This is a genomic window from Bacteroides sp. L008, from assembly GCF_040812255.1.
Taxonomy (GTDB): domain Bacteria; phylum Bacteroidota; class Bacteroidia; order Bacteroidales; family Bacteroidaceae; genus Bacteroides; species Bacteroides vicugnae.
The window spans coordinates 2,076,174-2,191,516 of the sequence record NZ_JBFNXO010000001.1 but is presented as its reverse complement, the minus strand read 5'-3'; the positions used below and the strand labels follow the sequence as shown (position 1 = coordinate 2,191,516).

Genomic DNA, 115,343 nt, shown 5'->3' with positions numbered 1-115,343 from the left:
ATGGTGGCAGGTAAATACGAAACTGAATCTTCGGGTGGTATCACCTTTGATACGCTCCGCGACTATGCCGAATGTGGCGTAGACTTCATCTCTGTAGGAGCTTTGACTCATTCAGTGAAAGGACTGGATATGAGTTTCAAAGCGTGCTGATTTTTTTTCACCACAGAGGACACAGAGTACACAGAGGATTTAAACTTATTTTATAGGAAGAATTTCCTATCATTGTTCCTCTGTGTACTCTGTGTCCTCTGTGGTGAATCGTATTCTTTAACTTCTTTTAGCAATATTCCTTGCAGCATTCCTCAAATTCTCGCGTCTAATAAGCAAACGACGCAGACATACGTTCGATTTTAAAAAAAGTAATTGACTTTGGAAAACGAGATAGAACTGATAAAGGGCTGTCGGGCAGGAAAGGATTCAGCCCGAAAGGAACTTTACACCCTCTATTCCAAACAGATGCTGGCGGTATGTTTCCGCTATACGGGCGATATGGATGCGGCGCACGATGTACTGCATGACGGTTTCATCAAGATTTTTACCAACTTCTCGTTCCGGGGTGAGTCTTCACTTTGTACATGGATCACCCGGGTGATGGTCACTCAATCACTCGATTTCCTGCGACGGGAGAAACGAGTCAGTCAGTTGGTAGTGCATGAAGAGCAGCTTCCCGATATACCGGATATATCGGATTCGGGAGGAGGGGCTGGAATATCCGAAGAGCAGTTGATGGCTTTTATTGCCGAATTGCCGGATGGTTGCCGAACCGTTTTCAACCTTTATGTGTTTGAAGAGAAATCGCACAAGGAGATAGCCAAGATGCTTCACATTAAAGAGCATTCATCTACTTCGCAGTTGCACCGGGCCAAATATTTGTTAGCAAAAAGAATTAAAGAGTATAGGAATCATGAAGAAAGAAAATGATGAAATAACCGATCTGTTTCGCACACGTCTCGCTGATGCCGGGATGAGTGTACGGGATGGCTTTTGGGAAGAGCTCTCGCAGGAAATTCCTGTGGCTTGCCAGCATCGTCGCCGGATTCTGCTCTTCCGTGTGGCGGCTGCGGCGTCTGTATTGCTCGTTTTGGCAGCCTCGTCGGCTACTTTCTTGTATTTCTCTCCAAAGGAAGATATGGAAGAAGCATTTACAAAGATAGCCGTGACGAATGGAGGACAGATGGATGGAGATGGAATACGCGTCAATCAGTTACCGCTGCCGGTAGAACCGGTGTTGCCGAAACCGGCTCCGAAATCTTACGGTATGCTGTCGCAATATACAGAGGAAGAAGATTCTCTTTCTATCACTTTCTCCATGTCGTTTTCTTTTTCTTCCACTACTTCTACGGGAAATGGCAACCAATATGCTAATCAGGGGCATAATGGTTATTGGCAGGCAACAAACGGTAATACAGAGTCATCTGTCGCTCCGGAAGAACAGTCGAATGTCAATACGGTTCAACCCAAAGCGGTGAAAAAGCATCGCTGGGCGATGAAAGTTCAAGTGGGTACAGCACTTCCGGCAGATAATGGTACTTATAAAATGCCGGTTTCCGCAGGGGTGACGGTAGAACGTAAGTTGAACGATTTTCTCGGCATAGAAACCGGACTGCTCTATTCGAACCTCCGTTCTGCAGGGCAGCACTTGCACTATCTGGGAATCCCCGTTAAAGTGAACGTGACGTTGGTAGATACGAAGAAAGTTGACCTTTATGCTACTGTGGGAGGAATAGCCGATAAATGTATTGCCGGTGCACCGGACAACAGTTTTAAAGAAGAACCTATCCAGCTGGCAGTGACTGCCGGTATTGGAATCAACTATAAGATTAATGACCGACTTGCTGTTTTTGCCGAACCCGGAGTTTCGCATCATTTCAAGACAGATTCGAAATTGGCTACGGTACGAACGAAACGGCCGACTAATTTTAATTTACTTTGCGGACTTCGCATGACGTATTAATCCTTATGAAAATGAAAAAAACACTACTAATGCTGTGGATGGCTGTTTGCCTGGTTGTATCTTTTACAGGATGCACCAGCGAAGAAATGGATTATAACAATCCGGACGTTGCCCTTTTTGTGAAACAATTGAAGGCGGGTACGTATAAGATGAAGAATGATAAAGGAGTAGTGGAAGTTCCTCATTTCACGGAAGAGGACATTCCCGAACTTTTAAAATATGCAGAAGATCTGACTATTATCCCTTCTTTTCCGTCGGTTTATAATATGAACAACGGTAAGATTCGGTTGGGTGAGTGTATGCTTTGGGTGATTGAATCTATCCGTCAGGGCACACCTCCGTCATTAGGTTGCAAAATGGTATTGGCGAATGCTGAAAATTATGAAGCAATCTATTTCCTGACCGATGAGGAAGTACTCGATGCGGCCGCTTGTTATCGTAGTTGGTGGGAAGAACGCCAATATCCGAAAACGAGATGGACAATTGATCCGTGCTACGATGAGCCGCTTTGTGGATCGGGTTATCGTTGGTGGTAATAAAGGGGGAGGAGCCTTCGGAAAGTAAAAAATAGGAAACATTCATGTGGGAACATTTGTTTGTATCAGTAGTCTTTTGCTGCTGACAGGGGGATTATTACGCTCAAAAGATAGCTTCTCATACGTGCAAAATGTATATGAAGTGCTCCGAAATATAGGTAATGAAAGAGTAAAAAGGATGGATGGATTGAAACGGTTTATAACAACGATGGCACTGTGTCTGACTGCTTTATTTGCATATTCGCAAGTATGGACGGCGCAAGATTCTTTGCATTTGAAGAAGTTGCTGGAGAGTGACCAGGAGTTGCATTTAAATATGGATGCTGTGAAGTCGATTGATTTCGGAAGCGCAGTGGGTACTCCCCGGATGTCGGAGGAGAAAAGCTGGATGATGCCTGACGAATCGCTTCCTGAAGCATTGCCTAAACCGAAAGTGATGTTGACTCTGATGCCATATAAAGCAAATACCCGCTATAACTGGGATCCCATCTATCAGAAGAAGATAAAGATCGATAAAAATACCTGGCGGGGTGATCCTTTCTACGAGATACGTCATCAAAGATCTTATTCAAACTGGGCACGCAATCCGATGGCAAAAGGAATGCGTAAGTCGTTGGATGAGATACAGGCGAGTGGGGTGCGTTTCCGCCAGTTGGGTGAACGTGCTAACGGAATGATGGTGAACACAGTAGTGATGGATGCACCTATTCCCTTGTTTGGTGGGAGTGGAGTGTATATCAATGGTGGAACTATCGGCGGACTTGACCTGATGGCTGTCTTTACAAAAGATTTCTGGAATAAGACGGGACGGGATAACCGTGCCCGCACATTGGAAGTGTTGAGAACTTATGGAGATTCTACCACTGTGTTGATAAATAAACCAATTGAACAGATTGCCCGTTGAAGGCGTTATAATGATGTGTTGATGTAGCAATGCGCTCATGTCAACCTATTAACACATAGATAAATTATTGGTTATGAATAGAATTACTTCTCTTCTGGGTATTCAATATCCTATTATTCAAGGTGGCATGGTGTGGTGCAGCGGTTGGCGTCTTGCTTCTGCTGTGAGCAATGCCGGTGGACTGGGATTGATCGGTGCCGGTTCCATGCATCCGGAGACTTTACGCGAGCATATCCGTAAATGCAATGCGGCCACGAAATTGCCTTTTGGTGTAAACATTCCTTTGATGTATCCTCAGATAGAAGAGATCATGAATATTGTGGTGGAAGAGGGAGTGAAGATTGTTTTTACCTCTGCCGGAAATCCGAAAACGTGGACTGGGTGGTTGAAAGAGCGTGGAATAACGGTTGTTCATGTTGTTTCTTCTTCCCGTTTTGCTGTAAAATGTGAGGAGGCCGGAGTAGATGCGGTAGTGGCAGAAGGGTTCGAAGCCGGAGGGCATAATGGACGCGAAGAGACAACGACTTTCTGTTTGATTCCCGCTGTACGTGAGGCTACAACATTGCCTTTGATAGCTGCAGGAGGTGTCGGCACAGGAGAAGGAATACTGGCTGCTATGGTATTGGGAGCCGAAGGTGTGCAGATAGGAACCCGTTTTGCTCTGACTGACGAGAGTTCAGCGAGTCCGGTATTTAAGGATTATTGCTTGAGTCTCGGTGAAGGAGATACTAAGTTGTTATTGAAAAAGCTGGCTCCGACGCGTTTGGTAAAGAATGCTTTCCGCGAGGCGGTGGAGAAGGCTGAAGATAGTGGTGCTTCTGCTGAAGAATTACGAAGCTTGCTAGGAAAAGGACGTGCAAAGAAAGGAATGTTTGAAGGAGACTTGGAAGAAGGTGAACTGGAGATAGGTCAGGTTTCGGCAATAATATCCCGTCGACAGTCGGTGGCAGAGGTGATGAACGAATTGGTTGAGTCTTATTGGCAGGCGGTGGAGAAGAAATATTTGTTTGAAAGATAAATGATAATTTCTATTTCACCACAGAGGACACGGAGGACACAGAGTTCTTCTCTCTCTTTCCGTAAGTAAAACAGAGCGATAAATACGATTCTCAATACGTGAGACTCTGTGTTACTAAAAAGATTAAACCTCTGTGTCCTCTGTGTCCTCTGTGGTGAAATTATAGGCTGACAGGTTCGTACTTCAAACCAAATACGTCGGCTACGGCCTTATAAACGATTTTTCCTTCTACGATATTTAATCCGAGTGCTAATGCTGGATTCTCTTTGCAGGCTTTTTTCCATCCCTTATTTGCTAAAGCCATTACGTAGGGGAGGGTAGCATTAGTCAGTGCAAGAGTGGAAGTGTAAGGCACAGCTCCCGGAATATTAGCTACTGCATAATGAACAATTCCATCTACAATATAAGTCGGTGCGCTGTGAGTAGTCGGGTGAGACGTTTCGAAACATCCTCCCTGATCGATTGCCACATCCACTAATACTGTGCCGGGCTGCATCATTGAAAGCATCTCTTTGGTAATCAAATGTGGTGCTTTATCACCGGGAATCAGTACAGAACCGACAACTAAATCAACATCCGGTAATTCTTTTCTGATTCTTAGTTCGGATGCGTACAATGTCTTTACATTCTTCGGCAGTGTTTCGCTCAAATAGCGCAGACGTGCCAGATTTATATCTGTAATAGTGACATCTGCCCCCATTCCTGCAGCTATTTGTGCGGCATTGCTACCTACAACTCCACCTCCTAAAATTAATACTTTAGCAGGTTTAACACCTGGCACGCCTCCCAAAAGAATACCTTTTCCACCTTGCGGTTTTTCCAGAAAACGGGCGCCTTCCTGGATAGACATACGTCCGGCAACTTCACTCATAGGAATTAATAAAGGCAATGAGTGATCTGCTTCTTCTACAGTTTCATAAGCCAGGCATATTGATTTGTTGGAGAGCATGGCAAGAGTTAACTCCCGGTCGGAAGCAAAATGGAAATAAGTGAATAGTAACTGTCCTTTTCTAATTAAGTTATATTCGGTGACTATCGGTTCTTTCACCTTTACGATCATCTCGGCAGTGGCGTAAATGTCTTCTATTGTTGGCAGGATATGCGCGCCGACAGCTTGATATGCTTCATCCGGAAAACCGCTATTTATTCCCGCTGTATGTTGGATAAATACCCGATGCCCTTGTTTTACCACTTCGGCCACCCCCGAAGGTGTCATGCCAACACGGTTCTCATTGTTTTTGATTTCCTTTGGTACTCCGATAATCATAATGTTACGTATTAAAGATTTAACATGTTCGAATGTACGAAAAATCCCCTTACGTTGTTATTCGTAAGGGGATGTTTTAGAACAGAATGCCTCGCGTGTTGAGATGAATAAATGCGTAGAGTGGTTATTTTATAGACATTCACTGCCCTGCTTGTTGATTTTCATGCTTTTTCCATAGAGACCCACTCGAGCTATGTTGTTATAAAAGGGTTCTGCAATATCGTACTTAAAAGGAAGTACTTCTTGGTTGTCTTTGTTTATATACCCCCACTTGGACGACTGGCTTTCAATACAGACAGCAGCCAATCCTTCAGAGAAAGAGCATCCATTATCATATTTCAGGGGAATGACAATTTCTCCTTTCTTATTAATGAATCCTACTTTGTTGTGTAGCGAGACGAGGGCTAATCCTTCCGCGAATTGTTCTATTTGACTGTAAGTCGGTGGAAGAATGTAGTTTCCTTGTCTGTCAATCAGTCCCCATAATCCATCGTGGCATACACGTGCGCATTCTTGCTCAAACGAGTGAGCGGCTGCGTACTTAAACGGAATCCGTATCTGTCCGGTATGGTCGATGAATCCGTATTGGGAATTGAGTACTACCATCCCTAATCCTTCTTTAAAAGAGAAAGCCCGTTCATACATTAGAGGGATGACAACGTCATATCCTTTATTGATGTATCCCCATTGGATTTTTCCTTTAACGGGAGCCAATCCTTCGGAGAAACGGCCAATTGCCGAAAAACGCTTTTTCTTATTAGCTACCCCATAAGCTAAAAAAGAAGCAAAGAACTTTGTAATAGTGTTGCTCATTTTTCTTATTGTTTGTGTGGTAAGCGTCCGGATACCATTATATACAAGAGAAGCGTGGACGTCGTTAGTTCATTCTATTCAAGGTTCTGGTAAACCTATTGGGAAATGAACAACAGAGTCCACGCCCTTGTATATAACAAAGACGTGAACGCTTAGTTGCCATTATCTCCCCAATTAAAGAATTTACCAGATTCTGAATAGAGATAATATTCTAAACGCTTCTACGTTATTAATCGTAATAAGTCGCTACAAAGATACGGATTTCTTGTTAAAGAACAATATTTTTGAGGGATAAAGATGTTACGATGGCCAACATCTGTAAGAGAGGAATGTGGAGATGGTAAATGAGATATCTTGAAATAAAAAACTCCTTTTGCAAATGAGAATACAAAAGGAGTTTGATATTATTATAAAGGTTAGATAAACTTTAGTCCATTAAATTGGGATTAGCGTTGGTAGCACTTAAAGGAATACGTAATGTGTAACGATCATCATCTTGTTCAAGAACAATCGTTTGTCCTCCGCTTAATACCTTTTCAATTCTCGGTCTGGTAGTTCGACGTAAATCGAACCAACGGTGACCTTCAAATGCTAACTCACGGGTCCGTTCATTTAATATTTCTGTAATCAGTTTTTCCTGATTCATGCTATTTACTTCATTTTTCTTTTGCTCATATCCAGCTGTTGTATATCTTTTTTCCATCAGTTGTAATAGACGGTTGCGAGCTTCAGGCAGATTGTTCAAATGGGCAGCTGCTTCCGCAGAATTAAGGTAAAGTTCGCTAATACGAAAACTACATTTGTAGGCAGACTTTCCGTCTGTTTTAATAATAGGGTAGTTGCCGTCTTTATTCTTCTCGCCAAAGTAGCTTGCAGGTCGCAGATCTTCTTCATTGAACATGTCAACAAATGATTGTGTAGCTTGTGAGGCGTCTAATGTTGTTGTCGCATTGTAAATTTTCTCATAAGCGGTAATAGACTCTACAGATGTGTATAGGTTAGGCAATTGTAGGTTGGTGCTATTGTAATCTTCAAGTGTTGCTTTTTGTGCCAACGTGCGTTCAGCTGCATCGTAAGCAAGTTGCCATTCTCCCATATAAAGATATACTCGTGATTCGAATGCATCTATGGCGAGTGTACTGAAGCGATAATTGTAACCGGATTCCCACTCTTTTTTTGTTATAAGTTGACGAGCGTTTTCTATGTCGGAAAGAATGGAACTATATATTTCTTCTACTGTATTCCGTGTTGGAATCTCTTCTAAATCAAGAGTCAGTTTCAAGGGGACGGCTTTTGTGTCTTTTGCACCCTCTTTTGTATATGGCTGTCCGTACAGGTTGACTAGAAGGAAGTGCATATATCCTCTCATAAAGTAGGCTTCTCCTACTAATTGATTGATATCTTTTTCATTTCCATCTGTTATATCGTTCTTTTTGTCGATGATAGCATTGGCATAATAGATGTTTTCGTAGTAGTCTATCCAGCCGAGCTCTTTGGCTGTTGTACTGTTGGTAATCCATTTTTCTATATCGCCATAATCGCTTTGGTCATAACTATCATTTCTGACAGTAATTTCTTTGGTTCGCATATCACAGACACTTCTGTCAGTCAAATCTTGTGCATAAATGTTAGTCATTAATGCCCTATATTCCTCTAATGTGTTCGGAATCACTTTTCCAACAGGCTGTATTTCTAAAAAATTGCTGCATGAAGTCATCGTAAAACATCCTGCTAGCATGGAAAATAAATATAGTCTTTTTATTCTTTTCATATTTCTTGATTACTTAAAAGTTAAGACTTAGGTTGAATGTCACAGATTTTGCTACCGGAGTAGAATAGAGATTACTCATAGATTCCGGATCCATGTAGTTTTTATAACTGGAACCGAAGACAAGTAGGTTACGACCTTCTACAGCAACAGTTGCTCCATTGATATTGAATTTGCGTAACCATTCTTGTGGCAATGTATAAGCTAATCGTATGTTTTGGAGACGCATATAATTGAGTTTCTTTACCCACATATCCAGATTTCTATAAATGGCAGGTATGTCACCAAAAAGTGCATAATCGGCAGGATAGTTATTCCGGCTAAGAAGAGCTGGTAGCTGATCACTATGATTTTCTGGTGTCCAACGGTTGAGGATATCTTGGTTTACATTATGTCCAGAGTCGAAATTTACTATATTATATGAAGGACTTGTACGTACATGAGCTCCAAAATAGAATGAAAAATTAAAATTAAGTTCCCAGTTGCGATAAGAGAGTGTGTTAAGTAACCCCCCTGTATAAGGTGCATCATTCGTACCTACATATTCATATAGACTTTGTTGAAAGTCTGCATCTGCACTATATTCATAGAAACCACCCATTCCTCCAGTCAAGTCTTCCATCTTAAATAGTTCTTCTACTGTGACAGCCTCATTGCTGCCTTTAGGATAGATGAGTATGCGGCCGGTTTCCGGATCTACTTTGCTCTTAATTGCAAAAATAGCTCCAACAGGATACCCTTCCAGACCGGGTGTCGGGCTGTTTTCTTTTACATAGTCTTTTAATACTTTGTTATTGTTATAAGCAAAATTGAATGTGGTATACCAGGAGAAATTCTTGGTTGTGATATTACGTGTTTGCAAGTTTATTTCTAAACCTTTGTTTTCTAGGCTAGCCCAGTTAATCGTTTGCGTAAGAAATCCATTTTCCAAAGGTAGATTTTTATAGCCGATAAGATCTGTTCCTTTTCTATAATAGTAATCTACGCTTAAATTAATGGCAGATTTGAGTGCGGAAAAATCAATTCCAATATTATAAGATGCTGTTTTCTCCCAACGTAGCTTATCATTAGGAGCTGAACCGATAGAAATACTCGTTTCATTTGGGTTGTTAGGCAATATCGTTTGATTTCCGTAACTTCCTACTAAATAAGGTGAGGTGTTTTTGTCAATATTTCCTTGAAGCCCGTATGATAATCGTAGAGCTAAGTTATCCATCCATTGTCTGGCAGGCTGTAGAAACGATTCGTTGGAAAGTCGCCATAGTCCGCTAGCCGAATAAATAGGCAGAAAACGATATTTTTTGTCTACACCAAATAGGTCCGAGCCATCAATACGTACGCTTGCTCCTAGTGTGTAACGTTGCATAAGGGTATAAGAACCATTTGCATAAAAAGAGGCGAAAGCATTTTCGGCATAAGTTTCTGTATGTAATGGGTATTTTTTAACGTCGTCATTCTCTGTTAGAATCAAAGGCTTGGTGGTAAGTGTTTTAGGGTCATATCCGTAAGCATTAGATGCAAGTGTTTCATACCAATTTTTTCTTATTTCTGACCCACCCATAATTTGTACTTCATGGATGTTTTTAAAGGTTTGACTCCATTCTCCTTGTACTTTCCATGTGATTTGTGATGTAGTGGCGTTACTTACCTTGTGCATCCCCCCTTCCGGTATACGGTATGTGTCACCGGACTTACTGTCTTTACGCATATCACGCATGGAGAACGTATTTGCACCAATATATTGTTCTACTCCGGATTGTTCCCATTGCAAGCCAACTTGTGATGTTAGTTTCCAATGGTCATTGAAACGTAAGTCAGCATTAAAGATTGCATTAATAGCTGTCGTTATCGTTTCTTTACTGGTATTGGCACGATCTTCAAGGAGATTGAACCCTCGTTCAGGATCAGGCTCGTTATCGCTGTTGGATACAATGTCATAATCATATACATAGTTTCCTTCCGCATCATAAATTTCTTGATATGGATTTGCTACGCGAGAGTAATAAACAGGATTTGAATAACCATATTTATCGGTAATAAAGTCCTTATTCTTCCGTCGGTTAGCAAAGAGCGAAGTTCCTATTTTTAGTATTCGGTTTACTTGATAAGACGTTTTGTTTGTCAAGTTAAAACGACTCATATTTACTCCAGGCACATTCCCGTTTTCTTGTGAATATCCGAGTGAATTATAATAAGTCACTTTTTCACTTCCTCCTGATATGCTGAAATTATATTCCTGCGTGAAAGCATCTCTAAATAAGATGTCATTCCAATCTGTGTTAATTGTTTTTAATCGGTTAATTGCATTTTGAGCTTCTGTGGTTAAGCCATTCCATCCTTGTTGTTGATAGGTCTCAAATAAATTATGTTGTCTGAGTATGGATGCTACTCCTCCTTTATGTAAGTAGGGATGTGAGGTAAATATGTCATCAGGTTCTTTCATTAATTCTAGTTCTAGATTTACTTTTTGTTCGGAATTTAATAAATTCAATCGTGAAGTATCCAGATTAGGAGTATATGTCAATCTTGTATTAAAGTTGATTACAGGTTTTCCTGTCCGTCCTCTTTTGGAAGTTATGATAATTACTCCGTTTGCGGCACGCGCACCATAAATTGCGGTAGCGGCAGCATCTTTTAGGATAGTGATACTTTCTATATCGTTCGGACTCAACCCGGCAATGGATGATTGTTTCATGTTAACAATATCATTGTCTGTATCAGTGCTTAGTTTCGCAATATCAGTCCCCTCCAAAGGTATTCCATCCAATACCCATAACGGGTCTTGTGTTCCATTCAATGAAGCTGTACCACGAATACGAATACGTGCAGGAGCTCCCGGTGCGCCGGAAGTTGTCGTAACGGCTACCCCCGCAACTTGTCCGGCTAATGCCTGGTCGATACTTTTTGCTGCGCCTACCATTCCGTCTGTAACGTCTACTTTAGCAATAGCAGCAGTCAGTTTACGACGTTCCAGTTCTTGATAACCAGTTACTACTACGTCTCCTAGTGTGTGTGATGAAGCTTGAAGGACAATACGATAAGTATCTTTTCCAGCTTGCAACACGATATTTTGTTCTTCAAAACCTATATAACTACAATGTAGTCTGGTCACCTTTTCCGGAATGGAAATGGAGAATTTGCCATCCATATCAGTGATAGTACCTAGAGAAGTCTGTGATACTCCAGCTTTTTTCAAATCGTCTGCATTAACATATACAGAAGCACCGATTAGAGGTTCATTGTCTTCACCGGATATAACGACTCCGGTGATTGTGCGGTTAACAGCGTTGGCTGTAGCCAACGTGCTAACAAGAAAACATATAAGAACGTATAAGTATTTTTTTCTCATCAATATAGATAATTAAAGTGATTGATTTTGTTTTATTTGATTCCCAAAGCTGTATTAATACGTAGGATCATGTCTTCATAATGATAGCGTGCAGCAGTATCAGAAGTGCCGAGGCGGTTTTGTAACAATTTCTTGATACGTAATAACTCTCCGCGTTTCACCGAGATAGCATCAGAAATACGGTTGAGCTGACTGCCGTAGAAGTTGAGCACACGTGGAGCACCCATTCGGTCTTCCTGACGAAGTGCCCGTTGTTCGGCGGCATAACAACTACAGAAAGGAGTAGCATGGTCAAGCAGGAAATGCTCGCTTGCAATCTTCTTGTTGATTTTTACAGCTTCGGGTTCTGCGGCTGCTGTAAGTAATGCATCGAGGAAGTTTTTCTGCAAAGAACGTTCTATAACATTGGGGATGCCACCACGTTCGGTAATACCGAAAATGTTTTTATGAAGTCCGTCCATAAGCTCCACTACTGTAAAGGCTTTCTTTCCGTTGACAGATTCATTCTCTATCATACGCATCAAACGAGTGTTGCCTAGTAAATCCCAAAGGATATAGGCTTGGGCGTTCTTTAAGATTTGCGTAGGAGCATTCTCCTGTTTTCCGATTGGAGTGTTGCGGAGCAGATAGGTATATTGTCCTACTTCCGTGTCAAACAGCCATTTAGGATAGGTCAATACTTCATCCATCAAGAATTTCAATGAAGCTTCTTGTTTCTCTTTCTCAACGAATGTATAAGTCTTGACACCGTCTCCTACAATTGTATTTTCAATATATATACCGCCGATGTTGGCAAGTACATGATATAAGTAGTTGTTCCACTGGTTGATAACTGCATAGTAGAGACGCGACGCTTCTTCGTAAGTTTGTCCCTTTTCTCCGGTAGTAGTCCATTGAAGAATTTGTGGAACGATACGTTTCAGGTTTTCGATGCCATATAAAGAAGAACGGACCGGATCATCACCCAGATCTTCGTTCTGTGCGCGTGGATCTACCGCGTCACGTACATCCTGCGCTTCACTATACTTATAAAGACGATCGGTATGCTTACTCAAGAAATCGAATAAAATATCCTTTTCTTCTTCCGGAGTATTCTTTCCGTACCAACGATAACCATATTCGATAGCAAACATATCATAAGGACCGATATGCGGAGAAAGAACTTTTACGCCATCTCCAGGCTGTGCAATATAATTGAATCGTGCATAATCCATGATAGATGAAGCGGTAGAATTCATTCTGGAAGTAAATGCTTCGGAACGTAACGAATCCGTCGGGAAAGCCCATGAACCCATCATATTGTGACGGAGTCCCAATGAGTGGCCTACCTCATGGCAAGCAACGAACCGGATGGCATCTCCCATTAAAGCATCGGGTAATTGCACATTGCGTGCTTCCGGACACACAGTTCCAGTCTGCACAGTGATCCATTCGCGTACCATAGAAAGCACATTGTGCCACCACATAATATCAGCTTCCAGAATTTCTCCGGAACGTGGGTCTAACAGGGAAGGTCCCATTGCATTTTTCTTTTCTGAAGCAGCGTAAGTCAGTACGGAGTAATTGACATCGTCCATGTCTATATGCATACTGTCTGTGATTTCCTTGGCGATAATCGCGTTCTTGAAACCTGCTTTTTCGAAAGCAATCTGCCAGTCCTCGATACCTTTTTTAATGTACGTACGCCATTGGTAAGGTGTTGAATTATCAATGTAGAATACGATTGGTTTGGCAGGCTCCACAAGCTGTCCTTTCAGATAAGCCTCCCGGTCTTCCGGTTTGGGTTCCATGCGCCAGCGAGTGATATATTGTGTTTTATCCGTACCTTGTTGTGCATCACTAAAACTTAATAACGGATTAGTGAAATAACCGACTTTCTGATTGTCGAATCGTCCCATCATCGGCTTTTCAGGCAACAAGAGAATAGAAGAACTGACTTCCACCGTCACATAAACAGTGGTAGTTCCTTCTGTAACTCTGGTAGTCAATTCGGAAGTTGCCACGACATTGTTTGAAAAGGATTTGATGGATAAAATACGGGATAAATTTTTGATAGCCGAAGTACCCAGATTGATATTAGTAAATACATTATTAATACTGGTTTCAGTACCGTCATAAATATCATTCACCTTGATTACTAATGCAGTAGAATCTGCATTAATTGCTTCAATTTTGAATGCGGCAATCAATGGAGAGATAAAATTATCCTTTACCGAACGGAAGATAGCATCCGTTTGGGGGGCCAGAGGTAATGGGCGTTGTTGTCGTAGCATTAATTTGCCCGTAGCTTTATCCCATTCCATGCAAACCATCTGATTCTCGTAGTTTACTCCACGGTTTACACCTGCATCATTAAGTTCGGCAGGAACTCGTTGCAGTTTGTTGACAACTAATAAATCACGTCCCAAAAGTGAGGTGGGAATTTCAAAATAATAGTCATTCTTTTTTTGGTGTACAGCAAACATTCCTTTCGTTGTTTTACTGTCTTCCACTAATTTTTCGTAGTCGCTTTTACTCTTCTCTTCTTTCTCTTCTGGTTTCTTCTTTTTCTTTTTAAACCAACTCAGATTTTCTGTAGCGGGGGTAGTTGCAAATGCCGAGAGCGTTTCTCCACTCAGCAATATACATGCAATGACCGCTGCCATTACTTTTACATACATTCTCATTGAGTTTCTAACTTTTAATTATAATTAAAAAACAGCCACAAAAGTACTAATATTAATAACATAATAACTACTGATTTGCAATGAATATAACATTTAAAAGAAATATTAACTAGAATCTAAGACCATCATTCCTCCCAGATATTTCATAGTTTAGTGGGAATAGTGTACATTTGCGGGAGTAAAAAAGTGAATGGAATGATGAGACGATATATCACTGCTTTGATGCTGGCTTGCTGCATCGGAGGGTATGGACAAGAGAAAAAGCAAGCAACCTTTGTGCCTCCTTTTGACTCTCCTCTTACATTGAGTGGAAACTTTGGAGAAATCCGCTCCAATCACTTCCATGGCGGGCTGGATTTTAAAACAGGCGGAGTGATCGGTAAACCCGTTCTTGCTCTCGCTGATGGTTATATTTCGCGTATTCGCGTAACGAATGGATCGGGGTATGTACTTGATGTCTGCTACCATAATGGTTATTCAACTATCAACCGCCATTTGAGCGGTTTTGTTTCTCCCATTGCCGAAAGGGTGGAGAAACTTCAATATGAAGAAGAGAACTGGGAAGTGGAGATTGTGCCTGAACCGGGAGAATATCCGGTAAAAGGAGGGCAACAGATTGCATGGAGCGGCAATACCGGATATTCGTTCGGCCCACATCTTCATCTGGATGTGTTTGAAACGGAATCGGGGGATTATATTGACCCTATGCCTTTCTTCCAGTCGAAAATAAAAGATACACGTGCTCCGAAAGCTGATGGCATCCTCTTTTTCCCGCAACCGGGCAAAGGAGTGGTGGATGGAAAACAGGAGAATAAAACGATTCTTCCCAATAGCGAACGTCCTGTGGAAGCATGGGGAGTGATAGGGCTGGGTATCAAGGCATACGATTACATGGATGGCGTAAGTAACCATTACGGAGTTTATTCTGTTGTGCTCACGGTAGATGGGAATGAAATATTTCGCAGTACCGTAGATCGTTTCTCGCAAGAAGAGAACCGGATGATTAACTCTTGGACGTATGGACAATATATGAAATCTTTTATTGATCCGGGAAATACGTTGCGTCTGCTGAAAGCGTCGAATGATCATCGTGGTCTGGTGACGATTGACGAGGAACGGGATTATCAGTTCTTATATACATTGAAAGATGCTTTCGGAAACACTTCCAACTATCGTTTTACCGTGCGGGGCCGGAAGCAGCCGATTGAACCGTTGAATCATCGGGAGAAATATTATTTCATCTGGAATAAGACTAATTATTTGCAAGAGCCGGGATTGAGCCTGGTTATTCCGAAAGGAATGTTGTATGACGATGTCCCCCTCAATTATCAGATGAAGGCGGATAGTGGTGCCGTTGCTTTTACTTATCAACTGAATGATAAGACGGTTCCATTGCATGCAGCTTGCGAACTTCGTATCGGATTGCGTAGAAAGCCGGTTGCCGATACGACCAAATATTATGTGGCCCGCATCACTCCGAAGGGAGGAAAGTACAGCGTAGGCGGAAAGTATGAAGACGGATATATGAAAGCTGCCATCAAGGAGTTAGGAACTTATACTGTTGCCATCGACACCATTCCGCCGGAGATTATTCCTGTTAATAAGAACCAGTGGGGAAGAAACGGAAAGATTGTCTATCGGCTGAAAGATCAGGGGACGGGAATTGCTTCCTATCGCGGGACGATTGACGGTAAGTATGCACTTTTCGGACGCCCCAATATGGTGAAATCGTACTGGGAATGTGTACTTGATCCGAAACACGTGAAGAAGGGCGGAAAGCATACGGTCGAGTTTACAGTGACCGATGGTTGCGGAAATGAAACGGTAGCTCGTGAAAGTTTTGTTTGGTAAATTATTAAAAGTGAATCATATATTTATGAAGAAAAGAATTATTTTTTGTGCTGCTGTATTTATGGTGGCTGTGGCGAACACTTTCGCTTGCACTAACCTGATTGTCGGAAAGAATGCGTCTGCCGATGGCTCGACAATCGTTTCCTATTCTGCCGACTCGTATGGCCTGTTCGGAGAACTTTATCATTATCCGGCTGCTACCTACCCGAAGGGAACGATGTTGAAAGTATATGAATGGGATACCGGCAAGTATCTGGGAGAAATAGAGCAGGCACGTCAGACTTACAATGTAGTCGGTAATATGAATGAATATCAGGTTACGATTGGTGAGACTACTTTCGGTGGACGTCCGGAACTGGCGGATTCTACAGGGATTATTGATTACGGAAGTTTGATTTATATTGGTTTGCAACGTTCGCGTACTGCCCGTGAAGCAATTAAAATCATGACCGATTTAGTGCAGCAATACGGTTATTATAGCGAAGGAGAGTCTTTTACTATTGCCGATCCCAATGAAATCTGGATCATGGAAATGATTGGTAAAGGTCCCGGAATCCGTGGAGCTGTTTGGGTAGCTGTACGTGTACCCGACGACTGCATCTCGGCTCATGCCAATCAGTCACGTATTCACCAGTTTGATATGAATGACAAGGAGAACTGTATGTACTCTCCGGATGTTGTTTCTTTTGCCCGTGAGAAGGGATATTTTAATGGAGTAAACAAAGATTTTAGCTTTTCGCTAGCCTACGCACCTCTTGATTTTGGTGCCCGCCGTTTCTGTGAGGCACGTGTGTGGAGCTATTTTAATAAGTTCACGGATAACGGAAAAGATTATCTTCCTTATATTGAGGGAAAGACCGATACTCCGATGCCTCTTTTTGTGAAACCGAAACAAAAACTGTCTGTACAGGATGTGAAAGATATGATGCGTGACCACTATGAAGGTACGCCTCTTGATATTTCCAATGATTTCGGAGCAGGTCCTTATAAGACGCCATATCGCCTCTCTCCTCTGAACTTCAAGGTAGACGACAAGGAATATTTCAACGAACGTCCCATTTCCACTCAACAAAGCGGATTTGTATTTGTTGCACAAATGCGTGCTCATAAGCCGGACCCGATAGGTGGTGTACTTTGGTTTGGCGTGGATGATGCTAACATGGCGGTATTTACTCCGGTCTATTGCTGTGCAACGAAAGCTCCGGTATGCTATACCCGTGTGGGCGGAGCCGATTATATTACATTCTCCTGGAATTCAGCTTTCTGGATTTTTAACTGGGTATCTAATATGGTCTATCCGCGTTATGATTTGATGATCGGTGATGTACGGGAAGCGCAGAAAGAAATGGAAACGACTTTCAACAATGCGCAGGAAGGCATTGAAGAGATGGCTGCCAAACTGTTGGCTAAAGATAAGAACGCAGCAGTAGATTTTCTGACAAATTATACAAACATGACTGCACAGAGCACTTTCGATACTTGGAAACAATTAGGTACATTCTTGATTGTGAAGTATAATGATGGAGTAGTGAAGCGTGTTAAAGATGGTAAGTTTGAGCGTAATTCTATCGGACAACCTGCCGGTGTGATCCGTCCCGGATATCCGAAAGAATTCTTGCAAGAATATGTCAAACAGACCGGTGATAGATATTTGGTGAAATAAGAATTGAATAACTAGGATTTGTAAACTTATTATTTTATATTTGTGTGCTCAAGAAATTGATAATAAATAATTCATTAACCAATAAATAACAATCGAAATGGAAAATCAGGAACTTATTAAACAGGTCACTGAAAAAGCCGAAAAATGGCTGACCCCGGCTTATGATGCTGAAACCCAAGCTGAAGTGAAACGCATGTTGGAAAACGATGATAAAACCGAACTTATTGAAGCTTTCTACAAAGACCTTGAATTTGGTACTGGTGGTCTGCGTGGTATCATGGGAGTTGGGAGTAATCGTATGAATATCTATACGGTAGGTGCTGCCACTCAAGGACTTTCCAACTATCTGAAGAAGAACTTCAAGGAGCTGCCGCAGATTTCTGTAGTAGTAGGTCACGACTGCCGTAACAACAGCCGTTTGTTTGCAGAGACTTCCGCTAATATTTTCTCTGCCAACGGCATTAAAGTATATCTGTTTGATGATATGCGTCCGACTCCGGAAATGTCTTTTGCTATCCGTCACCTCGGTTGCCAGAGCGGTATCATTCTGACTGCTTCTCACAATCCGAAAGAATACAACGGTTACAAGGCATATTGGGATGACGGTGCACAAGTGTTGGCCCCGCATGATAAAGGTATCATTGACGAAGTGAACGCCATTGCTTCTGCTGCTGACATTAAATTCCAGGGAAATCCTGATTTGATTCAGATTATCGGTGAGGACATTGATAAGATTTATCTGGATATGGTGAAAACAGTTTCTATTGATCCGGCAGCTATCGCCCGTCACAAAGATATGAAGATTGTCTATACTCCGATTCACGGTACAGGTATGATGTTGATTCCGCGTGCATTGAAGATGTGGGGATTCGAAAACGTATTTACTGTGCCCGAACAGATGATTAAGGATGGTAATTTCCCGACTGTCGTATCTCCGAACCCGGAAAATGCGGAAGCTCTTTCCATGGCTGTAAACCTTGCCAAAGAAATTGATGCTGACCTCGTTATGGCTTCCGATCCGGATGCCGACCGTGTGGGTATCGCTTGTAAGGATGACAAGGGCGAATGGGTACTGATTAATGGTAACCAGACTTGTATGATGTACCTTTATTATATTCTGACACAGTACAAACAACTGGGTAAGATTAAAGGGGGCGAGTTCTGTGTGAAGACAATCGTTACTACCGAACTTATCAAGAAAATCGCTGATAAGAACAACATCGAAATGCTTGACTGCTACACCGGATTTAAGTGGATTGCCCGTGAAATCCGTCTGCGTGAAGGCAAACAGAAATATATCGGTGGTGGTGAAGAAAGCTACGGATTCCTTGCTGAAGACTTCGTGCGCGATAAAGATGCTGTATCCGCTTGCTGTCTGATTGCTGAAGTTGCTGCATGGGCAAAAGATAATGGCAAATCTTTGTATCAGTTGTTGCTTGATATCTACGTAGAATATGGATTCTCTAAAGAGTTTACTGTAAACGTAGTGAAACCGGGTAAGAGCGGTGCTGAAGAAATCAAAGCAATGATGGAAAACTTCCGTGCTAATCCTCCGAAAGAATTGGGTGGCTCTAAAGTGATCTTGAGCAAAGATTATAAGACTCTGAAACAGACAGACGATAAAGGTAACGTAACTGTAATTGATATGCCGGAACCCTCTAACGTTCTTCAATATTTCACAGAAGACGGTAGCAAAGTTTCCGTTCGTCCTTCAGGTACAGAACCGAAGATTAAGTTCTATATGGAAGTTCAGGGTGAAATGGGATGCCGCAACTGTTATGCTTCTGCCGAGTCTGCCGCCATGGAAAAGATTGAAGCAGTGAAGAAATCATTGGGTATCTGATTTTGTCTCTTCTGAAATTGCAGACATAGATCATAAAAAGATAAAGATTAAAATAGCGCCTCCATCGTCTTTTGAAGATTGTGGAGGCGCTTCTTTTTCTCTGTACATAGCCCTGATTCTGCCTATTTTTGGGCATTTTCCCTCATTTGGCACAGTTCTTTCATTTCCTTTGCATTCTTTAAGCTCACTTGCTAATCCTTCTTGCGAGAATCTTGTTGTATTGGCATCATCTCAATTTCAACAGGCAGGCTGCGGATATACACATGTTTTGTTGATGCTTTAGAGTGATACGTTCAGTTTCATATTCGTAAGTTGTTCGTTTGTAGTTGTGTGTATTTCGTAGCCTGCTTTTCTTCATCTTATTTCTTGGTTCCTATCCAAGTCCATTTATGCCATATCTCCATAAAAAACGGTAACCGAAGTCTTTTCCTTTTAATTGCAGGTTGTGCGACTGGATAAAGAAAGTGAATCCAAAAAGCAGAGCAAATATGGCATAAGATTTTCCGGCAAGCAGTGAGAAGGTTGTATTAAATACTCCCTCATCCAAAACAGTGAGCCATTCGGGAGAACTTTCCGGATAAACAGGGAAAATGAAATGTTCCAGATTATGTACTAAGAGAATCGCCATTACAGCAAATCCTCTAAGAGCATCCACTACTTCGATTCGGGGTGTTTTGGGTGATAATTCCATGGGGTTGATTTATGATTATTAGTTCAATACATCTTCATTTGGATGTTCAATCCACCAATCGATCATCTTTCGTGCAAGGCTAAGTTTTCTGGGAAGTTCGGGTAGATTATCTCTTGTGTAAAAGTCTCCCGAACTCAATTCTTCATCTTGGAGTGTGATTTCCCCTCCGGCATAATCCGCAATAAATCCGACCATTAGACCGCTGGGATAAGGCCAGGGCTGGTTGCCGAAATAAGTGATATTCTTTACGTCCAGTCCGGTTTCTTCTTTCACTTCACGTGCTACACATTCTTCTAATGTTTCTCCGGTTTCCAGGAATCCGGCAACGAGGCTATTGAATGTTCCTTTAAAATTGCGGGCATGCACTAAGAGTAGTGAGTCTTTTTTTCTCACTAATACCAGAATCGCTGTGGATATGGAAGGATATACTTCCCGACCGCATTTCGGGCAACGTTTCATAATAGATTCTTTCTGTTCCATCAGCGTGCCGCAGGCGGAACAGAAGCGGCTGTTTCTATCCCAATGCAGAATCTCATGCGCTTTTCCTGCAGTCTGATAATGAGACAAAGGGAGATATTCATAAGAGGCGCGAAGTCCTATCATTGTCCATTGCTCCGATTCTTCAATGGGAGAGGAGAGGGAGAAAGCTTTGCAGTTTCTACCTTCCAATGTGGTGATATTATGTACTGTTGTTTTTTCTTTCATAATGATAGGAGAACTTTCTCCATATGGGACGGCATACTTACCATCCCCTTTTTTCTCAAGAAGCAGTTGATCTTTATAAAAGATAAACCACCATGATTGTGCTGTCTGATCCATTTTATTCCAATTCTTTTCTTTGCGCTGCGAAGTTATAAAAAACTAGGTTGATATGTAGACTTACCGGATAAAATATCAATAGACTAGCTTAATAAAATACGTTGCTCGATACCGATTTCCTGAATGAAATAATCGTCGTGTGAGATTACAATTACAGTACCCGTATAGTTCTTGATGGTAGCAGTAATGATTTCAATACTCTGTATATCCAGATTGTTGGTCGGTTCATCCAGAATAAACATATCGGGAGTATTATTGCTAATCATCAGGCAGCAGAAAGCAAGACGCATTTTCTCACCGCCGCTAAGTTTCCGGCAGGATTTATCCCATTCGGAAGCAGGGAATAAATAACGGTTCAGAATGGTCTTTATTTCATGCTCCGGCAGGTTCCGGTTATTGAAAGCGTAAGCCTGTTCCAGAATACTGTTCCGGTTGTCGATGATAGAATATTCCTGATTCAGATAAACATAGGTAAATTCCATTCGCGTCAGGTTTCCTTCCTGTGGCTGGAACTGTCCGGTGATTAGCTTCAAAAGAGTTGTTTTCCCACTGCCGTTGGCCCCTTCTATACGGAGGCGGTCTCCACTCTTTAGTTGGAAGCTGATAGGGGTTTGCCAGAGTTGCTGTTTGAAATCGCTATTGTCCTGAATATCATTACTGTCCGGACTGGGATGGTTACCTGTATCAGCAAGATTTGCTTCATTATTCATCTGAATATGACTGTTGATTGAATTGGGATGATAACCGAAGTTAATCTCTTTTGCTGTCACCAATATCTTTCCGGTGTGGAGCGAGGAACTATTAAAATCGGTTTTTAATGTAGCGGTTGGGGAGAGCGAACTTCGAAGCTGGTTGCGTTCGTCTGTTAACTTCTCGGCTTTCTCCTGATGGGTGCTGTTAAGTTTGCTGGTACTCTTTTCTGATTTTCCTTGAAGCGCATTGAGCACAATACGAGGAACTCCTTTTTTAATATGATTCTTTTCTCCACGCACATTTTGTTTGTCCCTGCGTTCGGCCGTTTCGCGTGCCACTTTGCGGGCAATGCGCAGTGCCTTCTCTTTTTCTTCAATACGTTGCTGCAATGCTTCCTGCATCAGCGTTTTTTGTTCTTTATAGAATTCATAATTTCCTCCATAGTAATTGATTTGATGCTTTTCCAGTTCGCATATTTCGGGGAGAAGATTAAGCAGAGTGCGGTCATGACTTACAACTAACAGTGTGGAGCGGCATTTCTCTACCCAGTCGTATAAACGTTGTCTGCCGGAAGAATCGAGGTGATTGGTCGGTTCATCCATAAGTATGACAGGTGGGTGATGGATGTCCATACCTGCCAGAAATACACGGGTCTTTTCACCTCCGCTAAGCAAATTCATCGGGTAAGATAGAGTAAACTGTCCTAGCCCCCATAAATCGAGAGCGGCAATGGAACGTTCTTCAATATTCCAGTCATCATCCAGGACGACGAAATTTTCGTTTGAGGCATCTCCTGACAAGATAGCATGTAGGGCTTGTTGCTTACGCTCTATCCGGAGTGCCTGGGCGATGGTTAATGAATCATATTGCCCGAAATGTTGCGGGATATAATATAGCTCATCCGGACGGACAATGACACCGGAAGAGGATGAAAGTTGACCGGCAATAATTTGCAGCAAAGTAGATTTGCCGCAGCCATTGTTACCGACTAATCCCAGTTTTTGGCCTTTGCTGATGGCGAAATTGAGATCACTGAATAATACTTCTTTATCCGGATGGATATAGCTGATTTGTTGAATACTTATAGACATAATGATCTATTGGGTTTGAGGTTGGAAATAGCGTGAAGGAAAATCACAGGATAGGGGAACGACAAACACAATACTGGCTAAACAACACGGATTTCGTGATGCTTAACAAAATAGAAAAAGCATATAAGAAAAGTGATGTTTACTTAGAAGTGTTGTCTTACTTACTAATTCTCATTGCGGTAGGTATATAGTTTAACTTGGTTGCAAAGATAACACTTTCTGTTAGATTTCACTCTATTGAGGTGGAAAAAGAATAAGATTCATTTATTTAGAGGCTCTGTTTGCCTCATTCAGAGCCTCTGATTACTCCAAATACAGCCTCTGTTTGTCTTGTTCAGAGGCTGTATTTTAGGAGTGATTTATATTCTGCCTTATTCTTATACATCAAATAGTTGATTTAATCCCTCACTCATACTGGGATGTGTGAAGATAAAATCACGTAAGAATGTAGACGGTTGTCCCGTTTTCATAGCCATAGCTACGGTATTGATGATTTCCGAAGCATCGGCACAAAATAGTGTACAGCCCATAATTTTCCCGTTATGATTATTGATGATGGCTTTTAACATACCATCTGTCTGCTGTAGTGTACGGGTGCGGACGATGGAAGTAGCCGGTAGCCGGGAAACCTTAAATGAGTATCCTCTTTTTAACGCCTCTTCTTCACTGATTCCGATATGTGCCAACGGTGGATCAATAAATACTGCATACTGAACTGGATCACGGTCTCCGATATCACGTTTCTTATCACCGAAGAGCTGGTCACGGATAATCCGGAAATCATCCAGTGAGACATAAGTAAATTGCGACCCGCCTTTCACATCTCCCATTGCCCATATATGAGGAACAGTGGTACGCAACTGATCGTTTACTATAATAGCTCCGTGCGCATCGACTCCTACGCCTGCTGCTTGCAAATTTAATCCTTCAATCATCGGTTTACGTCCCGTTGCGATGAGAATGGCATCTCCGTCCACATAATAAGGAGTACCGTCGGATACGTCCGAGTAAGTCAGTGTCACTCCGTCACTGGTATCATGGACGGACTGTGCGCGGGTGTTCAGGTGGATTTCAATACCTTTTTTATCCATAACTTCTTTGACGCTGTTTGCAATGTCCCGATCTTCACGAGGCATAAATTTGTTTCCTCCTTCGAGTATCGTCACTTTGCTACCGAATCCGGCATACATAGAAGCAAATTCCAGTCCGATATATCCTCCGCCTATGATAATCAAGTGATGGGGAAGGACGTTTAAATCCAGAAGCGTACTACTGGTATATACATGCTGGCTGTGCTGAATACCGTCTATTGCCGGAATGATAGGAGTAGAGCCAGTATTGATAAATATCTCTTTACCTTGCAGTTCGATGTCCCCTTCCGGAAGCGCTACTTTTATGGTATTGGAAGATACGAAAGAGCCCGTTCCGGTGTAAATAGTTACATTGGGACGCTTGTTTAGTCTTTCGTAATTATCATTTCTAAGAAAAGAGGTGAGACGGTTCTTCCGGCCGATGGCTTGTTTGTACATATTCGCCTGTTTGGGAAAATCGTCATGGTAGAGCAAGGCGGAAACCTCGGCTTCATGCACCAGCATTTTGGTTGGAATACAGGCTATGTTCGGACAGGTTCCTCCATACATCATGTTGGAACGTTCCACGATGGCAACTTGCCATCCGCGGTTGGAAAGTTCGGCAGCCAGGGTCTTTCCTGCCTTGCCGAATCCTATTATTATTGCATCATATTGTTTCATAACTTCTTTTTATTAACGATTCGTATGAGACTATATAACAGTCTGAAAATACGATTTGTTCCGTAATCTCAAGAAGTTAGCACTTTCTGCAAAAGGGGATTAGCTCTTTTTAAGTGTTTTGAGTACGCGTTGTGACGAGTCGGATAATAACACTACGGCACTGGCTAAAATCACAATGTCTTTAATCACCAATCGCCCTGCGCCGGATAGTAATGGGAAGCCGAATTCTCCGCTTCCCAGATCGGGAACCCAGACTTCCGGGGTGGTGGCGAGAAAAGAAAGTGTTCCCAGCGTCATGATAATAGCAAGAGCGTCACCTGCCAGTCCCACTTTCGGGAAAAAGATGCCTAGGAATACCAGTATGCCGATGCTCATAATAAGAGCTCCCAGTCCGTAGGAGAAAGTATAAGTACGGTTTGCTTCGTGCCATGCACGATTCTCCGGGACGAAAGCGCCTTCCACATTTTTATGTTCTTTGTATTCAGGCGCATCTTTAGCATAGAAGAAGCTCATGAAAGGGCTGTTGGCTACGAACGGAACAATCCCGTCGGCTTCATAATGGAAATACTTCAATCCGCCTATCCATACAAATACTACCAAGATGGCCACGCGGATAAATTGGATACCGAAACCTTTTAGACTTGAAGTGAAGGTCAGTAAAGCGATAAATTTCTCTTTCATTTTGTTGGGGTTTTAATGAGTTTATCTAACGTTGCAAAGATCGTTCATTCCCCATACTCCTCAAATAGCAATACTTCCGTATGCCTTATCAATTTTTCCCTTCCTGTGTATTTCTGAATTGTACGGCGCTCTGTCCGGTCATATTTTTGAAGAAACGGCTGAAAGAAGCCTGGTCTTCAAATCCCAGAATATCGGCAATTTCTTTGGCACTTTTGTTGCTGTAAAGCAAAAGGCGTTTGGCTTCCGCTTCCACCCGTTCGTGGATTACCCGGAGTGGTGATGGTAGTTTGCAGGTTGAAAAGATGTTCGATAGTGTCTTGGGAGATTTGTGCAGCATATCGGCATAATCCTGTACTTGCTTCTTCGTCCGGTAATGCTCGTCAACCAAGTTATAGTATTGGCGGACAATCTCGAAACCGGATTCTTTTTCACGGGTGATATTCATGCGATGACGTGCAATGCGGGTACATTGAATGATGAAGCGTTTCAGCAGAATGCGTAGCATCTCTTCCTGCAGGCTGTCGGAAACGGTAAATTCGTTTTCCAGTGCTTCGGTAATGGTGTCGAGCTCTTTGCGTTCTTTTTCATTCAGGGTAAAACGGATCAGGTGAGAAGAACCGTTGAACAGGAAACCGCTACACGACACTTCATGGTCGTTGCCATAGATGCAATAGAAGTTACTGTTGAACAGCAAAGTCAGATATTCACCGTCAATCGATTTAAATTCGAGGTGTTGCAGATGAGTGAGTGAAATCACTTCATCTTTGGTAAGCATCATTTCCTGATGGTCGATTTCTACTGTGATGCTTCCGCTGCGTACCCATATAAATTTATAAAGCCCCTTTTCTTTTTGCAGTGCTTTTTCTGTCAGATAAGAGTCTGTAAGTGCGAGTGTCCCTTTTAGTTTCGTGTGATATTGTTGTAACATAGTTAGTCCTCCATTGCTGATGCGTCAAATGATAGCGGTAGTAGGTCGCTTATACTTTTTACTTCGTAGATACATTCTTTGCCATACAATAGGATACGGATGGGTTGTTTGTAACGCTTTTCCGTTTCCAGAATCACTTGCCGGCAAGCGCCGCAGGGGGGAATCGGTTGGTCGATGAAATCTTTTTCCGTTCGTGCCGCAATGGCAAGAGTGACAACCGGCTGGTCGGGATATTGGGAATTGGCATAGAATAAGGTAGTGCGTTCCGCACAAAGTCCCGATGGATAGGCGGCATTCTCCTGATTGGTTCCTGTCACAACAGTTCCGTTGCCCAATAGCGCAGCGGCACCTACGGAGAAATGGGAATACGGAGAATAACTACGAGCTGTTGCCTCCATGGCAGTCTGCATAAGTGCCCGATCGGCCTCATTCAACTCATCATATTGATATACTTTAATAATAGCGGTAATTGTGAGGTCTCTCATATACGTCAGGGTATTGGTTTCTACAATTAATGTTACAAAGTTAGGAAAGAGATTGATAATCCCAATTATTTTTCGGATTTTTGTGCCATCTAATCTACATCTGAACTAAAATGGAGAATAAACTGTATAGACTTATCTTTTTAACTGTTGTTTTCTTCTTTGCCGTAGGAGTGCAGGCACAGAAACGGAATGCCCGTTACATCGAATATATAAATAAGTATAGTGATCTGGCTGTTGAACAGATGAAGCTTCATAAAATTCCGGCCAGTATCACGTTGGCGCAGGGATTGCTGGAAAGCGGTGCCGGATACAGTCAGTTGGCACGAAAGAGCAACAACCATTTTGGTATTAAGTGTGGAAGTAGTTGGCGGGGGCGTACCGTTCGTCACGATGATGATGCACGCAACGAATGTTTCCGTGCCTATAGCCATCCTCGTGATTCTTACGAAGATCATTCTGACTTCCTTAGAAGAGGTGCCCGTTATGCCTTTCTTTTCAAACTGGATATCACAGACTATAAAGGATGGGCCCGTGGACTGAAAAAAGCTGGATACGCTACAGATCCGTCCTATGCTAACCGTCTGATTACGATTATCGAAGATTATGATCTGTATAAGTATGACCGTAAAGGTGTATACTCGGAACGGAAACTGAGAAAGAATCCTTGGTTGATGAGTCCGCATCAGGTATATATTGCTAATGATATAGCCTATGTTGTAGCCCGCAACGGTGATACCTTTAAAGATTTAGGTAACGAATTTGACATTAGTTGGAAGAAACTGGTGAAGTATAACGATCTGCAGCGCGATTATACGTTAGTAGAGGGAGATATCATCTATCTGAAGAGCAAGAAGAAAAAGGCTTCCAAACCTTATACCGTATACATTGTGAAAGATGGAGATTCTATGCATGGTATCTCTCAAAAATATGGTATCCGCCTCAAAAATCTTTATAAGATGAATCGTAAGGACGGCGAATATGTTCCTGAAATCGGAGATAGATTGCGCCTGCGGTAGGGACACATATAGAGTGTTTTTTTGTTCGCCACCGATGAATAAATCCGGCTTTTTTTCTTTCTTCGTAAAAGTTTTGCATTTCGAAAACTTAATGGTTCATTCATGTGTTATTATTCTTGATAAAACATGATTGTAATATGAGTCTTAACATTGCAAAAAATAATAAGAAACGTGTCGTTATAGTAGGCGGTGGTTTCGGTGGCTTGAAATTGGCTAACAAGCTGAAAAAGTCAGGCTTCCAAGTTGTATTGATAGATAAGAACAACTATCATCAGTTTCCCCCTTTGATTTATCAGGTGGCTTCGGCCGGTATGGAACCAACTTCCATATCTTTCCCTTTTCGTAAAATATTCCAGCGCCGGAAAGATTTCTATTTCCGTATGGCAGAAGTACGTGCCATTTTCCCGGAAAAGAATATGATACAGACTTCCATCGGAAAAGCAGAATATGATTATCTGGTGTTGGCTGCAGGAACTACAACCAACTTTTTCGGTAATAAACATATTGAAGAAGAAGCCATGCCGATGAAAAACGTTTCGGAAGCAATGGGGTTGAGAAATGCTCTTCTTGCGAATCTGGAACGTGCCTTAACTTGCTCAACCAAACAGGAGCAACAAGAGTTGATGAATATCGTTATTGTAGGAGGTGGAGCAACCGGAATAGAGGTAGCCGGAATACTTTCCGAAATGAAGAAATTTGTCCTGCCAAAAGATTATCCTGATATGCCGAGTAGCCTGATGCATATATATCTGATTGAGGCCGGGCCGCGACTGCTTGCCGGAATGTCGGAAGAATCTTCCGCTCATGCCGAACAGTTTCTCCGTGAAATGGGGGTAAATATCCTGTTGAATAAACGTGTTGTGGACTATCGTGACCATAAAGTGGTACTCGAAGATGGTACGGAGATTGCTACGCGCACTTTTATTTGGGTGAGTGGTGTTACCGGAGTGACTATCGGCAACATGGATCCTTCGTTGATAGGACGTGGCGGACGTATTAAAGTTGATTCGTTCAACCGTGTGGAGGGAATGAGCAATGTGTTTGCTATTGGTGACCAATGTATTCAGGTTGCTGATGAAGATTATCCGAACGGACATCCTCAATTGGCGCAAGTCGCTATTCAGCAAGGAGAACTGCTGGCAAAGAATCTGATTCGTATGGAGAAAGGACGGGAAATGAAACCTTTCCATTATCGTAATCTGGGGTCGATGGCGACTGTAGGACGTAATCGTGCCGTGGCAGAGTTTAGTAAAGTAAAAATGCAGGGATGGTTTGCCTGGGTGATGTGGCTGGTTGTTCATCTGCGCTCTATTCTTGGGGTACGTAATAAGGTTATTGTACTCTTGAATTGGGTATGGAATTATTTCACTTACGATCAGTCTATGCGTATGATTGTCTACGCCCGTAAAGCAAAAGAAATTCGTGATCGTGAAAAGCTGGAAGAGACTACGCATTGGGGAAAAGAACAAGTACAAGAGGAAAAGAACCCCTCTATTACATCATCATCCAAGTAGACAGACCTCCTGTCGGCAGGATGATAGATTTTATTCTGAACGGTAAATTCGTACAGGGTGTCCGATATCGGACACCCTTTGTTTTTTGTTATCTTCTATTTATCAATCATTTACGGTTTTGGCACAGATTTGGTATATAAAGTACCGAATTGATACATCATAAAATAGTAAATGATCAGATATGGACAGAGAAATTCCTAAAGAAGTACGTCAAAAAGAACGTAATAAGAAGATAATTCGTTATTCATCCATTGGAGTGGCAAGTATGATTGCCATCGGTGTACTTATATCTGTACTAAGGGCAGGAGTGGAAGCAAAGGATCTTGTCTTTTCCACAGTCGATAAAGGAGTGATCGAGGTAAGTGTCAGTGCTTCCGGTAAGGTTGTCCCTGCCTTTGAGGAAATTATCAATTCTCCGATCAACAGTCGTATTATTGAAGTCTATAAAAAAGGGGGAGATAGCGTAGACGTAGGTACTCCGATTCTGAAACTGGACCTTCAGAGTACGGAAATTGAATATAAAAAGTTGCTGGACGAGGAACAGATGCGTCAGTATAAGCTCGATCAGCTTCGCGTCAATAATCAGACGAAACTTTCCGATATGGCAATGCAGATAAAAGTTTCGGCAATGAAATTGAGCCGGATGAAAGTGGAGTTGAGAAATGAACACTATCTGGACAGTCTCGGTGCAGGAACAACAGACAAGGTACGTCAGGCTGAATTGAGCTATAATGTGGCTCAATTAGAGTACGAACAACTTCAGCAACAATATAAAAATGAGAAGGAAGTAGCTGCTGCCGAACTGAAAGTTCAGGAGCTTGACTTTAATATCTTCCGCAAGAGCCTTTCCGAAAAGAAACGTACGTTGGATGATGCACAAATCCGTTCCCCGCGTAAAGCTATTCTTACCTATATTAATAACCAGATCGGTGCACAGATTTCCGAAGGCGGACAGGTGGCTATCATTTCTGATTTGAGCCATTTTAAAGTGGAAGGTGAGATTGCGGATACGTACGGTGACCGTGTAGCAGCCGGAGGAAAAGCAATTGTTAAGATAGGGAGTGACAAACTGGAAGGGACAGTTAGTAGTGTTACACCACTATCCAAGAATGGTGTGATATCATTTACCGTTCAGTTGAAAGAAGATAATCACCGCCGCTTACGTTCCGGACTAAAGACAGATGTTTATGTGATGAATGCTGTGAAGGAAGATGTAATGCGCGTAGCCAATGGCTCTTTCTATGTGGGACGCGGTGAATATGAACTTTTTGTCTGCAACTCTGATAATGAATTGGTAAAACGTAAAATACAGTTAGGTGATTCTAATTTTGAATATGTAGAAGTGTTGAGCGGATTGCAGCCGGGTGATAAAGTAGTAGTAAGCGATATGAGTGCTTATAAGAACAAGAATAAGTTGAAAATTAAATAAACTAAATACTAGAAGTTATGATAACATTGAACTCTCTTTCTAAGATTTATCGTACGGACGAGATTGAGACGGTAGCATTGGAGAATGTGAATCTTACGGTAGAACGTGGAGAATTTCTAAGTATAATGGGACCTTCCGGATGCGGAAAATCCACCCTGCTGAACATAATGGGATTGCTTGATGCACCTACAATGGGAATGGTGGAAATCAACGGAATACGTACTGAAGGAATGAAAGACAAGGAACTGGCGGTTTTTCGTAATAAAACGCTCGGTTTTGTATTTCAGTCTTTTCACTTGATTAATTCGTTGAACGTGATGGATAATGTAGAACTTCCTTTGCTTTATCGACGTATGGCTGGCAGTGAACGAAAACGGTTGGCACAAGAAGTATTAGAGAAGGTTGGATTGAGCCATCGCATGAATCATTTTCCTACACAACTTTCCGGTGGGCAATGCCAGCGTGTAGCCATTGCCCGTGCTATTATCGGTAATCCCGAAATAATCCTTGCCGATGAGCCGACTGGTAATCTGGATTCAAAGATGGGAGCTGAAGTAATGGAACTGCTTCACCGGTTGAATAAGGAAGACGGACGCACCATCGTGATGGTCACCCATAATGAAGAACAGGCGAAGCAGACTTCACGCACTATTCGTTTTTTCGATGGACGCCAGGTGCAATAGAAATGGCCTCTTACAATTAGAACTAAATAGAAAAATAGATTAATGTATCTTTAAATTAAAAATCATCATGACAAAGAATATTTTTATCGTTGCAATAGCTGCCCTGTTAAGTGTTGCTTTTTGTTCACTATCGGCACAAAATGTGAGTAAAGATTATAATGTGGACGAGTTTTCTGCCATAAACCTGCAATCTGTCGGGAATATTATTTTTACTCAATCGTCAGGATGTGCCTGCCGTCTGGAAGGTCCTTCTGAATTTGTAGAGAAGACAAAGGTAACAGTGAAAAATGGAACTCTGGTTATCTCTTATAAAGATAAAAATGCCAAGAATGTCAAGAATCTGACTTTCTATATCACTGCTCCCGATTTGAGCAAAGTGAAAATAGACGGAGTAGGAAACTTCGATGCAAAAGAAGAACTAAAACTTAAAAATATAGCTTTCGAACTTGATGGAGTAGGTAACTGCAACGTGAAAAGTCTTTATTGCGATGAATTGAAACTTGATGTTGACGGAGTAGGCAATATGAAGCTGAATGTTGATTGCACCACTATCAAGGCCAAAGTGGATGGAGTAGGAAATATCACCGTGTCCGGTAAAGCGGATGCAGCTTTCTTTAAACGGGATGGCGTTGGCAAAATCAATTCCAAAAACCTGAAATGTAAAGACGTAACAAAGAAAGGTTGGAATTTCTAATGTAGAACATTCTTCTGTGAACTCCTGTAAAATCAAATCAAAAAAAGAATAAGAAGATGTGGAAGCAATACATAAAGCAAGCTCTTTACCAGTTGAAGGAGAACCGGCTTATTAGTATTGTCTGTATGGTAGGTACAGCTTTGGCTATTTGCATGATAATGGTGATCGTGCTGACATTGCAGATACGGATAAAAGACTGTGTGCCGGAGGTTAACCGTTCACGATCATTGTATGTCAAGGCAATGACATCCCGGCATAAAGAGCAACACAATAATGCTGCCAGCAGTCAGATGTCTGTCACGACTGCCCGTGAATGCTTTAAGACATTGACAATACCTGAAGCGGTTACCATTACTTCCGTTAATAATAAGATGCGCGCTTCTCTTCCCGGAGGAGGCAGGATGAGTGTAGATGAAATGGAGACGGATGAAGCGTTCTGGCAAGTCTTTAGCTTTGAATTCTTGTGTGGCAAACCATACACGAAAGCCGATTTTGAGAGTGGGCTGTCCAAGGCTGTCGTTTCTGCCAGTGTGGCACGTCGTCTGTTCGGTACAACTGACGTGGCAGGACGTACCATCCAATTAAACAAAGCCGATTATGCCATTACAGGAGTAGTGAAAGACGTATCAAAGTTGGCGACAGCTTCTTATGCACAAGTCTGGATTCCCTATACTTCGACAGATTTGGCTTCTTTCTCGTGGAGAGAAAATCTGATGGGGCCTATGCGGGCGGTCATCCTTGCACGTTCGTCCGACGATTTCCCGGCTATCCGTGCTGAAGTAGAAAAATACCGTCAAGTCTACAATAGTAAGTTGAAGGATATGGAATTGGTTTATCGTGGTCAGCCGGATACTCAATTTGCTTACCTTTATCGTCATTGGGGGACAGACCTGGATATGAAACACATTGTCAGGCGATTCGTTCTTATCATTGTAATTCTACTTTTGGTTCCGGCTATCAACTTAAGTAGCATGACTTTATCCCGTATGCGAAAACGTATGACAGAAATCGGTGTCCGGAAAGCATTCGGTGCTACTGCCAACGAATTGTTGCGACAGGTATTCTGGGAGAATCTGATATTGACACTGCTTGCAGGAGTACTGGGGCTGATATTGAGCTATTCAGCTACTTTTCTGTTAAACTCATTCCTTTTCGGTAACAGTGAGAATGCAGGTCTTGCCGGGGAAACTTCTCTTTCCACTGATATGCTATTCAGTCCGCTGACATTCCTTGTAGCATTCTGTTTCTGTCTGTTATTAAACCTGTTGAGTGCCGGTATTCCGGCCTGGAGAGTATCGAGAATGAACATTGTAGATGCAATAAACCAAAGATAAAATGATGAAACAGTTATTGAAACAAATATATAATGAGCGCCGGAGCAATGCTTTTCTATGGATTGAGCTATTGTTGGTGTTTGTCGTTTTGTGGTATATCGTTGATCTGGTTTATGTCACTTTGCATATTTATTATCAGCCAATGGGCTTTAATATAGAAAATACGTATGTATTACGCATGAATCGTCTTACCGATAAATCTACCGATTTCAATCCGGAGCTGACTGTTAAAGATGATATGGCTGCTTTAAGGGAAATAGCCGGACGTTTGTCCCGTCATCCGGAGGTCGAATCTGTCTGTATCTCTCAAAACAGTATTCCATATAATGAAGGGTGCAGTGGAGCGAGTTTCCGCTTCCCGGATAATGACACGGTTTGGATAAGTACGATGGATCGTTGGGCAACTCCTGAATATTATAAAGTGTTCCGTTTTCGGAATATCGATGGTTCCGGTTATGAAAGTCTGGTGAAAGCTCTGGAGAAAAATACGATAATCGTTCCTGTCGATGTTGCAGACTATTATCCGGATGCCACTTTCCATGGAAAAGACCTTTTGGCTAAAGAAGTTCGCACGAGTGATACCAACCTTCGTATTGCAGCTTTAACGGAGCCTGTTCGCTACGATCATTATAATATTGCCGGAAAACCTTTTACCGGGACATATATCGGCACTTATCTTTCTGACGAACAAATGGAAACGGTCGAAAATGTAGCCTATCTTGAGTTGAGCCTGCGTGTTCGAGAAGGCGTAGACAATGGGTTTGTAGAACGTCTTATGAATGATGCCGACCGTATCTATCAAGTAGGGAATATTTATATACTTGATGTCACCCCATTAAGCAAAGTCCGGACCGCCAGTGAGATAGACAATGATAATGAATTGCGCACCCAGTTCTGTATTCTCTTTTTCCTGTTGTTGAATATCTTTCTGGGAGTGATCGGTACTTTCTGGTTCCGTACTCAGCAACGCCGGGGAGAAGTCGCTTTACACATGGCGATGGGAGCTAACCGGAAAAACATATTCTATCGTTTGATTACGGAAGGTTTGTTACTGTTAAGCATGTCGGCTCTTCCTGCCGTATTGATTGCATTCAACATTGGATATAGTGAGCTGGTAGATATATCACAAATGGCATTTACAGTATCCCGTTTCCTGATAGCCATTTTACTGACATCTCTCTTGATGGCAATAATGATTATTCTTGGCGTGTCGTATCCGGCTCTGCAATCAATGAAAGTGCAACCGGCCGAAGCACTAAGAGATGAGTAAGAAATATACTGAACTTTATACTGAAATGATAATGATAAAACTCTACTTTAAACAAGCGTTCCATCTGTTGAGGGAAAATAAACTGCTTTCTTCTATTTCTATTATAGGTACAGCTTTGGCTATTGCTATGATTATGGTAATTGTCATCACTTTACGTGCAACAATCGCTCCTTTTGCACCGGAGACCCATCGTGACCGGATGCTCATTTTCCGGTATGCCGGACTTCAGAACAAATCCAATGTGAACTGGCAGAGTAACGGTCCTATCGGATACAATACAGCGAAAGCCTGTTTCAAAGAAATGAAAACTCCCGAAGCGGTTTCCATCACTAGTTTTTTTCGGGAAACAATGTTGGCAGCCAAACCGGCAGGCGAAATGGAGAGTTGTAGTGTGTTGCAAACAGACGATGCTTTCTGGAAAGTGTTCGAGTTTGATTTTATATCCGGTAAACCGTATGATAATGCCGATTTTGATGCGGGTGCGGCAAAAGCCGTAATCTCCGAAGACATGGCACGCTGCTTGTTCGGAACATCAGAAGTAGTTGGAAAAACCTTTCTTCTGAATCATTCAGCTTATGTTATTTGTGGAGTAGTGCACCCGGTGTCTAAATTGGCGAATTACGCTTATGCACAGGTCTGGATTCCTTTAAGTTCGACAAATGCTTTCACAACCACTTGGGGGGATGAAAATATCATGGGAATGACTGCTGTCTACATTCTGGCCAAATCAAAAGAAGATTTTCCGGCGATTCACCAGGAGGCGGATCGGCTAAGAGCCATTTTCATGGCTGGGCATCCCAACTTCGATCTGCTTTATCGTGGACAACCCGATACCTATTTTGTAGCCGCGCAACGATACTCCGCCAATAATCCTCCGGCTGTAAAAGAAGCTGTCCGGCAATATATCTTGACGCTGCTTGTTCTGTTACTTGTTCCTGCTGTCAACTTGTCCGGACTTACTTTGTCGCGTATGCGTAAGCGTATCTCTGAAATAGGCGTGCGAAAAGCCTTTGGTGCCCCCAGACGTGAACTTATGATGCAAGTGCTTTCCGAAAATATGCTTTATTCTCTCTTCGGAGGTATTCTCGGATTGGTATTAAGTTATGTTGCCGCTTTCCTTTTGGGAGGAATGCTTTTCTCTGTAGATTTCGTATCTAATGGCGTGGAAGATTGGCGGACTATGTGCATCGACTTATTATTCGATCCTGTCGTATTCCTGTTGGCATTCTTTGCCTGCTTCTTGCTCAATCTGTTAAGTGCGGCTATTCCGGCATGGAAAGTAACCCGCACCAATATTGTTGACGCCATAAACGAAAGATAATCCAATCACATTCAACTCATTAATTCTAAAGAAAATGCAACTATTAAAACAAATATGGAATGAACGCCGGTCAAACGGATGGTTATGGTCGGAACTATTAATTGTTTTTGTGGTCTTGTGGTATGTGGTCGACTGGACATATGTGACGGCTCGTACCTATTACGAACCGGTAGGATTTGATATAACCGATACTTACTATCTGGAACTTAGTCTGAAAAACAACAAGAGCGACTCGTATCTTTCGAAAGAGCAAAAGAATACCACGCTGGGACAGGATATCACCGAATTAACCAATCGTCTCCGTCGGTTGCCGGAGGTGGAAGCTGTTTCCATATCCAATAATGCACGTCCCTATATTGGTAGTAATTCCGGCATGATGGTGCGTCTTGACACACTGGTTAGTAATCCGCTGAATCGTGCGATGACTCCTGACTTCTTTCAGGTATTCCGTTATCAGAGTGCCGATGGACGTGGATATGAACCATTGGTACAGGCTTTGAAGAATGGTAATGTCGTAGTGGGTGAAAACTTCTGGCGGCCTGATTATAAAGGAGACCGTACACTACTGGGTAAGAATCTGGTAAGTGTGGATGATTCTACAGAAGTGTACAAGATAGGAGGTGTATCGGCAAAAGTGCGTTACAATGATTTCTGGGCTAATTATAGCGACCGGTATGTAGCTGTTGCCATTACAGAAAAAGAAATGGCCGAACTTGATGATGAGTTTTATCCTTCCAATGTGGAAGTTTGTTTGCGGGTGAAACCGGGAACTTCCACAGACTTTCCGGAACGTTTGATGAAATTATCCGCCAGTCAGTTGAGTGTCGGTAACCTATTCATCCTGAAAGTGCATGATTACGAAGATATACGCAATGATTTCCAGCAAGGGAGTTACAATCAGGTACAAGTACGTTTCTGGATGATGGGATTCTTACTGCTTAATATCCTGTTGGGTATTGTCGGCACATTCTGGTTCCGTACACAGCACCGTCGTGCTGAATCGGCGCTTCGTATAGCAGTTGGGTCCAGCCGGATGCAGCTTTGGCAACGGCTGAATAAAGAAGGATTATTACTGTTGACGCTGGCCGCTTTGCCTGCTGCTGTGATATGCTATAATATCGGCTACTTGGATTTGACGGGAGGGTATTTGGAATGGGGAGTGGTACGTTTTCTTATCACATTTGCCATTACCTATTTCTTGATGACTTTAATGATTCTCATAGGCATTTGGTTCCCTGCTCGTCAGGCCATTCGCATACACCCTGCCGAGGCGTTGCGCGAAGAATAAAAAACTTGGGCTATCTGTTTGTTTTCAATATAATTAACGTATCTTTGTCGGCATAATATTGAAAACACCGCAGGCTTTAATTATATGAATCGACGCTACTATTGTTTGCTTATCGTTCTGTTTTTTGCTGTTCTTATTCAGGCGGTAGCAGCGGAACGTACATACAATATCCTGTTTATACAGTCATACACCTCACAAACTCCTTGGCATAGTGATCTTAATCAGGGGTTGGCCAAAGGATTTAAAGAAAGTGGCCTGAAGGTGAATATAACAACGGAGTATCTTGATGCCGATTTTTGGGCATTCAACTCCGAAAAAGTAATTATGCGTCGTTTTTGTCAGCGTGCCCGTGACAGGCAGACCGATTTGATTATAACAGCAAGTGATGAAGCTTTCTATACTCTTTTTGCCTGTGGAGATTCGTTGCCTTTGCAGATACCGGTCGTGTTTTTCGGCATTAAGTATCCTGATACGAAGCTGCTTGCTACTCATCCCAATGTTTGCGGGTTCACAGCCAATCCGGATTTTGATGTCATATTGCGTCAGGCGCAAAAGATATTTCCCCGGCGGAAAGAAGTGGTCTGTGTGATAGATAACAGCTTTTTGAGTAACAAAGGCCTTGAAGATTTTGAAGAAGAGTGGAAAATCTTTCAAAAAGATAATCCGGATTATAGAATGAAAGTCTATAATACTCAAAATTATACAACGAGTCATATTATTGCCGCTATTTGTTATCCTCGTAACAGTTATGAACGTCTGGTAGTTGCTCCTAAATGGTCGCCTTTCCTTTCATTTGTTGGCAAAAACTCAAAAGCTCCTGTCTTTTCGAGCCAGAATGTGGGATTGACCAATGGAGTTTTTGGCGCTTATGATGCCGACAGCTATACTTCGGCATTATCGGCAGCTCAAAGGGCTGCTTTAGTCTTAAAAGGTACATCCCCTCAAGACATAGGAGTGACAGAAATCACACAGGGATTCATCTATGACTATAAACAGTTGGATTATTTTCATATTGACCCCGATAAAGTAGCCTCTAGCGGAACCATCGTTAACGAACCGTATTGGGAGAAATATAAATACCTTTTTATACTGCTCTATCCGTCTATCCTGGCATTGCTGATAGCTTCTATTGTGTGGTTGATGCGTGCCAACCGACGTGAATCCAAACGACGGATTCAGGCACAGACCCGTCTGCTCGTGCAGAACAAACTTGTGGAACAGCGTAATGAGTTTGATAATGTATTTCATTCCATCCGCGATGGTGTGATAACGTATGATACCGATTTGCACATCCATTTCACAAATCGTTCCTTATTACAAATGCTTCATTTGCCATATGAGTCGGGAGGTCGTTTTTATGAAGGAATGATGGCAGGCAGCATCTTCAAGATATATTATGACGGTCAGGATATTCTTCATTCCATGTTGAAGCAGGTAGCTGTTAAAGGAGAAAGTGTGGAGATACCGCAGGGAGCTTTCATGAAAGAAGTGCATAGTGATAAATACTTTCCGGTGTCGGGGGAGATTGTCCCGATCCGTTCAAAGAATACGATTACCGGTATGGCACTTTCCGCACGGAATATTTCGAATGAAGAAATGCAGAAGCGTTTCTTTGATATGGCAGTAGATGAGAGTTCCATCTATCCGTGGCAGTTTGATATGGAAACAAACTGTTTTATTTTCCCGCAAGGTTTCCTGAAACGTCTTGGATATGATGAAACGGTTACTACGATTTCCCGTGATGAAATGGATCGTACCATCCATCCTGAAGATTTGAAAGAAATTAGTCCACTGTTTGATAGGGCATTGACGGGTGAAGATTCAAATACCCGCCTGAACTTCCGTCAGCGGAATGTTAGTGGAGAGTATGAATGGTGGGAATACCGTTCTTCTGTAATCACAGGGCTGACACAAGATTCATTGTACAATATATTAGGTGTTTGTCAGAGTATCCAACGATATAAGACTGCCGAGCAAGAGATGAGAGAGGCGCGTGATAAAGCTCTCCAGGCTGACAAACTGAAATCGGCCTTCCTTGCAAACATGAGCCATGAGATTCGGACTCCGTTGAATGCAATTGTAGGTTTCTCTGATTTGTTAAGCGACACGAGCGGCTTTACGGGAGAAGAGATTACCCAGTTTATTGGAACCATCAATAAGAATTGTGGTCTGTTGCTGGCTTTGATTAATGATATTCTTGATTTGTCACGTATTGAATCGGGAACCATGGAATTTATGTTTGCAGAGCATAACCTGTCTTTGTTGTTAAAGACCGTCCACGATTCTCAACGGCTGAATATGCCTCCGGGAGTAGAACTGGTGTTGCGTATGCCCGAAAGCGATAAGAAATATCTGACAACGGACAACGTCCGCTTGCAGCAAGTGGTGAATAACCTGATTAATAACGCTGCTAAGTTTACGAGTAGCGGTTTCATTACCTTCGGCTATGAAAATGATGAAGATCCCGGATACATCCGTATCTTTGTAGAAGATACCGGAGTAGGTATTTCGGAAGAAGGTATTCGTCATATATTCGAACGATTCTATAAAGTCGATAACTTCACACAAGGAGCGGGTTTGGGATTAAGTATTTGCCAAACCATTGTCGAACGGCTGAATGGCGTTATCTCCGTCACTTCCGAAGTAGGTAAAGGTACCCGGTTCACTGTGCGCCTTCCTAACTACTGCGAATAATCGAACGTTCATTTGTGGGCATAGTGTCCGAAAATGAACACTTTTCTTATTCTGTAATCTGTTGAAAATAAAAACATTACTTTTTTGGCACATCGTTTGATCCTCTGTTGGAGGAAAATACTGTGCATAATGAAAAAGAAACGTATATTGTTTGCTCTTGTTGCCGCTTGTCTGCCATTGGCATTGTCGGCGCAGAAAGAAAGGGAGATCACCTTAAATGAAGCCATTGCGATGGCACGTGCTCAATCTGTGGATGCTGCCGTTGCTTTAAACGAGTTGAAAACAGCCTATTGGGAATATCGCACTTTTCGTGCCGATCTGCTGCCGGAAGTCAACCTGACCGGAACTCTGCCCAATTATAATAAATCATATAGTTCTTATCAAAATTCGGACGGTTCTTACGGCTTCGTCCGTAACAACACCTTAGGACTGACCGGTGATCTTTCCATCGATCAGAACATATGGCTCACCGGTGGTAAACTTTCGTTGACCTCTTCTCTCGACTATATCAAACAATTGGGAGCCGGAGGTGACCGTCACTTTATGTCCGTCCCTGTCACCTTACAACTCACGCAACCCATCTTTGGAGTGAATCATATAAAATGGAACAGGCGCATTGAACCGGTGCGTTATGCCGAAGCAAAAGCTGCTTTTATCACTGCTACCGAAGAAGTGACAATGCGTGCTATCACTTACTACTTCAATCTCTTGCTGGCAAGAGAAAATCTCGGCACAGCGAAACAGAACCTGACAAATGCTGATCACCTTTATGAAGTGGCTCTTGCCAAACGTAAAATGGGACAGATTTCCGAGAATGAACTCTTACAGCTCAAACTTTCCGCCTTGAATGCGAAAGCAGCATTAACAGAGGCAGAGAGTGACCTCAATGCCAAAATGTTCCAGCTCCGTGCTTTTTTGGGAGTAGGTGAAGATGAAATACTAAATCCTGTTCTCCCCGAGGCGGTGGACCGTCCGAAGATGGAGTACAATCTGGTTTTAAATAAAGCATTGGAACGTAACTCGTTTGCACAGAATATCCGTCGTCGCCAGTTGGAAGCCGATTATGAAGTAGCCACCGCACGCGGAAATCTGCGTAGTGTCGATTTTTTTGCAAGCGTGGGGTATACTGGCGAGAACCGGAACTTCCCTGCCGTTTACCGGAACTTGCAGGATAATCAGATTGTTCAGGTAGGCGTTAAGATTCCGATTCTCGATTGGGGAAAACGTCGTGGAAAAGTCCGGGTAGCCAAGAGTAACCGGGATGTAGTGCTTTCAAAGATCCGCCAGGAACAGATCAACTTCAATCAGGATATCTTTCTGTTGGTGGAGCATTTTAATAATCAGGCGCAGCAGTTGGACATAGCGAAGGAAGCTGATGCAATTGCACAGCAACGTTATAAAACCAGTATTGAAACTTTCCTGATAGGCAAAATCAATACCTTAGATCTGAATGATGCGCAGAACTCTAAAGATGAGGCAAGACAGAAACATATTTCCGAACTCTATTATTATTGGTATTACTATTATCAGATTCGCAGTCTGACGCTATGGGATTTTCGTTCGAACTCCGAACTTGAAGCTGATTTTGATGAAATTATCCGGCAATAAAAAAGAGAAGAGTGATGCCGGTTGCTATTTTTTTGTAGCTTTGTACAGTCATAGCAGTAAAACAATACCTATGATTAAAAAGAACATAAACTATGATTCTGATAATTGACGACGACAGCGCAGTGCGTTCTTCGCTTAGCTTCATGTTGAAACGGGCAGGATACGAAGCACAGACCGTTCCCGGTCCGCGGGAAGCAATGGAAGTAGTACGTTCCGTAGCACCGGATTTGATTCTGATGGATATGAACTTCACTCTTTCCACAACGGGTGAGGAAGGTTTAACCCTGCTCAAACAAGTAAAAATATTCCGTCCCGAAGTACCGGTGATTTTAATGACCGCTTGGGGAAGTATCCAACTTGCCGTGCAAGGAATGCAGGCAGGAGCCTTTGATTTCATTACGAAGCCATGGAATAATGCCGCCTTGTTACAACGCATCGAAACGGCACTCGAACTTTCCGCCACTTCACAGGAGACAACCCAGGAACAGAGCGAGTCTTTCGACCGCAGCCACATCATCGGGCGTAGCCAGGGATTGATGGATGTGTTGAATACCATTGCCCGCATAGCAAAGACCAATGCTTCTGTATTGATAACAGGAGAAAGCGGAACAGGTAAGGAGCTGATAGCCGAAGCCATTCATATCAACAGTCAGCGTGCCAAATATCCTTTTGTGAAAGTGAATCTCGGAGGAATTTCCCAAAGCCTGTTTGAAAGTGAGATGTTCGGGCACAAGAAAGGAGCTTTTACCGATGCTTCCGCAGATCGTATCGGACGTTTCGAGATGGCAAACAAAGGAACGATTTTTCTGGATGAGATCGGTGATCTTGATCTTTCGTGCCAGGTGAAGTTGTTACGCGTATTGCAGGATCAAACATTTGAAGTGCTTGGTGACAGCCGCGCCCGCAAGACGGATATTCGGGTGGTATCAGCCACCAATGCCGATTTGCGTAAGATGGTGGGCGAGCGTACTTTCCGTGAAGACCTGTTCTACCGTATCAATCTGATAACGGTGAAACTGCCGGCTCTGCGCGAACGTCGTGAGGATATTCCTTTGCTGGCACGTCATTTTGCTGACTGCCAGGCTGTAACCAATGGATTGCCCTGTACGGAGTTTTCTGCCGATGCCCTGCAATTCTTGAGCCGTTTGCCTTATCCGGGGAATATCCGTGAATTGAAGAATTTGGTGGAACGCACTATTTTGGTAAGTGGCAAACCGCTTCTCGATGCTTCCGATTTTGACGCCCAGTACATCCGTCACGATGATGCAAAAGTAGCCGAAGGCGCAGCACTGGCCGGAATGACTTTAGACGAAATAGAACGTCAGACCATTCTTCAGGCTTTGGAACGCTGCAAAGGAAATCTTAGTCAGGTAGCTACGGCATTAGGCATCAGTCGTGCCGCCCTTTACCGACGCCTCGAAAAATATAATATTACAGTATAAAAACAAACTGTTAATTACAGATAAACGTGCGTATAAAAGGACTTTTTTACATACTTGTCATTCTGTTGCTGGCATTGGGCAGTATATTGCTCTATCTCTCCAGTCAGATAAACGCGCTCTTTTTCTACATAGGAGAGGGGCTGGTGCTTTTTATCCTGCTTTATCTGACATTCTTCTATCGTAAGATAGTGAAACCGTTGAATACCATCGGAAGCGGTATGGAACTGCTGCGTGAGCAGGATTTCAGTAGCCGTCTTAGTCCTGTAGGACAATATGAAGCCGACCGTGTGGTGAATATATTCAACCGTATGATGGAACAGCTCAAGAATGAACGTCTCCGTCTGCGTGAGCAGAATAACTTTCTCGATCTGCTGATTAAGGCTTCTCCGATGGGAGTTATCATAACCTCCCTTGATGAAGACCTTGCGGAACTGAATCCGATGGCTTTGAAGATGCTGGGCGTTCGTCTGGAAGATGTACAAGGCAAGAAGATGAAAGAAATTGATTCTCCGTTGGCGGTGGAACTGTCCAGCCTTCCGAAAGGAGAGACGGTTACTGTCCGTCTGAACGACTCGAATATCTACCGGTGCACTCATTCCTCCTTCATCGACCGTGGATTTCAGCACCCTTTCTACTTGGTGGAAACCCTTACTGACGAAGTGATGAAAGCGGAAAAGAAAGCCTATGAGAAAGTGATCCGCATGATTGCTCACGAAGTGAACAACACAACTGCCGGCATCACTTCTACACTGGATACGGTAGAACAAGCCCTTTCCTGTGAAGAAGGTATGGACGACATCTGCGACGTGATGCGTGTGTGTACCGACCGTTGTTTCTCGATGAGTCGTTTCATTACCCGTTTTGCTGACGTTGTGAAAATCCCTGAACCGACACTTTCTTCTATCAATCTGAATGATTTGGTTTTCACCTGCAAACGCTTTATGGAAGGAATGTGTAATGACCGTCATATTGTCCTCCGCATGGAAATAGATGAAAGTATGAAAGACGTTATGCTGGATGCCGCTTTGTTTGAACAAGTACTCGTAAACATCATCAAAAATGCGGTGGAAAGCATTGAAGCCGATGGAGAAATAATAGTCCGTACTATGTCTCCCGCCACTGTTGAAGTGATAGATAACGGTAAGGGGATCAGCAAGGAAACAGAAGCTAAACTGTTCAGCCCCTTCTTCTCCACCAAACCGAACGGTCAGGGAATCGGGCTTATCTTTATTCGTGAAGTCCTGATGCGTCACGGATGCACATTCTCTTTGCGAACCTACGCCGATGGCCTGACCCGGTTCCGCATTATTTTCCCCTAATTGTGTCAAATAAGAACATTTCTTCCATCAAATAGACCTTTTTTTGTCTTAAAATCACTCATACCTTTGCCCCGCTCAATTCAATAGGATTTAAGGTATGAGATTAATGAAAAAAGGCACATTGACGCTCTTTCTTTTATTGGCTATCAGTATTCCGCTAAGTGCGCAGTATGTGGTGCAAGGTGTGGTGACTGATTCTCTGACGAAAGAACCTCTGCCTTATGCATCTGTACGCTTAAAAGACACGACAGAAGGAACTACTACCGGAAGCGACGGACGTTTCTACTTCAAAACCAACCGTTCCGAAGCAGTGCTTGTTATCTCTGTAATCGGTTATAATGACTATATCCATTCCATTCGTCCTGCCCATAACGCATCGTATAAAGTGGCGCTTTCGCCTACCGAATATGCCCTCGGTGAAGTAGTGGTAAAACCCAAACGCGAGCACTATCGGAAGAAAGATAATCCGGCCGTAGAATTTGTGCGCCGCATGATTGAAAGCCGTGACAACCATTCCCCCTACGAAAAAGACTTTTGGCAACGCGAACGTTATGAAAAGACCACTTTCGCATTGAACAATTTCGATGAAGAGAAACAGAAGAAATGGCTGTATCGTAAATTTGATTTCCTTACCGAATACGTAGACACTTCCGCCGTCACCGGTAAACCGATTCTGACAGTATCGGCTCGCGAACTGCTTGCCACAGACTATTACCGGAAATCTCCCCGTTCCGAGAAGCAGTGGGTGAAAGGGCGTAAACAGGCCGGGGTCGATGAGTTTCTCTCCAAACAAGGAATGCAGGCTGCCATCAATGAAGTCTTTAAAGACGTAGACATTTATGAAAATAATATCTCCCTGTTCACGAACAAGTTTGTCAGTCCTTTGTCTCGTATCGGCACAGGTTTCTATAAATATTACCTGATGGATACTTTACAGATTGCCGGAGAACCCTGTGTAGACCTCGCTTTTACACCATTCAATTCCGAGTCTTTCGGTTTCAACGGACATCTGTATGTGGTGCTCGACTCTACTTATTTTGTCAAACGTGCCGTATTTAATTTCCCCAAAAGGATAAACCTGAACTTTGTGGATTATATGTTGCTTGAGCAGGAATTCAAGCGTGCCGAAGATGGTACACGCTTGCTCGACCACGAAAGCATCACTGTTGAGTTTAAACTGACCGAAGGGCAGGACGGTATTTTTGCCCGCCGTGTGGCAGATTACAGCAACTACACCTTTATCCCGACTGCTGAAGCTGGCAAAGCTTTCACCAAGCCCGAACGCATTATTGAAGAAACCGAAGCCCTGTCTCGTCCCGAAACATTCTGGGCGGAGAACCGCCCGCAAGCCGCTATCTCCCAACAGGAAAACTCGGTAGACCGCCTGATGACGCAATTACGCAGCTATCCGGTATATTACTGGACCGAAAAAGTGCTTTCCATTCTCTTTACGGGATATATCCCTACCTCTAAAGAAGCCCCTCTTTTTTATATCGGCCCGATGAATGCCACCATCAGCGGTAATACATTGGAGGGTCCTCGCATTCGTGCCGGAGGTATGACAACCGCCTGGCTCAATCCGCACCTGTTTGGCAAAGGATATGTGGCCTACGGTTTTAAAGATGAAAGAGTGAAAGGATTGGCGGAACTGGAATATTCATTCAAGAAGAAAAAAGAATATGCCAATGAATTTCCGATCCATTCTCTGAAATTGCGTTACGAATCCGATGTAAACCAGTACGGGCAAAACTACCTGTATACAAGTAAAGACAACGTGTTTCTGGCTTTGAAACGTGAGAAAGACGACCGTATCGGCTACTTCCGGCAAGCAGAGATGACCTATACCAATGAGTTTTATTCCGGTTTTTCTTTCCAGTTGACGGCACGTACACGAAAAGATGAGTCCTCCTATCTGATTCCTTTCTTAAAAAAAGAAGGAGATGCGTACACTCCGGTCAAAGATTTCTCTATCACTGCGGCAGAGTTGAAACTGCGTTATGCTCCGAACGAGAAATTCTTCCAGACTCAATGGAACCGTTTCCCTGTATCGTTGGATGCACCGGTGTTTACCCTGTCGCATACCCTTGCCGGAAAAGACGTGTTGGGTAGTGATTATACCTACAATCATACCGAGGCCGGTATTCAGAAACGCTTCTGGTTTTCCGCATTCGGCTATACAGACATTATCCTGAAAGCCGGAAAAGTGTGGGACAAAGTTCCTTTTCCGTTGCTAATCATGCCTAATGCCAACCTTTCTTATACCATCCAACCCGAATCCTACTCGTTGATGAATGCGATGGAGTTTATGAACGATGAATATTTCTCGTGGGATGTTACTTATTTCCTCAACGGATGGCTGTTCAACCGCGTCCCGTTGTTGAAAAAACTTAAATGGAGGGAAATAGTTTCCTGTCGGGGTCTATATGGACATTTGAGCGATAAAAACAACCCTGCTTTGAGTGACGGTTTGTTCGCTTTTCCGATAGAACACACACAAACAATGGGAAAAACACCTTACGTGGAGGCGGGTGTCGGTATCGAAAACATTTTCAAGGTGTTACGTTTAGACTATGTCTGGAGGCTCACTTATCGTGATTCTCCCGGGATTGACAAATCCGGCTTGAGAATAAGTCTCCACATGACCTTTTAAAAGTTAAATCCTGCTAATTGCAATGTTTATATGACAAATAAAGACCGTATTAGTAATTAATTAATCTTATTTTTGCATCAATTTTAGTTTAATTTTAATAGAATAGAAATGAAACAAGAAATTAAACCCGCTACCGGGCGTCTTGGCGTACTGGTAGTCGGAGTGGGTGGTGCGGTAGCTACCACGATGATTGTAGGTACACTAGCCTCTCGTAAGGGACTGGCAAAACCGATAGGATCTATTACACAGTTAGCCACAATGCGCATGGAGAACAACGAAGAAAAACTCATCAAGGACGTTGTGCCTTTGACGAATTTGGAAGACATTGTTTTCGGAGGATGGGATATTTTCCCGGACAACGCATACGAAGCTGCTATGTACGCCGAGGTTTTGAAAGAAAAAGACCTGAACGGAGTGAAAGAAGAGTTGGAAGCTATCAAGCCGATGCCGGCTGCTTTCGATCATAACTGGGCAAAACGTCTGAACGGTACGCACGTTAAGAAAGCTGCTACCCGTTGGGAAATGGTAGAACAACTTCGTCAGGATATCCGCGACTTCAAGGCAGCTAACAACTGCGAACGTGTCGTTGTGCTTTGGGCTGCAAGTACTGAAATCTACATTCCGTTGTCTGACGAACACATGTCACTCGCTGCTTTAGAGAAAGCAATGAAGGAAAACAACACAGAAGTGATTTCTCCGAGTATGTGTTATGCGTATGCTGCGATTGCAGAAGACGCTCCGTTCGTAATGGGTGCTCCTAACTTATGTGTAGATACTCCTGCTATGTGGGAATTCTCTAAACAAAAGAATGTACCTATCTCCGGTAAAGACTTCAAGAGTGGTCAGACACTGATGAAAACCGTATTAGCTCCGATGTTCAAAACCCGTATGCTGGGTGTGAACGGTTGGTTCTCTACCAATATCCTCGGTAACCGTGACGGTGAAGTACTCGATGATCCGGATAACTTCAAGACGAAAGAAGTCAGCAAGCTGTCTGTAATCGATACGATCTTTGAACCCGAAAAATTCCCGGATCTCTATGGAGATGTTTATCATAAAGTACGTATCAACTACTATCCTCCTCGCAAAGACAACAAAGAAGCATGGGACAACATCGACATCTTCGGATGGATGGGTTATCCGATGGAAATCAAGGTGAACTTCCTTTGCCGCGACTCTATCCTTGCAGCTCCTATCGCTCTTGACCTTGTGTTGTTCAGTGACTTGGCTATGCGTGCAGGCATGTGCGGCATCCAGACTTGGTTGTCATTCTTCTGCAAGAGCCCGATGCACGATTTCGAACATCAGCCCGAACACGACTTGTTTACACAATGGAGAATGGTAAAACAGACATTGCGTAACATGATTGGTGAAAAAGAACCTGATTATTTAGCTTAATCAGTAACCCCGAATAATAAGTTGAGATTGAGATTTACCATCCTATAAAGACTGGTGGATGCTCAACCTCAACTTTTACTTTTGTATTGTACAAATTCCCGATCACGTTTGGGAACTTATGGCACAACCGACTCGTAGTTTGTAATTAGTAATAAGTAATAAATGAAGCGTCCTCCCTTTCTACCTGTTTTTATAGGCACGGGCTTTGGCTCCGGTTTTTCTCCTTTTGCTCCCGGCACGGCTGGGGCGTTACTGGCTTCTATCATTTGGATTGCATTTTATTTCCTTCTTCCTTTCCCTGTTGTATTATGGCTGACCGCCGTTTTGGTGATTGTATTTACATTCGCTGGTATTTGGGCTGCCGATAAGTTGGAAACTTATTGGGGGGAAGATCCTTCGCGCGTGGTAGTGGACGAGATGGTAGGAGTGTGGATACCGTTATTGGCTGTCCCCAATGACGACTGTTGGTTCTGGTACGTGATTGCGGCTTTTGCCTTGTTCCGTATCTTTGATATAGCCAAGCCGTTGGGCATACGCCGTATGGAAAGCCTGAAAGGTGGAGTTGGTGTGATGATGGACGATGTTTTGGCGGGAGTGTATAGTTTTATTTTGTTAGTGGGAGCAAGATGGGTGATTGGCTGAAAAGAGTTGCACGGATGATTTCCCAGAAGGGTGGTTTCTTCATGTTCTTGAGGGCGCAGCTTTCTGCTCAAATGGCAACTATTGCAGACTTTCTTGTTACGATTCTTCTGGTCAGGCTCTTCGAAGTCTACTACGTATATGCCACCTTGGCGGGGGCTATCTATGGAGGAATCATCAATTGTGTAATCAACTATAAATGGACCTTTAAATCGAAAGGAAAGAAAACGAATGTGGCTGTAAAATTTATCCTTGTATGGATTTGCAGCGTTTGGCTGAACACGTGGGGCACGTATGCACTGACGGAATCATTAGCGAGGATTCCTTGGGTACGTGATACGCTTAGCCTGTATTTCGGAGATTTCTTTATTATTCCTAAAGTGGTAGTGGCAATCATCGTAGCATTGTTCTGGAATTATAATATGCAACGCTTTTTTGTCTACCGGAATATAGATATAAGAAATTTATTCGGAAAAAGAAACTGAAAAAACAGATTGAAAAGATCGATTGAAAGAACTGATTGAGAAAACAGAAGATTTAGATAAAAATAGATATAAACAGATTTAAACAGATGAATTACAGAGATTATTTACAACAGTTGATTTATAAGATTATCAATCCCCTGATACGCGGAATGATTAAAATAGGGATCACTCCTAACTTTATCACCACTACCGGATTTATCCTGAATGTAGTAGCGGCAGGAATGTTTGTATATGCCGGCATTTATGGCGGTCAAAATGATTTGGCCATTATCGGCTGGGCAGGCGGTGTGATTTTGTTTGCCGGATTGTTTGATATGATGGACGGACGTGTAGCTCGCCTGGGTAACATGAGTTCCAAGTTCGGTGCGCTTTACGATTCAGTGCTCGACCGTTACAGTGAATTGATGACCTTCTTCGGTATCTGTTACTATTTGTCAATGAAAGACTATTTCCTCTATGCACTTATTGCCTTCATAGCGTTAATCGGCTCACTGATGGTAAGCTACGTGCGTGCTCGTGCCGAAGGGTTGGGAATCGAATGTAAAGTAGGATTCATGCAACGTCCGGAGCGTGTAGTGCTGACCAGTCTCGGAGCTTTGTTCTGTGGCGTTTTCAAAGACATCACCGCTTTCGAACCGATTCTGATTATGATTGTTCCTCTCGCTTTTGTTGCTGTGTTTGCCAATATCACGGCTTTTGCACGTGTGAGACATTGCTACAAAGCGTTGAAAGAATGAATTAATTTACTATTGGACGATTTACTATTTACTATTTACATCGTACATCCTAAATAGTACATCGTAAATAGTCCAATAGTAAATAGTCTAGTTGTCTAATCAAAACGTTATGATGATAAAGAATATTCAAATGCCGTCGAAGAGAGAAGCCCTGACTGTGACAGTCATTATGGCTCTTTTCCTTTTGCTGACAGGTATCTTCATCGGACTTCGTTCCGAGCACTTGTTAATGGCGGTACTCTATTTAGTTTTATTTTTTGCCGGATTGCCTACTCGTAAGTTGGCGGTAGCTCTGTTGCCTTTCGCTATTTTTGGAATTTCGTATGACTGGATGCGTATTTGCCCCAACTACGAAGTGAACCCGATTGACGTAGCCGGACTGTATAATCTCGAAAAGTCCCTCTTCGGAGTGATGGATAATGGCCTTTTGGTTACCCCTTGCGAATACTTCGCTGCACACAACTGGCCGATAGCAGACGTCTTTGCCGGAATTTTCTACCTTTGCTGGGTTCCTGTTCCTATCCTGTTCGGGCTTTGCCTGTATTTCAAGAAGGAAAGAAAAACCTACCTTCGCTTTGCATTGGTATTCTTATTCGTCAACCTGATCGGCTTTGCCGGTTATTATATCCATCCGGCAGCTCCGCCCTGGTATGCTATCAACTACGGTTTCGAACCGATACTTAACACACCCGGCAATGTAGCAGGATTGGGACGCTTTGATGCTTTCTTCGGAGTGACCATCTTCGATTCTATCTATGGACGCAATGCAAACGTCTTTGCGGCAGTACCTTCACTGCACGCGGCCTATATGGTAGTTGCATTAGTGTACGCCATTATCGGTAAATGCAGATGGTATGTGATTACCCTTTTCTCTATTATTATGGTAGGTATTTGGGGAACAGCCATTTATTCATGCCATCATTATATCATTGATGTATTACTCGGTGTCTCTTGCGCGTTGATCGGCTGGCTGGTATTCGAATATGTATTGATGAAAATTCCGGCATTCAAAAGATTCTTCGAAAGATATTATGCATATATAAAGTAGATCTATCTCCGTATTGGAATAAATCGTACTAAGTCATACAAGAAACAGTGAAGAACAAATATCGTAATATATTCCTCGCCTTTGGTATCATTGCCGTCCTGATTATGATATTCACTTTCGATATGGATTATCAGGAGCTTTGGATGAATCTGAAACGTGCGGGGATATATTTACCTTTGGTCTTGTTGCTGTGGCTGTTCGTCTACCTGATTAATACGGTATCGTGGTATATAATAATTCGTAGCAGCGGTAAAACCGGCTTTTCATTTGCCCGGCTCTACAAATTCACCGTGACGGGATTTGCACTCAATTACGTGACTCCCGTCGGACTGATGGGCGGTGAGCCATACCGCATTATGGAACTGAAACCCTATATAGGAATCGAACGCGCCACCTCTTCCGTGATTCTTTACGTGATGATGCACATCTTTTCCCACTTTTGCTTTTGGTTGAGTTCAGTCTTGCTTTATGTCTGCCTGTACCCGGTGGGGTGGGTGATGGGAATGATCCTGGGAGCTATAACCCTCTTTTGCCTACTGATCGTTATTCTTTTCATCAAAGGCTACCGGCATGGGATGGCAGTAGCTTTTGTCCGCATGGGTAGCCGTATTCCTTTCCTGAAAAAGAAAGTCGTTCATTTTGCAAGTGCACATAAAGAGAAACTGGAGAATATAGACAAACAAATCGCACTTCTCCATCAGCAAAAGAAACAAACATTTTATAGTGCCCTCTTATTGGAATATACCGCCCGTGTAGTCAGCTGTCTTGAAATCTGGCTGATACTGAATGTGCTGACCACTAACGTCAGCTTTGCCGACTGCTGCCTGATTGCAGCTTTCTCTTCTCTTCTTGCCAACCTGCTGTTTTTCCTGCCCATGCAACTGGGAGGTCGTGAAGGCGGCTTTGCCCTTGCCGTAGGTGGACTTTCCCTTTCCGGAGCCTACGGTGTCTATGCCGCTTTGATTACCCGGGTGCGTGAAATGGTCTGGATTGTTATCGGACTTGCACTGATGAAAGTAGGAAACTTTAAACAATCAAAAGAAAAATATTCTGCTTAAATTTATAACTTTGTCTGACTTATAAAGGATCTATATAAAAAGGCCTATAAAGAAAGCGACAATGAATAATTTTATCTTTTACAGCCCTACCGAATTTGTATTCGGACGGGACACGGAAGCGCAAACCGGAGCATTAGTGCAGAAATACGGCGCACGCAAAATAATGATTGTCTATGGCGGTGGCTCTGTGATACGCAGCGGATTATTGGCTCGTGTTGAGAAATCATTGCAGGAAGCAGGGATTCCCTATTGTATGCTGGGCGGTGTACAGCCTAACCCGATAGACACGAAAGTATATGAAGGAATCGACCTCTGCCGGAAAGAGAACGTAGATATGATGCTCGCCGTTGGTGGCGGCTCTGTGATTGATACGGCGAAAGCTATTGCAGCCGGAGTTCCTTATGACGGAGATTTCTGGGACTTCTACATCGGAAAAGCCATTGTGACGAAAGCATTGAAAGTAGCCGTTGTGTTAACGATTCCTGCTGCCGGAAGCGAGGGTTCCGGTAACACCGTCATCACGAAAGTCGATGGCTTACAGAAATTAAGCCTCCGTGCTCCCGGTGTACTACGTCCTGTTTTTGCCGTAATGAACCCCGAACTGACCTACACACTTCCTCCTTTCCAAACCGCCTGCGGCATTGCTGATATGATGGCACACATCATGGAACGCTATTTCACCAACACGAAAGATGTAGAGATAGGCGACCGTCTGTGCGAAGGCACACTGCTTGCCATCATCAAAGAAGCAACCACCGTCATGAAAGAACCTGAAAACTACGGAGCCCGTGCCAATCTGATGTGGAGTGGAACCATTGCCCATAACGGAACCTGTGGTGTAGGTTGTGAAGAGGACTGGGCTTCCCACTTCCTTGAACATGAAATCAGTGCTATTTACAATGTAACTCATGGCGCCGGACTTTCCGTAATCTTCCCTGCCTGGATGACATGGATGACAGAACACAATGTGGATAAGATAGCCCAATACGCTATCCGGGTGTGGGGAGTGGCAGAATCTGACGATAAAAAGGCGGTGGCCCTTGAAGGAATTTCCCGCCTGAAATCCTTCTTTACTTCCATCGGCCTGCCTGTGACCTTCAAAGAACTTGGTATTGAGAATCCTGACATAGACCGCCTTACAGATAGTCTGCACCGGAATAAAGGCGAATTGGTAGGCAATTATGTCAAGCTGACAAAGAAAGATAGTAAAGAAATTTATCATCTGGCTTTATAAAAATAGCATAGTATCATTTGGTTAGCTCATGCGAATTGTTAACTTTGCATTTCAACTAATATTTTAAAAGACATTGCATGAGAAAACGAACTACACTTTTGTTGCTTCTGGCAGTATTGATTCCAACTGCCGGAGCACAGTCGACAGACCTCTTTAAAAAGAAGAAGAAAAAGAAAGGCACGACAGAGGCTGTGGATAAAGCGAAAGCCGACTCTATAGCAAAAGCAAAAAAAAATCCTCTGCAACCCTATGGCAAGGTTATCACCGATAAAGCCAAGACGATGAACGGTTTCTTCAAGGTGCACAATGTAGAGGGAAAATACTATTTCGAGATAGCTGATTCTTTGTTGGGTCGTGATGTCCTGATAGTCAACAGAATCGTAAAAGCACCGGTGGACAAACAGAAACGTAAAGCTGGCTATCCGGGTGACCATATCAGTGATGAGGTCATCCGCTTTGAAATTGGACCCGATAATAAGTTGTTTGTGCGTCAGATCTCCTACCTGGAGCATTCTGCAGATACGCTTGGTCTCTATCAGGCAGTGCTGAATTCTAACGTGCAGCCTATTGTGGCTACTTTCTCGTTGAAAACCATCCGTAGGGAAAACGGAACAAAGAACTATGTTATCGAAATGACCGACTTTATCCGTAAGGATAATGAAATGTTCTCATTCTCCAGTAAGATGAAAGATAATATCGGAGCCACTTCAATGATAGCCGAAGCCAGCTATATCGATACTTTGAAAGCTTTCCCGCAAAATATCGAAGTTCGCACCGTGCGTACTTTCCAACGGAAATCACCTATGGGAAGCGCTATTGAGAAAATGATGGCTGCTTATTATAGTTCTACCGGCCCGATGACTTACGAACTGAACAGTTCACTGTTATTGTTACCTAAAGAGCCCATGAAGCCAAGATTGTTTGATAGTAGAGTAGGTTATTTCGCTGTCGGCTATAAAGACTTCGACGAAAATCCTCACGGTGTGAAATATAAAGCCAACATCACCCGTTGGCGTCTCGAACCGAAAGACGAAGACAAGGAGAAATACCTGCGTGGAGAATTAGTGGAACCGAAGAATCCGATCGTGATTTATATCGACCCTGCCACTCCTAAAAAATGGGTTCCTTACCTCATTCAAGGGGTTAACGATTGGCAGGCAGCTTTCGAAAGAGCCGGATTCAAAAACGCTATTATCGGCAAAGAAGCTCCGACGGACGATCCTACCTGGAGTCTGGAAGACGCGCGCCATTCGGCCATCGTATACAAACCATCGGATATTCCGAACGCAAGCGGACCTCATGTACACGACCCTCGCAGTGGTGAGATTCTTGAAACACATATTAATTGGTATCACAATGTAATGAGTCTGCTCTACAACTGGTACATCGTGCAGGCTGGTGCTATTGATCCGGGAGCCCGCAAACCACAGTTTGACGATGAACTGATGGGTGAATTGATTCGTTTTGTGTCTTCGCATGAAGTGGGCCACACGTTAGGATTGCGTCATAACTTCGGCTCTTCCGCTACCGTTCCCGTAGAAAAATTGAGAGACAAAGCTTGGGTGGAAGCCAACGGACATACTCCATCTATCATGGACTATGCACGCTTTAACTACGTAGCCCAACCGGAGGATAGCATTTCGCGTACCGGCATCTTCCCTCGTATCGGCATGTACGATAAATGGGCCATTGAATGGGGCTACCGCTGGTTACCCGAATTTGAAACGGCAGAGGCTGAAATTCCGCATATGAATAAATGGATTATCAGCAAACTGAAAGAGGATAAGCGTTATACATTCGGCACGGAAAGTGATAGAGACGATCCCCGTAACCAGAATGAAGACTTGGGAGATGATGCGATGCTGGCAAGTGCATATGGTATCAAGAATCTGAAACGCGTGATGCCCGAAATCATGAACTGGACGTATGAACCGAATGAAGGCTACGGGAAAGCAAGTGCTTTATATAGTAACGTGACAGGACAATTCTATTTGTACATGGGACATGTGGCAACTAACGTTGGCGGTATCTACAGCACTCCCATTTCAGTGGAGCAGACTGAGGTGAAAGCGATAGAGTATGTACCGAAAGATGTTCAGAAGAAAGCAGTGGCATTCTTGAACAAGGAACTGTTCACTACGCCCACTTGGCTGATGGACAACAAGCTGACAGAGAAAACCAGAGCAAACACATTCAATCAGGTTTTTCGTATACAAAGTAATATTCTGAAACAGCTGATTAGTAGTCGTACGATTGATAAGATGACTGCTAATGAGTTGATGAACGGAAACAAAGCCTATACTGCCAATGAGATGTTCCTCGACTTGAAGAAAAGTATCTGGAGCGACCTTAGGGGAGGTAAAAGACCCGATCTCGCTCAGCGTGGTTTGCAGAAAACTTATGTCAATTCGTTGGTTGTAATGCTCGAAAAACCGAAAAACTCCGGAACGAATGCCGTACTTTTTGCCTATATGTCTGATTCTCCCTCCGAAGCACCGACAATAGCACGCGGACAGTTGACTGATCTTAGAAGAGAATTGACCAATGCTGCAAATGCTTCTAGCGGAATATACAAAAGTCATTATCTGAACTTGAAAGCATTGATTGACGCTGCATTCGAGGTTAAATAAAAAAAGAAGAGGCCAATAGAAAAACTTTGAGTTTATGAAATCATCCTTACCGCATTCAATGCTGTGGTAGGGGTGATTTTTCATTTTCCCCTCTTTGGTATACGTTCTTATGGTTTCGGTTCTAAATTGCTACGTGAAGGCTTCAATCTGTTCATTTCATCCGTATTACGGACTCGATAGAAAGAACTGAAGACAAAAACAGAGGTTCTGTTTGCCTGAAACAGAGGCTTTGAATGTATCAAACGGAGGCTCTTTCTCATAGGTTTGGAGCCTCCATTTAGGGGGGTAAAAAAGCGTCTTTTTGCCGAACGCATAGTGGAACAGTCTCCTGAAGTAGATAACTCGCTATCTGGCAGACGGTTACAGCTGCCTAAAAAAGCCCCCTTGAAACACAACCCTGATTATTATAAATATATAAATAATAAAACATATATTTAAAAATATATAGTTCGATCTTCCATTTTTTGAAGATTAATGTTTCATTTCTTCGGGACCATTTGGGTGGACGGGTACTACAATTTTCGGAGGTCCCCAGCATTGCATGATGATCTCCTGCATTTTCGGTGTCAGGTAGGTGATGTGTTCGGTGTATCCGGCAGACTTCAGGGCGAAAATGCGTGATAGGTCTTGGTCAATCTTGTCACGCATTCTTTTTCTGGATGTGGTAACGTTCGAAGGACACGGAAAATATTTCATTGCAAACTGGGAGAATGGTTTGAAACCATTGATAATGTAGTCATCTGTGACTGCTTTTTCTTCTTTTATTTTTTTACGGTTTTTAATTGATAAATCAAACTTGTTTGTTGGTTTAATTTTTCGCAAAAGTATGAAAAGCATTTAATTAAATGAGAACATCTTCATTAATTTTCCAATAGCCAGTTTTGTTAGACCCTATTCGTTGAATAACTCCATTCTGTTTAAGTGAAGTGAATAGGCGTTCACTATGTCGAATGCTGATTTCTAAAAACTCGGCTACTTCTTTAGCTGTAGTTTGATTGTTCTTTCTTAAAAGTTCCACAACTTTTAGCTCGTTTATACCGACATTTATACCGACATTTATACCGACATTCTTTGTCGGTATAACAGGTTCTCCTTGGCGCTTTTTAAGAGTCTCATAGATTTCCTGTAGCATGAAATCAATAAATATTCCGCTATCTACTGCTTCAGTACTCTTATTTATGGCATTATAATATGCTTGTTGATTGGCAAATACCATATTTTCTACAGGTAAATGTTCGAATATAGGATGAAGTTTACCTAATATGAGTGATTGCCACAATCGTCCTATTCTTCCATTTCCATCACTAAATGGGTGAATAAATTCAAATTCGTAATGAAATACGCAGCTTTTTATCAGTAGATGATCGTCCGATTGCTGTAACCATTCAAATAAATCATTGATAAGATAAGGTACACGGTCGGCAGGCGGAGCCATGTGAATCAGTTGTTTGCCAGCAAATACTCCAACTCCTCCTTGGCGGAAACGTCCGGCATTATCTACTAATGCTTCCATCATCACTTGGTGAGCTTTCAGTAAATCATCCACTGAATATGGATTGAAAGTGTGATATAAGTTATATGTTTTAATGGCATTTCGCACTTCCTGTATCTCACGAATAGGGGCAACGATGTGTCTTCCCTCAATAATATCTGTAATTTGGCTTTCCGACAATGTATTTCCTTCTATAGCAAGTGAGCCTTGAATCGTTTTTATCCGATTGATCTTTCGTAACAACAGAGAATCTTCTTGTTCCATACGGATAGCATATCGCTCCACTTGTGCGGATATATTGGCTATGAGATGAATAGCATGAGAAGATATAGTGAAAGGAGGCGTATACATGGCTAAAATATAATTTTCTGTTATATGATTTCAATATTTCTCTGTTTTAGAGATTGTACAAAGATAACCAAAATTGGATAAATGTAGTTAGCTTTGTCTGTCTTTGTGATATGTAATTATATCCTTATCATAATCAGAGAATTCTTTAATCTTGAGTGACGAATCTGATAAGCATTTAGGGTATAACCATAAAGAAGCCGAGGAGGTCGATTACGTTCATGGTTAGAAGTGACCTCTGTTTTATGTCGTAGAAACTTTCATATAAAGTTTTGCGTTTTCTTTAGTTGAAAAACAAAGGATGGATATATTAAATTCGGTATGCTGACAGGAGTAACTAAATTTGGTAAGATCAGTGTATTCAGTGATTTGAATAATTTGGATGACATCTCGATGCGAAACCAATATGTTGATAATCTGTGGTATTAGCGATCAGGAATTGCATTATCAGAATGTCCTCTTCATTGTTTTCAAGTTCGTTCTATGTCAAGGCGGAGTATCATACAAGTGCAGGGCACTATGCACAACCGTTCGACCGCGACAGTCGTAAACTCTTTAAGATTGGCGTAAACTTTAGTGCTAAGATGCGGAATATTGAGAAATGGATAGTTGAAGTTGAAGAAAAATAGAATAAACAAAAAGGCGACCCGTACCTAACGAGCCGCCTTTTCTGTCTATTTGATTTCGATTTCTTCCTTCATATCGATTTCCTCTCCATGTGTATCATAGAACACATATTGCAGGAATGCGAGTTTCTGACTTGGAATAATCTTAATACCGAATCCATATTTCATTTGCCACTTCCGTTTCAGGGAAACGAGTCCCTGATTGATGTAGGCGGCAACATACGGATGGACGTGTAACGAGAATTTCTTAACCTTCAGTTTATTGACCAGGTAATCAATTTTACTCTCCAAAGTGTCCGTAAAGAGAATGGACGATTTGATGGTGCCTTTGCCGAAGCAAGTAGGACAGATTTCGGTCGTGTTGACGTCCATTGCCGGACGCACACGTTGGCGTGTAATCTGCATTAGCCCGAATTTGCTAAGCGGCAGAATATTATGCCGTGCCCTGTCTTTCTGCATATTGGCACACATTCGTTCATAAAGCTTTTGACGGTTTTCGGCTTCATTCATATCAATGAAGTCGACGACAATGATACCACCCATATCTCTTAATCGCAGTTGGCGGGCCAGCTCGTCGGCGGCTCCCAGATTTACTTCGAGTGCGTTACCTTCCTGCCCGTTGGCATTCTTGGTGCGGTTACCGCTGTTCACGTCTACTACGTGAAGCGCCTCAGTGTGCTCAATAATCAGATAGGCACCACTCTTGTAAGAGATTGTTTTACCAAACGATGATTTAATCTGCTTGGTGATACCGAAATTGTCGTAAATGGGAAGTTGGCCTTTGTACAGTTTCACGATATTAGCCCGGTCGGGCGCAATCAGTGATACGTAATCTTTAATTTCATTGTACACAGCCTCGTCGTTGACGTGAATATTCTCAAATGATGGGTTGAAGAGGTCGCGCAACAAACCTACGGCGCGGCTGGTTTCTTCATAAATCAACGTCGGGTACTTGGTGGCTTTTTGTACTTTTACCATCGCATCTTCCCAATGCTTAACCAAGACTTTAAGCTCTCCGTCGAGTTCGGCTACGCGTTTGCCTTCGGCTACCGTGCGGACAATGACACCGAAGTTTTTCGGTTTGATGCTCATCAGCAGCTGTTTCAGGCGGGCGCGTTCTTCGCTCGATTTAATTTTTTGCGATACCGAAACCTTATCATTGAAAGGGATCAGTACGAGATAGCGTCCGGCAAACGAAATTTCGGACGTCAGTCGCGGCCCCTTAGTGGAGATCGGTTCCTTAACGATTTGCACCACTACTTCTTGTCCTACCTTGAGTGTGTTGGATACAGTTCCATCCTTGTCAAGGTCGGGAAGCAGGGTTGCTTTGCTGATGGAGGTCAGCTTCTTTTTGTCGCTTAAAGTCTGCTTTACAAACTTTTCGAGTGAGTTAAATTGAGGACCCAAGTCCAGATAATGAAGGAAAGCGTCTTTCTCGTAACCGACGTCTACAAAGCATGCATTGAGTCCGGGCATCAATTTCTTGATACGTCCCAAATACATATTGCCCACAGAGAAAGAAATATTTCTTCCTTCGCTTTGAAGTTCCACCAGGCTCTTATCTTCGAGAAGGGCGATGGAGACCTCTTTGGGCTGTACGTCAACTACTAGTTCACTTGTCACTGTTTGTTTCCTTATTATTGATTGAATCTCATTTATATGAACAACTTTTTTTACAAAATGTTCATTTTGGGTTAGCTACTTAAACAAAGAACAAACTTGAAAGACATTGGCTTCGCAAGTTTGTTCTTTATTTCTGTGTGATCCAGACTTAAAAATTATTTTTTGCTTTTATGTCTGTTCTTTCTTAGTCTTTTTTTACGCTTGTGCGTAGACATTTTATGTCTTTTTTTCTTTTTTCCGCTTGGCATAGCTTCACATTTTATGGGTTAATACTCTTGTTTATTATTTCTTTACTGAAATTGTAAATGTCTTAGCCGGTTTGAAAGCCGGAATGTTGTGCTCCGGAATAATAATCGTAGTATTTTTAGAAATGTTGCGAGCAGTCTTCTGTGCTCTTTTCTTTACTACGAAACTACCAAACCCACGCAGGTATACATTCTCATCATTAGACAGCGAATCCTTTACTGCATCCATAAATGCTTCAACTGTTGTAAGAACTGTCTGCTTGTCAATCCCAGTTTTCTTTGTAATCTCGTTTACAATATCTGCTTTAGTCATTTTTCCTTAAAAAAAATATTATTACTATGTTATTGCTAATTTTTTGGACTGCAAATATATAGCTTTTTAAGCTCCTAAAAAAATATATTCTGCACATTTTTCTAAAAAAATAGTGGCATAGGGTTTTCTTAGAGCTAAAAGAGTTACTTTTGTGTGCCTTTTGAGTAGGATATACAAGATAAATGTTAGATAATACATTAGGAGCGAGGATATGAACGAGTTTACGAAAACGATTGTAGAGTGGTATGAAGAGAATAAACGTGAATTGCCTTGGAGGGAGTCTGCCGATCCGTATTTGATCTGGATTTCGGAGATTATTCTTCAACAGACGCGGGTGGCGCAGGGGTATGATTATTTTCTTCGCTTTATCAAGCGTTTTCCCGATGTACAGACTTTGGCCGCTGCGGATGAGGATGAGGTGATGAAGTATTGGCAGGGGTTGGGGTATTATTCGCGTGCCCGCAATCTTCATGCCGCCGCCAAAAGCATGAATGGTGTTTTCCCGAAAACATATCCGGAAGTGCTGGCTCTGAAAGGAGTGGGGGAGTACACGGCGGCGGCTATCTGTTCGTTTGCTTACGGCATGCCCTATGCGGTGGTGGATGGCAATGTGTATCGGGTGCTTTCACGTTATTTCGGTATAGATACTCCGATTGATTCGACGGAGGGAAAGAAACTTTTTGCAGCATTGGCAGACGAGATGTTGGATAAAAAGCATCCGGCTGTTTATAATCAGGGGATAATGGATTTCGGAGCAATTCAGTGTACTCCGCAGTCGCCCAACTGTTTGTTCTGTCCGTTGGCAGGCGGTTGTTCGGCACTTTCGAAGGGGTTGGTGACAAAGCTTCCGGTGAAACAGCACAAAACAAAGACTACCAACCGTTACTTCAATTATATTTATGTACGTGCGGGCGCGTATACCTTTATAAATAAACGAACAGGAAATGATATTTGGAAGAATTTGTTCGAATTGCCATTGATAGAAACTCCGACGGCTCTTTCGGAGGAAGAGTTTCTTGCTTTGCCGGAATTCCGTGCATTCTTTGCGTCGGGGGAAGTGCCGGTGGTGCGTTCTGTTTGCAGGGAAGTGAAGCATGTGTTGTCTCACCGGGTGATTTATGCTAATCTGTATGAAGTAACAATCTCTGAAAATTTGACTTCTTTCGGTAATTTCCAGAAAATAAAAGTAGAGGAACTGGAGCAGTACGCTATTTCAAAGCTGGTACAAAACTTAATCAAGTATTAAGTATTAGGTATTAAGTATTAACCATCCAGTTTATGGCACAGCCTAATACTTAAAACTTTAATACTTAAAATTCTTGCATCCTATTGTTATTCTGTTTAATTTTGGCAGCGGATTTAATTTAAAGAATCATAAACTTGATACAGATATGTCAGTAAATAGAGTGATATTGATAGGAAACGTAGGACAAGATCCTCGGGTGAAATACTTCGATACAGGTTCGGCAGTGGCAACTTTCCCATTGGCTACGACGGATCGTGGATATACGTTGGCTAATGGAACCCAGATTCCCGAAAGAACAGAATGGCATAATATCGTTGCATCTAACCGTTTGGCGGAGATTGTAGATAAATATGTGCACAAAGGTGACAAACTGTATCTGGAAGGGAAGATAAGAACGCGTTCTTACAGCGACCAGTCGGGTGCTATGCGCTATATCACCGAAATTTATGTGGATAATATGGAAATGTTGTCTCCGAAAGGAGCCAACCCGGGTGCGGGAGCTTCTGCTTCCGGACAACCTGCTATGGGACAGCAGCAACAACCGGTTGCCGGCCAGCCGCAACAAACGCAGCAGTCGCAGGCGCAACCTGTACAAGATAATCCGGCAGATGATTTGCCGTTCTAAATAATGTGATAGTGTGCCAATCGATTTTTTCTAACTCATTGGCACATTATCTTTTGTTTAACTAAAATATAAACTCTTTGGACTCAGATGGTTATTTAAGCCAATTGGCTGACATTTTCAACGGTATTACCGTAAACACTCCTTCTATCTCTGCTATTATTGCCATAGTGCTGGCAGGTGTGCTCCTGCTTGGTTCCGGCTTTGCTTCGGCTTCCGAAATAGCTTTTTTTTCACTTACTCCGTCCGATCGGAATGATATTGATGAACACAATCATCCTTCCGATGAAAAAATAAGTGCCCTGTTGGGTGATTCAGAACGCCTCTTGGCAACGATATTGATTACGAACAATTTTGTGAATGTGACCATTATCATGCTCTGCAACTTCTTCTTTATGAATGTGTTTGTCTTCCATTCTCCATTGGCAGAGTTCCTGATACTGACCGTCATCCTGACTTTCCTGCTGTTGTTGTTCGGTGAAATTATGCCAAAGATCTATTCGGCACAGAAAACATTAGCCTTTTGCCGTTTTTCGGCACCGGGAATTTACTTCCTGGAGAAGGTATTCCGTCCGATAGCTACTGTGCTTGTGCGTTCGACAACTTTTCTGAATAAGCATTTTGCTAAGAAGAGTCACAATATTTCTGTGGATGAACTGTCGCACGCGTTGGAACTGACGGATAAAGCGGAGCTTTCTGAAGAGAATAATATTCTGGAGGGCATTATCCGTTTCGGTGGGGAAACCGTGAAGGAGGTGATGACATCACGCCTGGATATGGTCGATTTGGATATCCGTACGTCTTTCAAGGAGGTGATGCTGTGTATCATTGAAAATGCTTATTCACGTATTCCTATCTATTCCGGTTCACGGGACAATATCAAGGGGGTGCTGTATATTAAAGATCTTCTGCCTCATGTCAATAAGGGGGATAATTTCCGTTGGCAGTCATTGATTCGCCCGGCTTATTTTGTGCCGGAGACGAAGATGATTGATGATTTGCTGCGTGACTTCCAGGCGAATAAGATTCATATTGCTATCGTTGTGGATGAGTTTGGAGGAACTTCCGGACTGGTAACGATGGAGGATATTATTGAAGAGATTGTAGGGGAAATTCACGACGAATACGATGATGAAGAGCGTACATACGTTGTTTTGAATGACCATACTTGGATATTTGAAGCGAAAACGCAGTTGACGGATTTCTATAAGATTGCAAAAGTAGACGAAGACGAATTTGAAAAGGTGGTGGGTGATGCAGATACATTGGCAGGTATGTTGCTCGAAATTAAAGGTGAATTCCCGGTGCTGCATGAGAAAGTGACGTATCACAATTATGAGTTTGAAGTGCTCGAAATGGATAGTCGCCGTATATTGAAAGTTAAGTTCACAATTCTGCCGAAGGAAGTGGAAGATGGCGTTGTTTCTGCAGTATAAGACAAATGGTATACAGTGGGCTGTCTGGAAGATGGAAGAGTCTTTGGATGCTTTATTGCTTCTTTTGCCCGGTGCGCGAAGAGCTTTCTGTGAGCAGGAATTGAATCGCTTTGTCTCCGAACGTCGTAAGATGGAATGGTTGTCGGTTCGTGTTCTGTTGTATTCCATGTTGCAGGAGGATAAGGAAATCGGTTATTCTCCCGATGGGAAACCTTATCTCACAGATCATTCTTTTTTTATCAGTATTTCTCATACGAAAGGTTATGTGGCGGTGATGCTTGCTTTTTCGGTTCCGGTAGGCATTGACATTGAGCAATATGCTCAACGGGTTCACAAGGTATCCGACCGTTATATCCGTCCTGACGAGCAAGTAGAATCTTATCTGGGAGATATAACCTGGGGGCTGTTATTGCATTGGTCGGCAAAGGAAGCTGTTTTCAAGCGGATGGAAAATGCGGATGCTGATCTTCGTAAACTCCGGTTGACGCATTTTATTCCTCAAGCGGAGGGGACGTTTCAGGTTCAGGAGTTGGCTACGGAGCAGCAAGAACTTTATTCTGTCGGTTATCGTATCTGTCCGGACTTTGTATTGACGTGGACATTGAATTGAACGAATGAAGAAGTGTGTGAAGCTCTTTTCTCGGTGTGTTATTTCTCTTTTTTATTAAGTCGATAGCTCAATGCTCCTGACGGACATTTGCCGATTTGTGCAATTAATTCTTCTGTTGTCGCATTTTCGATTTGTACCCAGGGTCTTTCTTTTGGATGATAAACATTGGGTAGCATCTTTACACATATTCCGGCATGCTGACATAATTCAGGCTGCCACACAATGGTCAGTTCACCATTGGTATATTCAATTTTTTTTCCCATATATGTATTTATTTAATATGAATACCACGCATTACAATTCGCTTCCATTCCGGATGTTTGTGAATGTAACCGGCTACAAACGGGCAAAGCGGTACCAAGCGTAGACCTTGTCGCTCGATGTCTGCCAATGCTTTTTCTGCAAGTTGTGAGCCTACTCCCTTGCCGCCTAATGAAGCGGGTACTTCGGTAGGTACAAGGTATATTTCTCCATTGTTTGATTTGATATAGTCTATTTCAGCTATTTTGCCATCGATCTGAAACTCATACCGATGTTTTTCTTCGTTGTCTATTAATTTATGATCTTCTGCCATAATTTTTACGTATTAAGTTCGATTATAACATAAACACTTGGAGAACACTTTTGTTTTACGCGAACAAATATTCTCCAAGTTTATAATCTTTCCAATTGGACTGTGAAGTGTCTCATTAAGGGAGCTTCCCAGGCGATACGTACTCCATGAGTGATGCTTTCTCTGCGTTCATATACATTTTTGAGGGCGGCAGCTATTACATTCATGTGATTGTCGGTATATACTCTGCGGGGAATGGCGAGGCGGAGTAGGTCAAGACCGTTGAAGCGGTTTTCATGGGTCACCGGATCACGGTCGGCAAGGATATAGCCGATTTCGCATCCACGGATACCGGCTTCCAGGTAAAGTTCTATGGTTAGCGTCTGCGCTGGGAATTCTTCTCGAGGAACATGTGTCAGCACTTTAGGCGCATCAATGAAGATGGCGTGTCCTCCGGCCGGGCGTTGGTAAGGGATTCCGTATTCATCCAGTTTCTTTGCCAGGTATTCCACTTGTTTGATACGTGTTTCGAGGTTGTCGAATTCGGTGTTTTCGTCCAGTCCGATGGCGAGGGCGTTCATATCCCGTCCGTTCATGCCTCCGTAGGTGAGATAGCCTTCGTATTGTACACAGAAACCTTTTGCACCTTCATACCAGTCTGCACGCCGCGTGGCAATAAATCCGCCCATATTGACGATTCCGTCTTTCTTGGCGCTCATTGTCATGCCATCGGCAAGAGAGAACATTTCCCGTGTGATTTCTTTGATAGTTTTGTCTCGGTAACCTTCTTCGCGCATTTTGATAAAGTAGGCGTTCTCGGCAAAACGTGCAGAGTCGAAAAGTACGGGTTTGCCATATTTGTCGGCAATGGCACGTATTTCGTACAAGTTTTGCATGGAGACGGGTTGTCCTCCGGCTGTATTGTTGGTGATGGTGACGATGATAAAAGGAATCCGTTCTGCGTATTCTGTGAGGGCTTTCTGTAATTTATCAGGGTCTACATTTCCTTTAAACGGTATTTCTAGTTGGGTTTGTTTGGCTGCATCGATGGTGCAGTCTAATGCGATGGCATGACGTCCCTCAATGTGTCCTTTGGTGGTGTCAAAATGCGAGTTTCCGGGCACAATGTCTCCTTCATGTACCAAATAAGAGAAAAGGACATTTTCAGCGGCACGTCCCTGATGGGTTGGTATGATGTATTCAAATCCTGTTAGTTTCGTAATCATCTCTTTCAACTTGAAGAATGAGGTCGCTCCGGCATAGCTTTCATCACCTAGCATCATTCCCGCCCATTGGCGGTCGCTCATCGCTCCGGTCCCGGAGTCGGTGATGAGATCTATATAAACTTGTTCTGATTTGAGTTGAAAGACATTATAATGTGCTTCTTTAATCCATTGCTCGCGCTCTTCACGTGTGCTTTTCCGGATGGGTTCTACCATCTTTATTTTCCATGATTCAGCAAAAGGTAATTCCATTGTCGTAGATTTAATAGTTTTGAACGACGAATGTAGCTAAAATTTGCGTGATTAGCAAATATATGATGACTTTTTGTAAGTTATAACTATTGGAATTACTTCTCCATGGGCTAGTAATATATCAATTTGTAATAGGTAGATATAAAGAGAGCCGGATTCCTTAAAAGAATATCCGGCTCTTTAAAATTATGCATTCGATTGAATATGATTATAAGTTTGATTATTGGTAATCAATAGGCTGATTAGAAATAAGTATATAACCGATTGATGTCAATTGAACAGTGGTTGTTTAGTCCTCGATAAGTGTAATACCGTCAAGGCAGAAATAAGAAGGAGTGTTCATATAAGATACTCCTTCATATTCTGAATTATCAGTGGAACTCATTTCAAATTTAATATAATCAGCATTTTTAATACTGCTCCAATCAAACCATTGCCATGTGTTTACAATTTCGGTTTTTCCGTTTCTGAAATCGGCAAGATAGAAATCGACTCTTCCTATTTCATTGTCATTGGCTCTGTAACCAACAGCTGTTATTTTATACCAGTCACCATTGGCGAATTTCTTTACCATAGATGGATCTTGTCCATCGTCTCCGTTTTTGATGGCTAGATATGCATAAGTTGTATTAGTAACCCATGCTCCTTTAAATGCATATTCTCCTTTGAGATTAGTAATCTTTGCAGTGTTAAAGCTACTGGTATATGCAGTGAGATAGGTTGTCCCATTTTTACCTTTTCCTGTAATAGCACTGCTATTAGCAGATCCGGGAGTGGTAATGTCAGTTTTATTGGTGTAAGTAAATCCTCCAGCAAGTCCCCATGCTGCATAATAATGATTACATTCAATTAGATTCTGATTATCTTTGATACTTGTCTCGAGAATATCATAGCCTGTTGGTTGATCACCTGTGGGAGTAAATTCACTCTCTGCTTTTGTTAATTTATTTTCAAAACTGGCAACCACTTCGTTTTTTACATCATCTTTTACATCATCGTCATCATCGCTACAGCCGCAAAATACAAATACTGATAACAGTAATAATAAGGATAATTTCTTCATGTTCTTTTCTGATTTTAGTTATTAATTAATTGTTGATTATTTTTTGAAATGTAAGTTTTCAACGGTTGTGACTTCGGTGGATATTTCACCCATTTGTCCTGCATCCTGGTTGACTGCAGTCGTAATCTTTACGAAGTCGATTTGATCCAAGTCGGCTGGTGTGCCGTTACCATCCACAGCCCAATCTATCTTGAAATTACTTTCTTCCTTGGTGTTGGGATGGTTGTCTGCATATCCCCATGGATAACAATATCCTACCCATAATCCATTTTCCGGAACGGCATTGTCTTTTAGGCGTGTTCCCCGGAATGTGATTTCATTATCTTCTATCCAAAGTGGATAATAGGATTCCTGATTGTGGAAACTATTGCGGAGAATATATCCTTCATTGCCTTGATTGTCCTTCCAGAGCACCTTTTGGTTGGCTGGGTTCGGGCGAAAATAGGTTATTTCATATCCGCGGGTTTCTGTGTCTTTCCCGTATTCGCTGCCTTTCAGTTCATACCATTCGTCATCAGGTTTTCCATTACCGTTTGCATCTTTGGATACGAATACAATTCCCGGTTCGGCACTTCCTCCCAGTTCTCCTGTTCCGGTTTTGGAATTGTAGTAAGCATTGCCTCTTACCTTGAAGTCATATTCTCCCGTTACATTCGGAATGGGCTGTGGGAATCCTAAAACAATGTAGCCACCAAATCCTCCTAATGTAATAAGCGATTTTTGCCGGATTCTGCGGGTTGCTTCTTCCAATATTTCATCGTAGGTAAATCCATCCTTGTATGCTGATGTGGTAGTATTGATAAATTGTCCGGGAGCAGGACGGTATTCCCATACTTTATTGGCGAAAGCCAGAGGGTTTTCCGTGTCGTCGTCATTATCGTCAATATTGCTTTGTGAGGCTTTGTCACTGAATGCGATGGTATTCGGGTTAAGTCCGATGTTGTTCAGGCGGAACATGAGTTGTCCTTGTTGGTTGAAACAAAGTAAGTCGCCGTAAGTGGTGTAATCGTGTGCTTCGGTGATATATACATTGTTGCTGTACGGGTTGATATTGATACCGTAAGGTGTTTTTATCACAGTTCCATCGGTTATGAAATTCTCACGGATTGTTTCTTCTGTTTTCAGATTGAACATCTTGATAGAAGAAGTCTGTGTGGTATAGTTGTAATTGTATAGATAGGCTATATCTCCGTCGATGGCGAAGTTTTGCACTTTCTCGTTAGATTGAGTGACTTTGTTTGTCCGGCAGTCTATCTTGACGAAATTATAATCTCCGGCTTCTATATCTTCGCCACGGGTGGCTACATAGACGGTTTCATCCGGACCTGCTACTATTTTACTGGGATTCGGGCCTACTATAATTTTGTTACTTTCTTTGAATGTGGCAATATCGACAACGGATACTGTATTATCTACACCCAGCCCTGATGAATAATCCAATCCGCCGGAATTGGAAATATATAGCTTTTCGTTTTGTACACAAATGCCGTCAGGGTTACGTCCCACTGATGTGATGGCATCTATGGAAAGGGAGGTTGTATCTATACGTGCAACGGTTCCGTCATAGGAACATACGTATGCTTTATCTTTATGAAAAGCGATATAGCGTGGTTGGCGGGAACTCCCATTTTCTGCCTGCATTTGAATTTGTTTCAATGAGGTTCCTGTACGAAAATCTACCACTTCTACTGTACTGGAGATGTTGACTACGACATACACCTTGCTTCCATAAATAGCCATATCGTTGGCTGTATCTCCTAATCCCCGGTGGTTGACTGCTTTGAAGTAATCACGAACCATTTGTTGATTGCCGAAAGAGAAACGTGCCAATGAGCTGTTATTCTGGTTGAACAGTCCTTCACATAATACATATAATTCAGCGGTACCCGTTTCTGTCGGATCACCTATAATGCCTGATGTGAAAGGTTTGTCTTCCATGTCATCACATGCCATGAATAACAAGATCAATGACAGCCAACACCAGAATATATACATTAATTTCCTTTTCACGACCATATCCTATTTTATAATATTTAATATCTTATTTTTATTGTCGCTCTTACAGATCGTCCGGGCATTGGGAAGTATTTCACAATCTCGTAATTCTTGTCCATCAGGTTCAGTACTTCCACGCTGAAAGAGGTGGTGACTTTTCTTATCTGGAAATCGCGGCTTGCAGAAATACTGTGGTCGCTATAACTATCTAATCTGTTTTCGGCAATGTTTTGTCCCAACGCGTAGCGCTTTCCTGAAAATAGGAATGAGTAAGACAGATTGATCCATGGTGTTTCAATGCCTGCCTGCCCCGAAGCGGAGACACGGGGAGTGTAGGCTATCTGGTGTTTGTATGTCGATTCATACGTGTTTGGATCGGGTGGGGTAACGTCTAATGCTCGTTGGTATGTATAGTTACCCGAGAGGTTGATGCGGATTTTTTCCCAGGGTTGGAGGGAGAGACTTCCTGTACAATCGCCAAATCAAAAAATTCCCGACCGAAAAACAAAATGTGTCATTAAAACACATATTAACATAAAACAAAATGTGATTTTTGGTGCAAAATTAAAGCCTGTTTAATCATCGTTTAAACAGGCTTTAATTTCAATCTATGATCATGTAAACTGATAAATCAGGATTGGCAACAAGCGGAAGAACATCTTCATCATCAAGAACGCTCATTGCATATCTATGAATACTTTTTTTTATCATTTCCAACGTTGGTTTTTCAAGGAATATGGAACTGGCAAATGTCACCAGTTCGTTTCCTTCGTTATCGGTTCTGTCAATGGATTGTATTGCATATCGTATTATCCATGTTCCATCGGATAATTGTTCGATCGGCTTAGCCAATTTCCGGGGTAAGATATTTTTTCGCATTGCCTTTTCTTATTTGTTTTTTTAATTGTTTCTTAAAATTATATTCGTTCTTCAACACAAAAACCTCCCAATGTCCCTGAACATAAAAATATTCCCACCATGCAGGATTAATACGTTTCGCCACTTTCCGTCTTAGATTGTACGTATTGAAATGCCTCATTAATCCATAGTAGGAATTCAGGGTGGCAACAAATTTGTCCGCGTGTGCTTCCGCAAAGCCTTCCTCCGCTATTTTATTATATTTGCTGATTACATCGTATAAATTACCGACAACACGGTTTGAAATATAAATTCGACCGGGCAAAATGAATGCCCCTACAAACAAAACTCCCTTAGAATGATGCTGTATATATATTTTTTTAGGATGTAATTTAAGAAGCAGCTGCTCTTTCAGGTAACTGTCAAGCAAAGGAACAGTATTTAGAATATCTTCTTTATTACGCATTACAAAGGCGAAATCATCCACAAAACGCACATAATACTTGATTCCCAGTATTTCGGAAACATAGTAATCAAAACAAGAGCCGATAAAATTTGCGAATTTCTGCGCATGAAGACTGCCGGGGGCAAAACCATGATCCGGATCAGCATGAAACAAACTTTTATCATGAGGCAACTCATCCCATAAATGTAACGGTGATTTCCTATAACATTTATGCTGTGGCTGGTGAAAGATAACAGTGCGCAATATATATAATAAACACTCTATATCGTCGCCTTTATAGTTATCCCGGATAAACAGGTCGATCATTTCCCATAACAGGGATTTGGACATTGACATAAAAAAGCTTTTGAAATCACCCTTGAAAATGTATGCGTCTTTCGTATAATTTTCACTGACTTCCATGATCATCCCATTCAGATAGGTAACAGCCGAAAGTGCTCCTTCACCAATACGGCAATTTTTTGAAACATTTCCCTGTGCCTGAAAACGCTCTTCCAAAATAGGATCAAGGCGTAGATCAGCCCAATGTTGTATTACACGATCAACATAAGCGGAAGCAAAAATTTCACGAAGAACGGGCTTTTTCCGTATGAAGCATTTTGAATAATCAGGTTCGTAGCGACCGTATCTGATAGCATCCCACACGGCAACCAAATCCGTGTCATATTCAAACGAAAACTCTATGCAGTCATCTGTATTGCGTTTATTCTTGCAACAGACGTCAAATGCATGCACGATGGAAGATAAGGGTATGTCATAGATCGGTTTATCTGTTGCGGAAACGGGACGAACCCTGCCTGCGTTAGGCTTGTTGTTCGTGTTCACGTTGCCGTTGTTCATGTTCACGTACCACGCGTTCGAGGATTCAGCATTCACTGTCTTAGTCTTTCCCGGTTCATTACCGGGGGAATGCCCAATAGATAAATTAGATTGCTCTCCCATAAACTCCGTGAAGATTATGGCTCTGGCTTTACGGAAGCTGTCTTTTCCTGGGAAGCGGTGAAATTACGCCACCCTATAATTTGCTTTTCAATCGACGTAATCATCTCAATGATGTCTGCTGTCGTCTGAATATTGATCAGTTTCCGGTCTCGACATACCCTTAATAAGAGTTTCAACGTATCAAACTTAACAAGGAATTCGTTCAGGTATTCCACGCGACGCGGAAGGCTTGAATTTGCATAACGGATCAACTCACAACAGCGAAGGGCGGACATCATAAGTTCCGTACCGAATTCGTACCTGTAATTCTTCGGAAACTTGTCTCTTGCATCGAGTATCAACATTAATAACCGATACATACACTGATAGACTGGTCTGTCTTCTGCTTTTCCCATGTTAATTTTTGATATTTTTTAAATTTTTCTTTTGCTCCGCAAAGTTAATGATTGTCAAACAATTAACACTCATTTTTTCAAAATTTTAAAACTTAAAAAGCCCCTACCGGGGCTAATTAAACGTAACTATCTAAGAGATAAAGAGTTAAAGAGATAAAGAATCTATTGCGGAAACGGGACGAACCCTGCCTGCGCTAGGCTTGCTGTACGTGTTCACGCTGCCGTCGTTCATGTCCACGTACCACGCGCTCGAGGAGTCGTATTCGGTGCTGCTCCAATACCAGTCGGTTGTAATTATATTTTGATTACCTGATACAGAGGATAATAGCTCATTGATTTCGGTCTTATATTTAGCGATGGTAATGAGTTCTCCTTCACTGGGAAGATACCATTCGGTTTTGTCTTCAAGTCCGTCCTGTTCAAGCGTACAAGCCTTATAGTTCTTTGCTGCTTCTGCGGCTGGTGCACCGACGACACCGGAATTATCCTTGACTCCTGCAGTGGCTTCTATGATAGCATCAGTATTTTGCTTTCCGTCTGCCGTTTCATAAAGCCCTTGATTACCGTTCCCGTAATTCTTAACGCCACGGATGTCCGTACCGTATGCCCCCCATTTGAAAGTACGCCCGCCTATATCGTCAGTGCAGTCGCTTTTCGCTATGACGAACTGGCGACGATCCGCACGGATACGGACACCTACACGCAGGTATTTTGAACGGTTATTTGCGCTAAGGGAATTCCATTCTTCAGCAGTAAAGAACACGTTGACACCGTCTTCGATCCGGATTGTGGCAAAGGACAGGTCAAGCAGCCCGCCAGCCCATCTGATATATTTTGCAATGTCACTGGCAGGCGTATTTTCGTTCACGTTGGTAAAACCGATCTCCTGCAAAACAGATACCTGTTCTTCTTTATTCATGCGCAAAAGCAATGCGCTTTCATTATTCTTGTCTGTCATAAATATGTACTGTTTTAATGGATTACTCTTCTGCCGTTGCCCTTACATGCAACAGGCTTGTATTTTTATTCTGTACGTTCATGTGTCCGGTATTCAAATTGCACGTCCATGCATTTGTCGTATCATAGTACGTGCTCGTCCAGTAGTATTTGTCCGTCAGGAACATGCTGTCACTGCTCCAAAATGCACGCAGCATTTCATTGATTTGGTCACGGTATCGATACATGATCATCATCTGTCCGGAAGAAGGCAAGAACCATTCAGTATCATCCTCCAGACCGTCGCCATCGAGCGTGAAGGCTTTATAGGCTACGGCAGCTTCCGCAGCGGGTGCGCCTTCCACGCCGTTCGAATTTGTCCCTTTCAGGGCATCAAGGATCAGGCGTGTATCTTCTTTCCCGGTGAAGCAGGTGTACATTTTGCCCAGCATCTTTGCGGAAAGCCCGTCAATCGCTTTACCAAGACCGCCCCAATAGAAGCTGGAAGACAAGTCAGCTGCATAACACTCTTGTGCCGCAATGACAAAAGACTGCGAATGTGCCCGGATGCACAAACCACGACGGATAAACTTCAACTTGTTGGCAGGAGTCAACGAGTTCCACTCCTCACGGGTAAAATACCATTTGGAATTATCGGAAATCCGGTTACATGCCACCCGCATGTCCAGCAACCCGGTAGCCCACTTTATCCGGTTCGGGAACTCGCTGGCACGCGAGTTTTCCGTAATGTCGGCAAAGCCTACCGCCTGCAAGGCTTTTACCTGTTCCTGTTTATTGAGACGCAGCAGGGTTGCGCTCTGTTCTTTTGTACTCATGTTATTTGCTGTTTACTATATCGTTAATATCCATATTTTCTTCCGCAAACCGTTGAAGGTATTCTTCATAGGTTTCACCATTATAATAGCCCATGATTTCACCCACATTATCCAATGTGACTTCGGGATAATAGGGTTCTCCGCCATACGCTTCCGCATTAAACCAGTCGATGATCTTGATATAAGCGTCGATTATGGTGCTGACGGTCAGACCTTCGAAGCCGTTCCGGATCGCTTCTATATCCGAGTTCTCGATGACTTCATCCAGCAGATAGTTCCCGGTAAGTACGGGCTTCTCTACCTGATTACCGTTTTCATCCAGTCCCCCGATACCGAGTTGCAGGATTTCCAGCACTTCCGAACCGTTCCCGATGAAATCACGGTTTGTGATACGGATATGGCGGAATACGACATTACCTTCCTGCGAATCGATTATGTCGCGGATCATCTTTACAACGTCGATAAGCGGGCAGTTTTCCACGCGCAGTGTGGTGATGTTCGGCATGGATTCAACAACGATGCCTGTGTCCGCGTTCAACCCCTTATAGCTCAACTTATCGAGGTTCATCAACTTGAACTGTGTCATGGTGGTCGGCAGTTCCGCATATTGAACCGGACAGCCGCCTACAAAATTGATGATCTGCAGGGAACTGCCGTATGCCAACAGGCGCAAAAGGCGTGTTGCCCCGGTCAGGTCAAGAGATACCAGCTTTTTGAAGTTCTCAACGTTAAGGAGTCTCATGTACGGTTTTTCACCAAGCGGGAGGTCTGTGACGCTATTGTTGGCATATCCTTCGCGTTTGCTGCCGAACACCAGTTCCTCGACACGGATCAACGTAGTGAAGTCTTTTGCCTGTGTACCGTCGATGTTGACAGTGCTCAAATCACCCAAAGACTTGATCTTCGATGCACCGATGATATAGATCGCGCTCGATGAGTTTGAACCGTCGAAATGGAATGTCACCTTTGAGCCGTCTTCTTCCGCCCATGCCCCCTGTTGTGCGGCTGGCGTATTGAAGCCCGCCCACAATTTCCATTGCTCGCTTGCGGTCACTTCGATATTGATGTCCTCACCGATGGCGCGGAACATGCACATATTATCCGCCTTCAGGATCGTGCTGACACCGAAATAAGCGTCAAGGAAGTCATAACGGGCAGACACATAGTAATGGCGGTAAGGGATACCCATACCGGAGATCACGTTGAACGCCTGACCGCCCGGATTGGTGATATACTTCGCCACGGAATCACGGCAGGCGACGATCGCAGGGATCAAGAGGTGGTCTTTTTCTTCCGATTCACGCAGAACGGCTTCGTAGGAGAAAGCGGACTCGCCACCCGGAAGGCGCGATGTGCGGATTTTCTCCGCGGTCGCTGCAAGTCCGACCTGATCATAACGCCACATGCCTTGCCAAACGACGCTCATACGTCCGGCAAATACGTTTTCCCCCTCCATGACGCTGTCAAGCATCACGTTATACGGAAGTTTGAAGATACCGGAATTATTCTTTCCGTTCGTACTGTCCGAATCATAATCGTGGTTCATGTACCAACGGTAAATACCGTCCGGGCAGAGGTACAAAGCCCACATGCTGTTTTTCGATAACTGGTCGACGCCTGAATGATACAGGATACGGACTAGGTATGCGCGGAAAGAAGCCACGCTGCAATACTTGTCCATTTCCTCAACCAGCTTCCGGTATCGGTTTTCGAGCGTATCGCTGACCTGTGCCCCGTTGATACTGATTTTGCCGCCTGCCATACGGTTCTTCGGGTTACATGAATACACCCATTCGCAGAACTGTTTCCAGTGGTACGGTGTCTTCTTTCCAAGCGCATAGGCAAGGTTCATGCCGTCATCGTCCGGTGTACGGAATTCAAAGAACATCGTCCATTTGGGAACAAGGCTTTCCGTTGACAGTTCCGCACCGTACAAGCCTTTCACCCACTTGCTGTGCGTCGACTGCATGGTCATGAAGTTGTCGATATCATCGAAGATGCACATACCTTCATAATCAAGCATTTCAACACATTCAACCGGATTCAGGACACGTCCGGTAACGACCGTTTTCTTGCCGTTGAAAGAGATTGTTCCGGTAGTGTTCTTCCATGCCCCGTCGACGTATTCCATGAACTTGTACGAAGCGTCCGTCGATTTGGAAAGCATGTAGATCGTATCCTGATCGTAGTCGTCAGCATGGGACATGAAATAGGATTCCGTCACGTCCGGAAGGTCGGTGAAGTCGCCATAACTTAAACAGTCGGCATTGTAGCCGGGAACATCCTTGAAGCCGAAAGTCGGTGGATTTCCCTTGTCAATGTTCCAGTCACCGCGACACCAAAAGTACGCGTCATTGATATTTCCGGTATCCGACTTGAAGACAAGCACACTGTTACCGTCAATACTTGTACGCAAGTCCAGCGTGTTGTTTTCATCCGCATAGTACGCGTTCTGCGCTGGGGTCATATATTCCTCGCCCAAAGCCTTCTGCATATCGTTATTGATACGGGAAATCGGGGTGTTTACCTTGTCGGGTGATGCATAGTTGACCTTCAGACAAACCTTGTCGAATGGAATAGTCTCACCACGCAAAATGATTTTCTTGTTTGCAATCGCGTCGAGCAAAGCCTGCGGAGCCCGTTCCGGATACATTGCGCGGATAGTTGCCTTTTTCAGCTTGTATTTCCGGTTTTTATAGGTCGGATAGAAGGCGGATGTCGTTCCCTGATTGGTCGTTTCCACGTTCTCGATAATAAGGCTCATACCTTTGTCCTTGCAGAACAGGTACAGGTCTGTATATATCTTGGTGGACGTATCCGTTACGTTGTCAAGCGTTTCAAGTTTATAATCCCCGTGCGGCATTTCCACCAGACAGTCACACATTTCAAGTGCTTTGTTCAGGTCGATTTTATTGTCGGTTAGGATATCGTTCTTTTTGTTCAAAGCGATCATTTCGTCCGTATCGGACTTGCCGATTACAAACTCGTCATTGATCTGTTCGTCCGCCATTTCCTTTTCCCAAGAGAGCAAGCGGTACATGTACAGTTCCCCGGCTGTTCCGGAGAAGCTGATTTGTTCGGACTGTTTGATCGCGCTTTGTCCTGCCGTATATTTGGATGCGCCAATCAGGTCACCGTCACAATATAGCTTGATATAGCCTTTGCCGTCCTCTTCCGCATTTGCCTTTTCAATGACAAAGGCAAACTCGTAGATGTCGCCCGGCTTGAAATACCGTTCAATCAGTTCAGTTCCGAGTGCTTTGAAGTACACGCATTTTGAAGTGATACGCCACCCGATTTGGTTTGCTTCGTCCCAGCATGACACAACGTTCGCGTCAGGATCGGCAGCGTTCTGCGTTTTTATCTTGATGATGGTAGTCGATCCGGTCTGCTCAATATTGGTACGGTTATAGGGACGATAAGTACACAATGCGGTGGCATCATCCGAAACCTTGAACGCTTTTCCTTCGGTCTTGTCAGCGACAAAGGCATTCGTGGAATAGTTGAATCCGGTCTGCTTCATTTCATAAAGTCCGTACAGCCATGACTTGTCCTGATCCGAATTGTCCTTGTCTGCCGGATTGAAACAAATCATATAGCTGGAGTCACCATTGATGTCTATGACGGAACTGTTAACGGAGTACTCGATCGTATTGCTTTCTCCGGCTCCGCATTTGCCGTAAATACCCAGCACGTTTCTGATATTGTCCGCAATCGTAAAACCGTCGACACGGGTGGACAGGTTGAATGTACTGTTACGTCCTACTGATACGGTAGTCAGCACCGTATCGGTTTCACTGTTGTCTCCGGTAGAGGTATTGGTAACTTTCGCGACCTTGTGTATTTCGACATGGGCATCGGTAGCGACATGGCTGGGATCATAGCACGCCACTTCGATGTTCAGGTTTGCATACTTCCTGACTGACCATGCCGTTTCCGTTTCTTCGGAATGCGCAAGCGCCACGACAGGCATAAGACTTGACGGGTTGACAATCATCACATCAAAGAACTGGTAGTTCGACCATACGCCCGATTCCACGTCCTGTGCGACAATCCTGACAGTATATGCACCATGTTTCAGTCCCAAAGACGAAACGTTGATTTGCAAGTCCTGTGAGCGTGTGGAAGCCACGCTGGTTTGTGAGATCAGCTTCCATTCGTCGCCTATTTTGATATGTGCCGTAACGGTTGACTTATTGGCGGAGGACAGTTTGAACACGTCCGTCATGGTGATGAGTCCCGAACCTTCCTGCAATGTTTTGTACAAAGCCCATACACGGGAAAGTTTCAGGTTTACAGCCGTGACGCTGATTGTCTTCTGCGCGGTGTTTCCCCCGTCATCGGTGGCAACGACCACAAACTTGCGGTTCATCGCTTCGCTGAAATAGCTTTTAACGGGAATCACAAAAGTGTAGTCCGTATCTGACGGGGAACTTTCCCGGTTCACGTTGAACGTTTCAAGCGTTTCCCCCGTTGATTTGTCTTTCAGTTGCAGGGTTTCGATATTGTTGTATGAAACCATTTCACCCGATCCGGTACGTGACAGGATTGCAAGCCTGATTGTCAGGTCGTCAGTTCCGAGTGCGGCATACAGGGAGGTCTTTTGCGGATAGATATACACGATTGTCCCGGCAACGTCCCCACCGCCACCAGTTCCGACTGCAAAGGTGAAACCGTCGCCCAGCGGAAACCCTTCCGCGTTCTTCATGTACACACGCACCGTTCCGTCTTCCGCCTGTTCGCCATCCACGTCGACGGGCATGGCATCATAGACCGCACCACCTGCTACCGGGTTCACGCTGTCCTTGATGATTTCGGAATCGGTTTCGACTGTTCCCCCAGCGGCAGAACCGAAGTCGTTCCATGCCGCCAAGTCATTATAATCGGCACGGGACGCGCACAACTGTTTGGACTCGAATGTTTCCTTTCCGGTGCGGTAGATGATAACCACACCGGGTTTGATGCATTCCGTTTCATTTGCTGTCTCGTAAGCTGTCAGGGCATTGATAGCCGTTTGAAGAATATAGTATCCGTTTGATAATGGTGCAATTTCATCGATCAGTAGCACTGCGCCTTTGCCCGTCATGTCGCCACCAGCACCACCGAAGTCCGTCCAGTTCGCTTCTGTGGCAAAGCCTTCAAGGGATGATCCGGCAAACTGTTTGGATTCCCATTCACCTTCAGCAATTTTATAAGTCAATACGATACCCGGTTTGCGATAAGTGACATTATCCGCATTCTCCCTTTCCGTAATTGCGGCAATGGCTGCGGACAAGGAATAGACAGAGCCGCCACATATTTCGTTGACATTGATAACGGACAGGGCTTTGTTAGCCAGCGACAATGCTGAAGACGCGGTAGCCTGTGCGTCTTCAGCCGATTTCTTTGCCGCTTTTGCAGCCAAGTCCGCAGACGCGGCTAACTGCATCGCGTCGGAGTCGGCAGAAAGCAAAGCCCCGGCAAAGTAGATGTAGGTCTTGTTGCCGAACAGGTATATTTTATTCTCGTGCGGGTGTGTGCGGTCGGTATTCATATAGGCATCAACACCTTTCCAGCTTGGATAATACTTGTTGTCAACGAAGCAGGCAAATTTACCCAGACTGGCGAGAAATACAATTTTACCGTCTTCAGTAGGCGCACTGGACTGCTCCAACACAATGGAAGAGTCGGTTACTATTTCGTCGAAGCGTTCTGTTGAGTGATGTACGAAATCTACCATTAAGGAAGACACGCCCCGTGATATACCGTCGGCATCGTCAGAAAGGCTTTTAAGTTTACCCCATACTGTCCCGTCTTCGCTTTCCGATTCCGCTTCCGTGCCGATATTATCGGACAGCTTTCCGATATTTTCATTCGCTTTTTTAGCGGATTCCGCGGCTTCGTTGGCTTTATTTTGTGCAGCATCAGCCGTATTCTTTGCCGTTTCTACATCTTCTTTTTTTGCATATACGGAAAGGTTGCCTGTCGTTGAGACAAGTTTCCACCCCGGATTTTGAAAGGCGTAGATGTTACCATTGTCGACTGCATCGGGGGTGTTCTCGTCATACACCGTCACGATCTGACCGAATTTCAACGGCTTTCCGTCAGAACCGACCGGGGAAGTACTGTCCGCGTTCATCTCCGCGACGGTGGTGTATGTGTTACGAATCCCCAACCCGATCAGGTTTTTCTCCGCTTCGTTGATGACATCCAGCGTTTCATCAATCAAGCCGCCCACTTCTTCAGGTGATATGGATAAGGAATCTTTCTTTGCCGAAAGTTCCTGTGCCCGTCTTTTTAATTCGTATATTGTTGCCATTATCAGTTAAATCTTTAATGTATCCTCGATTAAAATAGTACTTGCAGGCATTTGGACAAGTGGGCTGCCATCTGCTGAAGCTATATAACAGTTGCCGTTATCGAATGTGAGTTGAACAATCATTGATTGTGGATTATCCCATGAATCTGCATACGACATCGATAGACTGAACACTCCGGAAATATTCTTTACAGACGAATCAAATGTACATAATCTCCGTTTGCCGTTCACTTCAGGAGCTATCATGGGAGTTCCTGTATTGGCAGCAGCCAAGATATTAAAATAGACAGTTTCATTGCCCGTCTGTTTTGCCCGGTATATGATTTCTGCTTTTCCGGAAACGACTTCACTTAGGGATAACTGGGCTTTCATGTCCTTTTCTATTATGGTCTTGTCCAAATAATCTGTGACAATAGCCAATATTTTGTTCCTGAATGTTACTACATCATTTCTGCCTACATACATATCTGACTTTGTATATGTTGTTGACAGTTTTACATACCTGCGCTCATATACTTGCGCTTCAGAATTGTCCGCAAATATTTCATTTTGAAATTTTTCCTGAACAACCACCCAGTATACTGGTTGTGATGTAGGCACAGTAAGAATATCCGGTTTTATCGGATAAACTTCATCACCTATCACGATATATCCATTTCCGACAATAGTATACACTGTATTGGAACCAAGGATTTCCGTGCTGACCGGATCGCTTAACAGAATATGTTTCTCTCCCAGTTTCATCCCGGAACAAATGGCTTTCAATACGTCTGCTGTGGATTCTTGCATAAATTCCAAATCATCCAAATAAAATGGCTGTCCGCCTTCTTTAAATAACAGTTTATTCATATTCGTATATTTTAAGGACGTAGGTTCGTCCGGCTGGTTTATAATAGTCAATCAAGTTTTTAATCTCATTCTCATACGTTGACAGGAACGACGGTATGTTCACCATGTAATTTCCCGAATAGTTCCCTTCACCGCGCTGCTGGATGTGTTTCTTTCCCACTCCTTCACCCCGTTTATACAGGTAGGACGGGATTTGCTCTTCCCTGCGGTGATACAGGTACGATTCTTTTCCCGCAATATCAGTGATGTATATTTCCCTGTTTTTCAAGAAAAACCTGTCGTTCAGCACTTTCTCGATATATATCACCTGACCGTTTATATTCAGCTTGTTGATAGCCTGTTTACGGTAGCTTTTAAACAGGGTGTAAATGAAGATTAAAGGGAGAAGGAAGATGGATATGATTGCAAATATCTTCCTTTTCCTTAATGACGGACGAAGCACATACTGCGCGTATTTGATAATGTCAAAATCATACCACATAAGTCAGGGAGGTTTCAAGGCTGTTCAGGATGAAGCACCCGGCTACAGCCGTATAGTTATTATTTTTAATTACATTGTATTCCGTAGCTGATGACGCTTTCGCGGCACATTCTCCAAGTTCGACGTCCAGTACGCCTTCAACCCTCTGTATCGCGTCAACAAGTTTTGTCTTATTGAATTTACCGCCATACTCGATACCTTTCAGATAATCGTTGATGGCGGCAAGTACTGGTTTACTACCATCCGTCAGGCGGATACCGGAAGCGTTGATAACCATAGGATCGACTTCTATGGTCGCGTTGATACGGATGTCATCTGCCGGAATTGACTGTATCGACAAGATTACCCCGGCAATCTTGATCGAATTCATATAGCTTTTAAATGCCGTCAGAACGTCCCCGGTCAAAGGACAAGGAAGTCCCCCCTCATCTCCGGACACGAGTATCTGAATACTTCCTCCGCGATCTTTGACTGCCACATACTTGACAAGCTGTTTGGTTTTGTCGATAACGGAATACCGGAACTGGTATTTCTCCGGATCATAGACCAGCGGATCACCATACTGGAAAGCCAGCGCACTGCTATGATACCATCGCACGGTCGGTATGATATTGGCGTCAATCCGTTCCTCCACGTCCGATTTGAACTGGTCAAACATTTGCTCTATGACGTGCGCTGTTGCCGCAAAAATGTAAAACAGGGTACTTTCTATTGATACGGGGGAAAACACCGAATCAAAGTCGGCATCACCCGTGATGCCATACAGGTCACGGATAATGCTGTTTGACATATAGGCATCCGTCATTTCTTTCTTTATTTCTGCGATTGTTCTAGCCATTACTTAAATTGTTCGGTAAACTGTTCGGTGAAAATTCTCAATCGTACCGCATTTGAGGCGGTTTCAGAAGTAGCCGGACAAACGGAGTTCCGCTGGCAGTAATCAGCCAGTTCACTGTTATAGACCTTTTCCGGGGTTTCGATTTCCTGTCCGGCTTGTAGGGTGTCCGTTATGCCCATATCGTTCGTCCTGGCAAGCATGAAAGCCGCTTCGATTGTACCATATTCCTGCACGGCTATGTCCAGCAGGGTTTGTCCGGCTTGTACTACAGTTTTCATCTTACATTTTTATAAATAAAAAATACAAATGCAATAAAAAAGGCTGCTATTACGGCTTTTGCCCACGGAGGAATGTACGCGACCTTTTCAACGACCTTTGTATCATTCCTCTCCTGTTTTTCCAGTTGTTCCTTCAGTGTCAGCAGGGTTTCCTGAATTTCCTGTATTTGTACCTGAATCTGTTCATTATAGGTTTCTTTCTCCTGTCTGGTAGACGTTCCCGTCGCTGTCTCCGTAGAGGTCGGGTATTGTTTCCCGGTCGAATCCGGTGGCGAATAGTTCGTCTTTTGCCAGTTGAATTCCATTTGCTGCATCATCTCGATAATTCGTTCAACGTTCTTGTTTACGTCGACCTGCGCTTTGTCCGTAGAAACTTCTTCCTGTTCCGTCTGCTTCTGCTCCGTGTTATCCTGATGGACGGTCGTGTCCGTTTTGGACGATCGGCAGGAGCAGACGGACAGCACCACGATTGTGAGTAAAAAAACGAGTATCTTTTTCATTACGGTCGAACGATTACAGGTGGTAAAAATGAGGTAAATTCACTCTTTACGTCGAAGCAGGGACATTCTTTCATCCACTCGCATTTTTCGACGATGCCGTTCCCGTTCTTGTCCGGACTGGTATCTCGATGCCCGAGGATATCAATAATGTCGTGGCGGTGGCAGATGTCCTGAACGAGCTCGCGCATCGCTTTCTTCTGTGCGTCCGTCCGGGTATCCTTTGCCTTGCCGTTCTTATCCAGTCCGCCCTCATAGCAGATACCGATTGAACATCGGTTATAACTGGTTTTCTCACCGGGAACGATAAAGTTATCATGTGCCCCGATTTCGTTTTCCGCACGCATGGGAATCACGCGACCGTCTTTCCGGATATAATAGTGGTATCCCCATTTTCCAAAGCCACGGGCTACGTGTGAATCATTAATTTGCTTCTCTGTGAAATCTTTGTCCTCGCGTGTTGCAGAACAATGAATGATAATGTATGTAGGTTTATTCATCTTTCTTTTCCTCCTTATTTTCTGTTTCGTCTTCTCCTTGAATGTATTTCTTATACTTGCATTTATACCTGTAATCAACTCCGAAGAGTGCGCCTGCAAAAGTCGAAACTTCGCCATAGGCGACTAAAACCGAGTTGTCAATCTGTCCCGTAGGTACTACCCAAAATCCGCAAAACAGCAGGATCATTCCGGATACGGACAGGAAAACTGCGATCCATAACTGTACGTGTAGTCTTTTCATGATACATACAGGTTATAGAATCAGTCGGAAAACTATCCATACCAGTAATATGACCACATCCGCCAACAATGCCCCGCGTACCGTCGCCCGGATGTCTGCCATATCCGGAACATCGTCTTTCGATTCCTTCCATTTACCAGCCAGCCATGCGGATACAGTTCCCAAAACCATGCCGCCCAATACGCTAGGGAAGCTCACCCCAAACAGGAAAACAGATGCTACCACGCACACGGCTAAAATGAGCATCCCAATCAGTCCGTGAATGATTTTGTCTACTCCGAACTTTTTAATCAGATCGTTACTTGCTTTCATTTTCAATCATTTTAATCGTTAGTAATTTCAATATTTATTTTATCCACCAGCTCCGAATAGTCAATGCCCGCGCGTTTCAGGTGGATTTTCATTTGTTTCTCAATGGCTCTTTTATCAGCCTGTGAACGGATATACCGGATCAGGTTCGCACCCAGCACCGGGTCTTCTTTCAACTCACCCTGATTCAGCTCAAGCACGATTGCCGCATTTTGAATCAGAGTGTCACCGATTACGAACCCGGTCAACCCGTCTTTTCCCTTATGGGGGACAATCCGGATATCACCATCCTTGTCGAGTAATAGTCCTTTCATTGCTTCACCCTTTCGTTTTCAATGTCCCTGACCTGTGTCTCTTTTAGTGATTCCGAAATGTAGGAAGACAACGCCGTTTTCAAAGCCGATCCCCCGTCGTTCGGTACAGGTGTCCATCCTGACAATTTCTGCTTCAATGAATTGATGTCCTTTTCAATCAGGTTCAGCCGTTCCGTCAGTTCCCCGACTTTTACCAGTCCGCCCAATGTCCCGCCATTCAGCACAATTTCGTCCACCTCATCAGCAGAAATCAGGAAGGCGTCAGTCTCCTGTCCCTCGATGATTCCGACCAGACAAGTTGTTCCCGGTTTCGGATAGATACATAATGCCCCCATTCCCAACTGGACATCATAATATTCAAGCTGGTCAATGACCCCGGTCACATCCATTGCCTTGTTTTCTTTATCAACCTTGTCTACCGTTACCCAGCGCAATTGCGCCTGTCTAGCCCCTTCGCGCCATTTTTCAAGCGCATCACGTAACTGTTCATCCGTAGTCATTCCGCACGTCCTCCCAACTCTAATTTTTGCCTGTATGTAGCATCGTCACTGAAATCCTTTGTCACCTTCTCAACGTAATAGTATCCGTTCATTTCCGGAGTTATTTCACTCTTCAGGTCAATCGTTATACCGTGACGGACGACAGGTATCCCGAACAGTTCGACGCCCCCGCGGTACTTCTGCTTTTTAAGGCTTTCATAGAAATCTCTGGCGAACTTCTTCAGGTCTTCGACCTTGACGGACTTTCCTTTTTCATTGTAAGTCAGGTTATAGACCTCACTTCCTTCCGTTCCGGCTTTTGCTTCCAGTTTCTTGCCGCCAGCACCGATGCTGACAACCTTGACCTGAAATTCACCGTTGGTTTCGTTCAGGTTCTGACTGACGGCATTTTTTTCCAGTACGATTTTCACCTTTTCGGTGTCGACCTTTTCGGAATAGACATTTCCGCAATACAGGACTTTACCGATGAAATAGCAGTGGAGGTTGGTTTTCTTCCGGATGTCGTTCAGGATTTCCGCGACCGTTCTGGAAGAATACCGTACCGCACCAAGTTCAGCATCATAGTTCGTTTTCACCTCATAGCCTTTGGCAACGTCTGCAAGCAGTTTCTTCAGTGTGACATTCTTTGCGGAATAGGACACTGTTTTTCTTTTCAGGTTATACATTTCGTCCTCGCACCGGATCGTCACTGGAACACCCCAGCCGATCAGCGATATATATCCTTCAAATTCCGTGTACAGGTTGGAATCATATCCGAGTTCAATCTTCACCTGATCCCCGGCAGACAGCAGTTCCTTCAGGTCTTTTCCGGCAAAGTATTTGATACGCCTGGGAAGGACTATTTCTGCAGAGTCTGTCAGCATCTTCCATGAACTTTCGATGTGAACCGACGAAATCGTATAGATGACCAGTTCCTCGCGTCTCTTGTTTGCCGGGAATGTGATCCGGCTGCACATCATATAGCTCATAGTGTCAGTTCATAAGGGTTATCACTCGTTGCTTCTATCGTGAACGGAACTACGCTGCTATTTCCCTGAATCGGATTGAACGAAATGTTATCAATGACAATGGAGTAAATTTCCTTGTTGTTGAAGATGCTTCCCGTAACTCCGACCGCTTCCGTCACTTTGCGGAACTTGCAGAGCGCGTTCACTTGTTCGGCAACCGTCTTATAACCTTCCCGGCTTTTGTCTGCTATGCAGAATCCCCGAATATTGATTTTCCAGTCGTCGAGCCCGTAGACTTCCTTTACAGTTCCGTGAACACCCAATACCTTCGTTTTTGAACAGTTCATCGAGCGCGAAAAGTCCACGATCGTTGCATACGGCATCGGAAAACTAGCCATATTCATCGTGCCGCGTGACCCGTCCGGATTATAGGTGCTGTATTGCTTGTTACCGTCAAGGGTAAACGTCCCGATGACCGGAGTCCCCATCCAGCTGTATGCTTCGGCTTCGGCATCCGGAATCGTTGTCACTCCGATGTATTTCCCCGGATCGTAATCCTGCAGGGTTCGTCCCCACGGAAGATAAATCGGGGATGAAATCCCGAAGACCTCCGTGAACAATGCACCAATATTTAACGCTGTATTTCCTGTCATAACTTTATCCTATTGCTGGTACTGTATCGGTTATCACCGCTAAAATTTCCCGTTTGACCTTATCCGCAACATCGCGCATGTCCGCACCTGCCGCAACCCTGAAATGATTGTTGAATGTCACGTTCATGGTGATATTCCTTACGCTGCTTCCGCCTTTTCCGCCAAGTCCCACATCTTTCCCGGAAGTTCCTCCGGTTGCGGTTACAGCGGTCGGTTTGTTGACTGCCGCTGGTGCGGTGTCCAGTTGGAACTTGTCAAGTCCGGGGACTTTGTCTTTGTTCCGCCAGCTTTCACGTCCTTTTTCCTTGCCTTCTTCCCATGCCCGACCGACTGCCACAGCGTTGTCAAACACTTCTTTCTTTACCCGTTCAAATACGTCGTTGATGCTCCAGTCATCCCTGAACCAGTTAACCGGATTCAGGATTTCAATGATTCCCATTTGGATGGTATGAATCGTTTTGAAAAAGGAAAGAAAGCCAGTTTTAAGGACTTCCCACAGCCCGAACAGGAACACACGGACTCCTTCAAACTTGTTATAAAGGAAAGCCACGAAAGCGATGACAGCCGTTATGATTGCAACGATCCAGCCGATGACAGGGATACCCATGATAGCGACGGAAATCAGCCGGCTACCCACGATTGTAGACAATGCCATTTTAGCCATCGACGCAATCCAAACCCCGGCAATCTTTGTTATTCCAAGTGACATGATCTGCGAAATAGACCATGCGACAGTTCCGAGCGTGACAAGCGCGCCTACAAAGATTCCCACAACTTCAATGGCAGGGGCAATCGGTTCTACAAATTCAAAGAAACTGATCTTCAGGTCGTCGATAAACGCTTGCATACGTTTCTGCTTTTCGGCATAAGTATCCATTTGTTTATTTGCCATGTCGACCGCAGAAGTAGAACCCTGTATCGCTTCCGTCCATGTGTCAATTTGGTCTACACCCTCAATCAAAGCCATCGCTGAAGCAAGGTTTTCACTTCCGAACAACGCGGACATGATTGTAGCGTTGTGCATGACCGGAGTCAGGGCACGCAGTCGGTCAGTCAGTGAAAGGGACTGGTTTTGCATCGTTTTTATATTGACCCCGGCAGCTTTCAGTTGCTTGATCGCGTCCGTAGTCGGAGCCTGCAATTTGACTATCGTGTTACGCAAAGCGATACCGCCTTCTGAACCCTTTTTCCCCGATTTGTCAAGCAACTGGATCAGGGAGTTTGTTTCGGCAAATTCAACCCCGAATGTTTTTGCAACACTACCCGTTTGTTTCAATGCTTCCGCGACCTCCCTGATTTCGGCAGACCCTTCGACAGTTCCTGCCGCCATGATGTTCATATAGTCCGTCATAGTTTGTGCGGCTTTCATCGGATCATCAAGGGAAACCTTATACTGGTTCATGGCGGTGGACATGGCTGCAGACGCTCCGGGGACATCATTTTGCATTGTTTTACTAAGTGTCATTACATTATTCGACATGATTTCGAGCGCGTCCGGTGCTTTTTTCAGTTCCGGAGTAATCTTTGAAAGCAAGTCCTTATAAACGACCATAGCATTTGACGCATCGACACCGAACGCTTTTGCCGTGTTACGGGCTTTGGTGGCGAGAACGTCCAGTTCCTTCCCCTCCATGTTGGTGATACCGGACATTTCGGCAACGGCAGTTTCAAACCGGATGCCCGGTTCGATGGCGTCGTTAAAGGAATCACGGATATTGTCAACACCTTCCTTCAGCTGGTTGAGAAAGAACATTCCCTTTCCCAGCCCTTCCAGTTTTCCGGCTGTTTTTCCCGATGTCTCCCCAAGACGTTCAACCACTTCCTCCGTGTCGTCGATCACCCGTGTAGCTTCTTCGGCTGCATCGGTTGCCGCATGTAGCGGAGACGTGATCCTGTCAACCAGTTCCAATATCCATTGAGTCACTTGCATTGTCTTTTGAGAATAATCGGTTTACAACTTTAGCGAATGCATTGTGCATTACTATTTCAAATTCTTCCAACTCCGTTTTCCGCAACATGCGGTATTCGGCATAGAGCCGGAGCCATTCATCTTCGTCCAGTTTGTCCGGGATGTCAAAGCCATATACTTTTTTCAGGATGGCATCTATTCCCTCGACAAGACCGAACGCTGATGAATATTCCTCTATGCTTTGCTGATAAAAGCCGCCTGTCCGGCGATCAGTTGTCCGATGGCGGTCAGGACTGAAGTATAGACGGTAGAATCTTCCAACGCCTCCATATTGCCAGCCGCCACGCAGTTCCGGATCAGGATGTCATTTGCTTCTTCAAGATCATCCTTTTTCTTTGCCATAGCCAGCAGGATGTTTTTTTTCGGGCGGACGATCAGGTAGTCGTAACGTTCATCCTCGTCCACCTGTACGGTGACATGCTTCAGGCGTTTTCCGTATTTCAGTTTCAGTTCCGTATGCTCTTCCTCTGTGAAATCGACAATCAAAGCCTTTTCCTCCGTTGTCAGTTCCTCGTAAGGCTTTCCAGCCTTGATTTTCATTTCTTCTTCTTTCATTTTAAAAGTCTTTTAAACGGTTATTAAACTACATTGCCACATTCCAGTCGATATGGCTGGGAAGAAGGGTGAATTGTGTGGCAATGCTTTTATCACCCTGTTTAACGTCCACGCCATTGTCCGTGAATTCGACGTTCCGGATTACGTCCTTCATGACAAGCCCTTTATACTCATACATGACCGGAATGTCGAACGGCTCGATATCCGTGAGACGCTTTCCCGAACCTAGTGCCAGTTGCAAGGCGTTCACTTCTTCTTTCAGAAGGGTGATCGATGCTTCAGCCTTGTAATTCCCCTCACCGCGACCGACAGGAAATTCACCGGCACCGTAGATGTTGTCTTTCTCTTTGCTGTCTTTGTAGGAAAGGGCTGTGATACCCTCTACCTGACGACCGAGCATGACAACCTTGACGCTGTTCCATCCGGCTATTTTTCCGAACTTGTTGATTAATGTTCCTAACAATGCCATATTTTCAGATTTTATTTGTGAAACCCAAGTCAATCTCAAACTCATGTACAATACCGTCTGCAACCAGTTTTACCTTGATATTGAAAGGCTTGTCGCTGACAGCCATCTGTTTGGGATTGATATAAATGTCGAAGTCTGCAATATCCTCCGAAGTTACCATAGTTTCCAGTGCGGATTTGACAAGCGCGTCCCAACTGCTGATCGTGGTATTACTGATATATCCGGTTGACGGGTCAGCTTTCACCTTACTTCTCACACGCGGTAACAAGGTATTGCGGATAATACGTGCCGCCTTGTTCCAAACAGCGTTATATTCAATATATGCATAGTCGCTGTCCGCTTCCGTACACGTACATGAATTGCTGAAAAAGAATCCGGCATACCCTTGAAAGCTGCCGACGAAGATATACCCTTGTTCAGTCAGTTTTTTCTGGTCGGATACGCTCAACTGTGAGAAGGGTTTGCCATTGCTCAAGGCTGCATCCAGCCAAAGCCCGTTCAGTTTGTCAGTCAATGGATAGTCCTTTGTCCCCTTTGCCGTCCGTGGGTGGTTTTCAATATCAACACTGCCCATATTTTCATGTACATAGCGGACAGACAGCATTCCGAGTGCGCTTCCCACGGCAGCGTGTGTCCGGTATGCTTCATCCTTTGCCGCCCGTGCCGGGTCTTGTGCAATCACGACAGAGACGTTTTCAGCATCCAACTTCCGGAGGTCGACAGCATCGGCAATGGCATTGATATACTTTCCGACACCTTCCAATATTACCGCATCGATATACAGGTGGTCTTCCCTGAATTTATTGACCATCTTCTGTGCCTCTTGTATGGCTACAGTGATTGTTTCGTCCGCAGTCAGTGAGCAGATACCAATGGTGTTTACTCCGTTGATGGTACGTACCGCATTGACGAAATCTTCTTTCGTCAGCAGGCTTGACACTTTTTCAGACTTCGGAACCAGCATAAGATACAGCGAACGTTCCGGAGACAGGCGGAAGACTTCGCTGGTATGGTAATGCACCAGTTCCTTGTTTTCAAGATCAATGGTATCATCCCAACCAAGTGCTTCCAAATCGGTAATGTCGTTGAGGTTTTCCGGCTTGTAATATTCAAGTTTTCCGATCTCCGATCCACCGACCACGAGCAAGATGATGCGGTCACTGGTATCGGTATCCCGTACCAGCCCGCCATTAACTTTGTTGATGATTACTCCTGTAAAATTTCCCATAAAATAATTCGTTATACGGATTTACCTGATAAAATTGCACCAACACCGAAATCTTCAATACGGTCTACAATACCGTAGGTTTGGGTACGATATTCGGATGTAGGACTCTTGCTGCGTGTATCGGTCGTTTCCGGACGATACAGGGATTTCACGGATTCGATGTGGTAATACGTATTCGGAGCATAGAAGAACGTGCTTGCCTGAAAGTCCGTTTCGGCAGACGGTTTTGTGCCTTCCGCCACCTTCTTGGCTGTTTCCGCATTATAGAACGGGCAGTCGTTATTCTCAAAGAACTTGATACCCATGAAGCCTTTCGGTTTTCCGGTTGCCGGATCAAGGTAGAAAGTACGGTCATAGAAGTACTTGGACGCATCCTTATCCAGCAACAAGTCACCCATGTGCAGGGGGGAAAGCACCATGTACAGGGCATCGGTAACGGGAAGGTTCCACGTCTTTGCGAGCGTTGCAAAATCGACCAGATCCTTATAAGACAGTCTCAAACGACCATTAATATCTTTCTCACCCGTTGTCCGGATAACAGGCATTTCTTCGTTTGAATCATCCTCCGGAGCCAGTTTGTGCAGCACATGGTTGCGGATACCGACCTGAAAGGCTTCATTGTGCTTCACACGGATAGCAGCGCGCTTGTCAAAAGCGAGATAACGGATTTCGTCATCCGTACAGGAACTGGGTTCCGTATCGTAGATTTCCCACGGTACGATATAATTCTTTCCGGTCATTTGCTTCGGTTCAAAATCTTCCGTGTTATTTACGCGAAAACCGACATTGTTAATCAGTTTGTTTCTGCGTACACCGTCCGCAGCCAAAGCTCCGGCAGGAACAGAGCCTAAGACCTGCATGAAGTCCGCCCTGTAATTGCGACGTTCGATCAACAGTTGGGGATCGACGTACTTGTTCAAATAAAGACCGTCTACTGATTGTGCCATATTCTTTTTTTTAAATGGTTAGTATTTTATTTTCCGTTACGCTTTATGTAGTCATTCAAAAGACGTTCGTATTCAGCCGGATTCTTCTCCATGATATTTTTCAAAGCCTCCGGATCGTTTTGAAGGTCTTCGAACTTTTTGTTTGTGGTATCCGTCAGACTGGGAGCATGAACTTCCGGCATTTCCACAGGCTTGATAGCGTCGAGCAGCTTCTTTGCGGTATCGAAATTGCTGGTCAGGTTCGCCTTCCAGTCGTCACGAACGTCGGCTGTGATTCTTTTTTCCTTGATCGCACTGTTCAGGATGTTTTCGATTTCCTGTTCCTTGCGTGCCTCCTCCTGTCTTTCGAGCATGTCGACGCGGTCTGCCTTACGCTTCCACACGTCTACCTGTGCGATGAATTGTGCTTCCGTGGTACTTGCGTCCATTCCGAAGCGGGTAGTCAACATTGTTAAATCCATGTCATTTTTTGATTTTTCGTTATTAATAGAGTCAGTAATCTCAATTTCACCTGTGTAACCGCAGTTGGTAATCATTTGTGCCGTAGCCTTATCGACTTTTGCCTTGCCTGTAACTTCCGTCACAAAGCCGTTTTCCTTCGCTTCCTGCGCGCTCATCCAGTAGTCGCCCTTCTCCCAGGCGTCCCGGATTTTCTTCTTGTCCGTACACTTTGACAGGAAGGCATTCAGATAGTGCTCATTCAGTTTACGCATGACCTCCAAAGCCGATTCAATATCAGCGACTCTCCCGCATGCCCCTCCGCTGACCTGATGGATCATGAAAAGCCCGTTGGCAGGCATGGAGAACGATGTGCAGTTGATAGCGATGTAGGTTGCCGCACTGGCTACCAGCGCACCGCCTTCACCCGTAATTTTGCCGGGAAACTTCTTGATCACGTTCACGATCTCGTTGGCTTCGAAGCATTCGCCACCGGGAGAGTTGATATAGATATGCACATCCTTGATTCCTGATCTTATCAGTTGCTCAACTTTGGAAGTGAATTCCGCTTCCGTCTCCCTCCATTTTGATATTGTGCCTTTGAGTTCAATCCGGGCACGTCCGTTTTCCGCTGTTGCAGTCAGATTCATTTTCGCGATATTTAAAATTTCATGCTGCAAAATTGGAAAAGGAAAGGCGGGTACGGAAAAAGCGTTTTCATCTTGGAAAAAAAACAGTGTTAACAAGGACGTATTTTTTCCAACTTGGAAAGAATACGTTCCAACATGAAAAGCTGTTTTCCACAGGTGGTGTTGAAATATGACCTTTGCTGCGTAAACGAAAGGAAGCGATATGCCAAGCAAAGAATACTACCGTAAATTGAAGAAGGAAGCGCACGACCTTTATGTACGTGAAGGAATGACGTGCAAGGAGATTTCCACACGAATAAACGTGTCGGAAAGGTCTGTTTCAAGCTGGATTAATGAGAATGACGCACTTTGGAAAAAAGAGCGTCAGGCATCTGTTATTTCGTCACAAAAACAGGGTGACAACCTGAAACAGATTATCAACATTCTTGCAGACCAAAAACTGGAGCTGCTGCGCATGATTGACGAAGCCATTACCGAAGGTGATAGTGACAAGGTGCTCGAACTACGAAAACAGGCGGCTACGCTTGATAACAGTGTGGCGCAATGGGGAAACCAGCTCAAGGAGGTGGACAAAAAGAACCGGATTACGCTGGCTATTTACATTGATGTCATGAGCCGTATATTCGATGCGATGAAGGTGTACAATGCAGACCTTTATTTTAAAACACTGGACTTTCAGGAGAACCACCTTTACGAAGCCGCAAAAATGTTGGGATAATGAAAGTCGAAGATAGCAAAGCCCTCAAAGAGTATCAGGAGAAGTTAAAACGTGCACGGTGCACAGGCAACCTGATTGATCCGGACGAATCTCTGACAGTTCGGATGAACCGCATACAGCGTGCCAAAAATGACGTCAAATACCTTGTTGAAACTTATCTTCCGCATTATGCGACAGCGGATTGTGCGGACTTTCAGATCGCTCATGCCAATAAGGTGATGAACGATCCGATTTACAAGGGATATGCCGAATGGGGACGCGGACTTGCAAAGTCGGTGTGGAACGATGTGATTATTCCCCTATGGTTATGGATTAACGGTGAGACGCATTATATGTGTATCGTTTCCGATACGTTTGACCGCGCTTGTGACCTGCTGGAAGATTTGCGTGCGGAATTCGAGGCAAACGAACTTTTGAAACACGACTTTGGCGAGCAGTATAATCCGGGATATTGGGAAAAGGGAAACTTTGTAACGATGAACGGCTTTATTTGCAAGGCGTTCGGTGCGAAGCAAAAGGTTCGCGGACTTCGTAAAGGTGCGCACCGTCCGGATTTGTGGGTGATCGACGACTTGGAGACACCGCAGACTATCAAAAATAACCGGATGCAGGATGATTATGCGGACTGGATCGAAGCGGACATACTGGCAACCATGACGGGAAAGCGCAGACGTCTGATAGGTGCTAACAACCGTTTTGCATCCCGGATGGTTCAGACATTGTTAAAACAACGGCATCCTGATTGGGATTGGAACTTGGTGAAGGCTTATGATCCGGTAACGTATGAACCAGCGTGGAAATCGATGTATTCCGCCCAGTTCTATCGTCAACAGGAAAAAGACATGGGTATTCTCGCGGCACACGCGGAGTATAACCATGTCCCGCTTGTCAAAGGTAGAATATTCAAGCCCGAAATGGTGAAGTGGGGAAAACTCCCAGACTTGCACACGATGAATGCGATTGTAGCACATTGGGACATTGCGTATGCCGGGACAGATACAAGTGACTTTAACGCATGTAAGATTTGGGGACGGCACAGGAATGAATTTTGGCTGATTGATGGTTTTGTTAAACAGTCAAAAATGAAACTATGTGTACAGTGGATGTGCATGAAGCAGGCGGAATTTAAGGCGCGGGGCATTATCTGTTTTTGGCAATATGAGAGTCAATTCTGGAATGATGAAGTTAAACGGAACATTGAGGAAGCTGAAGCGGAAACGGGGGTGGAGCTTAATTTGGTTCCAATACAAACTCCCAAAACGATGACCAAGTTGCTTCGTATGCTTTCCATGCACCCGTATTATCAGAACGGTCGTATGTATGTCAATGAACTGCTAAAGTCAAACCCTGACATTGCTGTCGGCTTAAAGCAATTGTATGCGGTTGAACCGGGTATGACAGAACATGACGACAGTCCGGATGCCGATGAACAGGCGGTGAAGAAACTTGAAATATACACTGATCCCCCACAATCAGAGGATGAACCCGCGTCACGACCGTGGAAAGCGGGAAGATATAAACGTAAATACACTTGGTAACTATGAAGTACATCAACATGGATGATCTGACAACCATCATACAGAATCGGTTGCTGATCGAAAGTATAGAGAAAGAAGAAGAGATACTGGCAGGGATTGAAGACCTTGTCATAAGTGAAGTGTGCGCCTATATCGGTGGTCGTTACGACGTGGGGAAAATATTTGGTGATCCTCCGATCCGGACAGGGTTGTTGGTACGTGTGGTCGCATGTATCACAGCCTGTCGTGCTGTCAGCCGGAATGCAACCCGTAAAGTTCCGGATTCCTTGTCGGGCTTGAACGATTGGGCGGACGGCATACTTGTCAAACTGCGCGACGGGATCATGACCTTGCCACAGGATATTCCCCCGGTAACGGATGAAGACGGGAACGCGCAATATCCCATATTATACGGGCACACGCGCAATGGTGGATGGTTTCTTTAAATAGTTTTTAAATCGCTTTTAAAAGGTATGTTATGTACAAAAAATTAAGAGAAATATTCAACTGGTTTCAACAGAAGGCTATTCGTCGGATGAACCTGAAGAATGTACTCAATGAGTATTATTATCGAATGGACAGCAGTGGGTTGCCAACGTCAGGAACAATGTATAAAAGGCAGGCTGTTGTTTATCGGGAAAAGACCATTGACGACTGGATCATGTCAGTGACCGCAGCTACCGATCCGGATGATCCCAGGCGTGGTTTATTATACCGCTTTTTTCAGTCGTTATATAACGATGAACATTTGCAGACGACCATTGACAATCGCGTCTTACCTGTGCAACAGGCAAAATATAACCTTGTGGATGATAATGACAATGAAGATGAGGAAGCAAAAAAATTACTGGATCGTCCATGGTTTCACCAGCTTATCAGAATCTGTTTTCTGCATCAGTTACAGGGGGTATCACTTGCCGATCTTTCCCACCTTGATGATAATTTGGAAATTAGCCATGTCGAAGAAATTCCCATGTCAAATTACATTCCACAACAACAAATCATCATCAGGGAGGAATCAGACCAGACTGGATGGTCGTACAAAGACGGTGCGCTTGAACCGTACTATGTACAATTCGGGAATCCGTGGTCGCTGGGGATGCTCAACGAACTGGCGGTCATCATTCTTGCCAAGAAATTAGGATTGGGGGCATGGATGAATTATATCGAAAAATATGGTGTTCCGCCCGTCTTTGTTACTTCAGACAGAATGGATAAAAAGCGGATGGACGAATTATTCGAAATGATGACGGACTTCAGGAATAATTTCTTTGCTGTGCTGCAAGGAAACGAAACGGTCGAGTATGGGAAAGAAGCCGGGGGAAACACAACCAATGCTTTTTTACCGTTAGAGGAACGATGTGACAACCAGATCAGTAAACGTTTGCTGGGTCAGACGGGAACAACTGAAAACGGTGCGTGGGAAGGTACGGCAGAAGTACATGAACGTGTTGAAAAATCGCGGCACGAATATGATAAAATGTTGTTCCAGTTTTATTTCAATTACATTATCATTCCCAAACTGGTAAAGATCAGCCCGGTATACAAACCGCTTGAAAGGCTGAAACTGAAGTGGGACGACACGGAAAGTTTGTCTATCACGGAATACATCGAAGCAATCAACAAGCTGGCTTATACCTTTGAGTTTGACCATGAAGAAGTTGCTAAAAAAACAGGTTTGCCGATCATTGGTCAAAAGAAAAATCCCGGTGGTGAGCAGCAGGGAGGAACATTGCCGAATCAGCCCCAAACAGACCCTCAAAAAAAAAAGACCGAACCGGACGATGAAACGGTAACGTCGCCTGTCATGGAAGCCGGGGAGTATGATTTCAGCAGTATCATCGGAAGAGTGATGAAACAGGTTTACGAACGTAAAGTTAAGACAGGGAATATTGACGGGGAATTATTCAGAAAGACATACGAGGAACTGAATAAGAAGGCGGCTGAAGGATGGGGAGAAGACGACTATAATGATCCGGAACAGGCGGAAGAACCTCAACGGATACGTGACAACTTGTTCAAATTCTCCGGAGCGAAGACGTATCAGGAAATTAAGGAGATGAATGATGCCCTTTATGATGATAAGGGGAAAAAACTTTCTTATGAGGACTTCCGGGAAAAGGTTATGGCAATTCATAAAGACTATAATGAGAATTACCTTCGCACGGAATTTGAAACGGCAGAAACAAGCGGCAGACGCGCCAGTGAATGGCAGGAGTTCAAGGAGAATGCGGATATAATGCCTAACCTGAAGTATGTGACTGCCGGGGATGAACGGGTAAGAGAATCACATAGGATACTGGATGGTGTCGTAAAACCTATTAACGATCCGTTTTGGCTGCAGAACTACCCGCCCAACGGATATCGGTGCAGGTGTTATGTCGAACAAACGGACGAACCGGAAACGCCTGCTACGCCTATTGTGACGATACCGGATGCTTTTGCGAATAACGTAGGTCAATCCGGTGAGATATTCACGGTTGCACATCCTTATTTTTCAATGCCGGACAATGACCTGATAAAAATCAGGAAAGAGACGGAGCGGAATAAAATATACGCCCCTTACCATCGTGATCCGGAATCGAAAGTGATGATCAGCGACTTTGCTGATCCGAAAGACTTGGCAAAGAATGTGGAAAGCGCACGGGTAATTTCAAAGGAACTGAAGATGAAAGTAAAAATCCGCCCGCACATCAACGAGGACGGGGTAAAGAACCCGGAATATTTGATTGACGAAAAGCTGGCAGACCTGAAAAATATTCAGGGGCTGGGCGGTATAAAACACGGGCTTGACAGTTCGAAAAAACAGCAGTGCGAATATACTGTATTCAATTTGAGCGCTTTTGACACTGTCGAACCGGAAATGCTGAAAAACAAACTGAACGGCATATACAAACTGTATGGCGAAAAGTATGCCGGGCAGCGGATGGTGTTCATTTATAAGAGAAAAGCCGTGAAAGTGTCATGGCAAGACGTGGTGGACGGAAAAGCAACCGACCTTCTTAAAGAACTTCAGGAGCAGTAGCCGAAACTACCACTCCTGAAGGGAGCTCTTGACCTGTTACAGCCGCGAACATTGCAAATATACAATTTTATTTTGAAATGCAAATGGAAAGAACTGAATTACCTGATTTTTTTAAAGAATTATCCACACTGGTAGAAGATGCGCACCGCTACGCGAAAGTTGCGGGTGTGAACTTCTTCAAGCAGAATTTTCGCAGGCAGGGGTTTCTTGATACATCACTGACACCGTGGGCTAAAAGGTCACTCGCAATCGGTTCGGATCGTGGCGTATTGATACAAAGCGGGAAGCTCCGCGACAGCATCCATGCGGTCAGCCGTGGAATAGACCGTATCATTTATCAGACCGATCCGCTGGCTTATGCCAAGATCCACAATGAAGGCGGGTACATTGTCGTAACGGAGCGAATGAAACGTTATTTTTGGTATTTGTACATGAAGTCGACCGGATCAATGCAAAAGAGGAAAAATGGCGAATTACGGCAAAATAAAGCCAATGAGCGGCTGTCTACAATGGCTTCTTTTTACAAAAGTATGGCACTTAAAAAAGTAGGCAGCAGGATAAGAATCCCCAAACGTCAGTATATGGGTGAGTCCGCTACGTTTATGAAGCAACTCGATACATGGATCGCATCGGAGATTGACAAACGATTCTCGAATATTTAATCTATATAGTTATGATTTGGACAGACTGCTACAAAGAACTGGTTGAAATAATACGGAGCAAAGATGAGTTCCTCGCATCTATCCCGGATGAGTACTCCGAGCTAAGGGAACGGATGGAAAATACACCGGGGATTGAACATATAGACATGTGGCATGAACAGGTTAGTTTTCTCGATGAGGAACATCCCTTTTCGTCCCCGGCTGTATTCATTGAATTTAATACGCTGGGTATTGAGGATGAAGGGTTACTCGTTCAGCGGCTTCACACGCAGATTGATTTCCGGCTGTTTTACGAAACTTTTTCCGATACCTACGAAGGTGCGGCAATGCAGGAAGAGGCGTTGTCCTTTCTTGACCTGTTGACATTGCTGGGGATGATGTTACACGGAAAATCGGGAAAGAACTTCGGCACGCTCCGACGTACCCATGTCGGACGGGAAGAGTCGGGGGGTGCGGGAAACCTGTACCGGATCAGCTTTGAATGTGAAATCATGGATTACACCACAATGGAACTTGCAAGCCATGCCGACATGAAAGACCGTGAAATGAAAATTAGCAATGGGGACTTACCGGAGAAAACGGAAGACGAAGAACCGCTGTATCATCTATGATGCAACGGTTAAAAACCAAGACTAAGTTGATTTGTATCGTTCTTTTTTGAATCGGGCTTTTTGCCCTCTTTTAATTGTTCGTAATATGATAAATTCTCCGATATATAAAAAATCCGTTTGTAGATGTAGTTCTGATCAAGAAAGAACAGGTCATGACTCATACGTAAAAGAACATCCTCCAAACGGATGCGCTTTTTATCATAGAGAAGATAGAACGTTTCTACCATCTTCCGGTCACGTATTTTGGTCATTTCAGGATTCCGCATAAGAAAGCATTATTATAGCGCAAATATACGGATTTCCAGTGATTTGTCAAAATTGAATATAAGCCTGCGGGGGAAAGGCTATAAAAAAGCCCCCAGCCTGTTAGTAAAGACGCCAATCACATACTAACAAAATGCGAGCAGACGCACAGCCGGGGGCAAAGACCCTTGCTGCGTCTGCTCGCATTTTTGCTTTATGTGATTGGCATTGCAAAGATAATCAAATTTGTATTATTATAAACATTCATTTTAAAAGAGTATGAGCATGTTGAAAGAAAAAGTTACGGGGATGGCTACCGGATATACAGTAAATGCACCACAATGGGTGAATACGTCCACACAAGCACCAGAGTTCAAGTCCTTTTATAAGACCGTCTCCGGGAATGAAGGGAATAAATGCAATTACCCGACACGTTTAGACCTCTACGGCTGTGGATGCTTTCACGACTGTTCTTATTGTTATGCAAAGTCGCTTCTTAATTTCAGGGGACTATGGCATCCAGATAATCCGTCCGTTTCCCGGACGGACAAAGTGGAGAGGAAGATCTGCAAATTAGAGCGGGGAACAGTTGTGCGTTTGGGTGGAATGACTGACTGTTTCCAACCTTGTGAGGCTGTTTACAGGGAAACCTATAAAGCAATTCAGAACCTGAACCGACAAGGGGTACACTACCTTATCGTGACAAAGTCCTCAATGGTGGCAGATGACAGATATATCCGGTTGATGGATAGAAAACTGGCACATATACAAATATCTGTGACTTCTACGGATGACACACTTTCACGTACATTTGAAAAGGCATGTCTGCCATCCGCACGGATTAAAGCTATTGAGAAGCTGCAGGAACAAGGGTTTGATGTGGCTGTCAGATTATCCCCATTTATCCCGCAATTTATTGATTTTAGGGTTCTGAACAGTATCAAATGTGATAAAATTCTGGTGGAATTTTTACGGATAAACACGTGGGTGAAGCAATGGTTGGATATTGACTATTCCGAATACACCCTGAAGCATGCAGGGTACAATCATCTGCAGCTGGAGCGAAAAATCGAATATCTAAATAAGATTTCAGGGTTCAGGGAGATTTCGGTTTGTGAGGATGTGGACAGTCATTTTCAGTATTGGAAAGAGAATGTAAACTGCAGTCCGGATGATTGCTGTAATTTGAGAATATAAAATTAAGCCGCGCAGGAAAAAATCTTTGCGCGGCTTTTTTCGGGCAGACAATCATTTGTAGAATATGTATTTTTCTTCGCAATAAATGCAATGATTTTCTTTGCAATACTTCTCAACTGCCTTGCGCGTTTTAAAGTCTTTTACTTTTCCGTCTTTCGATTGAATATGTCCCACATTAAAGTCTTCATCTATCTTTAGGGGGACAAACCTTGTTTGGGTATTAAATCGTTTCATGTTTCTGGTCATTCTTTTTCCATTAATCTTAAAATTCTGTTGAACTCATCACGGCTCATATTGGTAGGTACAAAAGATGCTTTTACCTCTTCAAACGGACGAAGAGAATGTTTTAATGTCTCTTGAGCTTCCTCCCTTGCCTTTTGGGCACACATTTCAATATATTCTTCATCTGTCATATTGTAATCACTAACAGTATCTATCACCGTTGAGAATCGGCATAAAAGCCCATTTTTCTGTCTTGATATAAAGCTCATCTATTTTGATTTACTTGAAATTACCACTCTACTTTATATACGCCATTCCAATTCTCATCTATAGAGAAACGTATTTTATATCCGACTTTCATAAGTATATGTCGTACATACGAAGACAGATTTATGAATGTGTATGAATGTTCTCCACGTTTTTTCGCCTCTTCGATTATTGCTACTACTTCTGCTATATATAACATTCTATTCCTTTCTGATTTGGTTTGAGGGTTATTCAGTAGCCTTTTTGATAGCATTACATAATACATCATAGGCAGGTTCTTCTACGCAGACATATTTTAGTGCTTCTTGGCACGCTTTTAATAATTCAGGAGCAGCCGCTATTAACTTGGCTCTCTCTCGTTGCTTTTTCGTTCCATTCGCATGTCCCCCCAATGGAAAAGCTACAATAGCCAAAGGGAACTCAATAGATGTATCTTCTTTTATAAAGATTGCACCATCAGGAAAGTCGGGAGTAATTGTTTCAACCGTTTTCCATTTTATCAAAATTTCTTTTTTACTCATAATTGATTTTATTATACGTTATTCAAATTCATCAAGTTCGTAAGAATCCTCGACGATTTCTTCTACTTCTTCTAAAAAGTAAAGTTGTGTCTTGTTATTGAAACTGGTGCGTAGCTGTTCTGCTAAATACAGATATCCGGCTCTCCATGCTTCTTCCGCTTCTTTTGAACCTTTATTCAATTTTGCAACCTTTTCCTTTGACAATGCAATGAATTTTTCTTGTGTCATACTTTAGTTCCTTTCTAATTTGTTATACGTTAATTATTACACATTCTAATCAAGCATCATATCAAACACCAATGTCTTCATATTTCAACTTTTGTATAATTACTAAAATCACAATAAAGATACTCCCACCAATCGCCATAACGGTATTTATCATTCAAATACCTACAACGAGTATTCCAAGTGTTTTTCTGCCAGACTTCATACAACACACCTTTATGGATGAAAGTATCACCTTCTTTCAGAGTTGAAACATCTATCTTACTCATATCTCTATCAAATATTATCAAAAGCCGATCTTTCCCGGCTGTTATCCCTTTATTTTAAAACTCCACAATAAGCCAAAACCGATAAGGAGGTAAATATACCTATTACTGATACTAAATATAGAATCAGTAGATCCTCTAAGCTATTATCTTTTTTCATATCCAATTTAATCTTCTACTATTTTATCATCTGTTAGCAAACGTTTCATTGCCCGGTCTCTTTCCGCTTTTGAAGGATAATTGTCCCCATACCTTTTCCAGCTATCCGGATTTATATCGCTTTTAAAAGTGATATGCGGCTGGGGGTAATCATGGCGACGCAGGATTGTATAGCCGGCTTTGCACAGTTTTCTTTGATCTTTTGCATTCATCTTTTTGCTAATTAGAATTAAACTTGATTCTGGCATAACGATAGAATCGTATATAACCAAACTGGTAGGAAGGGTGCTCCGTATTATCCGATATGGTAATTTGTACATTATAACCTTTTATTCGTAAGAAACGGGCAGCAATTTCCTCAATAGTGTATGTTTTTATATATATATCCCAATCACTAACGACCAATATCGTTTTCACATTCCCACTTTTCAGAATCCTTTTAAAATTTCTGATAGTGCGTATTATCTCCTTCTTCTTGTTCATACTTTAGTTTTATCCTCTTTTAAAATAGTTTTATAGGCTTCTTCCATCCGTTCAATCTCCTCCACACATGCCAGCCATCCGGGAAAACCTCCGATGTTTTTGTCATCGATATAGCAATGGGCATATATCTTTTTCCCGCCTTCCCCATATTTAGCGACATTTTCAGGATCATGGTCATTTACACGGTCGAATGGTATTTTGCGTTCCAACAGCCAGTTGATGGCATTCAATAACTGATCACCAGTACGGCATGTCCAAATAATGATTTTATGTCCTTCATCATGTAATTTCCGGAGCGATTCACCAGCGTATGGTTGCTCCCCGTCAATAGCCGGGAATTTCCCCCGGCTAATGGTTCCGTCAAAGTCAACTGCTATAATCATAATCTACAGAATGAAGGTTCAATACGACGCCATACTCCGTTCTCGTCACGCTTATGGAAATAGTAATTAGTTGCAGTTTTATACACGACATTGCTTTCTTTGAACAACTGCATGATAGCCGCATATTCTTCATCAAAACGTGACTCCAATTCATACAATTTGCTTATAGACTTATAGTCCAAATCCCCCTGACGGTTACGTTCGAGAAGCGTCATCGCCATTTGATACATCGGATCATCGACTCCTTTTTCTGAATGGGCTATATAATTCTTCAGGTAGTCAATCAGCCTTTCGGCAGCGAGATCGGCACGTTCATCAAAACTTTTCACCTTATTGCTTTTTACCTCCAGTTTGAAGTTCCCGTCTACTACTGAAAAAGTGGCGGTCTCTTCACCCTGACGCATACGGAGCTGACTGTATTCTCGCATCACGTTGCGGAAAGCCTTGCTTTCACCTACAATCCAATCATAAAAGCCCTGAACGTCATTCACTACTGGCATGAGTTTACTTTCCACATCGAACATGAATTGATGCCTCAATGCTTCGTAGGTTTCTTTCCGCTGAATGGACTCTGTTTTTTCTTCCTCTTTCAGTTTACGCAACAGTTCCGCCTTTTCTTCTTTTGACAATTTACTAATATCCATACTATTAACTTTTAAATGATTAATTACAATTTGATTTTATATACTTCTTTCAGTTCCCGTTCCTTGTTTTCCGCTTCGATATAAAGCGATGACCTTTGGTCTACCAACTTCGCAAATGTATTGCGATCCATATTCCCGGCATACAATTTTTCGTGTATGGCATCCAGTTCACCGGGAATCTTGTCAAGCCGATCCAGTAATTCATTAATCCGGTTAATCCGGTGTTGTTCTGCACTAATATCCGCCATCTTCTTTCTTCTTTAATATTGATTCCAGCTTCGGTATCAACAGGAGAAGTTCTTCCTCGTCCAGTTCGCGAAACTTCTTTCCAGCTATCCGAACATCAAGGCAAAACGCATTTACCGCTCCCCAGTCTGTTGTGTCGATTCCGATCCGCTGCACTCTCTTCAGGACAGCCGACCTGCGTCTCCTTATTTCCCGTTCGGTGATAGTCAAATCCCGGTTTTCTTTTTTCGCACCGTTCAAATAGCCGCAGAGATACATTGCTTCGCTGTATGTCAACTCTTTTGTGGTATTTGTCCGCCCGTCCGTTAGGTCTAGTAGGATAGCCCGCTTTTGTTCGTCATCAATGCCTTGTGCGCTGTATATGATATGCAGGCGTTTGATAAGGCTTTTACTGATAGGTTTCTTCGTCTTCTGTTCCATCATTATCGCTTTTAATATTTTCAATCCAATGTTTTTGATACCCTTCCGCCCATACTATGTAATATCCGCGTGAACCTCCTTTGCCACGTCCGATAAATGTTGCCTTGAAATGTTCCACGTAGATTCTTTTAAAGCTGTCACGTTTCACGTCATAGGCGGTTTTTCCTTCCACCTCGCGCCCGTCCACATGCGAGATAAAGACAAATATCTTTCGCGGATACTTCTTGCGCAGGCGGATTATTTCGGGGGCTTTCGCTCCCCCTTGCTGCTCGAAGTATTGTATGGAGTCTATCATTATCACGTCCGGGCTGCGTTGCTTTGACAGGTATTCGTCCAGTTCTGTGATGGTGGCTTCATCCGAATAGATTATATTATTCGTTTTACTATGAATGCCGACACTAAGAACGGAATTCACGAAGTCGTCGCACGCGCCCATTTCAAGTGTTAAATAAAGAACCCGAAGCCCCATTTCATCAAATTTGCGTGCCAGCTGCAGAGCGAAAGAACTTTTTCCTTGTCCCGACTTTCCGTAAATGATCCAGCAACCGGACTTTTCCGGACGACCGAATGCCAGATACCATTCACCGTCAAAATCAATATATTCATGTCGGATGTCTTCTAGGTTCTTCTGACTCCAAACTTTCATGCCAGTTCTCCACGCTCGATTTGTTGTTTGATTATACGGTCTTCGATCATGCCGGACAGTTCACGCAAATCATCGGTAAACCAAACATATTTTCCCGGCACAGGTTCTTTTTTCTCTTTATTCAACTTTCCCCAAATGTTTTCCTGTTCCTCCGTATCATTGATCCCGTTTGCCGCGCAAATGGCTTTGACATCCTTCTTTGTGGCTCCCAGCAATGCGATGTAGTTCCGACAAAATCTGCCGTCTATTTCGTCGTATCCTTCTACACGACCGACATAACGCTTTATATTGCGTTCCAGCGTCTCCGTTCCGGCTACGATAGCCCCCAAACGGTGTAAAGTATCGTCATATAGAGGTATCAAGGTACAAAGGGCACTGTGCGCCAGTTTTCCGGCATCATCAAGGATTAACAAAGGGGATTTTCCAGCCATGCGGTTTATGTGTGAAACAACCAAGTCCATAAGGTCATCGTTATCCATATAGCGCGTTACCGTTTCCCCCATGCATGTGGCTAACTTGGTCAGGAATTTACGTGCCGTCCACTTCCGGCATTTCAGATATATGACTGAATTATCGGCACTCATGTTATAAAGGTCTATGAGGGATTGAGTCTTCCCACTGCCGGATCGGGAAGATATGCACATCCATTTGTGATTCCGTTTGGCTGCCACGAACGCGGTGCGTACCTGCTGGTAACTGGTGACGCTTTCCACTACATTCCAGGCGTTTTCGTAGTAATTAAGACCGGAAGCGATCTTTTCAGCGATAGAGTCTTCGTTAGCTCCATACTTGCCGCTTCTGAATTGGGACATGGCGGTATCCGATATTCCACACTTCCGTGCCAACTCCGTTGCAGATGAACCACGATTGATTAACTTCTCTATGTACGTTTTTAATGCTTGATTATCCATGTTGTATATCTTTTAAATTGTTTTTAAATCATCTTGAAAAATTCATATCCAGCGGGTTGTAGTCGTAATCTTCATCGTCCGTTCCGGTAGAAGCCATTGCTACACTTTGCCGGGTGATATGTTGGGTCACTTCCATGAAATCCGCATCCGTGGCGTCATCCCTCATTTTTGACCGGACATCCTTGTGCTGTCCCAAGCTGTCAGTTATCAGATAGCGGTCAAGAACCGTTCCTGCAGCTATTTCGGGGATACGTTGGCAAATGGTGGTGATTCTCCTGTCTACCTCTTTCACTTTCTCCTTCACCGTTTCCACCATTTCAGTGTTGAACCTGTCGACACGTGCCCGGTATTCAAAATGTTCCGGTTTCTGATCAGCCAAAGCCATCGGAACTTTGATATCACGTTGCAGTACGTATTGCAATGTCCCGATCTCTTTGTCAACACGACCGGACTTCAGGCGTTTTGCGTTCGATACAAGCACCTGACTCATATCGTCCGGGTCAAAGCGTACTATCCAGTCTTCGTTGTAATGGTCGCGGAGAGAAAGGTCGAAGCTGTCGAAGCAGATTCGTTCGCCCATGAATTCGATAAACAGCCCCGAACCTGTGATCTTATTTGTGCGTCCGGTGGTTTCCCCCATGAGCATCAGATATTCTTCAATCCCGAAAGGCATTTTACGGGCTTCTTCAGTACGTTCCCATGCAGCGCGGTAAGCATCTATCTTCTTTGCCCGTTCCTGTGCTATAATAGCCTCTAATTGCGCAATAACGGTGGCTTCATCCGGGATGAACTTGTGATTTTGGTTTAAGACTTCCAAATTAGGCTGGTTATCTTTGTCGGCAGTGATACCGAAGCCCGACCAGTTCGCCTGTTTTTGGCAGTATTCCACGTTCAGCCGTTTGAAATAGGGTTCTACAATTTTGGACTTTGCATTTCCCAAAGCGGCTGGTGTATAGTACTTGGTCATGGCTTCATAGAAGGGAACCATCACCTTCTTTTGATAATTGTCGCTTTGTAGCTGTAAAGGCTTATAGCGTTCCCCAAATAGCTCTTTGGTATGTTGTACCGCATTTCGTAATGCTTCACGAATAAGAGCGGGTGATTCATGGTCGCCAATGGCATACCCTACCGGATATTTTTCACATGCGTCAAGTACGACTACCATCGTTTTCCGGTTGGTATAAGTGGTGTACATATATCTCTTTTCCTCACCGTTTTTCTTTACCGTTTTGGGAGTCTTTTTCTGATAGAACAGTTCCGCATCCCATCCGTCCAGCGTCCAGTAAGTAAGTGCTTGTGTCGGGGCTTCGCGGTGTATCTGTTTCATGCGTGTGTTCTTCAGAGCTTTGTCTCCCTTATTTCCCGCCATTGTTGTGAGAGCAAATTTTTGTCTCCAGTTCTCAACGGTGGTAGGACTATCGATCGGTTTCCAATCCATCAGGGAAGCCACCTTGTTGTATTCTTCCATGATTTGGACATTATTCAGATTGTTATGCATACTGATTAATTTATGCATCACCGCCTTTGCGTCCTCGTTCAGTACGACTGCCGCGTATTTGTTGCCATACGATTTATGGATGACACTGCGATAGCCTTCTTCCTCACTGATCCGTCGTGCCGCTTCATATTGCTCGCATTTACGTTTCAAAGCCTTCCAGTTCTTCGGCAGGTTATGAGGAAAAATATCACGCCCGTTCGGGTCTTTCAGTGTCAGAAGATCATTGCTCAACTTACAGAGCTTTTCCCAAACGTTGATGCGCGTACCACCACCGCCTATCGAGTTGGCTTTACGACCATCGCGAAGGGAGAGGAGCGCGTTCATGATGCGTACATTCAGGGTATATTCGTCAATCTTTGCGGGGGGAAGCTTCTTGTCACCGTCATAGCGGTATTTCACACTGAAAAACTCGTAGGCGGCATTGCTGTAGACAATCGCATCTTCCAGTATGGATTTCTGTGTTTTAGCGGCAATTTCTGCACGGGGATCACCTTTACGTACAATGTACCCTTTCTTTACGTCCTTTCTCATGGTTTCAAAATCTACTAGGGCAGGACATCCGGGAATACCACGACGGAGTACGATAAGTTGCCCGTTCCTCACCATCGAATAGTATGTTCCTTCAGGAATGAACCCATCTTCACTCCCAACTTGCGTTTTGGGATTGAAGATGATTAATTCATTCGCAAACACGCAAATCCGATTATTAAATATCTCAGCCATAATAATTATACTATTAACTTTAGCGCAAGTCCCGGCACTGCCCCAGGATTGTAGCTGCTTCCCCTCTTTTCACCTGTTCCCATTGAAAACCTGTCCTAACACCATTAAATAATACCATGACAAATTCAATCTGAAACCATGAGTCTGTGTTATCCCGAAATACGGGGAAGTTCCTTGCTTGCATACTTGTTTTACTCTTCGTCCTTTTCCGAACGGAATTCCCTTTCAAGAATGGTCACTATCGTGAAACAGGCAATGACAAAAGCCGCCTGCACATTAGAGGCAGACACCTCAATCCCGTCAACCAATGAAACGGTAGTTATTATCCCGACCGCTATCAACACATTCTGAATCACTCTAAATGTTTTCATATACTATATCGTTTTTCTTGTTCTACATTCATTTTTCTAAAAAGGCTATTCCTATTCATCACGAACCGGAATAGTTTTGCTACATTTGTAGCCAATATGGAAAATATTTAATTTAAATAAACCGTTATGATGTTTTTCGATGATTTGGAATCTAAACTTGCATCAGACCAAACAATATGCAAGAGTATACTCCGAGATGTAAAATGTCCTGTTCATAAGCTAAAGGCACGTATCATCTATGATTACGACAATGACTTCACTTATGCCCATATTACGAAATGCTGTTGTCCTCAATTTGCCCAAATAGTGGCGGATACGATCCATAAAACAGAGACTATTGATGTAGTAGAAATTGACGACTGTGAATATACTCGCTGAATTGGACAACTTTCTCACTGAAACCCGGCACGTGTCACCAACCATGAATAGTTTCTTCTTGAATCTGGCATGGTTGCCGAGGCGTAGCACATCATCTGCTGTTAAGTTATCACCCATGACAATGGCTTGAAAAATGATGCGATCTATACGTTTCAAAATCTTATTCTTTTGCATTGCAGATTTTTATTTATTGCTTATTACTCTTGTTACATTTCCGTGAGAATCCAAAACCTTCACTTTTGATGGTTCATTACCTTCAGTATATTTAATTCCACCATTTTCTTGTGCCATTCTACGAATAGCTTCTGCATTCTTTCCATTTCGTTTAAAACGAAGTATTTGACTAAGGTTTGCGAGAGATATTCCAAATGTTTCTGCAATCATCTTTCGTTTTTCGGTGTCTCTTAATTCAATTATTTGTTTCATACCTTTTTATTTTTGAGTTATTATTCATACATTTGAGCGCTGTTAATCTGTAACACGCTGCAAATATAATAGAGATTTTTCAATTATGAAAGAAAATATGAGAGATTTTTCAGTATTAAAGCAGAGAATTCTGCAATATTTAGATTTTAAAGGGATTACAAAGTATGAATGTTATAAAAATACAGGCATAACCAATGGCGTGTTGAGTCAACCAAATGGAATGTCTGAAGATAATTTATTGAAATTTCTCTCATATTATAGCGATATCTCTACGGATTGGTTGCTTGCTGGATGTGGTTCAATGTTGCGTGATGACAATCAAACGAAAATTTCTAAAATCGTTCCAATAGAGTCGGAATTTGAGTCAATCCCTATCGTTGATATATCTGTAGCTGCAGGTTATGGATGTGAAAATCCTGATTTTATAGAAGTCGTGGAGACTATTAGGCTTCCTTACAATATGCTACGTAGGAATAGAAAATATTTCTGTGTTAAAGTACGAGGAGAAAGTATGTCTCCGACATTATTAGACTGTTCATTTCTCATCTTAAGATTATTGGATCGAAGTGAATGGAATGAGATTAAAGACAATCATGTATATGTGGTAAGCGACAGAAGTGGACGTGCTTACGTGAAACGCATAAAAAATAGATTCCGTGAACATGGTTTTATAGTTTGTACCTCTGATAATGTTGATAAAGCTAATTACCCAAACTTTAATTTGATGGAAGATGAGATTAATACTATACTATATGTGGAATGGTATTTAAGCGCAAAGATGCCTAATATTAACGCGACGTATTATGATAAAGTAAACCATTTAGAAGACGATGTGGATGCTTTGAAAAGTCAAATGTCCCTACTTATGAAAAGGTTAACTTAATATTAAACATTATATTTTATTATAAATCATTGTTTTTTAGCATATTACCAAAAATATCTGTATTCCTAAAAGTTGTATTATAGGGTATAACTCAATGCATATACCAGTATTATAGGGTAAAACTCAATAATAAAAACACTTCTTTTTTAATGGGTGTTTAATGGGTGATATTCACATTTTGTCTCTATTTTCTAATGGGTGTTTAAAGGGTGCTGACATGGGTATAGGCTATTTTAACAATAAATTATATCTTTTCCATAAGTCTGTATTTATCACGAAATAAACAAAAACACATCCTATTTTCTTTATTTATTTCATATATTTGCAATTAGAAAAACTTCCATATAGTAACTATATAGAAATTTTTAGTATTACAAATATCTAAAAGTAAAGTCATGGCTAAAGAGACTAAGGTTATACATGTTCATCTCATTTTCAAAAAAACAAGCCGTTTTTTTGGTTCTATATCAGCAATCTATTCTGAATTTACTGCTGAAGAAATAGGTATTACGGAAGAAACCCTACGTCACAAAGGGTTGTCCGATGGTGTTTCCTTCGCTACTAAAAAAGCGATCATACAACAAGGAGTGCTTATTCGAAGCGCACGAAAATAGCATTTTAAGCCGCTGTAATGTATTTCTATATCTAAATTAATAAAGGCTATACACCCATCTAAATGGAGCGTATAGCCTTTGTTTTAAGCCTAAAAACAGAAGCAACATACAGTCTTTCCTTCGCCTTTTCAATCTGTCTCTCATTGTTTCCCCTATTTACAGCACAGTCCACCGGAATGAATATAGAAGCAACGGAAGCAAAATAGAAGGAACGGAACTTTTTGTTTTCTTCCCAAATATATTGCGTGACATTCGTCAATCACCGATGTACAGGCGGTTTCACGTACTTCGCCTTACATTTCATTCATGCCACATTTTGTATTGAGCCCCGTACCTGTAGCATCAATGCCTTTGATGTCAACTTGTCCCAGGTTTTTCATGCTCCATACTGCAAGGTTCTTGGTAGGGTAAGCGATGATTTTATCTGTTACCTTATTATAATAAGCATCGACGGTTGCTGACAAATAGGGTAGGAATGGGCATACATTCTTGCTGTATGTCAGTCCGATGTTGTATTGTTTGGCTTTTTCCGGCTTTAGTTGTGTGTTTCCTACTTCTTCGTAATATAAGTCGTTGAAACTTGCCAGGCGGAAAATATCTTTATAGAAGAAGCGTACACGGAATTCTTCATGATGAAAAGGTTTGAATGCGGCACTTACATAAGGGGTTAGTTTACGGTGATTGCCGGCACTGCCGCCTTTCTTTACATCTTCATTGATAACGGTTGCCAATGCGGATGCGGAGATTGTTAACCAGTCATTCACGTATTTGCCGGCGAATGCCGTTAGCCATGAATAGCGCGTGGGATGTACAAAGTTGTTTAGATCGGCGTTCATGGTGTTGATGCTTCCGTCGGTGGAAAGAGAGAATGAGAGGTTGCTCAACAGTCTGTATAGTACAGAAGCGGAAAGGTAATATTCTTGCTGGTAGTAGCTGTTTTCTGTTTTCTTTAATGAGTTCTTTGTATCGGGGTCCAGGTACCGTTGATAGCTCCAATTCCACTTGGCAGAGGTTTGGAATACCCATTGTTGGCTGAATTCTTTCTTGTATTGACTTTGTATGAAAGTGTTTTTATCCCACAGGTGTTGGGTAGAATGGTCGTTGTAGAAAGTGGTAGCTTTGGGTAGTCCCCGGGAGGACTGGAAGTAGTAGGCTTTCAACCGCCATTGTTCTTTATCGGAGAAGTTGCCGTAAAGTCCGGCTTCAGCACGGAATGTCTGTACGTCTGTATTCTTCCGTTTCTCACGTGAGGACAGATCTCCTTCTGCACTTCCATAGCGCAGTGTATATGGATAATGTCCGTCAGAGGACATCCATTCGCCACTGACTGACATGCTCCATGTTTTATTGAATTGTTGTTCCAGCAGGAGGGAGGGATTGACTAATCCCCAGGAACCTGTTTTGAAAGCTCCTGCTATGTTGGTCTTTTTGTCCTTCGTGAATAGTGGGGTAAGTGTTTGTATATTCAGTATGCCTGCTGCTGCAAAGAAGCGGGCAGGTTGGAAGATATTATCGCTTTGTCCGTTGTTTAGAGAAAGTCTGTCAACATTATCGAGCGAGAAGCGACCTATATCAATTTGTCCCGTTTGGCAATCGGTCAGGGTAATTCCGTCATAGCTGACAGCAGTATGTTGTGCTCCCAGGCTTCGTATGGATACTGTTTTCAGTCCGCCGATACCTCCGTAGTCTTTCACGGTCACTCCCGCAAAGTGTTTCACTGCGTCGGAGACTTGCAGGGCGTGCAGGTTTTTCAGGGCGTCTTTGGAGAATACTTGCAGGGGAGCGGTTGAACGTACTTCGCGAGTCTGGTAGATATCTGATACTGTTATTTCAGGAATAGAATATGTATGTGTCGTATCTACCTTTTGCTGTTGTGCAAAAAGTGATATGGATAAGAATTGGCAGCAGAATACTGCAAAGATCATTTTCTTAAATGTTCTCTCTTTCATTTATTCCTTTTTCAGTCTATTGCTATTTAAAAGTGTCCGGGCGAAATCCCTTCGACCGGACACGCATAAATAAACTTGGCAGAGTTTATTCGTTTTAACACACTTTCTCTGAATCAGAGTGATGAATGAAATGATGGACGACTTGTCCCGTTCATTAGACTCAACGCTTTTTCCTCGAAAGCAGTGAAACATATTTGCATGGTAGGTCTTCTGACTTGTTCCTGCTACAAACGCCTTCCCGGATTAGTCTCCAGTGGCAATGAGTGAATTGCTTGTAACATACATGGAACTTACAGCAGCGGGACTGTTCAGGATTTACACCTGATTCCCTTTTAATCGCTTCCCCCGCATGGGAGTCGCGAACCAATGCGTGACAAAGATAGGGAGTTTATTTTGCTTTTGCAAGGGGGAGTGTTCTTTTTCTTTCGTCTTGATACGAAAGAGAAAGAACCAAAAAGAAAATACCTGCGCTTGACGCTGAAAAACGAGGCCGGGAAACCATGCGGTGTGTTCGTGAGGAGGGTGTGGGGGAGGGGTAAGCGTTGGTGGGACTTTGGAAAAATGGTGACGCTATCCGATATAAATAGTGACGGTATATGCTCAAGATGCTAACGGTATCCTTGCCATATACCGTCACTATTTTTTCTATGTTAATCAAGTGTCCTATGTTAGTTCGTATAGTGTATGTTTACTGTTCGCTTTTCATTAGTAGGTATTCTTCGATGGCTTGTGCGGGGGCGTCTTTTAAGAGCACAGTTTTTTCCTTATTTAAAAGGTAGAGGGTGGGGATTGCTTTCAAGTCGTATAGTTGTTGTTCTTTGATGGCGAATTTCTTGTCGTATCCGTTGATCCATTCTTTGGGGAATTCGTTCAGATGTTTGCGCCATTCGTCCAGTTCTTCGTCAGGATAGACGGAGAGGACTGTTAGTTTCTTTTGTTCCAGAAGTTGGTTGATGATAGGGGCGTTTTTCAGGGCATCTATCGTTTCTGTGCAGGCATGGCAACCTGGGTTGTTGATGAATAGCAGGATGTAATCCGTTTGTTGTTGGTAGAGGGAACCTTGCGCGCCGGAAGCCAGCGTGTAGTTGAAGTTCAGGGCTTTGGTGCCGATGCGGTTTTTCTGGGCTAATTCCCGGCGGGCTTTGGGACGTACTTTTTCTATTTCCTCTAGCAGGGGGGAAGTTAACATAGCATCTAATACGGGGATGTAGAATTCTTCGTTACGCATGGGGGAGTTGGGGTCGTAGAGATATTTATCGGCCAGATCGGTGATGTAGGTGAATACCTTTTTGTCTGCGTTCGTTTGCTCGATTGTTTTCCGCATGGCTTCTTGTGCGGTTTTCAACGGGACGTGATTCAGTATGTCACAATAGTCCGCCCAGGCTTGTTCGGTTATTTCGGGGTGGTGGATGTAATTGGTGTCGGCGAAGTTGACATGATCCCAATAGTGCTTCACGAGGAATTCTGCACGTTGCTCCGGAGCTGTCATCATTTGCGGGATGGCGGGCAGGGTGAAGGTTGTAATAGTATCCCGGGGAGCTTCGTTTTCACATTGATTGGAAGCGTTTCCACTTTTGCAGGCACAAAGAAGGAGAATACACAAAGTAAATAGGATATTTATATTCGTTTTCATGACTTGCTATTTTTCGTTTAACTTATGTATGTGCATTGAAGTATACATGTATTGAAGACAAAGATAACTTTCTTTTTATTTTTATCAAAAAAATCATCTTTTTTTCAGTTACCGGAGTTTCAAATGGTGAATTTGCGAAGTTCGGGAAAGGATGAGCTGGAAAGAGGATCATGTTCTGTTTTTAAGATTTCCATCGAAA

General features: G+C 43.3%; 110 protein-coding genes, 4 pseudogenes and 1 riboswitch (2 of these 115 cut by a window edge). Of the genes and pseudogenes, 47 read left to right on the top strand and 67 right to left on the bottom strand.

The genetic code is table 11. The features are described 5' to 3' along the window. The 6 genes from nadC to AB3G73_RS08950 all read left to right on the top strand — a co-directional run. Positions 1-150 carry the end of a carboxylating nicotinate-nucleotide diphosphorylase gene (gene nadC / locus AB3G73_RS08975; RefSeq protein ID WP_004314515.1) on the top strand. The gene continues 699 nt to the left of window position 1, outside the view, so 150 of the gene's 849 nt are visible here — the last part of the coding sequence; the start codon falls outside the window, past its left edge; its stop codon occupies positions 148-150. A 219-nt stretch (positions 151-369) separates the two neighbouring features. Beyond that, complete coding sequence (locus tag AB3G73_RS08970; protein WP_004300758.1) at positions 370-921, top strand: RNA polymerase sigma factor; 552 nt, start codon at positions 370-372, stop codon at positions 919-921. Further along, the gene (locus tag AB3G73_RS08965) at positions 905-1,954 is read left to right on the top strand and encodes a porin family protein (RefSeq protein WP_367744566.1); all 1,050 of its coding nucleotides are present in this window, start codon (positions 905-907) and stop codon (positions 1,952-1,954) included. Before AB3G73_RS08970 ends, AB3G73_RS08965 begins: the two co-directional genes overlap by 17 nt. A gap of 11 nt (positions 1,955-1,965) precedes the next feature. After that, the gene (locus AB3G73_RS08960) at positions 1,966-2,490 is read left to right on the top strand and encodes a DUF4943 family protein (RefSeq protein ID WP_367744564.1); all 525 of its coding nucleotides are present in this window, start codon (positions 1,966-1,968) and stop codon (positions 2,488-2,490) included. Positions 2,491-2,668: 178 nt separating this feature from the next. Then, positions 2,669-3,394 carry a DUF4858 domain-containing protein gene (locus tag AB3G73_RS08955; RefSeq protein ID WP_217721223.1) on the top strand — a complete coding sequence of 242 codons (726 nt, stop codon included), beginning with the start codon at positions 2,669-2,671 and terminating at the stop codon, positions 3,392-3,394. Between the two features lie 73 nt (positions 3,395-3,467). Then, positions 3,468-4,412, top strand: a complete 945-nt coding sequence (locus AB3G73_RS08950; protein WP_148364812.1) for a nitronate monooxygenase family protein — start codon at positions 3,468-3,470, stop codon at positions 4,410-4,412. A gap of 160 nt (positions 4,413-4,572) precedes the next feature. On the opposite strand, the gene ald is transcribed toward AB3G73_RS08950, so the two are convergent. The 5 genes from ald to AB3G73_RS08925 form a co-directional block, all read right to left on the bottom strand. After that, the gene (gene ald, locus AB3G73_RS08945; protein WP_099147204.1) at positions 4,573-5,679 is read right to left on the bottom strand and encodes an alanine dehydrogenase; all 1,107 of its coding nucleotides are present in this window, start codon (positions 5,677-5,679) and stop codon (positions 4,573-4,575) included. A 129-nt stretch (positions 5,680-5,808) separates the two neighbouring features. Continuing rightward, on the bottom strand, positions 5,809-6,492 hold the full coding sequence (locus AB3G73_RS08940; protein ID WP_320980465.1) for a WG repeat-containing protein: 684 nt from the start codon (positions 6,490-6,492) through the stop codon (positions 5,809-5,811). A 427-nt stretch (positions 6,493-6,919) separates the two neighbouring features. After that, on the bottom strand, positions 6,920-8,263 hold the full coding sequence (locus AB3G73_RS08935; RefSeq protein ID WP_195649416.1) for a RagB/SusD family nutrient uptake outer membrane protein: 1,344 nt from the start codon (positions 8,261-8,263) through the stop codon (positions 6,920-6,922). Between the two features lie 13 nt (positions 8,264-8,276). Next, positions 8,277-11,609, bottom strand: coding sequence for a SusC/RagA family TonB-linked outer membrane protein (locus tag AB3G73_RS08930; RefSeq protein ID WP_259023245.1), 3,333 nt, complete (start codon positions 11,607-11,609; stop codon positions 8,277-8,279). Positions 11,610-11,641: 32 nt separating this feature from the next. Beyond that, positions 11,642-14,275: a zinc-dependent metalloprotease gene (locus AB3G73_RS08925; RefSeq protein ID WP_367744560.1), complete on the bottom strand. Its 2,634-nt coding sequence runs from the start codon at positions 14,273-14,275 to the stop codon at positions 11,642-11,644. A gap of 198 nt (positions 14,276-14,473) precedes the next feature. Between AB3G73_RS08925 and AB3G73_RS08920 the strand changes: the two genes are divergently transcribed. The 3 genes from AB3G73_RS08920 to AB3G73_RS08910 all read left to right on the top strand — a co-directional run bounded on the left by AB3G73_RS08920 (position 14,474) and on the right by AB3G73_RS08910 (position 19,632). Next, a complete protein-coding gene (locus tag AB3G73_RS08920; RefSeq protein WP_367745426.1) occupies positions 14,474-16,126 on the top strand; it encodes a M23 family metallopeptidase in 1,653 nt (550 codons plus the stop codon). 25 nt (positions 16,127-16,151) lie between these two features. Further along, positions 16,152-17,789 (top strand): C69 family dipeptidase, encoded by a 1,638-nt coding sequence (locus tag AB3G73_RS08915; RefSeq protein ID WP_234132809.1) that lies wholly within the window; start codon positions 16,152-16,154, stop codon positions 17,787-17,789. Positions 17,790-17,886: 97 nt separating this feature from the next. After that, complete coding sequence (locus AB3G73_RS08910) at positions 17,887-19,632, top strand: phospho-sugar mutase (protein ID WP_148364817.1); 1,746 nt, start codon at positions 17,887-17,889, stop codon at positions 19,630-19,632. Positions 19,633-20,029: 397 nt separating this feature from the next. Here AB3G73_RS08910 and AB3G73_RS08905 read toward each other — a convergent pair. The 7 genes and pseudogenes from AB3G73_RS08905 to cdd form a co-directional block, all read right to left on the bottom strand. After that, a pseudogene (locus tag AB3G73_RS08905) lies at positions 20,030-20,323 on the bottom strand (hypothetical protein); the annotation flags it as partial. A gap of 18 nt (positions 20,324-20,341) precedes the next feature. Further along, positions 20,342-21,178 carry an NAD(+) diphosphatase gene (nudC, locus tag AB3G73_RS08900; RefSeq protein ID WP_342989077.1) on the bottom strand — a complete coding sequence of 279 codons (837 nt, stop codon included), beginning with the start codon at positions 21,176-21,178 and terminating at the stop codon, positions 20,342-20,344. Between the two features lie 47 nt (positions 21,179-21,225). Next, positions 21,226-22,926: an ABC-F family ATP-binding cassette domain-containing protein gene (locus tag AB3G73_RS08895; RefSeq protein ID WP_367744556.1), complete on the bottom strand. Its 1,701-nt coding sequence runs from the start codon at positions 22,924-22,926 to the stop codon at positions 21,226-21,228. A 377-nt stretch (positions 22,927-23,303) separates the two neighbouring features. After that, positions 23,304-24,677, bottom strand: a complete 1,374-nt coding sequence (locus AB3G73_RS08890; RefSeq protein WP_195649421.1) for an FAD-dependent oxidoreductase — start codon at positions 24,675-24,677, stop codon at positions 23,304-23,306. 99 nt (positions 24,678-24,776) lie between these two features. Then, positions 24,777-25,358, bottom strand: coding sequence for a DUF417 family protein (locus AB3G73_RS08885; RefSeq protein ID WP_320980433.1), 582 nt, complete (start codon positions 25,356-25,358; stop codon positions 24,777-24,779). A gap of 88 nt (positions 25,359-25,446) precedes the next feature. Beyond that, positions 25,447-26,286, bottom strand: a complete 840-nt coding sequence (locus tag AB3G73_RS08880) for an AraC family transcriptional regulator (protein ID WP_004300715.1) — start codon at positions 26,284-26,286, stop codon at positions 25,447-25,449. A 2-nt stretch (positions 26,287-26,288) separates the two neighbouring features. Then, entirely contained in the window at positions 26,289-26,771 is a 483-nt protein-coding gene (gene cdd / locus AB3G73_RS08875) for a cytidine deaminase (RefSeq protein WP_148364822.1), read from the bottom strand. A 110-nt stretch (positions 26,772-26,881) separates the two neighbouring features. On the opposite strand from cdd, the gene AB3G73_RS08870 reads away from it, so the two are divergent. From AB3G73_RS08870 to AB3G73_RS08765, 22 genes are all read left to right on the top strand, one after another. Then, on the top strand, positions 26,882-27,787 hold the full coding sequence (locus AB3G73_RS08870) for a glucosaminidase domain-containing protein (protein ID WP_148364823.1): 906 nt from the start codon (positions 26,882-26,884) through the stop codon (positions 27,785-27,787). Positions 27,788-27,924: 137 nt separating this feature from the next. Beyond that, positions 27,925-29,301 (top strand): NAD(P)/FAD-dependent oxidoreductase, encoded by a 1,377-nt coding sequence (locus tag AB3G73_RS08865; RefSeq protein ID WP_148364824.1) that lies wholly within the window; start codon positions 27,925-27,927, stop codon positions 29,299-29,301. Between the two features lie 181 nt (positions 29,302-29,482). After that, positions 29,483-30,730: an efflux RND transporter periplasmic adaptor subunit gene (locus tag AB3G73_RS08860; RefSeq protein ID WP_122135840.1), complete on the top strand. Its 1,248-nt coding sequence runs from the start codon at positions 29,483-29,485 to the stop codon at positions 30,728-30,730. Between the two features lie 17 nt (positions 30,731-30,747). Then, positions 30,748-31,413, top strand: coding sequence for an ABC transporter ATP-binding protein (locus AB3G73_RS08855; RefSeq protein ID WP_008999908.1), 666 nt, complete (start codon positions 30,748-30,750; stop codon positions 31,411-31,413). 67 nt (positions 31,414-31,480) lie between these two features. Then, positions 31,481-32,107 carry a DUF2807 domain-containing protein gene (locus AB3G73_RS08850; protein WP_148364826.1) on the top strand — a complete coding sequence of 209 codons (627 nt, stop codon included), beginning with the start codon at positions 31,481-31,483 and terminating at the stop codon, positions 32,105-32,107. A 56-nt stretch (positions 32,108-32,163) separates the two neighbouring features. After that, on the top strand, positions 32,164-33,441 hold the full coding sequence (locus AB3G73_RS08845) for an ABC transporter permease (protein WP_259023235.1): 1,278 nt from the start codon (positions 32,164-32,166) through the stop codon (positions 33,439-33,441). A gap of 1 nt (position 33,442) precedes the next feature. Further along, entirely contained in the window at positions 33,443-34,711 is a 1,269-nt protein-coding gene (locus tag AB3G73_RS08840) for an ABC transporter permease (protein ID WP_195649425.1), read from the top strand. A gap of 31 nt (positions 34,712-34,742) precedes the next feature. Beyond that, the gene (locus tag AB3G73_RS08835) at positions 34,743-36,032 is read left to right on the top strand and encodes an ABC transporter permease (protein WP_367745425.1); all 1,290 of its coding nucleotides are present in this window, start codon (positions 34,743-34,745) and stop codon (positions 36,030-36,032) included. A 34-nt stretch (positions 36,033-36,066) separates the two neighbouring features. Further along, the gene (locus AB3G73_RS08830) at positions 36,067-37,320 is read left to right on the top strand and encodes an ABC transporter permease (protein ID WP_258981328.1); all 1,254 of its coding nucleotides are present in this window, start codon (positions 36,067-36,069) and stop codon (positions 37,318-37,320) included. A gap of 84 nt (positions 37,321-37,404) precedes the next feature. Continuing rightward, positions 37,405-40,014: an ATP-binding protein gene (locus AB3G73_RS08825; RefSeq protein ID WP_367744548.1), complete on the top strand. Its 2,610-nt coding sequence runs from the start codon at positions 37,405-37,407 to the stop codon at positions 40,012-40,014. Positions 40,015-40,143: 129 nt separating this feature from the next. Continuing rightward, positions 40,144-41,622 carry a TolC family protein gene (locus AB3G73_RS08820; protein ID WP_217721133.1) on the top strand — a complete coding sequence of 493 codons (1,479 nt, stop codon included), beginning with the start codon at positions 40,144-40,146 and terminating at the stop codon, positions 41,620-41,622. Positions 41,623-41,714: 92 nt separating this feature from the next. Next, positions 41,715-43,064 carry a sigma-54-dependent transcriptional regulator gene (locus AB3G73_RS08815; protein WP_367744547.1) on the top strand — a complete coding sequence of 450 codons (1,350 nt, stop codon included), beginning with the start codon at positions 41,715-41,717 and terminating at the stop codon, positions 43,062-43,064. A gap of 26 nt (positions 43,065-43,090) precedes the next feature. Continuing rightward, positions 43,091-44,383, top strand: coding sequence for a PAS domain-containing sensor histidine kinase (locus tag AB3G73_RS08810; protein ID WP_195649429.1), 1,293 nt, complete (start codon positions 43,091-43,093; stop codon positions 44,381-44,383). Between the two features lie 97 nt (positions 44,384-44,480). Further along, positions 44,481-47,033: a DUF5686 and carboxypeptidase-like regulatory domain-containing protein gene (locus tag AB3G73_RS08805; protein WP_217721132.1), complete on the top strand. Its 2,553-nt coding sequence runs from the start codon at positions 44,481-44,483 to the stop codon at positions 47,031-47,033. 108 nt (positions 47,034-47,141) lie between these two features. Further along, positions 47,142-48,431, top strand: a complete 1,290-nt coding sequence (locus tag AB3G73_RS08800; RefSeq protein WP_148364834.1) for an inositol-3-phosphate synthase — start codon at positions 47,142-47,144, stop codon at positions 48,429-48,431. A 162-nt stretch (positions 48,432-48,593) separates the two neighbouring features. Continuing rightward, the gene (locus AB3G73_RS08795; RefSeq protein WP_148364835.1) at positions 48,594-49,073 is read left to right on the top strand and encodes a phosphatidylglycerophosphatase A; all 480 of its coding nucleotides are present in this window, start codon (positions 48,594-48,596) and stop codon (positions 49,071-49,073) included. Between the two features lie 14 nt (positions 49,074-49,087). After that, on the top strand, positions 49,088-49,555 hold the full coding sequence (locus AB3G73_RS08790) for a GtrA family protein (protein WP_342989079.1): 468 nt from the start codon (positions 49,088-49,090) through the stop codon (positions 49,553-49,555). Positions 49,556-49,641: 86 nt separating this feature from the next. Next, positions 49,642-50,292 (top strand): CDP-alcohol phosphatidyltransferase family protein, encoded by a 651-nt coding sequence (locus AB3G73_RS08785; protein ID WP_217721131.1) that lies wholly within the window; start codon positions 49,642-49,644, stop codon positions 50,290-50,292. Between the two features lie 112 nt (positions 50,293-50,404). Next, a complete protein-coding gene (locus tag AB3G73_RS08780; protein WP_234132939.1) occupies positions 50,405-51,340 on the top strand; it encodes a phosphatase PAP2 family protein in 936 nt (311 codons plus the stop codon). 47 nt (positions 51,341-51,387) lie between these two features. Continuing rightward, positions 51,388-52,398: a lysylphosphatidylglycerol synthase transmembrane domain-containing protein gene (locus AB3G73_RS08775; protein ID WP_195649431.1), complete on the top strand. Its 1,011-nt coding sequence runs from the start codon at positions 51,388-51,390 to the stop codon at positions 52,396-52,398. A 61-nt stretch (positions 52,399-52,459) separates the two neighbouring features. Then, positions 52,460-53,632, top strand: coding sequence for an iron-containing alcohol dehydrogenase (locus AB3G73_RS08770; RefSeq protein WP_195649432.1), 1,173 nt, complete (start codon positions 52,460-52,462; stop codon positions 53,630-53,632). A gap of 77 nt (positions 53,633-53,709) precedes the next feature. Next, positions 53,710-56,262: a zinc-dependent metalloprotease gene (locus tag AB3G73_RS08765; protein ID WP_234132827.1), complete on the top strand. Its 2,553-nt coding sequence runs from the start codon at positions 53,710-53,712 to the stop codon at positions 56,260-56,262. Positions 56,263-56,733: 471 nt separating this feature from the next. Here the strand turns inward: AB3G73_RS08765 and AB3G73_RS08760 are convergent, their stop codons facing one another. Together AB3G73_RS08760 and AB3G73_RS08755 are read right to left on the bottom strand one after the other, a co-directional pair. Then, a complete protein-coding gene (locus tag AB3G73_RS08760; RefSeq protein WP_195649433.1) occupies positions 56,734-57,099 on the bottom strand; it encodes a DUF4248 domain-containing protein in 366 nt (121 codons plus the stop codon). Positions 57,100-57,103: 4 nt separating this feature from the next. Further along, complete coding sequence (locus tag AB3G73_RS08755) at positions 57,104-58,105, bottom strand: Fic family protein (RefSeq protein ID WP_234132828.1); 1,002 nt, start codon at positions 58,103-58,105, stop codon at positions 57,104-57,106. 318 nt (positions 58,106-58,423) lie between these two features. Here AB3G73_RS08755 and AB3G73_RS08750 point away from each other — a divergent pair, with 318 nt between their 5' ends. After that, entirely contained in the window at positions 58,424-58,531 is a 108-nt protein-coding gene (locus AB3G73_RS08750; RefSeq protein ID WP_195649435.1) for an AAA family ATPase, read from the top strand. Further along, positions 58,527-58,731: pseudogene (locus tag AB3G73_RS08745) on the top strand (AAA family ATPase); the annotation flags it as partial. The gene AB3G73_RS08750 and the pseudogene AB3G73_RS08745, both read left to right, overlap by 5 nt. 45 nt (positions 58,732-58,776) lie before the next feature. Here AB3G73_RS08745 and AB3G73_RS08740 read toward each other — a convergent pair. Continuing rightward, positions 58,777-60,351, bottom strand: a complete 1,575-nt coding sequence (locus tag AB3G73_RS08740) for an Rne/Rng family ribonuclease (protein ID WP_148364845.1) — start codon at positions 60,349-60,351, stop codon at positions 58,777-58,779. Between the two features lie 282 nt (positions 60,352-60,633). Beyond that, positions 60,634-60,909 (bottom strand): HU family DNA-binding protein, encoded by a 276-nt coding sequence (locus AB3G73_RS08735; protein WP_004300646.1) that lies wholly within the window; start codon positions 60,907-60,909, stop codon positions 60,634-60,636. A 211-nt stretch (positions 60,910-61,120) separates the two neighbouring features. On the opposite strand from AB3G73_RS08735, the gene mutY reads away from it, so the two are divergent. The 4 genes from mutY (at position 61,121) to AB3G73_RS08715 (ending at position 64,823) form a co-directional block, all read left to right on the top strand. Continuing rightward, a complete protein-coding gene (gene mutY, locus AB3G73_RS08730; protein WP_148364846.1) occupies positions 61,121-62,155 on the top strand; it encodes an A/G-specific adenine glycosylase in 1,035 nt (344 codons plus the stop codon). A gap of 145 nt (positions 62,156-62,300) precedes the next feature. After that, a complete protein-coding gene (locus AB3G73_RS08725) occupies positions 62,301-62,780 on the top strand; it encodes a single-stranded DNA-binding protein (RefSeq protein ID WP_117934141.1) in 480 nt (159 codons plus the stop codon). A 77-nt stretch (positions 62,781-62,857) separates the two neighbouring features. Beyond that, on the top strand, positions 62,858-64,213 hold the full coding sequence (locus tag AB3G73_RS08720) for a gliding motility-associated protein GldE (protein WP_148364847.1): 1,356 nt from the start codon (positions 62,858-62,860) through the stop codon (positions 64,211-64,213). Next, on the top strand, positions 64,191-64,823 hold the full coding sequence (locus AB3G73_RS08715) for a 4'-phosphopantetheinyl transferase superfamily protein (RefSeq protein WP_342989071.1): 633 nt from the start codon (positions 64,191-64,193) through the stop codon (positions 64,821-64,823). The genes AB3G73_RS08720 and AB3G73_RS08715 overlap by 23 nt, the downstream gene beginning before the upstream one ends. A 38-nt stretch (positions 64,824-64,861) precedes the next feature. On the opposite strand, the gene AB3G73_RS08710 is transcribed toward AB3G73_RS08715, so the two are convergent. The 30 genes and pseudogenes from AB3G73_RS08710 to AB3G73_RS08565 form a co-directional block, all read right to left on the bottom strand. Further along, positions 64,862-65,086 carry a (4Fe-4S)-binding protein gene (locus AB3G73_RS08710; protein WP_004300640.1) on the bottom strand — a complete coding sequence of 75 codons (225 nt, stop codon included), beginning with the start codon at positions 65,084-65,086 and terminating at the stop codon, positions 64,862-64,864. Positions 65,087-65,094: 8 nt separating this feature from the next. Beyond that, positions 65,095-65,397 (bottom strand): GNAT family N-acetyltransferase, encoded by a 303-nt coding sequence (locus tag AB3G73_RS08705; RefSeq protein ID WP_367744534.1) that lies wholly within the window; start codon positions 65,395-65,397, stop codon positions 65,095-65,097. Between the two features lie 80 nt (positions 65,398-65,477). Then, positions 65,478-66,851, bottom strand: coding sequence for a tryptophanase (locus AB3G73_RS08700; protein ID WP_148364850.1), 1,374 nt, complete (start codon positions 66,849-66,851; stop codon positions 65,478-65,480). A 289-nt stretch (positions 66,852-67,140) separates the two neighbouring features. Continuing rightward, positions 67,141-67,914: a DUF4465 domain-containing protein gene (locus AB3G73_RS08695; protein WP_195649439.1), complete on the bottom strand. Its 774-nt coding sequence runs from the start codon at positions 67,912-67,914 to the stop codon at positions 67,141-67,143. Positions 67,915-67,950: 36 nt separating this feature from the next. Then, positions 67,951-69,930 (bottom strand): YncE family protein, encoded by a 1,980-nt coding sequence (locus AB3G73_RS08690; RefSeq protein ID WP_367744531.1) that lies wholly within the window; start codon positions 69,928-69,930, stop codon positions 67,951-67,953. Between the two features lie 17 nt (positions 69,931-69,947). After that, a pseudogene (locus tag AB3G73_RS08685) lies at positions 69,948-70,379 on the bottom strand (TonB-dependent receptor); the annotation flags it as partial. Between the two features lie 133 nt (positions 70,380-70,512). Continuing rightward, positions 70,513-70,788: a hypothetical protein gene (locus tag AB3G73_RS08680; RefSeq protein ID WP_008766343.1), complete on the bottom strand. Its 276-nt coding sequence runs from the start codon at positions 70,786-70,788 to the stop codon at positions 70,513-70,515. After that, the gene (locus tag AB3G73_RS08675; RefSeq protein ID WP_367744530.1) at positions 70,754-72,175 is read right to left on the bottom strand and encodes a reverse transcriptase; all 1,422 of its coding nucleotides are present in this window, start codon (positions 72,173-72,175) and stop codon (positions 70,754-70,756) included. The genes AB3G73_RS08680 and AB3G73_RS08675 overlap by 35 nt, the downstream gene beginning before the upstream one ends. Before the next feature lie 14 nt (positions 72,176-72,189). Then, positions 72,190-72,570 (bottom strand): four helix bundle protein, encoded by a 381-nt coding sequence (locus AB3G73_RS08670; protein WP_004308951.1) that lies wholly within the window; start codon positions 72,568-72,570, stop codon positions 72,190-72,192. Between the two features lie 145 nt (positions 72,571-72,715). Next, on the bottom strand, positions 72,716-73,528 hold the full coding sequence (locus AB3G73_RS08665) for a DUF1566 domain-containing protein (protein ID WP_367744528.1): 813 nt from the start codon (positions 73,526-73,528) through the stop codon (positions 72,716-72,718). Positions 73,529-73,550: 22 nt separating this feature from the next. Continuing rightward, positions 73,551-74,342: a hypothetical protein gene (locus tag AB3G73_RS08660; protein WP_008766339.1), complete on the bottom strand. Its 792-nt coding sequence runs from the start codon at positions 74,340-74,342 to the stop codon at positions 73,551-73,553. A gap of 1 nt (position 74,343) precedes the next feature. Next, complete coding sequence (locus tag AB3G73_RS08655) at positions 74,344-80,640, bottom strand: hypothetical protein (protein ID WP_225720187.1); 6,297 nt, start codon at positions 80,638-80,640, stop codon at positions 74,344-74,346. A 6-nt stretch (positions 80,641-80,646) separates the two neighbouring features. Further along, complete coding sequence (locus AB3G73_RS08650) at positions 80,647-81,489, bottom strand: hypothetical protein (RefSeq protein WP_149948897.1); 843 nt, start codon at positions 81,487-81,489, stop codon at positions 80,647-80,649. Then, positions 81,482-81,970: a hypothetical protein gene (locus AB3G73_RS08645; protein ID WP_008766336.1), complete on the bottom strand. Its 489-nt coding sequence runs from the start codon at positions 81,968-81,970 to the stop codon at positions 81,482-81,484. Before AB3G73_RS08645 ends, AB3G73_RS08650 begins: the two co-directional genes overlap by 8 nt. Next, complete coding sequence (locus AB3G73_RS08640) at positions 81,960-82,808, bottom strand: hypothetical protein (protein ID WP_119213185.1); 849 nt, start codon at positions 82,806-82,808, stop codon at positions 81,960-81,962. Before AB3G73_RS08640 ends, AB3G73_RS08645 begins: the two co-directional genes overlap by 11 nt. After that, complete coding sequence (locus AB3G73_RS08635; RefSeq protein WP_008766334.1) at positions 82,808-83,086, bottom strand: LysM domain-containing protein; 279 nt, start codon at positions 83,084-83,086, stop codon at positions 82,808-82,810. The genes AB3G73_RS08640 and AB3G73_RS08635 overlap by 1 nt, the downstream gene beginning before the upstream one ends. Further along, positions 83,083-83,586 carry a hypothetical protein gene (locus AB3G73_RS08630; protein WP_119213186.1) on the bottom strand — a complete coding sequence of 168 codons (504 nt, stop codon included), beginning with the start codon at positions 83,584-83,586 and terminating at the stop codon, positions 83,083-83,085. Before AB3G73_RS08630 ends, AB3G73_RS08635 begins: the two co-directional genes overlap by 4 nt. Then, the gene (locus AB3G73_RS08625) at positions 83,586-84,083 is read right to left on the bottom strand and encodes an N-acetylmuramoyl-L-alanine amidase (RefSeq protein WP_008766332.1); all 498 of its coding nucleotides are present in this window, start codon (positions 84,081-84,083) and stop codon (positions 83,586-83,588) included. Before AB3G73_RS08625 ends, AB3G73_RS08630 begins: the two co-directional genes overlap by 1 nt. Continuing rightward, positions 84,076-84,324, bottom strand: coding sequence for a hypothetical protein (locus AB3G73_RS08620; protein WP_008766331.1), 249 nt, complete (start codon positions 84,322-84,324; stop codon positions 84,076-84,078). The genes AB3G73_RS08625 and AB3G73_RS08620 overlap by 8 nt, the downstream gene beginning before the upstream one ends. A gap of 12 nt (positions 84,325-84,336) precedes the next feature. Continuing rightward, positions 84,337-84,636: a hypothetical protein gene (locus AB3G73_RS08615; RefSeq protein ID WP_008766330.1), complete on the bottom strand. Its 300-nt coding sequence runs from the start codon at positions 84,634-84,636 to the stop codon at positions 84,337-84,339. Between the two features lie 11 nt (positions 84,637-84,647). Next, positions 84,648-84,947, bottom strand: coding sequence for a hypothetical protein (locus tag AB3G73_RS08610; protein ID WP_008766329.1), 300 nt, complete (start codon positions 84,945-84,947; stop codon positions 84,648-84,650). Then, positions 84,944-85,447 carry a hypothetical protein gene (locus tag AB3G73_RS08605; protein WP_008766328.1) on the bottom strand — a complete coding sequence of 168 codons (504 nt, stop codon included), beginning with the start codon at positions 85,445-85,447 and terminating at the stop codon, positions 84,944-84,946. Before AB3G73_RS08605 ends, AB3G73_RS08610 begins: the two co-directional genes overlap by 4 nt. Continuing rightward, complete coding sequence (locus tag AB3G73_RS08600) at positions 85,444-86,415, bottom strand: hypothetical protein (protein WP_008766327.1); 972 nt, start codon at positions 86,413-86,415, stop codon at positions 85,444-85,446. The genes AB3G73_RS08605 and AB3G73_RS08600 overlap by 4 nt, the downstream gene beginning before the upstream one ends. Next, positions 86,412-87,047, bottom strand: coding sequence for a DUF6046 domain-containing protein (locus tag AB3G73_RS08595; RefSeq protein ID WP_008766326.1), 636 nt, complete (start codon positions 87,045-87,047; stop codon positions 86,412-86,414). The genes AB3G73_RS08600 and AB3G73_RS08595 overlap by 4 nt, the downstream gene beginning before the upstream one ends. A 4-nt stretch (positions 87,048-87,051) precedes the next feature. Then, positions 87,052-88,977, bottom strand: coding sequence for a phage tail tape measure protein (locus AB3G73_RS08590; protein WP_119213187.1), 1,926 nt, complete (start codon positions 88,975-88,977; stop codon positions 87,052-87,054). A gap of 213 nt (positions 88,978-89,190) precedes the next feature. Continuing rightward, on the bottom strand, positions 89,191-89,571 hold the full coding sequence (locus AB3G73_RS08585) for a hypothetical protein (RefSeq protein ID WP_008766324.1): 381 nt from the start codon (positions 89,569-89,571) through the stop codon (positions 89,191-89,193). Positions 89,572-89,599: 28 nt separating this feature from the next. Beyond that, entirely contained in the window at positions 89,600-90,040 is a 441-nt protein-coding gene (locus AB3G73_RS08580) for a hypothetical protein (protein ID WP_055271007.1), read from the bottom strand. A 4-nt stretch (positions 90,041-90,044) separates the two neighbouring features. Next, positions 90,045-91,268 (bottom strand): DUF2586 family protein, encoded by a 1,224-nt coding sequence (locus AB3G73_RS08575; protein ID WP_117932059.1) that lies wholly within the window; start codon positions 91,266-91,268, stop codon positions 90,045-90,047. An 11-nt stretch (positions 91,269-91,279) separates the two neighbouring features. Beyond that, a complete protein-coding gene (locus AB3G73_RS08570; RefSeq protein WP_117932061.1) occupies positions 91,280-92,215 on the bottom strand; it encodes a hypothetical protein in 936 nt (311 codons plus the stop codon). A gap of 26 nt (positions 92,216-92,241) precedes the next feature. Next, entirely contained in the window at positions 92,242-93,303 is a 1,062-nt protein-coding gene (locus AB3G73_RS08565; RefSeq protein WP_119213188.1) for an ATP-dependent Clp protease proteolytic subunit, read from the bottom strand. Between the two features lie 202 nt (positions 93,304-93,505). Between AB3G73_RS08565 and AB3G73_RS08560 the strand changes: the two genes are divergently transcribed. The 6 genes from AB3G73_RS08560 (at position 93,506) to AB3G73_RS08535 (ending at position 99,836) form a co-directional block, all read left to right on the top strand. After that, on the top strand, positions 93,506-94,021 hold the full coding sequence (locus AB3G73_RS08560; protein WP_117932063.1) for a DUF1804 family protein: 516 nt from the start codon (positions 93,506-93,508) through the stop codon (positions 94,019-94,021). Continuing rightward, positions 94,021-95,559, top strand: a complete 1,539-nt coding sequence (locus AB3G73_RS08555; protein WP_119213189.1) for a hypothetical protein — start codon at positions 94,021-94,023, stop codon at positions 95,557-95,559. Before AB3G73_RS08560 ends, AB3G73_RS08555 begins: the two co-directional genes overlap by 1 nt. 2 nt (positions 95,560-95,561) lie before the next feature. Further along, on the top strand, positions 95,562-95,984 hold the full coding sequence (locus AB3G73_RS08550) for a hypothetical protein (RefSeq protein WP_117932065.1): 423 nt from the start codon (positions 95,562-95,564) through the stop codon (positions 95,982-95,984). A gap of 32 nt (positions 95,985-96,016) precedes the next feature. After that, positions 96,017-98,563 (top strand): DUF935 family protein, encoded by a 2,547-nt coding sequence (locus AB3G73_RS08545; RefSeq protein WP_119213190.1) that lies wholly within the window; start codon positions 96,017-96,019, stop codon positions 98,561-98,563. A gap of 83 nt (positions 98,564-98,646) precedes the next feature. Further along, positions 98,647-99,225, top strand: coding sequence for a hypothetical protein (locus tag AB3G73_RS08540; protein WP_008766317.1), 579 nt, complete (start codon positions 98,647-98,649; stop codon positions 99,223-99,225). A gap of 11 nt (positions 99,226-99,236) precedes the next feature. Then, positions 99,237-99,836: a hypothetical protein gene (locus tag AB3G73_RS08535; protein WP_008766316.1), complete on the top strand. Its 600-nt coding sequence runs from the start codon at positions 99,237-99,239 to the stop codon at positions 99,834-99,836. A gap of 8 nt (positions 99,837-99,844) precedes the next feature. Here AB3G73_RS08535 and AB3G73_RS08530 read toward each other — a convergent pair whose 3' ends face one another. Then, complete coding sequence (locus tag AB3G73_RS08530) at positions 99,845-100,102, bottom strand: hypothetical protein (protein WP_008766315.1); 258 nt, start codon at positions 100,100-100,102, stop codon at positions 99,845-99,847. A 262-nt stretch (positions 100,103-100,364) separates the two neighbouring features. On the opposite strand from AB3G73_RS08530, the gene AB3G73_RS08525 reads away from it, so the two are divergent. Continuing rightward, the gene (locus AB3G73_RS08525; RefSeq protein ID WP_055271023.1) at positions 100,365-101,276 is read left to right on the top strand and encodes a radical SAM protein; all 912 of its coding nucleotides are present in this window, start codon (positions 100,365-100,367) and stop codon (positions 101,274-101,276) included. 51 nt (positions 101,277-101,327) lie between these two features. Here the strand turns inward: AB3G73_RS08525 and AB3G73_RS08520 are convergent, their stop codons facing one another. From AB3G73_RS08520 to AB3G73_RS08435, 18 genes are all read right to left on the bottom strand, one after another. Further along, complete coding sequence (locus AB3G73_RS08520; protein WP_008766313.1) at positions 101,328-101,510, bottom strand: hypothetical protein; 183 nt, start codon at positions 101,508-101,510, stop codon at positions 101,328-101,330. An 8-nt stretch (positions 101,511-101,518) separates the two neighbouring features. Next, positions 101,519-101,767 (bottom strand): hypothetical protein, encoded by a 249-nt coding sequence (locus AB3G73_RS08515; RefSeq protein ID WP_055271025.1) that lies wholly within the window; start codon positions 101,765-101,767, stop codon positions 101,519-101,521. Positions 101,768-101,992: 225 nt separating this feature from the next. After that, entirely contained in the window at positions 101,993-102,286 is a 294-nt protein-coding gene (locus AB3G73_RS08510) for a hypothetical protein (RefSeq protein ID WP_055271028.1), read from the bottom strand. 18 nt (positions 102,287-102,304) lie between these two features. After that, entirely contained in the window at positions 102,305-102,514 is a 210-nt protein-coding gene (locus tag AB3G73_RS08505; protein ID WP_055271030.1) for a hypothetical protein, read from the bottom strand. A 77-nt stretch (positions 102,515-102,591) separates the two neighbouring features. After that, positions 102,592-102,780 carry a hypothetical protein gene (locus tag AB3G73_RS08500; RefSeq protein ID WP_055271032.1) on the bottom strand — a complete coding sequence of 63 codons (189 nt, stop codon included), beginning with the start codon at positions 102,778-102,780 and terminating at the stop codon, positions 102,592-102,594. Positions 102,781-102,944: 164 nt separating this feature from the next. Then, positions 102,945-103,148 carry a hypothetical protein gene (locus AB3G73_RS08495; protein WP_004303279.1) on the bottom strand — a complete coding sequence of 68 codons (204 nt, stop codon included), beginning with the start codon at positions 103,146-103,148 and terminating at the stop codon, positions 102,945-102,947. Positions 103,149-103,155: 7 nt separating this feature from the next. Next, the gene (locus tag AB3G73_RS08490; protein WP_230328169.1) at positions 103,156-103,353 is read right to left on the bottom strand and encodes a hypothetical protein; all 198 of its coding nucleotides are present in this window, start codon (positions 103,351-103,353) and stop codon (positions 103,156-103,158) included. 62 nt (positions 103,354-103,415) lie between these two features. Beyond that, positions 103,416-103,802 (bottom strand): hypothetical protein, encoded by a 387-nt coding sequence (locus AB3G73_RS08485; RefSeq protein WP_119213192.1) that lies wholly within the window; start codon positions 103,800-103,802, stop codon positions 103,416-103,418. Then, complete coding sequence (locus tag AB3G73_RS08480; protein WP_119213193.1) at positions 103,799-104,446, bottom strand: DUF3164 family protein; 648 nt, start codon at positions 104,444-104,446, stop codon at positions 103,799-103,801. The genes AB3G73_RS08485 and AB3G73_RS08480 overlap by 4 nt, the downstream gene beginning before the upstream one ends. 23 nt (positions 104,447-104,469) lie before the next feature. Beyond that, positions 104,470-104,694 carry a hypothetical protein gene (locus tag AB3G73_RS08475; RefSeq protein WP_004303283.1) on the bottom strand — a complete coding sequence of 75 codons (225 nt, stop codon included), beginning with the start codon at positions 104,692-104,694 and terminating at the stop codon, positions 104,470-104,472. Then, positions 104,681-105,115 (bottom strand): hypothetical protein, encoded by a 435-nt coding sequence (locus tag AB3G73_RS08470; protein WP_119213194.1) that lies wholly within the window; start codon positions 105,113-105,115, stop codon positions 104,681-104,683. Before AB3G73_RS08470 ends, AB3G73_RS08475 begins: the two co-directional genes overlap by 14 nt. Beyond that, positions 105,081-105,758, bottom strand: coding sequence for an ATP-binding protein (locus AB3G73_RS08465; protein WP_004303285.1), 678 nt, complete (start codon positions 105,756-105,758; stop codon positions 105,081-105,083). Before AB3G73_RS08465 ends, AB3G73_RS08470 begins: the two co-directional genes overlap by 35 nt. Continuing rightward, positions 105,755-106,669, bottom strand: coding sequence for an AAA family ATPase (locus AB3G73_RS08460; protein WP_055271044.1), 915 nt, complete (start codon positions 106,667-106,669; stop codon positions 105,755-105,757). Before AB3G73_RS08460 ends, AB3G73_RS08465 begins: the two co-directional genes overlap by 4 nt. Positions 106,670-106,697: 28 nt before the next feature. Further along, the gene (locus tag AB3G73_RS08455; RefSeq protein ID WP_008766301.1) at positions 106,698-108,890 is read right to left on the bottom strand and encodes a hypothetical protein; all 2,193 of its coding nucleotides are present in this window, start codon (positions 108,888-108,890) and stop codon (positions 106,698-106,700) included. 19 nt (positions 108,891-108,909) lie between these two features. Continuing rightward, entirely contained in the window at positions 108,910-109,074 is a 165-nt protein-coding gene (locus AB3G73_RS08450; RefSeq protein WP_008766300.1) for a hypothetical protein, read from the bottom strand. Positions 109,075-109,081: 7 nt separating this feature from the next. Then, positions 109,082-109,261, bottom strand: coding sequence for a hypothetical protein (locus AB3G73_RS08445; RefSeq protein WP_004310117.1), 180 nt, complete (start codon positions 109,259-109,261; stop codon positions 109,082-109,084). A gap of 219 nt (positions 109,262-109,480) precedes the next feature. After that, positions 109,481-109,813, bottom strand: a complete 333-nt coding sequence (locus AB3G73_RS08440) for a hypothetical protein (RefSeq protein WP_055271046.1) — start codon at positions 109,811-109,813, stop codon at positions 109,481-109,483. A 9-nt stretch (positions 109,814-109,822) separates the two neighbouring features. Continuing rightward, on the bottom strand, positions 109,823-110,065 hold the full coding sequence (locus tag AB3G73_RS08435) for a hypothetical protein (RefSeq protein ID WP_008766298.1): 243 nt from the start codon (positions 110,063-110,065) through the stop codon (positions 109,823-109,825). Positions 110,066-110,150: 85 nt separating this feature from the next. Here AB3G73_RS08435 and AB3G73_RS08430 point away from each other — a divergent pair, with 85 nt between their 5' ends. Both AB3G73_RS08430 and AB3G73_RS08425 read left to right on the top strand, forming a co-directional pair. Further along, positions 110,151-110,948, top strand: a complete 798-nt coding sequence (locus AB3G73_RS08430) for a S24 family peptidase (RefSeq protein ID WP_055271048.1) — start codon at positions 110,151-110,153, stop codon at positions 110,946-110,948. A gap of 395 nt (positions 110,949-111,343) precedes the next feature. Beyond that, on the top strand, positions 111,344-111,562 hold the full coding sequence (locus AB3G73_RS08425; RefSeq protein ID WP_007765896.1) for a hypothetical protein: 219 nt from the start codon (positions 111,344-111,346) through the stop codon (positions 111,560-111,562). Between the two features lie 329 nt (positions 111,563-111,891). Here AB3G73_RS08425 and AB3G73_RS08420 read toward each other — a convergent pair. Together AB3G73_RS08420 and AB3G73_RS08415 are read right to left on the bottom strand one after the other, a co-directional pair. Further along, positions 111,892-113,511: pseudogene (locus tag AB3G73_RS08420) on the bottom strand (TonB-dependent receptor plug domain-containing protein); the annotation flags it as partial. Between the two features lie 182 nt (positions 113,512-113,693). Continuing rightward, a riboswitch (cobalamin riboswitch) is annotated at positions 113,694-113,894 on the bottom strand. A 305-nt stretch (positions 113,895-114,199) separates the two neighbouring features. Then, the gene (locus AB3G73_RS08415; protein WP_148364853.1) at positions 114,200-115,144 is read right to left on the bottom strand and encodes a DUF5106 domain-containing protein; all 945 of its coding nucleotides are present in this window, start codon (positions 115,142-115,144) and stop codon (positions 114,200-114,202) included. Positions 115,145-115,195: 51 nt separating this feature from the next. On the opposite strand from AB3G73_RS08415, the gene AB3G73_RS08410 reads away from it, so the two are divergent. Beyond that, positions 115,196-115,343, top strand: the 5' portion of a protein-coding gene (locus AB3G73_RS08410) for a hypothetical protein (RefSeq protein ID WP_367744512.1). 140 nt of this gene lie beyond the right edge of the window; only the first 148 of its 288 coding nucleotides appear in the window; its start codon is at positions 115,196-115,198; its stop codon lies beyond the right edge, outside the window.

Bases quoted from the DNA above. Each gene is read 5' to 3' on its own strand.
- AB3G73_RS08640 (WP_119213185.1), bottom strand. From the start codon at position 82,808: ATGGCTAGAACAATCGCAGAAATAAAGAAAGAAATGACGGATGCCTAT.
- AB3G73_RS08765 (WP_234132827.1), top strand. From the start codon at position 53,710: ATGAGAAAACGAACTACACTTTTGTTGCTTCTGGCAGTATTGATTCCA.
- AB3G73_RS08440 (WP_055271046.1), bottom strand. From the start codon at position 109,813: ATGCAAAAGAATAAGATTTTGAAACGTATAGATCGCATCATTTTTCAA.
- cdd (WP_148364822.1), bottom strand. From the start codon at position 26,771: ATGAGAGACCTCACAATTACCGCTATTATTAAAGTATATCAATATGAT.
- AB3G73_RS08850 (WP_148364826.1), top strand. From the start codon at position 31,481: ATGACAAAGAATATTTTTATCGTTGCAATAGCTGCCCTGTTAAGTGTT.
- AB3G73_RS08885 (WP_320980433.1), bottom strand. From the start codon at position 25,358: ATGAAAGAGAAATTTATCGCTTTACTGACCTTCACTTCAAGTCTAAAA.
- AB3G73_RS08480 (WP_119213193.1), bottom strand. From the start codon at position 104,446: ATGGATATTAGTAAATTGTCAAAAGAAGAAAAGGCGGAACTGTTGCGT.
- AB3G73_RS08550 (WP_117932065.1), top strand. From the start codon at position 95,562: ATGAAGTACATCAACATGGATGATCTGACAACCATCATACAGAATCGG.
- AB3G73_RS08845 (WP_259023235.1), top strand. From the start codon at position 32,164: ATGTGGAAGCAATACATAAAGCAAGCTCTTTACCAGTTGAAGGAGAAC.
- AB3G73_RS08435 (WP_008766298.1), bottom strand. From the start codon at position 110,065: ATGAAACAAATAATTGAATTAAGAGACACCGAAAAACGAAAGATGATT.
- AB3G73_RS08965 (WP_367744566.1), top strand. From the start codon at position 905: ATGAAGAAAGAAAATGATGAAATAACCGATCTGTTTCGCACACGTCTC.
- AB3G73_RS08660 (WP_008766339.1), bottom strand. From the start codon at position 74,342: ATGAGTACAAAAGAACAGAGCGCAACCCTGCTGCGTCTCAATAAACAG.
- AB3G73_RS08925 (WP_367744560.1), bottom strand. From the start codon at position 14,275: ATGAGAATGTATGTAAAAGTAATGGCAGCGGTCATTGCATGTATATTG.
- AB3G73_RS08515 (WP_055271025.1), bottom strand. From the start codon at position 101,767: ATGAGCTTTATATCAAGACAGAAAAATGGGCTTTTATGCCGATTCTCA.
- AB3G73_RS08785 (WP_217721131.1), top strand. From the start codon at position 49,642: ATGAATTACAGAGATTATTTACAACAGTTGATTTATAAGATTATCAAT.
- AB3G73_RS08600 (WP_008766327.1), bottom strand. From the start codon at position 86,415: ATGAGCTATATGATGTGCAGCCGGATCACATTCCCGGCAAACAAGAGA.
- AB3G73_RS08445 (WP_004310117.1), bottom strand. From the start codon at position 109,261: ATGAAAACATTTAGAGTGATTCAGAATGTGTTGATAGCGGTCGGGATA.
- AB3G73_RS08590 (WP_119213187.1), bottom strand. From the start codon at position 88,977: ATGCAAGTGACTCAATGGATATTGGAACTGGTTGACAGGATCACGTCT.
- AB3G73_RS08610 (WP_008766329.1), bottom strand. From the start codon at position 84,947: ATGAAAGGACTATTACTCGACAAGGATGGTGATATCCGGATTGTCCCC.
- AB3G73_RS08575 (WP_117932059.1), bottom strand. From the start codon at position 91,268: ATGGGAAATTTTACAGGAGTAATCATCAACAAAGTTAATGGCGGGCTG.
- AB3G73_RS08910 (WP_148364817.1), top strand. From the start codon at position 17,887: ATGGAAAATCAGGAACTTATTAAACAGGTCACTGAAAAAGCCGAAAAA.
- AB3G73_RS08615 (WP_008766330.1), bottom strand. From the start codon at position 84,636: ATGAAAGCAAGTAACGATCTGATTAAAAAGTTCGGAGTAGACAAAATC.
- AB3G73_RS08920 (WP_367745426.1), top strand. From the start codon at position 14,474: ATGAGACGATATATCACTGCTTTGATGCTGGCTTGCTGCATCGGAGGG.
- AB3G73_RS08820 (WP_217721133.1), top strand. From the start codon at position 40,144: ATGAAAAAGAAACGTATATTGTTTGCTCTTGTTGCCGCTTGTCTGCCA.
- AB3G73_RS08505 (WP_055271030.1), bottom strand. From the start codon at position 102,514: ATGACACAAGAAAAATTCATTGCATTGTCAAAGGAAAAGGTTGCAAAA.
- AB3G73_RS08425 (WP_007765896.1), top strand. From the start codon at position 111,344: ATGGCTAAAGAGACTAAGGTTATACATGTTCATCTCATTTTCAAAAAA.
- AB3G73_RS08710 (WP_004300640.1), bottom strand. From the start codon at position 65,086: ATGGGAAAAAAAATTGAATATACCAATGGTGAACTGACCATTGTGTGG.
- AB3G73_RS08895 (WP_367744556.1), bottom strand. From the start codon at position 22,926: ATGTCTATAAGTATTCAACAAATCAGCTATATCCATCCGGATAAAGAA.
- AB3G73_RS08795 (WP_148364835.1), top strand. From the start codon at position 48,594: ATGAAGCGTCCTCCCTTTCTACCTGTTTTTATAGGCACGGGCTTTGGC.
- AB3G73_RS08805 (WP_217721132.1), top strand. From the start codon at position 44,481: ATGAGATTAATGAAAAAAGGCACATTGACGCTCTTTCTTTTATTGGCT.
- AB3G73_RS08715 (WP_342989071.1), top strand. From the start codon at position 64,191: ATGGCGTTGTTTCTGCAGTATAAGACAAATGGTATACAGTGGGCTGTC.
- AB3G73_RS08890 (WP_195649421.1), bottom strand. From the start codon at position 24,677: ATGAAACAATATGATGCAATAATAATAGGATTCGGCAAGGCAGGAAAG.
- AB3G73_RS08565 (WP_119213188.1), bottom strand. From the start codon at position 93,303: ATGAATCTGACTGCAACAGCGGAAAACGGACGTGCCCGGATTGAACTC.
- AB3G73_RS08645 (WP_008766336.1), bottom strand. From the start codon at position 81,970: ATGTGGTATGATTTTGACATTATCAAATACGCGCAGTATGTGCTTCGT.
- AB3G73_RS08940 (WP_320980465.1), bottom strand. From the start codon at position 6,492: ATGAGCAACACTATTACAAAGTTCTTTGCTTCTTTTTTAGCTTATGGG.
- AB3G73_RS08595 (WP_008766326.1), bottom strand. From the start codon at position 87,047: ATGACAGGAAATACAGCGTTAAATATTGGTGCATTGTTCACGGAGGTC.
- AB3G73_RS08525 (WP_055271023.1), top strand. From the start codon at position 100,365: ATGTTGAAAGAAAAAGTTACGGGGATGGCTACCGGATATACAGTAAAT.
- mutY (WP_148364846.1), top strand. From the start codon at position 61,121: ATGAACGAGTTTACGAAAACGATTGTAGAGTGGTATGAAGAGAATAAA.
- AB3G73_RS08725 (WP_117934141.1), top strand. From the start codon at position 62,301: ATGTCAGTAAATAGAGTGATATTGATAGGAAACGTAGGACAAGATCCT.
- AB3G73_RS08835 (WP_367745425.1), top strand. From the start codon at position 34,743: ATGATAAAACTCTACTTTAAACAAGCGTTCCATCTGTTGAGGGAAAAT.
- AB3G73_RS08560 (WP_117932063.1), top strand. From the start codon at position 93,506: ATGCCAAGCAAAGAATACTACCGTAAATTGAAGAAGGAAGCGCACGAC.
- ald (WP_099147204.1), bottom strand. From the start codon at position 5,679: ATGATTATCGGAGTACCAAAGGAAATCAAAAACAATGAGAACCGTGTT.
- AB3G73_RS08830 (WP_258981328.1), top strand. From the start codon at position 36,067: ATGCAACTATTAAAACAAATATGGAATGAACGCCGGTCAAACGGATGG.
- AB3G73_RS08690 (WP_367744531.1), bottom strand. From the start codon at position 69,930: ATGGTCGTGAAAAGGAAATTAATGTATATATTCTGGTGTTGGCTGTCA.
- AB3G73_RS08815 (WP_367744547.1), top strand. From the start codon at position 41,715: ATGATTCTGATAATTGACGACGACAGCGCAGTGCGTTCTTCGCTTAGC.
- AB3G73_RS08860 (WP_122135840.1), top strand. From the start codon at position 29,483: ATGGACAGAGAAATTCCTAAAGAAGTACGTCAAAAAGAACGTAATAAG.
- AB3G73_RS08870 (WP_148364823.1), top strand. From the start codon at position 26,882: ATGGAGAATAAACTGTATAGACTTATCTTTTTAACTGTTGTTTTCTTC.
- AB3G73_RS08530 (WP_008766315.1), bottom strand. From the start codon at position 100,102: ATGCGGAATCCTGAAATGACCAAAATACGTGACCGGAAGATGGTAGAA.
- AB3G73_RS08735 (WP_004300646.1), bottom strand. From the start codon at position 60,909: ATGACTAAAGCAGATATTGTAAACGAGATTACAAAGAAAACTGGGATT.
- AB3G73_RS08495 (WP_004303279.1), bottom strand. From the start codon at position 103,148: ATGAATGCAAAAGATCAAAGAAAACTGTGCAAAGCCGGCTATACAATC.
- AB3G73_RS08955 (WP_217721223.1), top strand. From the start codon at position 2,669: ATGGATGGATTGAAACGGTTTATAACAACGATGGCACTGTGTCTGACT.
- AB3G73_RS08880 (WP_004300715.1), bottom strand. From the start codon at position 26,286: ATGTTACAACAATATCACACGAAACTAAAAGGGACACTCGCACTTACA.
- AB3G73_RS08500 (WP_055271032.1), bottom strand. From the start codon at position 102,780: ATGAGTAAGATAGATGTTTCAACTCTGAAAGAAGGTGATACTTTCATC.
- AB3G73_RS08780 (WP_234132939.1), top strand. From the start codon at position 50,405: ATGATAAAGAATATTCAAATGCCGTCGAAGAGAGAAGCCCTGACTGTG.
- AB3G73_RS08520 (WP_008766313.1), bottom strand. From the start codon at position 101,510: ATGAAACGATTTAATACCCAAACAAGGTTTGTCCCCCTAAAGATAGAT.
- AB3G73_RS08865 (WP_148364824.1), top strand. From the start codon at position 27,925: ATGAGTCTTAACATTGCAAAAAATAATAAGAAACGTGTCGTTATAGTA.
- AB3G73_RS08695 (WP_195649439.1), bottom strand. From the start codon at position 67,914: ATGAAGAAATTATCCTTATTATTACTGTTATCAGTATTTGTATTTTGC.
- AB3G73_RS08485 (WP_119213192.1), bottom strand. From the start codon at position 103,802: ATGATTATAGCAGTTGACTTTGACGGAACCATTAGCCGGGGGAAATTC.
- AB3G73_RS08750 (WP_195649435.1), top strand. From the start codon at position 58,424: ATGCTGACAGGAGTAACTAAATTTGGTAAGATCAGTGTATTCAGTGAT.
- AB3G73_RS08430 (WP_055271048.1), top strand. From the start codon at position 110,151: ATGAAAGAAAATATGAGAGATTTTTCAGTATTAAAGCAGAGAATTCTG.
- AB3G73_RS08705 (WP_367744534.1), bottom strand. From the start codon at position 65,397: ATGGCAGAAGATCATAAATTAATAGACAACGAAGAAAAACATCGGTAT.
- AB3G73_RS08460 (WP_055271044.1), bottom strand. From the start codon at position 106,669: ATGGATAATCAAGCATTAAAAACGTACATAGAGAAGTTAATCAATCGT.
- AB3G73_RS08755 (WP_234132828.1), bottom strand. From the start codon at position 58,105: ATGTATACGCCTCCTTTCACTATATCTTCTCATGCTATTCATCTCATA.
- AB3G73_RS08840 (WP_195649425.1), top strand. From the start codon at position 33,443: ATGATGAAACAGTTATTGAAACAAATATATAATGAGCGCCGGAGCAAT.
- AB3G73_RS08580 (WP_055271007.1), bottom strand. From the start codon at position 90,040: ATGGCATTGTTAGGAACATTAATCAACAAGTTCGGAAAAATAGCCGGA.
- AB3G73_RS08635 (WP_008766334.1), bottom strand. From the start codon at position 83,086: ATGAAAACTGTAGTACAAGCCGGACAAACCCTGCTGGACATAGCCGTG.
- AB3G73_RS08770 (WP_195649432.1), top strand. From the start codon at position 52,460: ATGAATAATTTTATCTTTTACAGCCCTACCGAATTTGTATTCGGACGG.
- AB3G73_RS08655 (WP_225720187.1), bottom strand. From the start codon at position 80,640: ATGGCAACAATATACGAATTAAAAAGACGGGCACAGGAACTTTCGGCA.
- AB3G73_RS08625 (WP_008766332.1), bottom strand. From the start codon at position 84,083: ATGAATAAACCTACATACATTATCATTCATTGTTCTGCAACACGCGAG.
- AB3G73_RS08545 (WP_119213190.1), top strand. From the start codon at position 96,017: ATGTACAAAAAATTAAGAGAAATATTCAACTGGTTTCAACAGAAGGCT.
- AB3G73_RS08415 (WP_148364853.1), bottom strand. From the start codon at position 115,144: ATGAAAACGAATATAAATATCCTATTTACTTTGTGTATTCTCCTTCTT.
- AB3G73_RS08915 (WP_234132809.1), top strand. From the start codon at position 16,152: ATGAAGAAAAGAATTATTTTTTGTGCTGCTGTATTTATGGTGGCTGTG.
- AB3G73_RS08540 (WP_008766317.1), top strand. From the start codon at position 98,647: ATGGAAAGAACTGAATTACCTGATTTTTTTAAAGAATTATCCACACTG.
- AB3G73_RS08455 (WP_008766301.1), bottom strand. From the start codon at position 108,890: ATGGCTGAGATATTTAATAATCGGATTTGCGTGTTTGCGAATGAATTA.
- AB3G73_RS08535 (WP_008766316.1), top strand. From the start codon at position 99,237: ATGATTTGGACAGACTGCTACAAAGAACTGGTTGAAATAATACGGAGC.
- AB3G73_RS08555 (WP_119213189.1), top strand. From the start codon at position 94,021: ATGAAAGTCGAAGATAGCAAAGCCCTCAAAGAGTATCAGGAGAAGTTA.
- AB3G73_RS08470 (WP_119213194.1), bottom strand. From the start codon at position 105,115: ATGATGGAACAGAAGACGAAGAAACCTATCAGTAAAAGCCTTATCAAA.
- AB3G73_RS08630 (WP_119213186.1), bottom strand. From the start codon at position 83,586: ATGAAAAAGATACTCGTTTTTTTACTCACAATCGTGGTGCTGTCCGTC.
- AB3G73_RS08450 (WP_008766300.1), bottom strand. From the start codon at position 109,074: ATGCAAGCAAGGAACTTCCCCGTATTTCGGGATAACACAGACTCATGG.
- AB3G73_RS08465 (WP_004303285.1), bottom strand. From the start codon at position 105,758: ATGAAAGTTTGGAGTCAGAAGAACCTAGAAGACATCCGACATGAATAT.
- AB3G73_RS08605 (WP_008766328.1), bottom strand. From the start codon at position 85,447: ATGACTACGGATGAACAGTTACGTGATGCGCTTGAAAAATGGCGCGAA.
- AB3G73_RS08760 (WP_195649433.1), bottom strand. From the start codon at position 57,099: ATGCTTTTCATACTTTTGCGAAAAATTAAACCAACAAACAAGTTTGAT.
- AB3G73_RS08950 (WP_148364812.1), top strand. From the start codon at position 3,468: ATGAATAGAATTACTTCTCTTCTGGGTATTCAATATCCTATTATTCAA.
- AB3G73_RS08790 (WP_342989079.1), top strand. From the start codon at position 49,088: ATGATTTCCCAGAAGGGTGGTTTCTTCATGTTCTTGAGGGCGCAGCTT.
- AB3G73_RS08800 (WP_148364834.1), top strand. From the start codon at position 47,142: ATGAAACAAGAAATTAAACCCGCTACCGGGCGTCTTGGCGTACTGGTA.
- AB3G73_RS08680 (WP_008766343.1), bottom strand. From the start codon at position 70,788: ATGCGAAAAAATATCTTACCCCGGAAATTGGCTAAGCCGATCGAACAA.
- AB3G73_RS08855 (WP_008999908.1), top strand. From the start codon at position 30,748: ATGATAACATTGAACTCTCTTTCTAAGATTTATCGTACGGACGAGATT.
- AB3G73_RS08930 (WP_259023245.1), bottom strand. From the start codon at position 11,609: ATGAGAAAAAAATACTTATACGTTCTTATATGTTTTCTTGTTAGCACG.
- AB3G73_RS08650 (WP_149948897.1), bottom strand. From the start codon at position 81,489: ATGAATAAACTGTTATTTAAAGAAGGCGGACAGCCATTTTATTTGGAT.
- AB3G73_RS08510 (WP_055271028.1), bottom strand. From the start codon at position 102,286: ATGAGTAAAAAAGAAATTTTGATAAAATGGAAAACGGTTGAAACAATT.
- AB3G73_RS08700 (WP_148364850.1), bottom strand. From the start codon at position 66,851: ATGGAATTACCTTTTGCTGAATCATGGAAAATAAAGATGGTAGAACCC.
- AB3G73_RS08675 (WP_367744530.1), bottom strand. From the start codon at position 72,175: ATGGGAGAGCAATCTAATTTATCTATTGGGCATTCCCCCGGTAATGAA.
- AB3G73_RS08570 (WP_117932061.1), bottom strand. From the start codon at position 92,215: ATGGCACAATCAGTAGACGGTCTTTATTTGAACAAGTACGTCGATCCC.
- AB3G73_RS08620 (WP_008766331.1), bottom strand. From the start codon at position 84,324: ATGAAAAGACTACACGTACAGTTATGGATCGCAGTTTTCCTGTCCGTA.
- AB3G73_RS08585 (WP_008766324.1), bottom strand. From the start codon at position 89,571: ATGAAAGAAGAAGAAATGAAAATCAAGGCTGGAAAGCCTTACGAGGAA.
- AB3G73_RS08670 (WP_004308951.1), bottom strand. From the start codon at position 72,570: ATGGGAAAAGCAGAAGACAGACCAGTCTATCAGTGTATGTATCGGTTA.
- AB3G73_RS08935 (WP_195649416.1), bottom strand. From the start codon at position 8,263: ATGAAAAGAATAAAAAGACTATATTTATTTTCCATGCTAGCAGGATGT.
- AB3G73_RS08960 (WP_367744564.1), top strand. From the start codon at position 1,966: ATGAAAAAAACACTACTAATGCTGTGGATGGCTGTTTGCCTGGTTGTA.
- AB3G73_RS08475 (WP_004303283.1), bottom strand. From the start codon at position 104,694: ATGGCGGATATTAGTGCAGAACAACACCGGATTAACCGGATTAATGAA.
- AB3G73_RS08665 (WP_367744528.1), bottom strand. From the start codon at position 73,528: ATGACAGACAAGAATAATGAAAGCGCATTGCTTTTGCGCATGAATAAA.
- AB3G73_RS08825 (WP_367744548.1), top strand. From the start codon at position 37,405: ATGAATCGACGCTACTATTGTTTGCTTATCGTTCTGTTTTTTGCTGTT.